Origin of the sequence: Nocardia nepalensis (assembly GCF_048910785.1) — a bacterium.
In the GTDB taxonomy this organism is placed as follows: domain Bacteria; phylum Actinomycetota; class Actinomycetes; order Mycobacteriales; family Mycobacteriaceae; genus Nocardia; species Nocardia nepalensis.
On the sequence record NZ_JBKBET010000040.1, the window covers coordinates 478,571 to 572,255 of the forward strand.

The 93,685-nt window shown below is 66.9% G+C and carries 56 protein-coding genes and 2 pseudogenes (1 of these 58 only partly in view); 22 read left to right on the forward strand and 36 right to left on the reverse strand.

The genetic code is table 11. The annotated features are described in order from the left end of the window. The 7 genes from ACHQ4I_RS39460 to ACHQ4I_RS39490 all read right to left on the reverse strand — a co-directional run. Window positions 1-685 carry the beginning of an amino acid adenylation domain-containing protein gene (locus ACHQ4I_RS39460; RefSeq protein WP_420777013.1) on the reverse strand. The gene continues 3,890 nt to the left of window position 1, outside the view, so only the first 685 of its 4,575 coding nucleotides appear in the window; it begins with the start codon at window positions 683-685; the stop codon falls past the left edge of the window. Between the two features lie 67 nt (window positions 686-752). Beyond that, on the reverse strand, window positions 753-6,833 hold the full coding sequence (locus tag ACHQ4I_RS39465; RefSeq protein WP_420777014.1) for an amino acid adenylation domain-containing protein: 6,081 nt from the start codon (window positions 6,831-6,833) through the stop codon (window positions 753-755). 14 nt (window positions 6,834-6,847) lie between these two features. Next, window positions 6,848-9,943 carry a nocobactin polyketide synthase NbtC gene (gene nbtC / locus ACHQ4I_RS39470; protein ID WP_420777015.1) on the reverse strand — a complete coding sequence of 1,032 codons (3,096 nt, stop codon included), beginning with the start codon at window positions 9,941-9,943 and terminating at the stop codon, window positions 6,848-6,850. After that, complete coding sequence (locus tag ACHQ4I_RS39475) at window positions 9,936-11,249, reverse strand: beta-ketoacyl [acyl carrier protein] synthase domain-containing protein (RefSeq protein ID WP_420777016.1); 1,314 nt, start codon at window positions 11,247-11,249, stop codon at window positions 9,936-9,938. Before ACHQ4I_RS39475 ends, nbtC begins: the two co-directional genes overlap by 8 nt. Continuing rightward, complete coding sequence (locus tag ACHQ4I_RS39480; protein ID WP_420777017.1) at window positions 11,246-12,001, reverse strand: thioesterase II family protein; 756 nt, start codon at window positions 11,999-12,001, stop codon at window positions 11,246-11,248. Before ACHQ4I_RS39480 ends, ACHQ4I_RS39475 begins: the two co-directional genes overlap by 4 nt. Before the next feature lie 184 nt (window positions 12,002-12,185). Continuing rightward, complete coding sequence (locus tag ACHQ4I_RS39485; RefSeq protein ID WP_420777018.1) at window positions 12,186-13,121, reverse strand: methionyl-tRNA formyltransferase; 936 nt, start codon at window positions 13,119-13,121, stop codon at window positions 12,186-12,188. A 39-nt stretch (window positions 13,122-13,160) separates the two neighbouring features. Then, window positions 13,161-14,447: a SidA/IucD/PvdA family monooxygenase gene (locus tag ACHQ4I_RS39490; RefSeq protein WP_420777019.1), complete on the reverse strand. Its 1,287-nt coding sequence runs from the start codon at window positions 14,445-14,447 to the stop codon at window positions 13,161-13,163. A 138-nt stretch (window positions 14,448-14,585) separates the two neighbouring features. On the opposite strand from ACHQ4I_RS39490, the gene ACHQ4I_RS39495 reads away from it, so the two are divergent. The 3 genes from ACHQ4I_RS39495 (at window position 14,586) to ACHQ4I_RS39505 (ending at window position 17,498) form a co-directional block, all read left to right on the forward strand. After that, window positions 14,586-15,077 carry an MTB12 C-terminal domain-containing protein gene (locus ACHQ4I_RS39495; protein ID WP_420777020.1) on the forward strand — a complete coding sequence of 164 codons (492 nt, stop codon included), beginning with the start codon at window positions 14,586-14,588 and terminating at the stop codon, window positions 15,075-15,077. Window positions 15,078-15,230: 153 nt separating this feature from the next. After that, complete coding sequence (locus ACHQ4I_RS39500) at window positions 15,231-15,932, forward strand: siderophore-interacting protein (protein ID WP_420777021.1); 702 nt, start codon at window positions 15,231-15,233, stop codon at window positions 15,930-15,932. A 150-nt stretch (window positions 15,933-16,082) separates the two neighbouring features. After that, window positions 16,083-17,498, forward strand: a complete 1,416-nt coding sequence (locus ACHQ4I_RS39505) for an alpha/beta hydrolase family protein (RefSeq protein WP_420777022.1) — start codon at window positions 16,083-16,085, stop codon at window positions 17,496-17,498. Window positions 17,499-17,549: 51 nt separating this feature from the next. On the opposite strand, the gene ACHQ4I_RS39510 is transcribed toward ACHQ4I_RS39505, so the two are convergent. Continuing rightward, window positions 17,550-18,536, reverse strand: coding sequence for a sulfotransferase family protein (locus tag ACHQ4I_RS39510; protein ID WP_420777023.1), 987 nt, complete (start codon window positions 18,534-18,536; stop codon window positions 17,550-17,552). Window positions 18,537-19,204: 668 nt separating this feature from the next. Here ACHQ4I_RS39510 and ACHQ4I_RS39515 point away from each other — a divergent pair. From ACHQ4I_RS39515 to ACHQ4I_RS39545, 7 genes are all read left to right on the forward strand, one after another. Next, the gene (locus tag ACHQ4I_RS39515) at window positions 19,205-19,363 is read left to right on the forward strand and encodes a hypothetical protein (protein WP_420777024.1); all 159 of its coding nucleotides are present in this window, start codon (window positions 19,205-19,207) and stop codon (window positions 19,361-19,363) included. An 87-nt stretch (window positions 19,364-19,450) separates the two neighbouring features. Continuing rightward, entirely contained in the window at window positions 19,451-19,645 is a 195-nt protein-coding gene (locus ACHQ4I_RS39520) for a hypothetical protein (protein WP_420777025.1), read from the forward strand. A gap of 57 nt (window positions 19,646-19,702) precedes the next feature. Then, window positions 19,703-20,152 (forward strand): TIGR03667 family PPOX class F420-dependent oxidoreductase, encoded by a 450-nt coding sequence (locus ACHQ4I_RS39525; RefSeq protein WP_420777026.1) that lies wholly within the window; start codon window positions 19,703-19,705, stop codon window positions 20,150-20,152. A gap of 51 nt (window positions 20,153-20,203) precedes the next feature. After that, on the forward strand, window positions 20,204-21,139 hold the full coding sequence (locus tag ACHQ4I_RS39530) for an RluA family pseudouridine synthase (RefSeq protein WP_420777027.1): 936 nt from the start codon (window positions 20,204-20,206) through the stop codon (window positions 21,137-21,139). Between the two features lie 104 nt (window positions 21,140-21,243). Next, a complete protein-coding gene (locus ACHQ4I_RS39535; RefSeq protein WP_420777028.1) occupies window positions 21,244-21,987 on the forward strand; it encodes a CPBP family intramembrane glutamic endopeptidase in 744 nt (247 codons plus the stop codon). A gap of 26 nt (window positions 21,988-22,013) precedes the next feature. Beyond that, window positions 22,014-22,409: a VOC family protein gene (locus ACHQ4I_RS39540; RefSeq protein ID WP_420777029.1), complete on the forward strand. Its 396-nt coding sequence runs from the start codon at window positions 22,014-22,016 to the stop codon at window positions 22,407-22,409. A gap of 160 nt (window positions 22,410-22,569) precedes the next feature. Then, window positions 22,570-25,308 (forward strand): hypothetical protein, encoded by a 2,739-nt coding sequence (locus ACHQ4I_RS39545; RefSeq protein WP_420777030.1) that lies wholly within the window; start codon window positions 22,570-22,572, stop codon window positions 25,306-25,308. A 309-nt stretch (window positions 25,309-25,617) separates the two neighbouring features. Here the strand turns inward: ACHQ4I_RS39545 and ACHQ4I_RS39550 are convergent, their stop codons facing one another. From ACHQ4I_RS39550 to rpsJ, 15 genes are all read right to left on the reverse strand, one after another. Beyond that, window positions 25,618-27,777, reverse strand: a complete 2,160-nt coding sequence (locus ACHQ4I_RS39550) for an MMPL family transporter (RefSeq protein WP_420777031.1) — start codon at window positions 27,775-27,777, stop codon at window positions 25,618-25,620. Window positions 27,778-27,826: 49 nt separating this feature from the next. Next, window positions 27,827-28,270 (reverse strand): EXLDI protein, encoded by a 444-nt coding sequence (locus ACHQ4I_RS39555; RefSeq protein ID WP_420777032.1) that lies wholly within the window; start codon window positions 28,268-28,270, stop codon window positions 27,827-27,829. Window positions 28,271-28,490: 220 nt separating this feature from the next. Then, complete coding sequence (locus ACHQ4I_RS39560) at window positions 28,491-29,684, reverse strand: MFS transporter (RefSeq protein WP_420777033.1); 1,194 nt, start codon at window positions 29,682-29,684, stop codon at window positions 28,491-28,493. A 149-nt stretch (window positions 29,685-29,833) separates the two neighbouring features. Further along, the gene (locus ACHQ4I_RS39565) at window positions 29,834-30,097 is read right to left on the reverse strand and encodes a PIN domain-containing protein (RefSeq protein WP_420777034.1); all 264 of its coding nucleotides are present in this window, start codon (window positions 30,095-30,097) and stop codon (window positions 29,834-29,836) included. Window positions 30,098-30,226: 129 nt separating this feature from the next. Continuing rightward, window positions 30,227-30,493 (reverse strand): 30S ribosomal protein S17, encoded by a 267-nt coding sequence (gene rpsQ, locus ACHQ4I_RS39570; RefSeq protein ID WP_420777035.1) that lies wholly within the window; start codon window positions 30,491-30,493, stop codon window positions 30,227-30,229. Continuing rightward, window positions 30,490-30,729: a 50S ribosomal protein L29 gene (rpmC, locus tag ACHQ4I_RS39575; protein ID WP_040686552.1), complete on the reverse strand. Its 240-nt coding sequence runs from the start codon at window positions 30,727-30,729 to the stop codon at window positions 30,490-30,492. Before rpmC ends, rpsQ begins: the two co-directional genes overlap by 4 nt. Beyond that, the gene (rplP, locus tag ACHQ4I_RS39580) at window positions 30,729-31,145 is read right to left on the reverse strand and encodes a 50S ribosomal protein L16 (RefSeq protein ID WP_014349059.1); all 417 of its coding nucleotides are present in this window, start codon (window positions 31,143-31,145) and stop codon (window positions 30,729-30,731) included. The genes rpmC and rplP overlap by 1 nt, the downstream gene beginning before the upstream one ends. 3 nt (window positions 31,146-31,148) lie before the next feature. Beyond that, complete coding sequence (rpsC, locus tag ACHQ4I_RS39585; protein WP_420777036.1) at window positions 31,149-31,958, reverse strand: 30S ribosomal protein S3; 810 nt, start codon at window positions 31,956-31,958, stop codon at window positions 31,149-31,151. Next, window positions 31,959-32,357 carry a 50S ribosomal protein L22 gene (gene rplV, locus ACHQ4I_RS39590; protein ID WP_062983231.1) on the reverse strand — a complete coding sequence of 133 codons (399 nt, stop codon included), beginning with the start codon at window positions 32,355-32,357 and terminating at the stop codon, window positions 31,959-31,961. It lies immediately after the preceding gene. Then, on the reverse strand, window positions 32,354-32,635 hold the full coding sequence (gene rpsS / locus ACHQ4I_RS39595; RefSeq protein WP_040686549.1) for a 30S ribosomal protein S19: 282 nt from the start codon (window positions 32,633-32,635) through the stop codon (window positions 32,354-32,356). Before rpsS ends, rplV begins: the two co-directional genes overlap by 4 nt. A gap of 15 nt (window positions 32,636-32,650) precedes the next feature. After that, window positions 32,651-33,487, reverse strand: coding sequence for a 50S ribosomal protein L2 (gene rplB, locus ACHQ4I_RS39600; RefSeq protein WP_420777037.1), 837 nt, complete (start codon window positions 33,485-33,487; stop codon window positions 32,651-32,653). A 33-nt stretch (window positions 33,488-33,520) separates the two neighbouring features. Next, window positions 33,521-33,826 carry a 50S ribosomal protein L23 gene (rplW, locus tag ACHQ4I_RS39605; RefSeq protein WP_040686547.1) on the reverse strand — a complete coding sequence of 102 codons (306 nt, stop codon included), beginning with the start codon at window positions 33,824-33,826 and terminating at the stop codon, window positions 33,521-33,523. Next, a complete protein-coding gene (gene rplD, locus ACHQ4I_RS39610) occupies window positions 33,823-34,497 on the reverse strand; it encodes a 50S ribosomal protein L4 (protein ID WP_420777038.1) in 675 nt (224 codons plus the stop codon). The genes rplW and rplD overlap by 4 nt, the downstream gene beginning before the upstream one ends. Then, entirely contained in the window at window positions 34,494-35,159 is a 666-nt protein-coding gene (gene rplC / locus ACHQ4I_RS39615) for a 50S ribosomal protein L3 (RefSeq protein ID WP_040686545.1), read from the reverse strand. Before rplC ends, rplD begins: the two co-directional genes overlap by 4 nt. Window positions 35,160-35,173: 14 nt before the next feature. Further along, window positions 35,174-35,479 (reverse strand): 30S ribosomal protein S10, encoded by a 306-nt coding sequence (gene rpsJ, locus ACHQ4I_RS39620; RefSeq protein ID WP_420777039.1) that lies wholly within the window; start codon window positions 35,477-35,479, stop codon window positions 35,174-35,176. Window positions 35,480-36,054: 575 nt separating this feature from the next. On the opposite strand from rpsJ, the gene ACHQ4I_RS39625 reads away from it, so the two are divergent. Beyond that, on the forward strand, window positions 36,055-36,531 hold the full coding sequence (locus ACHQ4I_RS39625; RefSeq protein ID WP_420777040.1) for a hotdog fold domain-containing protein: 477 nt from the start codon (window positions 36,055-36,057) through the stop codon (window positions 36,529-36,531). 118 nt (window positions 36,532-36,649) lie between these two features. After that, window positions 36,650-37,846 carry a lycopene cyclase family protein gene (locus tag ACHQ4I_RS39630; protein WP_420777041.1) on the forward strand — a complete coding sequence of 399 codons (1,197 nt, stop codon included), beginning with the start codon at window positions 36,650-36,652 and terminating at the stop codon, window positions 37,844-37,846. Window positions 37,847-37,856: 10 nt separating this feature from the next. Here the strand turns inward: ACHQ4I_RS39630 and ACHQ4I_RS39635 are convergent, their stop codons facing one another. The 3 genes from ACHQ4I_RS39635 to ACHQ4I_RS39645 are packed head-to-tail and all read right to left on the reverse strand — an operon-like array spanning window position 37,857 to window position 40,530. Further along, entirely contained in the window at window positions 37,857-38,711 is an 855-nt protein-coding gene (locus ACHQ4I_RS39635; RefSeq protein ID WP_420777042.1) for an ABC transporter permease, read from the reverse strand. Beyond that, a complete protein-coding gene (locus ACHQ4I_RS39640) occupies window positions 38,708-39,526 on the reverse strand; it encodes an ABC transporter permease (RefSeq protein ID WP_420777043.1) in 819 nt (272 codons plus the stop codon). Before ACHQ4I_RS39640 ends, ACHQ4I_RS39635 begins: the two co-directional genes overlap by 4 nt. Beyond that, the gene (locus ACHQ4I_RS39645; RefSeq protein ID WP_420777044.1) at window positions 39,523-40,530 is read right to left on the reverse strand and encodes an ATP-binding cassette domain-containing protein; all 1,008 of its coding nucleotides are present in this window, start codon (window positions 40,528-40,530) and stop codon (window positions 39,523-39,525) included. Before ACHQ4I_RS39645 ends, ACHQ4I_RS39640 begins: the two co-directional genes overlap by 4 nt. A 431-nt stretch (window positions 40,531-40,961) precedes the next feature. On the opposite strand from ACHQ4I_RS39645, the gene ACHQ4I_RS39650 reads away from it, so the two are divergent. Next, window positions 40,962-42,485 (forward strand): aldehyde dehydrogenase family protein, encoded by a 1,524-nt coding sequence (locus ACHQ4I_RS39650; RefSeq protein ID WP_420777088.1) that lies wholly within the window; start codon window positions 40,962-40,964, stop codon window positions 42,483-42,485. A 115-nt stretch (window positions 42,486-42,600) separates the two neighbouring features. Here ACHQ4I_RS39650 and ACHQ4I_RS39655 read toward each other — a convergent pair whose 3' ends face one another. Further along, complete coding sequence (locus ACHQ4I_RS39655; protein ID WP_420777045.1) at window positions 42,601-43,863, reverse strand: TetR/AcrR family transcriptional regulator; 1,263 nt, start codon at window positions 43,861-43,863, stop codon at window positions 42,601-42,603. A 163-nt stretch (window positions 43,864-44,026) separates the two neighbouring features. On the opposite strand from ACHQ4I_RS39655, the gene ACHQ4I_RS39660 reads away from it, so the two are divergent. The 3 genes from ACHQ4I_RS39660 (at window position 44,027) to ACHQ4I_RS39670 (ending at window position 46,688) form a co-directional block, all read left to right on the forward strand. Beyond that, entirely contained in the window at window positions 44,027-44,830 is an 804-nt protein-coding gene (locus ACHQ4I_RS39660; protein ID WP_420777046.1) for an enoyl-CoA hydratase-related protein, read from the forward strand. Window positions 44,831-44,919: 89 nt separating this feature from the next. Further along, the gene (locus ACHQ4I_RS39665; protein WP_420777047.1) at window positions 44,920-45,474 is read left to right on the forward strand and encodes a flavoprotein; all 555 of its coding nucleotides are present in this window, start codon (window positions 44,920-44,922) and stop codon (window positions 45,472-45,474) included. 188 nt (window positions 45,475-45,662) lie between these two features. Next, window positions 45,663-46,688 carry an SDR family oxidoreductase gene (locus ACHQ4I_RS39670; protein WP_420777048.1) on the forward strand — a complete coding sequence of 342 codons (1,026 nt, stop codon included), beginning with the start codon at window positions 45,663-45,665 and terminating at the stop codon, window positions 46,686-46,688. A gap of 57 nt (window positions 46,689-46,745) precedes the next feature. Here the strand turns inward: ACHQ4I_RS39670 and ACHQ4I_RS39675 are convergent, their stop codons facing one another. Further along, window positions 46,746-47,120, reverse strand: a complete 375-nt coding sequence (locus tag ACHQ4I_RS39675; RefSeq protein WP_420777049.1) for a winged helix-turn-helix transcriptional regulator — start codon at window positions 47,118-47,120, stop codon at window positions 46,746-46,748. A gap of 90 nt (window positions 47,121-47,210) precedes the next feature. Between ACHQ4I_RS39675 and ACHQ4I_RS39680 the strand changes: the two genes are divergently transcribed. Beyond that, the gene (locus tag ACHQ4I_RS39680; protein WP_420777050.1) at window positions 47,211-48,143 is read left to right on the forward strand and encodes a zinc-binding dehydrogenase; all 933 of its coding nucleotides are present in this window, start codon (window positions 47,211-47,213) and stop codon (window positions 48,141-48,143) included. A gap of 9 nt (window positions 48,144-48,152) precedes the next feature. Further along, complete coding sequence (locus tag ACHQ4I_RS39685) at window positions 48,153-48,560, forward strand: nuclear transport factor 2 family protein (RefSeq protein WP_420777051.1); 408 nt, start codon at window positions 48,153-48,155, stop codon at window positions 48,558-48,560. Here ACHQ4I_RS39685 and ACHQ4I_RS39690 read toward each other — a convergent pair. From ACHQ4I_RS39690 to ACHQ4I_RS39720, 7 genes and pseudogenes are all read right to left on the reverse strand, one after another. Further along, window positions 48,557-49,795 (reverse strand): Nramp family divalent metal transporter, encoded by a 1,239-nt coding sequence (locus ACHQ4I_RS39690; protein ID WP_420777089.1) that lies wholly within the window; start codon window positions 49,793-49,795, stop codon window positions 48,557-48,559. The genes ACHQ4I_RS39685 and ACHQ4I_RS39690 overlap by 4 nt on opposite strands. Before the next feature lie 257 nt (window positions 49,796-50,052). After that, window positions 50,053-51,042, reverse strand: a complete 990-nt coding sequence (locus ACHQ4I_RS39695) for an alpha/beta hydrolase (RefSeq protein WP_420777090.1) — start codon at window positions 51,040-51,042, stop codon at window positions 50,053-50,055. 252 nt (window positions 51,043-51,294) lie between these two features. Then, a pseudogene (locus ACHQ4I_RS39700) lies at window positions 51,295-62,367 on the reverse strand (amino acid adenylation domain-containing protein); the annotation flags it as partial. 205 nt (window positions 62,368-62,572) lie between these two features. Further along, window positions 62,573-78,052, reverse strand: a pseudogene (locus ACHQ4I_RS39705) (non-ribosomal peptide synthase/polyketide synthase); the annotation flags it as partial. A 229-nt stretch (window positions 78,053-78,281) separates the two neighbouring features. Continuing rightward, window positions 78,282-85,688 carry an amino acid adenylation domain-containing protein gene (locus ACHQ4I_RS39710; protein WP_420777053.1) on the reverse strand — a complete coding sequence of 2,469 codons (7,407 nt, stop codon included), beginning with the start codon at window positions 85,686-85,688 and terminating at the stop codon, window positions 78,282-78,284. 255 nt (window positions 85,689-85,943) lie between these two features. Further along, entirely contained in the window at window positions 85,944-86,150 is a 207-nt protein-coding gene (locus ACHQ4I_RS39715) for a hypothetical protein (RefSeq protein ID WP_420777054.1), read from the reverse strand. Window positions 86,151-86,813: 663 nt separating this feature from the next. Then, window positions 86,814-87,074, reverse strand: a complete 261-nt coding sequence (locus tag ACHQ4I_RS39720) for a hypothetical protein (RefSeq protein ID WP_420777055.1) — start codon at window positions 87,072-87,074, stop codon at window positions 86,814-86,816. Between the two features lie 160 nt (window positions 87,075-87,234). Between ACHQ4I_RS39720 and ACHQ4I_RS39725 the strand changes: the two genes are divergently transcribed. From ACHQ4I_RS39725 to ACHQ4I_RS39740, 4 genes are all read left to right on the forward strand, one after another. Continuing rightward, window positions 87,235-88,128 (forward strand): helix-turn-helix domain-containing protein, encoded by an 894-nt coding sequence (locus tag ACHQ4I_RS39725; RefSeq protein WP_420777056.1) that lies wholly within the window; start codon window positions 87,235-87,237, stop codon window positions 88,126-88,128. Next, window positions 88,125-88,370: a DUF397 domain-containing protein gene (locus tag ACHQ4I_RS39730; protein WP_420777057.1), complete on the forward strand. Its 246-nt coding sequence runs from the start codon at window positions 88,125-88,127 to the stop codon at window positions 88,368-88,370. The genes ACHQ4I_RS39725 and ACHQ4I_RS39730 overlap by 4 nt, the downstream gene beginning before the upstream one ends. Next, entirely contained in the window at window positions 88,367-88,576 is a 210-nt protein-coding gene (locus ACHQ4I_RS39735) for a DUF397 domain-containing protein (protein ID WP_420777058.1), read from the forward strand. Before ACHQ4I_RS39730 ends, ACHQ4I_RS39735 begins: the two co-directional genes overlap by 4 nt. Before the next feature lie 612 nt (window positions 88,577-89,188). Then, entirely contained in the window at window positions 89,189-90,064 is an 876-nt protein-coding gene (locus ACHQ4I_RS39740) for an endonuclease domain-containing protein (RefSeq protein WP_420777059.1), read from the forward strand. A 639-nt stretch (window positions 90,065-90,703) separates the two neighbouring features. Here ACHQ4I_RS39740 and ACHQ4I_RS39745 read toward each other — a convergent pair. Next, the coding region (locus ACHQ4I_RS39745; protein WP_420777060.1) for an amino acid adenylation domain-containing protein at window positions 90,704-93,685 on the reverse strand (2,982 nt) is incomplete at its 5' end.

The following is a 93,685-nucleotide window of genomic DNA, read 5'->3' on the forward strand; positions in this document are numbered from 1 at the left end:
GGCTGAATCGGCTGCGGCGCGGGATCGCCGCGCCGACTTCGGTCGCCGTACCGCCGGCCAGCATGAGCGGACCGCTCAGTGGCGCGAGATATTCGGTCCAGCTGCGAGTGATCGCGTCGGCGTCCTGCGCGGCGAGCCAGCCGATGTAGTCGCGGTAGGGGCGGGCGGGCGGCAACGAATCCGCCTGCCCCCCGGCCTCGTACACGGCGATCAGTTCGCGAAAGAACACCGCGACAGCCCAGCCGTCCATCAGGATGTGGTGGGCGGTCACGATCATCCGGCGGCGCTGCTCGGGCAAGGCGACGAGCGTGATGCGCAGGGCCGGACCACGTCCGAGGTCGAACCGCTGCTGCCGGTCGGCCGCCGCGATGGCATCGAATTCCTCTGGCCGCGCCGAGATTTCCGACCACGGCAGCTCGACCCAGGTCGGCACGATCTGCACCGGCTTGGGTAGATCCTTATCCCAGAACGAGGCGCGCAGATTGGCGTGCCGCTCCAGAATCGCCTCGGCGCTGCGCCGCAGTATCGGCACGTCGATCGGACCGCCGATATCGATGACGAACTGCATCGTGTACAGGTCGACGCCATCGGCGGCCAACCGTGCCAGTGAGAACAGCCCCTCCTGTAGCGGGCTGAGCGCGAGCACATCCTCGATTTCGGCCGGGACGCTTCGATCCACAGTCATCGCAACACCTTTCGGCCAACGGCCATCGCATCGCCGGTCGGGCGCGTCGCCCGGAAGAAGCCGCCCCTCATTGCGACTGCTTCCATGCCGCGCCCAATGCGGCCAGTGCGTCCGAGCTGAGGCCGGACACGCTCATCGCGGCATGCTGATGCCGGTCGGCTTCTGCTGGTTGTGCCGTATCGGGCTCGCTGTTCGCCTCGACTGCCGCACCGAATGTGTCGCCGATGGTCGTGGTCACGCCCGCGACCACCGCCTCGTCGACAGCGGCCGCGAGTTCGGCGATGGTGAGGTGTTCGAACACCAACTGCGGGGACAGCGGCAGTCCGATCTGGTTGGCGCGCGCCGACCATTGGATGGAGATCACGCTGTCGCCGCCGAGTGCGAAGAAGCCGTCGTCGGCGGTGACGTCCTCGATCTCGAGTAGCTCTTCGAGGATGGCGATCAGCTGTTGTTCGGTTTCGGTGTGCGTGGCGGAAGACGTGGTGCCCGTGGCGATTTCACCTGCGGCCGATGCACTGGCGGCGAAGGTGAGTCGTCCCGTGATATCCCAACGCGCTCGCTGCTCGGTGCGGAACAACCGGGCTCCCGGCAGGTAGGGATCGTCGATGAAGGCGTCGGCCGCCTCCTCGGCATAGCCGTCGGCAAGTCCGGCGCCACCCACATAGACATCGCCGTAAACGCCGGGCGCAACCGGCCGCAACGCTGCATCGAGCACCAACACGCGAGCACCCGGAATCGGACGCGCGCGACCGCTTCCGTCGAGCACACCACGTGCCACCGCGCCCGCGTATTCCGGGATCCGATAGTCGAAGTTGGCGACAGAACCCGCGGCGAGTGCAGGCAGCAGATCGGGAAGTGCTGCGGGCCAACCGGTTCCGATGACCTCCCAGCTGCGCACCGACGGCAGCATGGAGACTCCGGTGTGCACGAACCGCGCGAGCGTTGTGGGCTCGGCGACCACATGGGTGACCGCATGCGCCCCGATCAACTCGACCAGCGCGACCGGATCTTCGCGCTGCTGTTCGGTGGCAAGGATGAGCGTCGCGCCGTCGGCCAGCGCGGCAAGCAGCTCGACCTCGATCTCGGATCCCGACCAGGGCGCGGCGACGAGTCGCACATCCGCCGAACCCGTGGCCCGGTCGCGGGATTCGGCGCGGCGATCGGCGGCCACCGCGCGTCGATCGGCAACGGCGGCCGCGATGGCATCTCGGCCGAACACCACGGTTGGCGTGTCGGTATGCGAAAGCTCAATGGTCCCACTGGCATTCGCGACTGCGTCCAATACGGCGAGACGATGCACCAGCCCAGCCACCGACGCGCCACCGTGCACACTCTGCAAAGCATCCCGGTCGAGGTGTTGAACGACCGCAGAGACCGCTGAGCTCGAGGACCGCCCGTGCTCCAGCTGTTCGAACAGCGCACCATAGGTGAGTGTTTCCGCACCGCAGCGCACCGCCATCCGGTCGACCGGAATGCCGCGTCCGCGCCGGATGAGCTCGGCGATCCCGGGCATCCAGGAAAGCTCTACGCCCGTGGCCCATTCGCCGAGGACCCGCTGCCGCTCGGCGGCGGGCATGATGTCGAGCTCACCGATCGTGCTGTCGGGCGCGTCGGCGAAAGCGGTGAGGACGCGAAGCATGCGCTGCGCGAACAACTCTCCGGTCGCGGGCTCGTAGAGATCGGTATTGACGATCACGCTGGCCTCGAAGCCGCCGTCGGATCCCGCGAAGAAATTGATGCTCAGGTCGAGCAGGGAGATGTCGTAGTCCAATGGCAGCACCGTGAGTGCGGTCCGCGCGTCGAGTCCCTGGTCCGCGTCGTCCCAGTTCTCCTCGCGGAAGTGCATCATGGCCTGGAACAGCGGATTCCTCGCCCGCGAGCGTGCCGGGTTCAGCGCGTCCACCAGGCGTTCGATGGGGATGTCCTGGTTGCTATAGGCACCGAGCGCGACGTCGCGAGAGCGTGCCAGCACGGTCCGCAGCGTCGGATCGCCGGACAGGTCATTGCGCAGCACCACCATATTGGCCAGCAGGCCGACCAGCTCCGCGGCCGCCGGGTCGACGCGACCCGCGATCGGCGTACCGAGCGGAATATCGACGCCCGCGCCGAGTTTGTGCAGCAATGTCGCGACCGCGGCCTGATAGAGCATGAACTCGCTGGCCCCGTTCGCCTCGGCGACGGCCTTCAGCTTGCCGCGCAACGTGGCGGGCACCGCGAACGGCACCACATGCCCGTCCTTGCCGAGCACGGCGGGTCGCGGCCGGTCCGGGGCGACATTGATCTCTTCCGGCAGACCGGCGAGTGCGCCACGCCAGTAATCCACCTGCGCACCGAGCGAATCGACCACCTCGCGCTGCCACAGCGCGTAATCCGCGTACTGCACGGCCAACGGGGTCCAGTCCGGCGCGGCACCGGCCGTGCGCGCCCGGTAGGCGAGGGCCAGATCCTCCAGAATCGTCCGGAACGACCAGTGATCGGCCACTAGATGGTGAACCAACAGCGACAGGACATGGGTCTTGCTGTCCAATACGAAGATCCGCGGTCGAATCAGTGGCTCGGCATCCACCGCGAAGCAGTGCCGACCCGCCTGCGCCAGCTCGGCGCGCAACTGTTCCGGATCACTCAGCTCCATCACCGGCACATCGATCGGCCCGGCGGGCAGCACCGACTGATACGGCACACCACCGCTTTCGGGGAACACCGTGCGCAGCACCTCATGGCGTTCCACCACATCGGCGAGCGCGGCGGTCAACGCGCCCAAGTCCAGCGGTCCGTCCACCCGCACGGCGAACGGGATATTGCCGATCGCGCTCGGCCCCTCCAGCTTCCGCTGGAACCACAGCGCGAGCTGGGAGTACGACAGTGGAATGCGCTCGGGCCGTTCGCGTTTCCGCAGTGCGGGCACGGCGGCCGTGGCGCTTGCCGGCGTGGACTCGATGAGCGCGGCGAGTCCGGCGACCGTCGGGGCGTCGAACGGAGCCCGCACATCGATCTCGACGCCGAACTCGCTGCGGATCTGCACGACCAGCCGGGTGGCCAGCAGCGAATGTCCGCCGAGTTCGAAGAAGGAGTCGTCCGCGCCGATCTGCTCGCGGCCGAAGATCCGCCCGAACAGACCCGCGACCCGAATTTCGGTGGCCGTACTCGGCTGTCCGTAGCGGTGGGTCGTGGCACGTTCGGGATCGGGCAGCGCGCGCCGGTCCAGTTTGCCGTGCACGGTCAGCGGGATCTCATCGATCACGGCGAAGGCGCTGGGCACCATGTACTCCGGCAGCGTCGCCGCGGCATGCCGGCGCACCTCGTCGATATCGAGCGCCGACTCCGAAAGGCCGTTGGCCGCAACCACATACGCGGCCAGCATCGCACCGATCGCCGCATCCGCGACCGCGATGACGACGCAGTGCCCGACGCCGGGATGGGACGCGATGGCCGCCTCGACCTCGCCGAGTTCGATCCGGAACCCGCGCACCTTGACCTGCTCGTCGGCCCGGCCGACGAACTCGATCTCACCGTTGGCATTGCGCCGCGCGAGATCACCGGTCCGATACAACCGCGCACCGGGCGAGAACGGATCGGCGACGAACCGCTCCGCGGTGAGTCCGCGCCGATTCGAGTAGCCGCGCGCCAATTGCGCTCCACCCAGGTAGATCTCACCGACCACACCCGAGGGCACCAGCTGGAGCGCCTCGTCGAGCAGATACACCGTGACGTTCTGGTTGGGCACACCGATCGGCACGATCCGGGTGCCTTGCGGGCCTTCGACATTCATATGCGTCGCGCACACCACCGCCTCGGTCGGACCGTAGTGATTGCGCAGTTCCGCATCGAAGACACCGGCGAACCTATCGGCCACCTCACCGGGCAGCGCCTCACCGCCCACCGGAACATGCCGCAGCGCACGCCATTCGCTCACCTCCGGCAGCAGCAGGAAGGTGCTCAACATCGACGGCACCATATGCAGCACGGTCACCCCGCAGCGGGTGATCAGCCCGGCGACGTACGGAATATCGCGGAACGCATCTGGTTTCGGGATGACCAGGCGTGCGCCGAGGGTGAGCGTCACGAAGATGTCGAGCAGCGAGGCGTCGAAGCTCACCGAAGACGACTGCAATAGCCGGTCTTCGGCGGTCATGCTCCATTCCGCGACAAAGCCCGCGAGATGTTCGGCAATGGCGGCATGGGACACCGGGACGCCCTTGGGCTTTCCCGTGGACCCGGAGGTGTAGATGACGTAGGCGAGATGGCCGGGCAGCAATGCCCGCAGCCGATCCGCGTCGACGGGATCGGTGTCGGGGAGTTCGAGCGCCGCGGTCTCGGCGGCGTCCAACTCGACCCGGCCGAGTACCAGTCGGGGTGCGGCGTCTTCGACGAGGTAGTCGATGCGGTCGTCGGGGTAGGCGGGATCGATGGGCAGGTAGGCCGCACCGGATTTGAGCACGGCCAGCACCGCGACCACGAACTCCACCGAGTTCGACAGCCGCAACCCGACAATGTCTTCGGTACCGAGTCCCTGCCGGATCAGCCAGTGCGCCACGCGATTCGCACGACGATTCAGCTCGGCATAGGTGAGTTCGGTATCGCCGGATTCGGCCGGGGCGACGATGGCGAGCGCGTCCGGCGTTGCCGCGACCTGGTTTTCGAACTGCGCGACCATGGTGGTCGGCTCGGCCTCGACGATCGGACCGTGCGACAGTGCCAGGATCGCGTCACGATCGGCCGCGCCGAGCATATCGATATCACCGAGCCTGCGATCCGGATCGGCGAGCGCGCTGTCCAGCAGCTGCACGTAGTGGCCGAGCAGCTGCTCCACCAGAGCGCGGTCCAGATCGGCGAGCCGGTACTCGGCCTCCAGATAAGCGCCCTCGGCTTCCATGACGACGGTGAGGCCCAGCGGTACCTGCGCGACCGAGCTGCCGAGATCCAGCAACGTCGCCTCGACGCCATCGAGATCGAAGCCCTGCGCGCTCTTGCGCACGCCGAAGCCGAGCCGGACCAGCTGCTCCAATCCGTCCCGACCGCCGATGCGATCCGGATTCGCCTCGCGCACAACGCGATCGATGCCGAGCGTCTGATGCGCGAAGGCCCCGACACAGATATCGCGAACGGATTCGGTGAACTGAGCGAAGGTGTCGTCCGCGCCGATCGTGGCACGCAACAGCAGCGTATTTCCGAAGTATCCGATCAACGATTCGGCGGCCGCATCGCGGCGCACGGTCACCGGAACCGATACCAGGAAATCCGTTGCCGCGGTGTAGCGATGGATCACCGCGTCGTAGGCGGCCAGCCACACCATGAACGGGGTCGCGCCGTGCGCGCGGGCGAAGGCTTCCACACGACCGACGAGTTCCGACGGCAGCGGCACCGTACAGCGGTCGGACTGCTTGGCCGCGACGGTGCCGACGGTGGCCGGACCGGGGAGTTCCAGGGATTCCGGGAGCGGCCGAAGGGTGGTGCGCCAGTAGTCGATATCGGCTTTGTCGTCGTCGGCGGTGATATCGCCGACGACCGCGACATCGACGAATTGCGGACGATCGGTCTGCGCCGATCCGGTGCGATAGGCGTCATTGAGTTCGCCGAAGAAGACGGCCCACGAGTCGTCGTCCCAGCTGATGTGGTGCACAACCAGCAGCAGGGCGAATTCATCTGCGCCGGTGCGCACCAGGCTGATGCGCAGTGGCGACTCGGCCGCGAGATCGAATGGGCGACCGAATTCCCGGCGCGCGAGCACCTCCAGCCTGCGTGCCCGTCCGGATTCCGGCAGGTCGGTCAGATCGTGTGACTGCCAGGAGAATTCGAGCTCGGCGCGCACGATCTGGTAGGGCTCGCCGTTCTCATCGAGCCCGTAGGTGGTGCGCAGGATGTCGTGCTGGTCGACGACGGCGGCGATCGCGTCGCGTAGCCGCGTCTCGTCGAGCGCGCCGGTCAGGCGGTAGGCCACACAGATATTGAGAGCCGTGTCCTCCGGATCACGGGTCTGCAGGAACCACATGCGCCGTTGCCCGGCCGAAAGCGGTTGACGCTCTCCCGGTTTCGATCTTCGGATCGGTGCGACCTCGGGTGCCGGTGCGGTCAGGCCACTTTCGGCCAAACGCTGACGAAGCAGCGCCTTTCGGCGGTCCAGCACGCTCATGAGCTCGTTGTTCGACATCGCCAATCCCTCGCCTAGACGTTGCTGTCGGCCATCAGGCGCACGACGTCGTCCAACGACGCGCCGCCCAGAATGGCCGCCACCGGAAGATCGCGGTTCAATTCGGCCCGCACCCGCTTGCGGAAGTCCAACGCCTGCAGGGAATCCAGGCCCAGCGCCACCAGCGGCACCGAACCGTCGATGGTGTCGAGCCCGTCGGCGCCCATCACCTTGCCCAGCTCCACCCGCACCTGCTCGGACAGCGAACCGGCGGACGGCTCCGGCACGGCAGCCACGACCGGTGCGACGGCAACGGGCGCGACCGGCGGTGACGCCGAGTCCACCCGCGCAAGCACATCGGTGAGCAGCGGACCCCAGCCGACCGCGGCGATCATGTCGTTCAACTGCGACCAATCGGCGGCCATCACAATGCGATTGCCGGGCCGTCCGACCTCGGCGTGCTCGGTGAAACCAACCGCGAGCGCGTCGCGCGGGTCCATGGACTGGCCACCCGCGGCGGCAATCCGGTCCACGCCGACCGCGTGCAGCGGCCCCTCGAGGTCCCAGATGCCCCATTGCATCGCAACGGCATTCATGCCCGCCGCACGCAGGCGGGTGGCCAGCACATCGAGCATGCGGTTGACGGTGGCGTAGAGAATCTGGCCGCGACCGCCGAAGGTGGCCGCCGCAGAGGAGCAGATGACGATCCGAACGTCGGCGGCCAGCGGCAACAGCCGCAGCAGGTGGTCGGTGCCGGTGATCTTCGATGCGGCCATCTCGAACAGCTTCTCGGGGGTCACCTCGGCGAGTTCCGCGCGCACATAGTTCACCGCGGCGTGCACCAGCATGGTCGCCGGTGTGTCCACCAGCGCGGCGGCGAGGTCACGCACGCTCGATTCGTCACTGATATCGCATGCGACGACCACGACCTCGGCGGCGCCGACCTGCCGAATGACCCGCAGTCGTCCTGCGACGGCATCGTTTTCGCCGGACCGGCTGAGCAGCGTGATCCGCCGCGCGCCACGACCGGCGAAATGCTCCGCGAACTTCAGTCCCAGCGTGCCGGTGCCGCCGACGATCACCACGTGCTCGAGCTCCGCGTCATCCGGGGCCCCCGCGGACGGCGCGGTCTCGACCTCGAGCCGCTTGGCGTACAGCCCGCCCGCGCGCAGTGCGAGCTGCGGTTCGCCCTTGGCATGCAGTGCGCGCACGATCTTGGCGGCCTGCGTCGCGTCCGCATCGGCGACACCCAGGTCCAGATGCCGGAAGGCGGTGCCGATATTTTCCAGACCGATGCACCGGAATCCGGCGGAGACCGCGCCGTGGAACAGATGCGGCGCCGGATCGTCGGCGACCGCGGATTCGCCGCCGACGGTCACCAGCCAGCAGTCGGTGATCGTGGCGTCGAGCGCGGGCAGCCAGCGCGCGTCATAGAACCGCGCCAGCTCCTCGACCGCGCCGGGCCCGTCCAGGTCCGGCAACCGCGGCAGCAGCACCACGACCGAGTCGTAATCTGCGGTGTCGGCGGGCCGGTCGGGATCGTAAACGGTCGCATCGCCGCCGTGGTTGTGGGCCGCGGTGCACAGTGCCGCGGCGAGTTCGGCGCACTGCCCGGTGTGATCGACGACGAGCATCGTGCGCGGCGACACCAGCGAGCGACGCTCGAGCCGCACCCAGCGCTCCGCCAGCCGGGTCGCGGAATGACCGGGGCCGACGGGTTCGGGTGTCGTCGTCGTCCGATATGCGGCCCACAGCCGCTGCGGATTCAGCACCGTGTTGGGGAAGTCGCGTAGCGGCAAACGCGCTGTGTCCAAGGAGGATTCGACCCGCAGTGCGTCCCAGCGATAGTTCAGGTCGTGCACCGCGACGGTCGCCAGATTGCGCGTGAACTCCCCCAGCCCCGTCGCGCTGCGCAGTGAGGTGCCGATTACCCGGAACTCGCGCTGCGGCGAGGCCGGATCCCGCGGCACCGCGCTGAGGTTTTCCTGAATGGCCAACTGCAGCATGGGATGTTCCGACATTTCGACGAAGGTGTCGACGTCGGCGGTGGCCGCCGTGATCGCTCGATCGAACCGTACGCGGTTGCGCAGGTTCCAGTACCAGTACTGGTCGTGCCGCAGGTCCGGCGTAATGGCGGTACCGAGTGTCGCTCCGTAGCACGGGATTTCGGTCGCGCTGAAGTGCGAACCGCTCATGTCGTCGCCGAGCACCGTCTCCAGGTTCGTCCGGTACTCGCTGACCACCGAGGTATGCGCCGGATACGCGACGCGGATCTCCTTGGCGAACTGACCGCGCGCCGTCGCGGTCGCCACCATATCGACGATGGTCTCGCGGTCACCCGAAATGGCCAGGATGTGCGCCGAATTGACCACCGACAACTCGGCCCAGCCGGAATGCCTGGCCAGCAGCGCCTCACACTGATCGCGGTCCATGCCGAGCACCGCCATCGAATAGCCACGCGGTGACATCTGATCGACGAGCAGCGCCCGATGCGTCACCGCGAGAACCGAATCGCGCAGTGTCATGACCCGCGAGACCGCGCCGGCCGCCAACTCGCCCTGGCTGTGTCCGATCGTCGCGGCGGGCTCGACACCCGCCGCGCGCCACATCGCGGCCAGCGCGTACATCTGGAACAGCAACGCGGGCTGCACCACTCGCACGGCGTCCGCGAACTGCCCCTCGTTGCCGAGGAGGTAGTGCAGGGGTTCGCGGTGGCCGAACCGGTCGGCGAAGATCGCGGCGCATTCGTCGACCGCGGCGCGGAACGCGGGCGAGATGTCGTAGTAGAGCCTGCCCATCCCGGGGCGCTGACTGCCCTGGCCGGGGAAGACGAAGCCGATGCGTCGAGCCGTGGCCACCGCGTCGGTGCAGACGACCGCCGGATGTTCGGCGTCGGCGATGATCGAGCGCAGCGCGCCGCGTAGTTCGTCACCCGTTGCGACCATGGCCAGCGCTCGGCGACGCCGCGCGGTCCTGGTGCGAAACAGCATGTCCGCCACGCGATCCGGGCCGACGCCGGGATGCCGTTCCAGATACGCGAGGATCGCCGCAGCCTCACCGCGCAGTCCATCGGCCGTATCGGAGGACAGCAGGACCGGGACGGTTCCGTCCGGCAGTCGGTAATCAGGCATCGATATCCTCCAGCACGGGCATGGCCAAGATCGCGTGCGCATTGGTGCCCGCGACGCCGAACGAGGAGACGGCGCCATAGCGGATGCCGTCGATCGGGTCCCAGGGTTCGAGTTTCGTGGCCAACCGCAGGCTGGTGGCGTCCCAATCCACCTCGGTGGTCGGATTGTCCGCGTAGCGGCTCGGGGCGATCCGACCGTTCGCACCGCTCAGCAGCACCTTGATCAAGCCGAGCATCCCCGAGGCCGCCTGTGCGTGCCCCATATTCGATTTCACCGAGCCGAGTCGTGGGCTCGCGGCGCGATCGGTGCCGCCGTATACCTCGGCCAAGGCAGTCAGTTCGAGTGGGTCGCCCACCGGAGTGCCGGTTCCGTGGCCCTCGATCAGACCGACGTCATCCGGTCGAATTCCGGCCGCGGCCAACGTCTTCTCGATCAGGCGCCGCTGCGCCGATGCGCTGGGCACCGCGATGGGTGCGCCCTTGCCGTTGTGATTGATCCGGGTCGCCAGCACGCGGCCGTAGATCCGGTGGCCGAGTTCGCGTGCGCGCGATTCGTGTTCGACGACCACCACACCGGCGCCCTCACCCCACACCGTGCCGGTCGCATCGGCGGCATAGCAGCGGCAGTGGCCGTCCAGGGCCAGCGCATTGTTCTTGGAGAACTCGAAAAACCCTGCGGGCGAGCCCATTACGCACACCCCACCGGCCAACGCCCAATCGCACTCACCGGCCCGCACGGCATTGGCGGCCAGGTGCACCGCGGTCAGCGACGAGGCGCACGCGGTGTCGACGGTCAGCGATGGCCCGATCAGGCCGAGGCCGTGCGAGATCCGGCCCGCCACCGCGCCGAGGGCCGACCCGGTCACCCGGTATCCGCTGTATTCGGTGACCGCGCCGCCCCGCGGACCGTATTCGTTGATCGATGCGCCCATGAAGCATCCGACCTCGGCGCCGTCCAGCGCGCCCGGATTGATGCCCGCGTTCTCCAGCGCCCGCCAGGCCACCCGCAGCGCGACCCGCTGCTGCGGATCCATGGACACCGCCTCGCGCGGGGTGATGCCGAAGAACATCGGATCGAATTCCGTTGCCTCCGTGAGGAAGCCACCGGCGTCGGCGACCCGGCTCCAGCCTTCGGTCCGATGCAGCGAAAGCAGCTCATCGATCGGCCATTCCCGATCGCGCGGGAACGGCCCGATGAGTTCGCGCGATTCGGCCAGCGCGGACCAGAATTCCGGCAGCGTGTCGATGCCGCCCGGCGCCTCGACGGCCATGCCGGAGATGACGATCGGATCCATATCCGGGCTCATCCGACCCGATCCAGTTCCGGTGCGAGCAATTCCGCGATACCGGCGGCATTGTCGTTCAGGTAGAAGTGACCGCCGTCGAAGACGGTGACATCGATCTCCTGCGCACTGTGGTCGGACCAGCCATACAGCTCACGCGGGGTGATGAAGTGATCCTCGGCGCCGCCGAGCACGTGAATCTTCGCCCGCACCTGGACATCCACCGGACAGGTGTAGGCATCGAAGGCCCGGTAGTCGGCCTTCACCACCGGCAGCGCCATCCGCATGACCTCGCGACTGCCGAGCACATCGGCGCCGGTGCCATCCAGCGCGCCGAGGTGGTCGAGGATCTGCTCGTCCTCGGTCGGATGCGGCGGCAGATCGACGGCCCGTCCCGGCGAGACCGCGGCGGACGGGGCGAGCAGCCGCACCTCGAGTCCGGCCGCCTCGGCATTGCGAACGAACTCGAATGCCACCATCGCGCCCATGCTGTGGCCGAAGACGGTGAGCGGCAGACCGCGATTGTGTTCCGAGGCACGGAATTCCGCGAACGCCCCGGCGGCGAGTTCGGGCAAAGTCGCCATTGCCGCCTCGCGGGCGCGGTCCTGACGACCCGGGTACTGGAAGATCAGCACATCGAATTGCTCGCTGAGCACCTTCGAGAAGGCCCGATAGGTGGAGGCGCCGCTCCCCGCGTGCGGGCAGATCAACAACGGTGGGCAATCGACGGAACGGGGCCGGTGGAATTGCCGGATCCATCCGAGATTTGCTGGCATTTCTTGACTCCTGCGCTTCCGCCGGGCGCTGTCCGGCGCGATGGTCGCGCCGGGCCGCGTCATGGATCGACGGCGTACAACACCCCCCGCTCGCTGCACTGATCTGATTTCTGAACGGTCGCCCGATATTAGCGTAGGCTACCCTAACACGTCCACCGGCTCGGTCGGGCTCCCCCATGTGACCTCACTGATCGGTGAGATAGCCACCGCGCCTGAAGAATTCGGCGGCCGCCCGCTCGACGCCGTCCGCGGTACGGATCCGCGTGATCACCAGCCCGCGATTGCGCCCCCGACGCGCCTCCGGACCACACACCACCGCGCCACCACCCTCCTGCACGATCACCCGGCCGGGCGTGCCGCCGTAGCGCGCCTCCGAGACCACCGCCTCGAGCACTTCGACCCGCTCGCCTCGGTAATAGGTGAACGCGCGCGGATACGGCTCGGACAGCGCGCGCACGAAACGCTCGAGATCCAGCGCGGACCAGGTCCAGTCGATCCGACTGTCCCGCTCGGAGCGCTTGTGGAAGTAGGTCCGCTCGGATTTGCGTTGCGGTTTCCATTGCGCGGTACCGGATTCGAGGGCGTCCAGCGCCTCCCGCAGTGCGTCGGGGATGAGTTCCATGCCGCGCAGCACCAGTTCGGTGCCGGTGTCGGTGGGGCCGATGGGCAGTGTGCGCTGCACCAGGATGTCGCCGGTGTCCAGCCCCTCGTCCATGCGGTGCACGGTCAGACCGGTCTCGGACTCGCCGCTGATCAGCGCCCACAGCACCGGCGAGAATCCGGTGAACTTGGGCAGCAGCGAATCGTGCAGATTCAAGGTGCCGTGCGGGGGCAGGTTGTAGAGCTCCGCGGGCATCCAGGTGTACCAGCTGTTGACCACGATGACGTCCGGCTCGGCCCGCTTCACCAGGTCGATGGTCTCGGCGTCGGCGCGTTCGGTCAGATGGACCGCAATGCCGTGCTCGCGAGCCAGTTCCTCGACCGAATCCGACCAGATCCCCTTGTAGGAGTCCGCGCTGGCCGGATGTGTGACCGCGAGCACGACCTCGTGCTCCGAGTCGATCAGGGCCTGCAGGGTTCTGCGGCCCCAGGTCTGGAAGCCGAACGAGACGATGCGCATGAAAACCTCACCTAGCTGAATTAAGGGATATGGGGCCGCTCAGCCCAGTCGAGCGGCCGCAGCCCGCCGCGCACCGACGACCTGCCGCGCCGCAGCGGTACGCAATACCCGGTCCGAAAGTTCGCCCAGGCAGCTGAGATTCGGAAACCCGGGTCCCTGCGCGATGGCCGCCATATTCGGCAGATACAGCTTCGTGTCCAGTCCGGAGACCGCCAGGTCGTAGCCGATCGATGCCTCCAGCCTGGCCTGGGTCAGCGGTCCGCCGACGGCGAGTTCGAGCAGGTCGGCGGCGTTGGAATCGAAGAGTTCCAGGAACCACAGCGGCTGTCCGCCGGTGGCGTCGACCACCAGGTCGAAGGCGTGCACCTGATCCGGGCGGCGCTCGTTGCGCAGCGTCACCGCCACGCCGTCGCCCTGTTCGGCGACCCGGACGACTCGGCCCTGCAGGTGATGCACGCGGCTATCGCCGATGACGCTCTCCTGCACGCGAACCGAGAAGACGCCGCGGTCGGTGCGGCGGATGACATCGCGGCGCTCGTCCATGCTCAGCGCATTCCACTTGGTCGGATCGCTGAAAAGCGCGTTCTCGAAATAGCTTTCGCCGCGGGTGTAGATGGTGGCCTTGGGCGTGATCACCGAGATGGTCAGCATGTCGTGGCGGACCAGCTCGTCCAGGGCCGAGCCCGCCGTCTCGCCGCCGCCGATCACCGCGACCCGCGAGGAGACCGGCAGCGCGCGTTTGCCCGCCAGATCCCAGAATTCGGCGATGCTGAGCACCCGGGGATGTTCGGCCAGCGCCCGGCGGCTGTGGCCCGGACCGGTGATCATCAGTGCGTCCGTGTCGATTTGGCTGGTGACTCCGTCGGCGCCGGTCACCGAAACGAGCCAGCCGTCGGCCGCCGCGGCGACCGAATCCACTGTCCCGAGCACCAATTCGAGATCGATCGCGCGAGCCACCCACTGCAGATATTTCGCCCAGACGTGGTGGTGCGGACTGGGGCGGCCGCGGTCGATCCACTCGGCGTAGGTGCCGTGCTGGACCAGGAACGAGGTCCAGCTGTAGGCCATCATCGCCTCGTCGATCGCGCGGTTGTGCCCGCGCGCCCAGGTCGAGTGGTACGGGAAGCCGATGTCCTTCTCCGGACTGGTGCCCAGCCGGTGCTGCCCGTCGGTCCAGCCGCCGCTCGGTAGCCAATTGCCGCCGACCGCATGCGCCTCGACGACGATCACGCGCGGGGCCGCCAGCCCCAATTTCCGCAGGACATGCGCCTTTGCCGCCACCGCAAGGGCTTTCGGCCCGGCTCCGAGCACCAACAGTGTGTCCACGGTTCTCCTGCGTTCGATCTCGGTAACCAGGGTCACCTAACTTTCCGTTATCAGCTTTGCATAGGCTTACCTTATATTGCACTGTAGTGCCAGTCCCCGACCCGGGCGCACTCCAGCACACGAACGATTGGATGAAGGATGCTCAGCACCAGAAATAGGCCGGTGACGCGCCTGGCCACCGCGGCGTTCGCGGTTACCGCAGCCGCCATGATCGGCGCCTTCGGTACCGTCGCCGCGGTCACCCCGGCCACCGCGGCGCCGATCGGCGCGCCGATGCGGACCGCCACCCCCGGCGTCGGCGAGCTGAAGGCCAAGCTGCAACTGGTGCTGAACACCGGCGCCTCGCGCTCGGTCCGCGCCGCCGAACTCGAAGCGGGCGAGGCCGGACTCGGCCTGGTCGATCAGGTCGGCACCGTCATGGCCGCCGCCCCGTCCAGCTTCCGCTGGGACATCCTCGGCCCGGTCAACGTATCCGGCGATCTGCTCACCGCCCAGCTCACCACGTCCATCGACGGCTGGGACCCCTGGTACTTCGACCTGTCCTGGAAGCAGATCGACGGCATCTGGAAGCTGACCCGCGAGGCCGAATGCACCATCGCGGGCGTCGCCATGGTTCCCTGCAACGTGTAGTCGCCACCGGCGAGTCGGCCCCGAGACAGTCGAATGCCTCGGGGCCACACGCCTATTGCGGGTTGAAATCCCGAATCTCCCTGTGCGTAGCCATATCCGTTGGCCCGCAGGTCCCAGGCGACATCGAAGTATGTTTAGGCTAACCTTAGTCACATGGGAAGAGGCTTCGAAGGGTTGATGCTGAAGGCGTGGCGCGCCGAGGATTACCGGCTCACGGTGACCTCGACCGAGTACATCAGCGACAAGTACATGCGGCTCGGGTTCACGGCGGGTGGACTGCTCGCCGATCATCCGGTGCATCCCACGCAGTGGGTGCGCCTGTGGATTCCGAACGGTGAGCGCGAGCATCAGCGTGGATACACGCTGGTCGATCCGGATCCGGCCGCGGATAAGTTCTCGATCGAATTCGCGGTCCACCACGGTCCCGCATCGATGTGGGCGCAGCGGGCGGCCGTCGGCGACCAGATCGACGTCTCGGTGCTCGGCTCGGATTTCCAACTGCCCGATCCGCTGCCCAGCGAGTTCGTCATCTTCGGGGACACCGCTTCGCTCCCGGCCATCAACTCCCTGCTCGACGCCATCGGCGACGTTCCGGCCCGAGTCTGGCTGGAATGGCAGTACGAATCCGACACCGGACTGCCGGTCCGCAATAAGCCACACCACCAGGTGAATTGGGTCCAGCGGATCGACAATGGTCGGCTGCTGCGCGAGCAGGCGCACGAAATGCGGTGCCCGAAAGACGCTTACGCCTGGGTCGCCTGCGACGGCCACACCACCCGTTCGATCGTCAAGTCACTCAAGACCACCCACGGCCTCCCGAAAACCTCGATCAAGTCCCGCGCGTACTGGAAGTAGCCGGATCATCCTTCGGGATGACCCGGTCGCTACCTTCTGTCGACGTGTCCGCACCATCCGATGCGCGATGCTCGAATTCGAGTCGCCACCGGACCGCCATGGGTCCGGTGACACGGAAGCGAGCGGGCATTGTCGATCATCGATGGAGTAGTGTCCGCCGCCGCCATCCTTTTCGCGATGGCCGCGGCGGTATTTCCCAGGCGCGTCTACTACGCGATGCCGGTTGTCTTGCCACTGCTGGTCATCGGCTGCCTGATCCAACTCCTCTTGGAGAGCTTCTACTGGCAGATGGTGCCGAGCTATCTGGCCATCGTCGCCGCGACGGTTCTTGTCTTCAGCCGATCGCGTCGGACCGCACCGGCACCGCGCGAACACGCGCCCACCGAGCAGCCGCCGAACAAGCGCCGGATCCTCGCCTTCATCGCACCCGCGGCCGTCGGTCTGCTCGCCGTGATCGCCATCGTGCCGTGGAGCATTCTCCCTGTCCCCACCCTGCCCGAGCCCTCCGGCCGATACCGCGTGGGCTCGCAGATCTTTCGCTGGATCGATCAGCAAAGGCCAGAGACGGCAACCGATTCCACCACAGATCGCCGCAATGTCGTTGTGCAGGCGTGGTATCCGACGGAGGTCGCATCCGGCCGACAGTATGTCTACCTCGCCGGACTCGATCGACTGCCCGGTCGGGTAGCTCGGATTCCCGGTTTCGTCATGAGCAACTACGCGAGCATCGACACCCACGCGTACGCCGATGTGCCGATCAGCGCGGAACGCGCGCGCTGGCCGGTGGTGCTCTTCTCGCCCGGATACGGCGCGCCCCGGGCGTTCTACACCGGTCTCGTCAGCGATCTGGCCAGCCGCGGCTTCGTCGTGCTCGCCATCGATCATCCCTATGAGGCGGCGGTCACCGAACTCGCGGATGGCACAATCGCGACGCAGGTCGAGAACTTCCCGGACAACGATGCGGACGGCGAGCGGTACATGATCGACCAACTCGAAGTGCGCAGGGGTGACCTGAGTTTCGTGATCGATCAACTGGACCGCCCCGAGGCCGTCGGCAGCCTCGCGGACCGCTTGGATACCGATCACATCGCGGCGATCGGACATTCGTTCGGCGGCGCGAGTGCCATAGCCGCGGCGGCCGACGATCCCCGGATCAAGGCCGCTGCCAATATCGACGGCACCCTCTACGGCGATATACCCGGCCGCGCGCTGCAACGGCCCTTCCTGCTGCTGGAGAGCGATCATGCGGAGACCGGTCATTCCGGCCGATACCTGGACCGAAACCGCGATCTCATCCAACACCTGCGGGCAGTCGGATTCCGCTATGAGATCGCCGAGGCCAATCACTTCGGTTTCACCGACGTGCCGCTATTCCTAGCCGCGCCCGCCCGATTCGCCCTAGCGCAGTTCATCGGCGGCGAACGCGGACCGGTTGATACCCAGCACACGGCCAACGACATCCTCGCGGAATTCCTGCGGGAACCGCTCGGCGGACCGCGCGGGGACGTTCCGGCCGCCGCGGCACGCCACGCGAATGTCCGCGGCGGGCCGGTCGGAATCACTTAGGCGGGAGCCGGTTCCAGCCACCACCCCGTCGCGCGCGGGCGCTCATCTTCGCTAGCGGTCGTTCCAGCCCAGATCGCGATCGATCACTTCGAACAGCTTCTCGTTCCACGGGCGATAGAACTCGCGCAGCCGGGCCACCGATGCGTCGTCGGGGTCCGGGAATTCGAGCGGATTGCGGTTCAACACGTGGTGGCGGACCGGCTCGATGGCGGGCAGCCCGAGGAATTCGTGGATGCCGCGCACCGTCTTCGAGATATCGGCGAAGAAGTCCTCGGCGGTGATGATGTAGACGTTGTCCTTGCCGAACGCGTCGAGCCAGCGGGATACCGCATTGACGTAGACACCGGTGCCGAGGACCGGCATGGAGGGCAGCGTGGTCGGCGGCGGCGGGGCCGGAAACATGTCCAGCGCGTATCCGATGTAGTCGGCGTAGGTCTTGCCGTACGGCATGGCGCGCAGGCCGTCCTTGCTGCTCAGGAACAGATCCCATTTGTAATGCGAGTAGGCGCGATCCACCGGATCGCGCAGCATCATGACGATCTTGGCGTCCGGACGGGCCGCACTGTAGTTGTCGATCAACGGAAGGTCGTGCAGCAGTGGGTCGAAATAGCCCGCCAGCGCCCGGCCGGTACATCGCATCACCTCGGCCTTCTCCTGTTCGGTCGGGAAGTACGGCCCCCAGAACTGCGGATAGCCGTGGCCGATCTCCTTGGTGAGCGGGGCCAGGATGCTCGGATGCTGCATGAGATAGCTGGCGAGGTCGGTCGTTCCGCTCTTCAACGCGCCGACGCAGGCGAAATCCGGCGAGACTCGGGGCCCGCCGAAGCGCCGCAACCACAGCCGAACCGGTGGCACTCTGCCGAAATAATGCGGAAGCGTCAGATAGCGCATTCCCAGCTGCATACTGCGCAGCGGATGCCCGAGGTAACTCTCCCGGTTGTAGCGGTGCAGTTGCCATTCTTCGAATACTTCGAAACCCTTCGTGTACTTGTCGGCGGCGTACTCTTGCGCACTCGACGGCGTCACCCCTGCTGACATCGGAAGTTCCCCTCGCATTATTTGATCATCGCCGCACCTCATGCGACGGTCTTCGATCCGAACCAACCGTTGGGAATGGTTCGACTGCTCTGGACACGCAAAATGAGGAAACACACGTTGTTACCTCCCGTCCCGATCCCGCTGCCCTTCGGAATCGAATTCGGACCACCGTAGCGCCGAGTTCACCTCGGCGACACCGGAATCCGTGTGCATCGTCGCACCGAATCGGATCCGAACAAGACGATGCATCCGATATGTGCAACTTCACAAGCCCCGTTATCCGGGGGGTGCAGTTCCACGACAACGCACCAGTGCTCGTCGCCGGCGGCCACGGCACCGTCGGCACCGAGTTGTCCCGCCTCGCGGCCGCGCACCGGCTCCTGCTGCTAACCGGACGAAATCCTGTGCGGGGCAGTACTCTTGCCGAAGAACTCGGTACGAGGGTCACACCGTGAGACCTCACCAACGCCGCCGACTTCCACGCCGAGGCGCGCAGTGGTGAGCACGGTCAACGATCCCGACGACCGCGTGTTGCGAGCCGCGGTGCGCGCGGGCGTCCCACACGTCGACATCACTCGTTGGACAACCCGCCCAACTCGGGCCACCGTGCCCCCCGCGACGCCGCACCCGTATTGCTGTCGTCCGGTCGACCGGGCGGTGTCACCGGGATGGTGAACGCGGCGCTCACCGAAAAGGTCGGCGGGGCAACCGAAGTCGATATCGCGATTCATTATCCGCTCGCCCTGCCGACCACCGCGCGACTAATCGACCGACCGGCTCGGACTCGCGTGTTTCATGCGTTCGACGTGCCGAGGAAGGTTGCGTGAACGACAGGTCATACCTGCACCTTTCGCGCCCGGACGTCGCTAGCTTCACCAGCTACACAGATTGCGACTGCGCTTGGAGTTGTGAAAATGTTTGTGACGACGATTATTTCGAGTATCGGTGATTGCCGCCGCGATCCGGGCGACTTGACCAAGGAGCAAGCACACCGCGCGATGCAGGTGCACCTGCATTGCGGTGTCGACATCTGCAAGGTCCGCCGCCGCGCCAGACAGACGCTGGTCGAGTCCCGTCGGATGGTCCTGGACGAACGCGCCGAGCCGTAGGTGGCGCAACCGTGCCGCGCCGGAATCGACTCCGTGATTCCGGCGTTGTGCACAATCATGACAACCGAATCCGATCGCTCCGCCACGCCCGTCGTCGACACCGGCACCGCGTTCGGCGCCAAGGTCGCCGCCCGGCTGGAACAGGAGAACATCATCTGGCTGACCACCGTCGGCCCCAGTGGGACACCGCAGCCGAATCCGGTGTGGTTCCAGTGGCGTGACGGTGAATTCCTGATCTTCAGTCAGGCCGATAAATCCAAACTGCGCAATATCGCCCGCAACCCGCGGGTGTCGCTGCATCTCAATAGCACCGCGTTCGGCGCAGATGTGGTTATTCTGACCGGCACCGCCCGGATCGACGAATCCGGCCCCACCAAGACCGAAATCGCCGCGTTTACCGAGAAATACACCAAGGGACTCGCCTCCATTTCGATGACCGAGGAACAGTTCCACGCCGAATACTCGGTCACTGTGCGGATCACCCCGGATCGGCTGCGCGGATTCTGAGCCCGACCCGGCCGTGAGCTGGGGATTTATCGGCGACTAAGGTCAATGGCGATGAGAAGGAGGCAGCAGCCGCCGTTGCCCAAGCGGCACGGCCTGGACCCGGCCCGGCTCCGCCTGCCGGAGCAGGGCGATTGGGCGACCATTCGCGACCATCTCGTGGAGCGGCTGCCGCGAGTACCGGCCGCGCGGATCGATGAGCTACTACACGAGGGCGGGATCGTCGATCTGGCCGGTCCGATCGCTCCGGACGCGCCATATGTGCCGGGCGGCGCCGTCTGGTTCCATCGCGATCTGCCCGACGAAACCGTGGTGCCGTTCGATATCCCCGTCGTCTATCGCGACGACGATCTGCTCGTGGTGGACAAGCCGCACTTCCTGGCGACGATTCCGCGCGGCCAGCACATTCTGCAGACCGCCCTGGTCCGGCTGCGGCGCGAACTCGACCTACCCGACCTCATTCCAGCGCACCGGCTCGATCGCGTCACCGCGGGGCTGGTGTTGTTCGTGATCAATCCGGCCCGGCGCGGGGCCTATCAGACGATGTTCCACAAGCGCACGGTGCGCAAGGAGTACGAGGCGATCGCGCCATTCGACCCCGATCTGGTGCTGCCGTGCACGGTGCGCAGCCGGATCATCAAGGAAAAGCAGGTGCTCGCCGCGCAAGAGGTCGATGGCGAGCCCAATGCGCAGACCTGGATCGAGCTGGTCGAGCAGCGCGGCGGACTCGGCCGCTACCGGCTGCGGCCGCTGACGGGGCGCACCCATCAACTGCGGCTGCATATGAACGGACTCGGCATTCCGATCCTCGGCGACGACTTCTATCCGGTGCTCACCGACAAACCTGTGCACGATTTCACTCGGCCACTGCAACTGCTTGCTTCGTCACTCGAATTCACCGATCCGATCAGCGGCGTGCCCCGCCGGTTCGACAGCGCGCGGACGCTGCAGGCCTGGGCGGATCCGGACGGCTGGCGGGGTCGGCATTAACGCCGACAGTGCCGAACGCGAAAACGGATACGACCATGATGATGACGCAGATCCGCCGACCCAACCCCCCTGCGCCGGTTGCGCGCGTCCGTACACTGGGCCAGGTGCTTCAACAGGACCTCGATGAAGCGGCGCCGCCCCGCCACAAATTGCATGCCTATCTCGACGTGGCCGTTGTGGTGGTCGTCCTGGCCGGCACCAATCTGATCGCGCACTTCACCACCGCGTGGGCGAGCATCCTGACCGTTCCGATCGCCGCCGTCGTACTGATCGCGCTGATGCGCCGGCGCGGACTCGGCTGGTCCGAACTCGGACTCTCCCCGCGGCACTGGCGCCGCGGCACGCTCTACGCGCTCGGCGCGGTCGGCCTGGTGCTCGCGGTGGTCGCGATCGGTGCGCTCCTGCCGATCACCCGGCCGTTCTTCCTGGCCGACCGCTACGCCACCATCTCCGGCGCACTCATCGCATCGATGATCGTGATCCCGCTGCAGACCGCGATCCCCGAGGAACTGGCCTTCCGCGGCGTCCTGCACGGCACCCTCGACCGCGTCTACGGCGTGCGCGGCGTCTTCGCCGCGGGCTCGCTGCTCTTCGGCCTCTGGCACATCGCCTCATCACTGGGCCTGACCGCCAGCAACCGCGGCCTCAGCGGTTTCGTCGGCGGCGGCGCCGCGGCCCAGATCATCGGCATCCTCCTCGCCGTGGCCGCCACCGCCGCCGCAGGCGTCGTCTTCACCTGGCTGCGCCGCCGCAGCGGCAGCCTCCTGGCCCCCATCGCCCTGCACTGGTCCGTCAACGGCGCAGGCGCCCTGGCCGCAGCCATCGTCTGGCACACAACCCTGGCCTGACCCCGAATCGAGCGTAAATTCCGAGCATGCCCCTCGGACACCTCGGCATCAATGTCACCGACCTCGCTGCCGCCCAGGCCTATTACGACGAGCTGATGCCCCTGCTCGACTACGCGCCGCTGCTCAGCGCTGCCGACCAATTCGCCTACTGGCCCGCCAACAACAAGCCCGGCACGTACATCTTCTTCTACCCCGCCGATTCCCCGGGCTACTCACGCACCGCTCCCGGTCTCCAACACCTCGCCTTCATGGTCAGCACCCGCGCCGCCGTCGACCGCGCACACGCATGGGCCACTACTCGAGGCGACGAAATCATCCACGCCCCGCAAGAATTCCCCCAGTACCCCCCGCCGTACTACGCCACCTTCTGGACCGGCCCCGACGGCGTCATGCTCGAGGCCGTCTGTCACAAGAATGCCTGAGCCACTACGACTATGACGCGTCCCGTTCGCGCATTTGTTCGACTTTTCGGGCGGCGAGCATTGACCTCGGGTGGGTAGCGGTTTAGTCTCGGTGCGATCACACATATGTTCGAGCAACAGGTCTTCGTCGATATGACACCTGCTCCTGGGAAGGCTCGCGATGCGCGACAAACAGTCGACCGATAGGTCCGAGATCGCCGCGCTGGCCGAGCGGGTTGCGAACGCGCGGGGCCGGTTGCCGCTGCAAGATGACGCGGCGCTGGTGCAGGTGCTGTCCGATGCCGAGATCGATGCGGAACGTGAACTCGCGCAATGGGTTCGGGCGCAGCGGCGGGGGCAGCGGAAGCGAGCCGTCGAGGATGAGCTGGCGGCGGAGAAGCGCGACCGGCGGACCACGGCCGCGATCCAGCGGGCCGATGACGCGGACGCGCGGTGGCATCGGCGGGCGCTGGCGGCACGGCGGCGAGTGTCGAATCAGGATGCGCGACTTGCCCAGTTGTACCGCCGGGCCGAATGGTCCTCGCGTGCGTTGATCGCGGTGGTGGTGCTCGGCATGGTGTGGGCCGGGGTGAACGTGCAGCACAATCTGGTGCCCAGCGGAAACATGTCGGATCCGTTGTACTGGTTGAGCTATGGGATCGAGGCGATGATCTCGATCCCGATCATCACCATCATGGTGGCCGCGACGACCGCCGCCCGCTGGGGCCGCGAACTCGACCGCGGCAAGGTCGTCTTCTTCGAAACCGCGCTGCTCGGCACGACCGTCGCACTCAACACGGGCCCGCACCTGGCCGCCGGTGCCTTCGGACAGGCCGCCGAATACGCGATCGCTCCCGTCATGGTCGGTGTCGTGATCTGGTTGCACGCCTGGGTTTCCGCGCGTTACGCCCTGCTCATCGACAGCGTTCCGCTGGTCGACGACGAGCCCGACCTCCCGACCCGGCATCGCGTCACCACCGAACGCGGCGCACCGATCACCACATTCCGCACCGACGAACCGACCGACCGCCGAGAACTGCTCGCCGCCAGGGGTTTCGATCCCCTGCTCGACCAAGCTGGCGTCCGCTTCCCCGTAGACATGACCGACTCGCAACATGTTGCCGAAGCAGCGATGCGCGGCACTCAACCCGAGGCGGTCCCCGTCTCCAGGCTCGACTGCACGGAAACCCTCGTCTACCACGCACAAAGCACTCGCTCGACCAACGGCCGTCTCACACAACAGATCCCGACCGTCGATGATTACCGGCATGCTGGCCCGGCGACCATTCCGTCATCGGATTCGATCCATGGCAGCGCACGGACGTTGACCGACCCTGCCGCCCAACCCATCTACGCAACACCGAACCACCCGGCGATCAACTCGGTGCCCCCTGACGCCGCGCATACCGAAATGGCCACACGCACAACGCCCGGCGCGCCAGTCGGACCCAATGCAGCCGATACCGGCAAGGCACCTTCCCCTTCGGCAACGATCAACGGCGGAGTCCAGGTCGAGGCCACTCCTATCGGCCACAGCCGAACGCCCACCCACACTCCAGCATCCACAGCGGGTAACACGCCTGCCCATTCCCCAGCTGCCAACCGCGCAATGCTCGACGAATCCACGATCGGCGAAATCTCCGCGCACTCAGCACCGCCCAACGCGCCCCACACCACGGCCGCGGCGACAGGCCACAACCCGCAGCCGACCCACACCCCAGCGGCTGCCGCAAACCCCCTCGGCGAGAATATGCTTCACGCCCCCAACCTGGATCCGCGCTTCGCAACCAATAGCGGCCCGAACGCCACGCACGCCGACACCACCGGAAGCGTCGAGCCCCGCACAACCGCCGCACGCATTCACGACCAGCACACGACTCCCGCCGCAGCCGAACCTCATACAGCCCCGACGACCACCCGCGTCGAGCACACAACTCCCGCAGTCACAACCGCCGAGCCCCGTACCGCACAGGCGACCGCTCACGCCGAGCACACGGCCCCTACCTCAGGCGTCGGATCTCAGGCACAGCCGAATACGACCAGTACCCGCGACGAACGCACCACTTTCGTCGCCGCAGCAACCGAGCCCCACACGGCACCGGCCACCACTCAGGTCGGACGCACGGATACCGACACTCGTACCACCGCGTACACCCGCGACGAGCGCGCCACCGCCTCGCGCGTTGAGCCTCAGGCACAGGCGACTACCGCCAGCAGTCGCGACGAACGCACCGCTTCTGTTGCCGCACAAGTCGATTCCCATCAGGCATCCAAGCCCTCGACGGACTCGCAACTGAGCATCTTCGACACTGCGACAGTCGAACCGTCAGCACGGTCCGGTCACCACTCTGCCGACGCAGTCGAAAACCACAACTCCAACGAAACTCTCGGCCGGCAAACGCCCTCTCGCACCGAAACCCGGACACGCACCGACGCACCCGAAACTCGACGCGCCACGCGCAGCTCCGCGGCCCCGACCCCAGCCGAGCGCATCGCGCGAGCAGTAGGACCGCAGGCGGATCAACACCCCGCGATCACCGAGAACGAGACCGATCACAACGATTCGCAAAGCCCCGCCGAGGAACCCGCAGCCGAGATCAGGCAGCTCGACCGCTCGCAACGCCGCACCACCAGCGAAGTGATCAGCGAAGTCGTGCAAACACTTTCGGCCGATGGCCTGCTGGCCGAGAACCTCGGCTCGGAGAGCGATGACGTCGAGGTGTGGTCGGTGGCTCGTGCGATCGCGGGCCGCGGCCTGTCGGTCATCCCCGTGGAGCAACTCGCCGAAATCCTCATGCTCGCCGATCAATCGTGGACCCCCACCAGCATCGGCGCAGAGGTAGGGCTGTCGCGCACCGCAATCGCCCAGGTCCTCGAGTTCGCCAGAAAGGTCCGCCGCCCCTACGCAATCAGCAGCTAGCCGCCGGTCCAGGCCCGGTCGCTCCGGAAGTCCTCGACTCACCGCAGCACACGCCCCAGCACCACAATTGCGCTGGCACACATCCAATGACTGCGGCGCACAAGTTGCAACATGTGCGCCATGTTCACTGGGTCTGTGCCAACGAGGCGAGTGTCATCGAAGTCGATAAGGTAGGGCCGCCCAACTCGGATATTCCGAGCGGACGGCCCTGTTCCTATTCAGCGGCTGAACTCACCTCGCCATTCACCGGTGTTCGATCACCGCCAGGATCGGCTCGCATCCGATGCCTGCACGGCGCCCGAGCTGTAGTCAGCTGTCCGCGTACGCATACTGATCCCAGCCCGCCTCGCGCAACTCACCGGACCCACCCTTGGCATCTCGATCCCCATGTCCCGGCCACCACGCCCGGTGACCGATCAAGGCAGTCACGGCAGGCGTGAAGAACATCGCCATGACGAATGCCGCGATCGCGATGCCGACCGAGATGGCGAATCCCATCTGCGAGAGCACGGTATTCCCCGCCAACATCATCGAAGCGAAGGTGCCCGCGAGAATCACACCCGCCGCGGCGACGGTCGGCCCGGTGTGCCGCACCGCGAGGGCCGCAGCCTGTTTCGGTTCATTCCCGGCCCGTGCCTCCTCACGCAACCGCGCGACCATGAGGATGTTGTAGTCCGTGCCGAGTGCCACCACGAACAGGTACATGATCACCGGAAGGGTGAAGATCAGCCCGGAGTTGCCCTGGAAGTGCTGGAACACCAGCACCGCGGCGCCGAGAGTTGCGGCGAACCCGAGGAACACCGAGGCCATCAGATACCACGGGGCCACCAGACTGCGCAGCAACAACGCGAGCACGATCATGATCAGAATCCCGGCCACCGGGAACACGATCTTGTAGTCGTGCACCATCGCATCCTGGAAATCGACGTACACCGAGGAGATACCGCCTACGACCGCCGCACTACCCGCAGGAGCCATCGCATGTGCCGTGTCCCGCAGGGGATCCCGCACCGTATCGAGGGCGGCATCCGACTCGGGCGCGCCATTGAGCGTCACCTGGAAGTCGGCCGCCATGCCATCGCTCGAAACCGTCGGCGCCCCAACCTGACTCACACCCGGCACCGCCGCCAGCGCCGCGCGATAGACGGTCAGCTGGTCACCATCGAGCGGCGCGCCATTGGTGGAGTGCAGCAGCACCTCGGAGGGCTGGGTGGATCCGGCGGGCAGACCCTTGAGCAATTCCTTGCTGAAGACCGTGGATTCGGAGGCGTCCGAAGTCGAGCCGGAGCTGAGATCGAAGGTCGGATGGAAACCGATGGCCAGCACGCCCAAAGCCACCAGCAGACCACCGGACACCGCCGCGAACACACCGGGCCGACGCCCCATCGCCGCGCCGATCGCGCCGAACCGCGCCCCCTTCGGCTCCTGCCGCCATGCCTTCGACGGCCAGAACACCTTGGTGCCCAACAGCGAAACCACGGCAGGCACCAATGTCAGTCCGGCCAGCAGCGCCACCCCGACCGCGATCGCCAGGGCCGGGCCGAGCGCACGGAACATGCCGAGCGTCGACAGCGTCAGCGCCATGAAGGCGATGATCACCGCACCCGCCGCGGACGTGATGGCCTCACCGACCTTGGTGACGGCGCTGACCATGGCGGTCTTCGGGTCCTCCCCCGCCCGCAGCCGCTCCCGATAGCGGAACATCAGGAACAGGATGTAGTCGGTGCCGACGCCGAAGAGCACGACCAGCAGGATCGAGTTCACCGAACTGTCCACCTTCAGGTCGAATGCCTTGGCCGCCATGGCGATCAGGCCGCCGACGGTGCTGGAGATCGCGCCGATGACGATGATCGGCAGCAGCGCTATCACCGGACTGCGGAAGATGATAAGCAACAGCACCAGGATCAACACCACGGTGGCGATACCGATGATGGCCATACCCTTGGCGCCCGACTCGGTCTGATCCAGCATCTGCGCCGCCTGACCGGTGACGCCCGCCTTCAGATCCGTGCCGTGCACCTGCTCCTGCAATGCGTCACGCAACTTCTCGACCGCATCGCTCTGCGTGGTATCGCCCGCATTGGTCACCTTCGTCATCTGCACTGCGGCGATCTGCACCAGCCGGTTCTCCGAGGCCGGACCGGCCTGAATCCCGGTGACATCCTTGATGCGCTGGTCGTTCAGCTTGGCCGCGATGGTCGCGACACTCGCCGAATCCCCCGCACTCAGCGGCGCACCGTCCGAGCGCACGAAGACCAGTAGCGCCGCCGGCGCCTGATTCTGCGGAAATGCCTTCTGCTGCAATTCCATTGCCTGAATCGACTCGTAATGCGATGGCAGGAAGGCGGATTGATCGGTGGTCGATTTGAGTTCCGGCGCCGAGGCCACCACCGCGATAATGATGAGCAGCCACAGACCGATCACCTTCCACGGGTTGTGAACGACGATCGCGCCCAATCGAGCGAACATGCGGGACAATTCCTTTCGGGAATCGATACAAGAGTGGTAGGCCGACGGCTCAGATGTCGAGATCCTCGGTCTGCGGGTGCTGCCGCACATCGACCAGGGAGCGGTAGATCTTCGCCGGTATCCGCCCGGCCAGTTCGTCGAAGGATTCGACGATTTCGAGCGTGTAGTCGGCCCAGGTCTGGTCGTCGATCTCGAATATCTCGCGCCAGTTCTTCTTCCAGTCCTTGATCCAGCTCATCGCCGCGAAGTCCGACCATTCCGACGCCTGCCGGTGCACCACGTACTTGCCCTTGCGGCTCAGGTAAACCCGGGTCACCGCGATCCCGGTCTTCGTGTAGTCGCGCGCCTCGCCGAGCAGTCGCCCCTGAAAGCGCTGCTTGCGCCCGCCGCCCGGGCCGACCTTCAGCAGGATCTCTTGGAACTCACCCGGCACGGCCTTGGTGACATCGATGACCGTGGCTTCGGTGTCGGTTGCGTTCGGATCGGTCGTCATGACTGCCCCATCTCATAAATGAATGCGCACACGCGCATGTAGATACGACGGCGGTCCCCGATTCGGTCCGCCGCTTGTCCGTTGATCTGCCGTCCCCGGAAACCCCGAGCTTCGCAATGCCCGGCTCCCGTTGGGAACTACTATAAGTAGATGTATACGTATAACACAAGACCTCGGCTACGCGGACCCACAAGTGGGTCCCAACCAAGTCATTTCGCGATCACGACACTTCAGCACGCTGAGGCACGGATCCGACACCACGCCGCTGTGCCGCCCGCACCAGCAACGCCAGTCCCACGCCCAGCCCGATGCCGATCGACCCCGCCGCCGCGAAGCCCGCCGCGAATCCGCCTGCGTCGATGGCGATCCCCGCGACAGAGCTACCGATGCCGTTGCCGAGGGTCATTGCGGCGCCGTGCCAGCCGATCGCTTCACCGCGCCCGCCCTCCGGCACGATCCGGCTCAACTGGTCGACGGATGCGACCAGCGTCGGCGCGCAGAGTGCTCCGGCGATGAGCCCGGCCGCGCCGAGCGATAGTGGTCCAACGGCGAAGCACATCGGAATCGTGATGGCTCCGAGCCCGGCGAGTAGGACGTACGTCGAGATGGATCGATGCAGAGCGCCGTAGACGAGTCCGCCGACCAGCGAACCGAAACCCCACACTGCCATGACCACACCGAGCCACCGCTGTGCGCCGAACTCCCGAATTGCGGAGACGAAGGTCAATTCCGATCCCGCCAGCACCGCGATCGCCCCAGTCGCGCCGACACACAGCGCGACGAACTCGATTCGGAACCACTCGCGCCGCGGTACGGCCGCGGCCGAGCGATCGTTGTCATCGGAGCGCAGCGGCGGATTGCGCACCCACACGAAAACACCCGCCAGCACCTGCGCCATCTGCATCCCGAACAAGGTGAGCGTCGTCGACCAGGCCGTCGCGGCGGCGACGCCGAGCACCGGCCCGATCATGAACGCCGTCTCCACCGACACCGATTCCAGCGCCAGTGCCGGCTGCCGGTTCTGTTCGGTGGTCACCGCGATCACGGCCTGCCGCACCACGGTGAAGATCGGAATATCGAAGAGCCCGGCAAGCGCCGCGAGCACCAATAACGCCCCGTACCCGACAAACGGCGCAATCGACCAGCACACCGCCCCGACCACGATCGACGGCAGAATCGTGCGTCGCAGTCCGAGCCGATCCAACATCCGCCCGCGCCACGGACCGCTCACCGCAACACACACGGTGACAACCGAACTCAGCGCACCGGCCTGCGCATACGATCCGTGCAACGTCTGCACCACATGCAGCGCGAGCACAACCGCCCCGGCGAAGAACGGAATGCGAACCATCACCCCCAACAGCAGCACATTGCGCACCGCCGAGCTGGACAGCACCTCCCGATAGGACCGCACCAACCGACGCTGTCACGCCCACCAGCCCCCGCGCCACCGATTTATCCCATGATTCGGTCCGGCTACCGCTTACGGATAGCTCTGGCCTGGATCCTTGCAAGACGACCGGCCGACTGCGGGAATACCGCGTCAGCTCGGAATCCGCCGGACTAGCGGTCCGACCTCTCGAGGAATGGATTCCGCACCTCTAGCCCCGCGAACTTCCGGCCGTGCTGAAGATCTTCCGGCAGTAGGTATTTCGCGCGGGACCGGACCGCGGCCTCGATGATCAATGCGTCCCACCACGACACGGTGTGCGTCTCTTCGAGGAATGAGGCGTTCACGATCACCAGCGGGTCCGTGGATATGGCGCACCATTCGGCATAGGACGCGATGATTCGCCGAGCCTTCGCCGGGCTAATCCGTGGCGTCAATTTGCGGGTCGCGATGTTGTAGGACTACGTCAAAATAACGCGGACACCAACTGGAGCCCGGGAAAGCGAAAGGCCCGCCTCCCAAAGGGAAGCGGGCCTTTGCTTTACAGCCTTACGACCGGAAGAAGACTACTTGGCCTTCTCCAGGACCTCGACCAGCCGCCAGTGCTTGGTGGCCGAGAGCGGGCGGGTCTCCATCAGCTGGACGCGGTCGCCGACACCGGCGATCTCGTTCTCGTCATGCGCCTTCACCTTGGTGGTGGAGCGAATGATCTTGCCGTAGAGCTTGTGCCGCGTGCGGTCTTCCAGCTCGACGACGATGGTCTTGTTCATCTTGTCCGAGACCACGTAGCCGATGCGGACCTTACGGGTGCCGCGGGTTTCCTGTTCACTCATGCCGCATCTCCCTTGCCAGCGGGTGCCGAGGCCAGGCCGAGCTCACGCTCGCGCATGACCGTGTAGATGCGCGCGATCTCGTGACGCACGACGCGCAGGCGACGGTTGTTGTCCAACTGACCCGTCGCCATCTGGAAGCGCAGATTGAACAGCTCTTCCTTCGACTCGCGCAGGCGGGCGACGAGCTCCTCTTCGTTGAGCTCGCGGAGCTCTGCGGCCGGTGTACCGGTAGCCATCAGAACTGCTCCTCCCTGGTCACGATCCTGCACTTCATGGGGAGCTTGTGCATCGCGCGGCGCAGGGCCTCGCGAGCGATCTCCTCGTTGGGGTAACTCATTTCGAACATCACGCGTCCGGGCTTGACGTTCGCGACCCACCACTCCGGCGAACCCTTACCGGAACCCATGCGGGTTTCGGCGGGCTTCTTGGTGAGCGGGCGATCCGGGTAGATGTTGATCCAGATCTTGCCACCACGCTTGATGTGGCGAGTCATCGCGATACGCGCGGACTCGATCTGCCGGTTGGTGACGTAGGCCGGCTCGAGAGCCTGGATGCCGAATTCACCGAACGCGACCGAAGTGCCGCCCTTGGCCATGCCGCTGCGGCTCGGGTGATGCTGCTTCCGGTGCTTGACCTTCCGTGGCATCAACATGCGTCAGCCCTCCTGTGTTTCTGCCGGGGCGTCGGCAACCGCGGTAGCAGCGCCGGCACGCCCGGCCTCGGTGCTGGTCGCGGTCGTGCCTGTGGAACCGGACCGACGCGGGCGGCTCGGCCGCTCACGACGCTCGCGGCGGTCGCCGCCCGAAGGCGCGGCAGCAGCCGTGACCTCGCGCTTGCCACCGACGATGTCGCCCTTGTAGATCCAGACCTTCACGCCGATGCGACCGAAGGTGGTCTTGGCCTCGTAGAGGCCGTAGTCGATGTCCGCGCGCAGCGTGTGCAGCGGGACGCGACCCTCACGGTAGAACTCCGAGCGCGACATTTCGGCGCCGCCGAGGCGGCCCGAGCACTGCACCCGGATGCCCTTGACGTTCGGCGAACGCATGGCCGACTGGATGGCCTTGCGCATCGCGCGACGGAACGCCACACGGTTCGACAGCTGCTCGGCCACACCCTGAGCGACGAGCTGCGCATCCGACTCGGGGTTCTTGACCTCGAGGATGTTCAGCTGCACCTGCTTCTTGGTGAGCTTCTCCAGCTCGGCGCGGATGCGATCGGCCTCGGCGCCGCGGCGGCCGATGACGATGCCCGGACGCGCGGTGTGGATGTCGACGCGAACCCGGTCACGGGTGCGCTCGATCTCCACCTTGGAGATGCCCGCCCGCTCCATGCCGGTGGCCAGGAGCTTGCGGATGGCGACGTCTTCCTTCACGTAGTCCGCGTACTGCTTGTCCGCGTACCAACGCGACTTCCAGTCGGTGGTGATACCGAGGCGGAAGCCATGGGGATTGATCTTCTGTCCCATTTACTTTGCCCCTCCCTTCCGGCGGCTGCGAGCAGCACCGGCAGTGGGCACGCTCTCGACCTCGATGGTGATGTGGCTGGTGCGCTTGCGGATCCGGAACGCGCGGCCCTGGGCCCGCGGCTGGAAACGCTTCATGGTCGCGCCCTCGTCGACGTAGGCGGTCGAGATGACCAGCGTGGCCGGGTTCAGGCCGAGGTTGTTCTCGGCGTTGGCCGCGGCGCTGGCGACGACCTTGGCGACCGGCTCGCTCGCGGCCTGCGGCGCGAACTTCAGGATCGCCAGTGCGTCCTCGACCCGCTTGCCGCGGACCAGGTCCACGACACGGCGAGCCTTCATCGGGGTGACGCGAACATGCTTCGCCGTCGCCCGGGCAGTCGGGTTCTGAGTCTCAGTGGTCATCGCCGCTTGCTCTTCCGGTCTTCCTTGACGTGGCTCTTGAACGTCCTGGTGGGCGCGAACTCACCCAGCTTGTGGCCGACCATGGACTCCGAGACGAACACCGGCACGTGCTTGCGACCGTCGTGGACGGCGAAGGTGTGACCGATGAAATCGGGGATGATGGTCGAACGACGGGACCAGGTCTTGATGACCTGCTTGCTGCCCTTCTCGTTCTGTACGTCCACCTTCGCGAGGAGGTGGTCGTCGACGAACGGGCCCTTCTTGAGGCTGCGTGGCATTTCTTACCTCCTCCTTCAGCGCTTCTTGCCGGTCTTGCGACGGCGGACGATGAGCTTGTCGCTCGGACGGTTGGGCTTGCGGGTGCGGCCTTCCGGCTGACCCCACGGCGAGACCGGGTGGCGACCACCGGAGGTCTTGCCCTCACCACCACCATGCGGGTGGTCGACCGGGTTCATCACGACACCACGGACCGTGGGGCGACGACCCTTCCAGCGCATACGACCGGCCTTGCCCCAGTTGATGTTCGACTGCTCGGCGTTGCCGACCTCGCCGACGGTGGCGCGGCAGCGCACGTCGACGCGACGGATCTCACCGGAGGGCATACGCAGCGTGGCGTAGGGGCCTTCCTTACCGAGCAGCTGGATGCTCATGCCAGCGGCACGGGCCAGCTTGGCGCCACCGCCCGGACGCAGCTCCACGTTGTGGATCGTGGTACCGGTCGGGATGTTGCGCAGCGGCAGGTTGTTACCCGGCTTGATGTCGGCGGTCGGGCCGGACTCGATCGGGGTGCCCTGCGCAATGCCCTTGGGGGCGATGATGTAGCGCTTCTCGCCGTCCACGTAGTGCAGCAGCGCGATGTTGGCGGTGCGGTTCGGGTCGTACTCGATGTGCGCGACCTTGGCCGGGATGCCGTCCTTGTCCAGCCGACGGAAGTCGATCAGACGGTAGGCACGCTTGTGGCCGCCACCGCGGTGCCGGGTGGTGATGCGACCGTGGGCGTTGCGGCCACCCTTGCTGTGCAGCGGGCGGATCAGCGACTTCTCGGGGGTCGACCGAGTGATTTCAGCGAAGTCCGAGACGCTGGAGCCACGACGGCCCGGCGTTGTCGGCTTGTACTTACGGATTGCCATGAGTTCTTCTCTGCTTTCTGGATTCCCAGGCGCTTACGCGACCGGGCCTCCGAAGATCTCGATGGGCTTGCTGTCGGCCGAGATGGTCACGAGCGCGCGCTTGGTGTCCTTGCGCTTGCCGTAACCGAAGCGGGTCCGCTTGCGCTTGCCCTGACGGTTGGCGGTGTTGACGCTGGTCACCTTCACACCGAAGACCTTCTCGACGGCGATCTTGATCTGCGTCTTGTTGGAATCCGGGTGCACGATGAAGGTGTAGGTGCCTTCCTCGATCAGTCCGTAGGACTTCTCCGAGATGACCGGCGCCAGCAGGATGTCGCGGGGGTCGGCGATCGTGGTCACTTGCTCTCCTCCTGTGCGGCTTCGGCGGGGCCGTGCACGAAGGCGTTCAAGGCCTCGACGCTGAACACCACTTCGTCGCTTTCCAGCACGTCGTAGGTGTTGAGCTGATCCGGCGCGATCGGGTGCACGAACTCCAGGTTCTGCACGCTCTTCCAGGCCGCCAGGTCTTCGCGTCCGAGGACGACGAGGAACTTCTTGCGGTCCGACAGCTCCGCGAGGAAGCTCTTGGCCGACTTGGTCGACGGGGTCTGCCCGGCGACCAGTTCGGTGATCACGTGGATGCGCTCGTTGCGCGCACGATCCGAGAGAGCTCCACGCAGCGCGGCGCGGATCATCTTCTTGGGGGTGCGCTGGCTGTAATCACGCGGCTGCGGACCGTGCACGGTGCCACCGCCGGTGAACTGCGGCGCGCGGGTCGAGCCCTGACGGGCGCGGCCGGTGCCCTTCTGGCGGTACGGCTTCTTGCCACCACCGGAGACCTCGCCGCGAGTCTTCGTCGCGTGCGTGCCCTGGCGTGCGGCAGCGAGCTGCGCGACGACGACCTGGTGCATCAGCGAGATGTTCGCGGTGACATCGAAGATCTCCGCGGGGAGCTCGACGGTGCCGTTGGTCTTGCCGCCGAGTTCCTTGACCGGGAGGGTCAGGTTGGTCTTCTTCTCGACGCTGGTCATGCGTGCGCACCACCCTTCACTGCGCTCTTGACGGTCACGACGCTGCCCTTGCGACCCGGGATCGCGCCCTTGATCAGCAGCAGGCCGTTCTCGGCATCGACCTTGTGCACCGACAGGTTCTGCGTGGTGACGCGGTCGTTACCCATGCGACCCGACATGCGCATGCCCTTGAACACGCGGCCGGGGGTGGCGCAACCACCGATGGAACCCGGGCGACGGTGCACCGCCTGCGCACCGTGCGAAGCGCCCTGACCACGGAAGCCGTGGCGCTTCATGGTGCCGGCGAAACCCTTGCCCTTGCTGGTGCCGGTGACGTCGACGTAGGCGCCCTCTTCGAAGACATCGGCGTTGATCTCCTGGCCGACCTCGAAGGTGGAGGCGTCCGCGACGCGGATCTCGGCGACGTGGCGGCGCGGGGTGACACCGGCCTTGGCGAACTGGCCGGAGACCGGCTTGTTCACCTTGCGCGGGTCGATGGCGCCGAAAGCGACCTGGACGGCGCTGTAGCCGTCGCGCTCCACGGTGCGGATCTGGGTAACGACGTTCGGTCCGGCCTTGATGACGGTCACGGGGACGACGCGGTTCTTGTCGTCGAACACCTGGGTCATGCCGAGCTTGGTGCCCAGGATGCCCGCCGCGGGCCTGTTCTTGTTATCAGTCATGATTCGAGTCCCCGTCACTGAATGTTGACGTCGACGCTGGCCGGGAGATCGATGCGCATGAGGGCATCAACCGTCTTCGGCGTCGGGTCGAGGATGTCGATCAGCCGCTTGTGCGTCCGCATCTCGAAGTGCTCGCGCGAGTCCTTGTACTTGTGCGGCGAACGGATGACGCAGTACACGTTCTTCTCGGTCGGCAACGGCACCGGCCCGACCACTTGGGCCCCGGTGCGGGTCACCGTCTCCACGATCTTGCGCGCGGACGCGTCGATCGCTTCGTGGTCATAGGCCTTGAGCCTGATGCGGATCTTCTGTCCCGCCACGCTAAGTGTCCTTTTCTCCGCTTATCGTTCGTGGTTCGGAAGCCGGCTTCCGAACCACCTTCAATTGCACAGCCCGAACACACGAAGACGTCTCAGTGAGACCGCGACCGGGGCGTGCCGCCCGGCTCCGCCGGTCGATATGCCACAGTCTCGCCGCTGTTCATCTGTCATGGTTCTCCGGTCCACGCGGTCGGGCGTGTCGCCCATCCGCTCATTCCTCGGCCCCGGTTCGAAAACTTCACCTGGCCTGGAGCGTTGTCCCGGACGTACCCACACTGGAGGCCAGTGAGGTACACGATTGGGTGTTGCTCGCCTCGCGACCCGCCACAACCGTTGAACGGCATGACCCGGCGCAAGGCAACCCGAACAGTATGCCCGACGCCGCTGGCGACTTCAAATCCGCCCCCCGCCCGCGGACCATCAGCAGGTCAGGACGTGAATCCCGGGCGCGCCCAAGCCATGTCAGGAGTTGGGTCCGTAGACGCTCGGCGAAGGGGCGGCGCGGCGCCACCGTCGGCGGGCGCGGCGCCGCCAGCACTATCGGAACCGAACTTACTTGTGAGTAAGATACGGGTATGACGAAGCAGACCGCGACCCATCGCATCTGGAACAAGCTGCCGGACAACCGGCTGGGGCACACCCTGTTCTCGCTGGGCATGGTCGCCCGGGTGCCCTACTTCGGGACGGTGCTGCCCAGCGTTGTGCGATTGGAGCCCGGACTGTGCGAGGTGACCTCGCCGAAGTGGTTCGGCATCCACAACCATCTGGGCACCTACCACGCGATCGCGGCATGCAATCTGGCCGAGGTGGCGATGGGAATGTTGAGCGAGGCCACGGTCCCCGACACCCATCGCTGGATCCCCAAGGCCATGAACGTGCAGTACCTCGCCAAGGCCGAGACCGGCCTGCGCGCGGTGGCGAAGCTGGCCGAGATCCCCGACTTCACCCAGATCACCGAGGGCCAGGAGCTGATCGTCCCGGTCTCGATCTACGACAAACACGGCCTCGAGGTCGTGCACGCCGACATCACCACCTGGGTCACGCCCAAGTAGTGCCATGAAGTGCGCGCCCCTGCTGCGATCCGGACATCCGGCGCATAGCGGGTGTTGAGCGGGCTGCGACGGGAGGCGGTATTGCGGCGGCGCGGCCGGAGCGGATTGAATGCGAAGCATGAGTGACGGTGCGGTCCGGGAATTCGACCTGTGCGTGGTGGGGCTCGGGCCGACCGGGCGGGCGCTGGCGCATCGGGCGGTGCGGGCCGGGTTCCGCGTGGCGGCCGTCGATCCGCGGCCGGAGCGGCTCTGGCCGCCGACCTTCTCCTGCTGGGTCGATGAGCTGCCCGGGTGGCTGCCGCCCAGCGCCATTGCCGCACGCATCCCCGAGCCGACGGTCTGGACCAAGTCCGAGCATCGGATCGACCGGCCCTATTGCGTGCTGTCGAAAACCGGTCTGCGCGATGCGCTTGCGCTCGACGAGGCCACCGTGCTCGCCGGGCGGGCCACCCGGGTGGATGCCAACGAGGTGCAGCTCGCCGACGGCACAATCCTCAGAGCGGCAACGGTTTTCGACACCCGTGGACTGCCGACGCTCGGCGGGCGCCGAGCCGCCAGCGCGCACGGCATCTTCGTCGACGAAGACACGGCCGCGCCGATGATCGCCGAAGGTGAAGGGCTACTGCTGGATTGGCGTCCGGAGAACGGCGCCGGACCGGATGAGCCGCCATCGTTCCTCTACGCCGTCCCACTCGGCGACGGCACCGTCATCTTCGAAGAGACCAGCCTCGGCCTACGCGGCGGCATGCCGCAACACGAACTGCGCAGGCGCACCCTGAACCGCCTTGCCGCACACGGCATCCGGCTCAACGGCGACGAGCCGAGCGAGGCGGCGCATTACCCACTCGACCAGCCACCGCCGAAAAAGGGCACCGCCCAAGCGATTCCGTTCGGATCCCGCGGCGGCATGATGCACCCCTGCACCGGCTACAGCGTCGCCGATTCACTCGCCCTCGTCGACACCGCCGTCGAAGCCCTCCGGCAAGGCCGCGACCCGATTGCCGAACTCTGGCCGTGGCAGGCGCGCCTGGTGTACTGGATGCGCATGCGCGGCCTCTGGGGCCTGGGCCGCCTGACCACCGAACAGTCCATCTCGATGTTCGACGCCTTCTTCAGCGCCTCCCCGCGCGGCCAGCGCGCCCTACTGTCCGCGCACGACGACTACACCGCGCTAGGTGTGGTCCTGTTCAATACCGTCGCCCGCACCTGGCCCTTCCGCTGGCGCTACGACCTGGTCGGCTGGACCAACCGGAACCGCTGGGTCGACTTCGACTTCGCCGAGTCGGCCGAACACGAGCAGGGCCGGATCGGCTGACGCGGTTTCGTCAGGCCCCGGTCTCGGCGGCGCGCTGGTAGCCGCGGACCGCGGGATAGGCGAACAGGACGATCAGGCCGACAACCCACGCAACGGTCTTCAATAGCGGCTCGGCGACCGTGCCGCCATAGGACAACCCCTTCATGGCATCGATCGCGCAACTCATCGGCTGGTTCGCGACCACGTCCTGGAGCCAGATCGGGTAGGCGAAGACCGGCACGAAGCCGGTGTTGAAGAACATCAGCAGCGTATTGATGATGCCGATGAGGCTCACCAGCATGACGCCCTCGGTGATCGTCGCCAGCGCGGTGACCAGCACGGCGAAACCGACGCCGAACAGCACCGGAATGCCGACCAGCGCGATCGCCGCGAGCGGCCCCTGACCGAAGCGGAAACCGAGGGTGAACCCGACTGCGATCACGAACAACGTGGTCACCAGGACGCGGACGGCCTCGGCCAGCAGCCTGCCGGTCAGCCCGGCCGCCCGATGCACCGGCATGGTCCAGAAGCGCCCGAGCAGCCCGGTGAACTTCTCGCCCTTGAATCCCAGTGCACTGACCACCGCACCCGACATCGCCGCGACCAGCGTGATCAGCGCGACCTGCCCGTAGACGCTCGGCATACCGGTGGCCGCGGTGATCGAATTGCCGAGCACGATGCGGAACATCAACAGCGTCAATGCCGGATAGACCAGCGTCTGGATGGTGGTCGCGGGATCGCGCGCCCACACCAGCAGCAGTCGCTTGCACTGGATCAGGCTGTGCGCGACCCAGGTGGACAGCGCGCGCTCGGACGGCGCGGTGACCCGCGGCAGCACCGTGAACCCGTCGATCTCGGTGCGCTCCAAGGTTTGCACAGAACTCATGACCGCCTCACGCTCGCCCAGACCGCCAACGGGGTGAAGACGATCGCCGCACCACCCAGCCAGACCAGGGGCACCCACAGCACACCCCAGCTCACCCCGTTATGGGCCATATCGCGCAGCGCGAAGGAGAACTGGGAGATCGGCTGATTGCGCACGAACGGCCGAATCCACATCGGGAAGCTGCGTTCCGGGACGAATCCGCACGAGAGCATGCCGAAGATCAAGGTGGGCAATGTCAATGCCTGGCTCAGCGATTCCGGATTCTTGGTCAGGCTGCCGAGCGCGTCCGCCCCCAGTGCGAGCACGGTCCCGACCGCGATCGAGAACGCGCAGAACAGCACGGCCTGACCGGCTCCGGCGATGAATCGGAAGCCGATCATGTAGCCGAAGATGATCGCGGCGGTCAGCGAGGTGAGCGAGCGAACCAAGCCGGCGGCGATCCGCGCGCTCAAGGGCACCATGGTGCCGATCGGCATCGTCTGCAGCCGGGTACTCAGACCGGTCAGCGCCTCGTACGCGGCCAGCTGCGCATTCGACATCATGGTGAAGGCCATGGTCTGCAACACGATGATCGGCATGACGAACTGGGCGTAGTCGATGCCCTGGAACTTCATCACGTAGCGCAGCGGCAGGTAGAAGCCGAGGGTGAACACCAGCGGGGTGATCATCGCGACGATCAGTTCGCCCTTGGTGGCCATGGTCCGGACGATGCGTCCGGTCAGCGCCTGCCATTGCGCGAAGGACGACAGCCGGGCAGCGGGCAGCTCGGCGAAGAGCAGCGCCGTACCGGGCCGCTCGAGAGTTGCTGAACTCACGCGTGGCCGCCCGAATGGCCGGTGATCGAAAGGAACACATCATCGAGCGAGGGCCTGCGCAGCGCGATATCGGCCAGCTTGATCTCGGCGGCGTCGAGTCTGCGCAGCGCCTCGGAGAGCGTGGCGGCGCCATCGGGCGCCGGAATGGAAACCCGGTCTCCGCCGCCATTGATTTCGGCGAGCACCGCGGCGGGCACCAGATCACCGAGCGCCTTCGCGGCCTTGCCCAGATGGGTCGGATCCAGCGGCACCACCTCGCAGTAGCTGCCGCCGGTCTTCTCCTTGAGTTCGTCGGCGGTGCCCTCGGCGATCACCGTGCCCTTATCGATGACGATGATGTTGTCGCTGAGCACATCGGCTTCCTCGAGGTACTGCGTGGTGAGCAACACGGTGATGCCCTGGGCCTTCAGCGCGGTCACCAGATCCCACACGCCCTGACGGCTGCGCGGGTCCAGACCGGTGGTCGGCTCGTCGAGGAACACCACCTCGGGGCGCACCACCAGCCCGCAGGCGATATCGACACGACGGCGCATACCGCCCGAGTAGTTGCGCACCGCGCGACGCCCGGCGGTCACCAGGTCGAATTCCTCGAGCAGGGTGTCGGCGCGCTTGCGGGCGGCGGATTTGCCGAGGCCCATCAGGCGGCCGAACAGTTCCAGGTTTTCCCGGCCGGAGAGGTTCTCGTCGAGTGCGGCGTACTGACCGGTCATCATGATCGAGCGCCGCACGCCCGCAGGATCTTTCACCACATCGTGGCCCGCGACGACGGCACTGCCGGAGTCCGGGCGCAGCAGAGTGGACAGCACTTTGACCATGGTGGTCTTGCCGGCGCCGTTCGGCCCGAGGATGCCGAGCACGCTGGCCCGCGCGGCGGTGAAGCTGATGCCCTGCAGCGCGTGCACGTCGCCGAACGACTTCCGGACGTCGGCCACCACGACCGCGGCGTCACCGCTATCGAGCGGTGGCTCGTTCGCGTGCGAATCCGCTTGGTTCAAGCTCGGCATCAACTCTCCACTTTGTCTGATCGGCGGCGTTCGCGGGGGCCGGGGCGGCGACCGGGTCGCCGGAACTGGCCCTTTCGAGTGACCTCTGAGCAGTCGCTCGCGCTAGGCATGAATACGTCCCGGTTGGTGATCCCTGCCGCCAGGCGTGATGTTACCGGCCCGAGCGTTCCGGCAGGGCCGAGCGCGCCATACCCACCAGTCCGCAACCTAAGTGTGTCCTTACTCACATTTCCCGTGGCCGATCCGCGATAGACAAGATCGTCGCTGGTCGCGGCCGTCAAGGGCAGCGTAGGGGCGGCGAGAGCGCCTTGTCGGGCCGTCGTGGCGACCATAGTCTGCTAGTTGGGGGAAACGCACTCACTCGTTTGCGGCAGCGCTGCTTCGCCAAGCGTTCAGCGGCCTGCGGCGGATCGACCCTGCGAGAGGTGACCATGGCCGAGACCGCGCAGCCGAGGACGGTAGCGCATACGGGAGGATCGGGCCGACCGAACGTGCTGACGTCCTATGACCCGCGCACCGGCGAAATCGTCGGCAACTACGCCGTGATGGGCGCCGGAGAACTCAACCGCACCATGCGCGCCGCGCGTTCCGCCGAAAAGTGGTGGGCGGAGCTGGGATTCAGCGCCCGCAAGCGCTGGCTACTGGACTGGAAGCGCAGCATCGCCAGGCGCGCAGGCGAATTGGTGGAAATCCTCTGCGAGGAAACCGGAAAACCGGAGGCGGACGCGGCAATCGAGGTGATGCTCGCCGTGGAGAACCTGGATTGGGCGGCCCGCAACGCCGCCCGGGTGCTGGATCGGCGCAAGCTCGGATCGACCTGGTTGAGCCGCAATCAGCACGCGTCCGTCGGCTATCTGCCGCTCGGCGTGGTCGGCGTGCTCGGACCGTGGAACAACCCGGTCTTCACCCCGATGGGTTCGATCGCCTACGCGATGGCCGCGGGCAATGCCGTGGTGTTCAAACCCGACGAGCTCACCACCGGCGTCGGGGTCTGGCTGGCCGACAGCTGGAACAAGCTGGCGCCGAATCAGCCTGTGCTGCAAGTGGTCACCGGTGATCGCGGCACCCGCGCGGCATTCTGTCGCGCCAAGGTGGACAAGATCGCCTATGCCGGTTCGGATGCGGGCTCACGCGAGGTGATCACGCTGTGCGCGCAGACCCTGACGCCGGTGGTGGTCGAGCGAAATGGCAAGGGCACCATGGTGGTCCACGTAGACGCCAAACTCGACGAGGCCGCCGAGGCGGCGGTATTCGGCGCGATGGCCAATGCGGGTCAGAACTCCACCGGCATTCAGCGGGCCTACGTCGCCAACTCCGTCTACGACCGCTTCCTGGAACTGGTGGTCGAGCAGGCGCGGCGGCTGCGGCCCGGCGCGGATAAGCGCGCCTCCTACGGGCCGATGATTCTGGAGTCACAGGTCGACGTGGTGCGCAAGCAGGTGCGCGATGCGCTGGCCAGGGGTGGGCGCGCGGTGGTCGGTGGGCTGGACTCGATTCGCGAGCCCTATATCGAACCCATCGTGCTCGCCGAGGTGCCGGAGGAGAGCGTCGCGATCACCGGCGAGGGCATCGGCCCGGTGCTGATCGTCAACAAGGTCGCGAATATGGACGAGGCGGCGCAGCGGATCAACGCGGTCGGCAATGGTGTCGCGGTGTCGGTGTTCACCCGCGATGTGTACGGCATCGAATCCTTCGCCGAGCAGCTGCGGGTCGGCGTTGTGAGCATCAATTCTTCGACGACCTATGCCGGGATTCCCGCATTGCCGTTCGGTGGTGTCGGCGAGTACGGGCAGGGACACCATCACGGCGACCAGGGGCTGCGCGAGTTCAGCCGGACGCTGGCCATCGCGCGCAAGCGGTATCGGGCGCCGGTGAACCTGTCCACCTTCGACCGCCATCCCCGGCATCTGCGCATGGCGAAGACGATCTTCCGGCTGCGTCACGGTCGTGTTTGATTTGCCGCGCCTGCGGCGCATGCGCTTCGACGACTCGGCTGAGTGAATGGCCGCACGGACGCGAGACGGGCCGCGAACGTCGCTCGTCCGTGCGGGGCCGAGTGTTGAACGAGCGTCAGCCCAAGAGGACCGCTTCCATCAGCGCGCAGACCCGTGCCAGCTGCTCGGGCCGGGAGTCGAATTTGGTCAACCGGCCCACGTCGATCACCTGACCGATCGCGGCGTGCACGCGGAAGCGCGCCTCGACCGAATCGCCGTCGAGCAGGTTGGCCCACTCCAGCACGTTCTGGCGCTGGATGGCGCGCAGCTTGTGCTGTTCGGCCTGCGGCAGATTGCTGAATTCGGCGTAGTAGACCGGCATGATCTCCGGCATCGCGAAGGTGAGCCGGGCCTGACGGTAGGCGATGCGCCGGACCGCGTCGGGGCGGCTGGTCGCCTCGGCCAGCGCCTCGGTGATCGCGATGGCCACCCGGTCGCCGGTGCGGTGGAAGGCGGCGGCCAGCAGATCGGCCTTGCTGGTGAAATACCGGTAGACACTGGAGGCATTGATGCCGACGGCCGCGCCGATCTCCTCGATGCTGGCCTCGTGATAGCCCTGGCGGCCGAAGATCCGGATCGCCTCGGTGAGCAGCTGTTCGCGTTTCGAGGTGACCGGCAGGCCGCGGGTGGCCGGTCCCGGATCGGGTTCGGTCGGCGCGGGCGGCAGCTCCGCGCGCAGGATCGACCAGCTCATCTCGCGCAGCAGCGGCATCAGCCTGGCGGTGGCGAGCGCGGTGCGATGTGAGGAGATGCTGGCGATGGCGCTGAGCACTCCGGCGGCCAGCATCGCCACATCGGCGGGCGGGGCGGTGGGACGCAGCTGTGCGATCGGTTCGGCCAGCGTCGCGTTGAGCGCGTCGTAGACCTTCCTGATCCGGGCCCGGTCCTCGGCCTCCAGATAGCGCCGCTCCCAGCGGTACAGTCCGGCCTCGCGGCGGATATCGATGGTGTGCTCGCTGATCGCCTTGATCAGGGCGTCGAGCCTGGCCTCGGGCGCCAGACCCGGATCGTCCGCGGTGCGGGCGACCTTCAGTAGATGCAGCGCGCCTTCCTCGGCGGCCGCGACCAGCAACGCGTACTTGTTCGCGAAGTGCCGATACAGCGCGGGTCCCGAGATGCCGACCTCGGCGGCGATCTCGTCTACGCCGACCGGGTAATACCCGCGTTCGCTGAATGCGCGCGCGGCGGCCCGGATGATCTGGACCTTGCGATCCTTCGGCCGACGCCGCACCGACTGGGCGGGTTGAGCGCCCGCGTCTGGCCGCGCGGGAGCGTTGTTGTCCGGAGCGACCCGCAAGCGATCGCCAGCGATGTCGAGCTCGCTGCGATCCGCGACCATGTACCTCTCCGTTCTGCGACCGCGCCGCTGGTTGACAGCGCCGGACAAATCATCCTAAGTTAACCACAATTCGCAAAGTTAACCACCATTCATGGTTCGCCGCAGCGATCGCAGGCCGCTCGAAAGAGCCTACGACCGCCGAATTCCAGACCAGGAGCAGCACATGAGCAACCCCGATTCCGCGACCACTCCCGCGGGCTTCAGCGCCGTCAACGACGGCAAGGTGCTCCGGGTGACGATCACGAAGCCGAAGCGGAAGAACGCCATCGACTACGACACGATGGTCGCCCTCGGTGACACCTTCCTGGCCGCCGCCGCGGACCGCTCGGTGCGCGTGATCGTACTGACCGGCGAGGGCGGCGATTTCTGCACCGGCGCCGATCTTGCCGCATCCGCCTCCGAAGCGCAGCGCGGCATCACCTCCGACATGGTGATGGACGCGGCCAACCGGCTGGTGAAAGCCATTGTCGACGCGCCGATTCCGGTCATCGCCCGAATCAAGGGCGCGGCCGCCGGTGTCGGTGTCGGCATCGCGCTGGCCGCCGATCTGGTCTACGCCGCCGAGGACTCCTACCTGCTGCTCGCCTTCATCAATATCGGCCTGATGCCCGACGGCGGCGCGGCCGCCATGGTCGCCGCGGCCGCCGGACGCCCGCTGGCCGCCGAAATGGCGCTGCTCGGCGAGCGGCTGCCCGCGCCCGCGGCCAAGGCGGCCGGTCTGTTCACCGCGGTGGTGCCCGATGACGAACTCGACGCGAAGGTGGAAGCCGCGGCCGCCAAGATCGCCGCGGGCCCGCGCCGCGCCCTCGAACTCACCAAGCAGGCACTCAACGCCGCGACCCTGTCCGCACTGGACGGCGCACTCGCCGCCGAAAAGTCCGGTCAGAGCGAACTGCTCCAGTCCCCCGACTTCTTCGAAGGCGCCACTGCCATGCTCACCAAGCGCAAGCCGGTCTTCGCCGACTGATCCCGACGCGGAGGTCGCGGGGCTCGCATTCTGGCTCGACGCTCCGCGACAACCGGCTACCGAGCCATCGGAACTGACACGATGGGGTGATGAACGACAACGGAGACCCGGTGCTGTATGCCATCGTCACCGGTGCGTCCGCCGCCGGCGGTGTCGGTGAGCTCGTTGATCTGGCGCGAGCCGACGGGTGGGACGTGTGCGTGATCGCGTCCCCGGAGGGGCGGCGGTTCATCGATACCGATGTGCTCGAGGCCGCGACGGGGCATCCGGTGCGGTGCGCGTACAAGGACCCGGGTGCTCCCGATGTGCTTCCGCCTGCCGATGCGATGATCGCCGCGCCGATTACCTGTAATTCGGTCGCCAAGTGGGCTGCCGGGATCTCCGATACGTTGCCGCTCGGTTTGTTGGTCGAAGCGGTTGGCAACGAGTTGCCGGTCGTCGCCGTGCCGTTCTCCAATCGGGCGCAGATGAGCTTTCCCGCGGTGCGGGAGGCGATTCGCAAGCTGTCGGACTGGGGCGTAGCCGTACTCGACATCTACCAACACCATGAGCCAGGCGCAGAGGAGATCTCCATCGACCTGTTCCCTTGGGCCGCCGCATGGCAAGCGGTGCGCGAACACCCTCGAAGCCCCCGCACAAGCTAGCGCCGCATCCAGATAGCTGCTGCCGAGCGGTTCCGTCGAGCGGAGTCGAATGGTGGTCGCGCACGCCGCGTGCGACGGCCATATCACTACGCTCGGCGAGCTGCTGGAGCGGATAGCGCGGCGAGCTATCTCCGGGAGAGTGGTCCCGGACACAGGCGGGGATGAACAAGCGACTATGTTCATCCGCTATGGCTTACCTGGTTACTGGAGCAACTGGGTTTATCGGTCGGTTTCTTATTCCCGAGTTGCTGAAACGGGATGGTGATATTCATGTGCTGGTTCGGCCGGGTGTTGATTCGGCCGATCGGTACACCTGCTGTGCCCGGGAGTGGCTGGGCGGGGATCGGGTGCGGCCGGTGCGCGGGGATCTCGGCGCGCCCGGGCTCGGCATCGATTCGGGCTGGCTCGCCGAGCATCAGGGGGCGATAGACCACGTCTTCCATCTGGCGTCCAGCTATGACCTGACCGAACGCGGCGGCGGCACCCCGCATGTCGTCGATGTCGCCGAGCAGCTGAAAGCCGGGGTGCTGCACCATATGTCGACGGTGGATGTGGCGGGCGGATTCGAAGGCCTGTTCACCGAGGACATGTTCGACAAGGGGCAGGTGCTGACCTCGCCGATGCAGCGGGCCAAGTTCGAGGCCGAGAAGATCGTGCGCGAATCCGGGATAGGTTGGCGGATATATCGGCCCTCGATCGTGATCGGGCATTCGCGCACCGGTGAGATCGATCGGGTCGACGGGCCCTACTACTTCTTCCGGCTGCTGCGGATGGCCGCGCAACTGCCGAGAATCCTGCCCGTGCTGGTACCGAAGCTGGGTGAAACCAATATGGTGCCGGTCGATTTCGTGGCCCGCGCACTGGATCACCTTGCACACCAACCCGACTCGAACTCGACCACCTACCATCTGGTCGATCCGCGTCGGCACAGCGCCGCCGAGGCGTTGAACCTGTTCGCCGATGAGGCCGGAGCGCCGCATCTGGTGGAGGTGATGCCCAAGCGCACCCTCGAAATGATGCTGCGGGTTCCCGGCATGAGCTGGCTGCTGACCCGCGTCGGCGTCCCCCTGGATGTATTGGAGCACAGCGAATTCAGCTGCTGGTTCGACTGCCGCCACACGACGGCCGCGCTCGCCGGCACCGATATCAAGGTGCCGCCGCTGGCCGCGTATGCCCCGTTGATCTGGAAGTACTGGATCGAGAACTGGGTCTGATGGACCGCGAACGTCGCTCGTAGGACTCGCTCCGTCGTGGTCGAGTCATGTGGTGAATTAGTCGACTGCGGCATATTCCGCTCTGGCCGCATCGATTTCGTCGATGTGCTCGATGGCCCAGGCGCGCAGCACATCGACCGCGGCGCTGAGGCTGTGGCCGAGCGGGGTGAGGGTGTATTCGACGGTTACCGGCACCGTCGGATACACGGTGCGCGACACCATGCCGTCGCGCTCCAGGCCGCGCAGGGTCTGCGTGAGCATCTTCTGCGTGATGCCCTGCACCTGCCTGCGCAGTTCCGAGAAGCGCAGCGTGCCCGGTTTCAGGGCCAGCAGCACCAGCCCGGTCCACCGTTCGCCGAGTCGGTCGAAGACCGCGCGCGAGGGGCAGTTCAGGTTGAAGATGTCGTATTCCATGGGATCGTTGGTATCCACCAGGTACCTATACCACTAATTACTGCCTTCTTTCACCAGGAGACCAACCCTCTTAGTGTCGTTCTCGTCGAAGCGACCAGGAGGAATCAGATGAAAGCCCTTGCAGCAACCGGTGATCGGACATTGGTGCGGTTCACCGAGACCGCCGAACCCGAGGCCGCCGCCGATGCGGCGATCATCCGGGTCGAGGCGTTCTCGGTGAATCGCGGCGAGATCCTTGCCATGACCGGCGCCTACGGCACCCCGACCGCGCCGGGCACGGTCATGGGACAGGATGTCGTCGGCCGGGTGGTCGCGGCGGCCCCCGACGGCTCGGGGCCCGCCGTGGGAACCCGCGTAGTCGGCCATGCCGAGGGCGGCGGCTGGGCCGAGCGGGTGGCGGTGCCGACGTCCGCGCTGGCCGAACTGCCCGACGCGGTGCCCGCCACCACCGCGGCCGCGTTGCCGCTCGCCGGATTGACCGCGCTGCGTCTGCTCCGCCACGTCGAAGCCCCGGGCGGCAAAAAGGCGCTGGTCACCGGGGCATCCGGCGGAGTCGGTCACTATCTCGTCGAATTGGCAACGGCCGCAGGCATTGCGGTGACCGCGGTGGCGGCATCCCCGGAGCGTGGCGCACGGCTGGTCGAACTCGGCGCGGTGGCCGTCGTCCACGACGTCGCCGAGGCCGACGGGCCCTTCGATGTCATCTTCGAATCGGTCGGCGGCGATGTCTTCGCTGCCGCACTCGCCCGGGTCGCGCCCGGCGGCACCGTGCTGTGGTTCGGCCAGGCGAGCCTGCAACCGATTCGGCTCAGCTTCTTCGAATACCTCACCGTCACCCCGTTCACGATTAAGCATTTCCCGCACTGGGTCGCGGACACCACCGATGCCGAAGACCTGCGCGTCCTGGTGAACCTGACGGCCGAGGGCAGCCTGCATCCGGAGATCGGTAGGGTCGCCGACTGGGCCGAAACAGGGAGCGTGCTCACCGATTTGAACAACCGCCGGATCCGCGGCAACGCGATCCTCACCATCGACGCCTGAGGGAGCGACATGTCGACCACCGAGCAGACCCGCGCCACGATCCTGGCCTATATCGAGGCACTCGGATCCGGCGACGCCGAACGCGCCGCCGCCTTCTTCACACCGGAATCGACCTGGACCCTGTTCGGCGAGCTGCCGACCGCGCGGACCTGGACCGGGCCGGAGGAGATCTTCGGACAATTCGTCGCGCAGATGGTCGAGCGGATGGACCTGTCGCAGCCGATCGGTCAGGAGGTGCGGACCGTACTGGCCGATGGGGAGCAGGCACTCGCCGAATGGACCACCCGCGCGACCACCAAGGCGGGCGAGCCCTACGTCAACAATGTGGCGGTCGTCCTGCGCGTCCAGGACGGCAAGATCGCCGAAGCGCGTGAGTATTTCGATACCGGCTACGCCCAGCGCACGCTCTTCGGCTAGCCGCCCGTGACGGTCAGGTAGATCAGTGCCACGTTCAGCAGGCTGATGATGATGGCGACCAGCCAGGCCAGGCCCGTGGTCACCCGGTGGTTGACATCGATGCCCATCAGGACGCGATCGCTGGTGAAGCGGACCAGCGGGATCAATGCGAACGGAATGCCGAACGACAGCACCACCTGCGAAATGATCAGCGCGCGGGTGGGATCGATGCCGACCGCCAGGATGATGAGCGCCGGAACCAGCGTGACCAGACGGCGCGCCAGCAGCGGAATCCTGCGCCGCAGCAGGCCTTCCATGATCATCGCGCCCGCATACGCGCCGACCGATGTGGATGCCAGGCCGGAGGCCAACAGGCCGATTGCCAGCAGCAGTGCGGCGATGGGGCCGAGCGCGTCACCGACGGCGGCGTGCGCACCCTCGAGGGTGTCCACATCCTCGCGGCCGCGCAGGGTATTCGCGGCCATCAGCAGCATGGCCAGGTTGACCGTGCCCGCCAGCACCATGGCGAGCCCGACGTCGTATCTGGTGACCCGCAGCAGCCTGGTCCGCAGCGGACCGACCTCGGGTTGACCATGGCGGTCGCGGGCCAGCCCGGAGTGCAGGTACACCGCGTGCGGCATGACGGTCGCGCCGATCATGGCCGCCGCGAGCAGCACACTCTCGGTCCCCTGGAAACGCGGCAGCAGTCCGCCGACGGTGCCCGAGATCGACGGCGGTGATATCACCACGCTGGCCAGGAAGCCGATGGCGATAACGGCGAGCAGGCCGGTGATGACCCGCTCGAACGGCTTCTGGCCGCGTCGGTCCTGCACCAGCAGCAGTGCCATCGAGACCACACCGGTGATCAACCCGCCGACCAGCAGCGGCAGCCCGAACAGCAGCCGCAACGCGATTGCGCCGCCGACCACCTCGGCCAGGTCGGTGGCCATCGCGACGGTCTCGGCCTGCGCCCAATAGGCGAGGCGCACCGGACGACTCGACTTCGACCGGACCGCCTCCGGCAGCGTCATGCCGGTGACCAACCCCAGCTTCGCGGACAGGAACTGCACCAGCCCGGCCATCACATTGGCCATCACGATGACCCACACGAGTAGGTAGCCGAACTGGGCGCCCGCGCTGATATTCGACGCCACATTGCCGGGATCGACATAGGCGATTGCCGCTACGAATGCCGGACCGAGCAAGACGCTGACAGATCTCGCCCGGGTCGTCGCGTTACGCGCCGATTCGACCAGGGTTGTACTCACAGAACAGAATTTTACGGGTTCCCGAACTTTTTCGTTAGACTATCCCCATCACCGAACCCTCGAGCCGGACTCAGGCGCCACAACCGGCTGCCGGTCGGGCCATGGCCAGCTCGGCCCGCACCCGGCGAGTTACCCGTGCGCTGGGGAAATCAGCCGTCATCTAACGCGGCCAAAAAAAGACCGACCGCCCCGATTGTGAGAAAAGACACAATCGGGGCGGTCGGTTTTAAACAGCGTGGCCTATATCAGAGGCCCAGGCCGTGGGCCAGGGTGGGCCAGGAGGCGTGCAGTTCGTCGTTCCAGTAGCCCCAGGAGTGGGTGCCGGAGGGGCGGAAGTTGAAGGTGGCGGGGATGCCGAGGGAGTCCAGCTTCGTCTTCATGTTGTTGGTGCAGTAGTTGGTGCCCGCCTCGATGATGCCGCCGATCAGGATCTGGTTGGCCAGACCGTAGGAGCCGGGGAGGGCGTACTGACCGTTGAGGGTGTCGTACGGGCCGGGCAGACCGTTGCCGGTGGAGATGTAGAGCTCGGTGCCGCGCAGACCCTCGGCGTTGACGTAGGGATCGTTCGCCTTCCATTCCGCCGAACCCATCGGACCCCACATGTTCTCGACGTTGCCGCCGCCCCAGGTCTCGACGGTCAGCTTGACGAACTCCGAGCCGACCGGGTCACTGGTCTGGGCGCAGCCGCTGTAGGCGGCGGCGGCCTTGTACAGGCCCGGCTTGGCGATCGGCAGCGCGAGCACGGTGGTGCCCGAGGTGGACAGGCCGGCGATGGCGTTGGTGCCGTTGGTGCCGAGCGCGCCGTCGATCAGCGGCGGCAGTTCCTCGGTGAAGAAGGTCTTCCACTTGTTGCGGCCGAGCGTCGGGTCGTCCTTGATCCAGTCGGTGTAGTAGCTCCACTTGCCGCCGATGGGCTGGACCACATTGACGTTCTTATCGCTGAGGAACTTCAGCGCGTCGGTCTTGGCCACCCAGGACGCGTCGTCCTCGCCGCCGCCCGCGCCGTTGAGCAGGTACAGGACCGGACGCGGCGCCGAGGCGTCGGCGGGGCGCTGCACGTCGACCGGGAAGGTCCGGTCCATGGCCGCCGAGTAGACCTGCAGGCGAATGCTGCGGTCGTCCTTGTACTCGGCCTTGGTGATCTTCGAGCCGTCCGCCGAGATCGGATTCGCGAGCAGCGTCTTCGAATCCATGATCGGGTCTGCCGTCGCCGTGGATGCGCCGAAACCGGACATGACTCCCGCGAATGCCGCGGTTGCCGCGATCACCGCCGCCGCACGTGTGCCGCGACGCCGGATCAGACTACGCATCAATTTCACACCTTCACTTCGTATCGCGATTACGGGTGGGCTTCCCCAGGCCGCGGGCATGCACCACGCCCGACCATACGGCCTATTTAGTCGTGACAATAGTGGACATCGTTACCGCAATGTTGCCCTACCATGCCTGAGCAGCCCGAATGTGATCATGGTCGCGTGCTTTCGACATTATCGGACGCGCACCTGCTGACCGTGTTCGGCCAGTCCGCCGAGTGCCCGGATCCAGTGTTCGGCGAAGGTCTTGACCTCGTCGCCGCCGAACACCTCGGCCGCGTAGTCGAAGCGAACGAGCAGCCCCTCGGCGGTGGCGTCGGCGGTGATATCGAGCAACAGATCGGCGACCGGTGCGTCGGTGTGCACGCGCGCCGGGCGCAGATCCCGATAGCGCAGCGCGACCCGGCCGCTGGGCAGCGCGGTCAGGGCGGCGGCGGTATCGGGGTTGAGATAGCGCAGCAGGCCATAACCGACGCCGTAGGACGGCACCGCACCGGTGAGCCGTTTGATCTGCTGAATCGCGATACCCGCCGCGCGGCCACCGACCAGCGCCTCCTCGATATCGATGCCCTCCAGCCGCAGCGGCAGCGGATAGTCGGTGGTGAACGCGCCGACGAGGGTATCGGTCTCGGCCATCCCCCGGCAGTCGGCGAGCAGGCGCACCACCGGGCCGATGGCGTCGGTGACGGTCTCGCCCGCGGAGGTGATCTGGGCGATGGCCATGGCGGTCAGCAGGACCTCGTCGACGCTCGCGTCGTACGCGGCGGCCGCCGAGACGATGGCCGCGGTGCCCTCGGTGGTGATGGTCAGCGATACCCGACGGCGCGACCGCAGATTCTTACCCGCGGCACCGGCCGCGGCCGCGGGGACCACGCTCAATGTGTGGTGCCACCAGGTCACTTCCTCGATCGCGGCCGGGCCGCTCGCCCGCTCCGCCAGCACACCGAGCAGATCGGACAGCCCGGCCTCGGGAACGGCCGGCGTCCGGTGCCGACCGCGCGACCAGGCCAGCGACAGTTTGTCGATGATGGTGCGCCAGGAGGTGTCGTCCACCACCAGCCCGTTGGCGACCACGACCATGGTCGAGGGCACCTCTCGGCCGCCGACCAGGACGAAGCGGATATTGCGGCCGTGTGCCGGGTCCAGTTCGGTGGCGACGGCGCGCACCACGTCGTCGAGCGGCGGCGGAGTCTGGTCGATGGTGTACTCCAGCCCGAGGAAGGCCTCGTCGACGCGCTGGGCCTCCGCCGGAATCTCGAAGACCGGATCGGTGCCGTCGCGGTGCAGACGCACCCACAGCATCGGGTGCTGCTCGAGCACGGTATCGACGGCGAATTGCACCGCCTCGGGTGAGAAGTTGGGCGGGATGTCGATGGTGATGACGCGCAGTTCGGCGCCGGAGTCCAAGAGCCGCACGGCATTCGGGGTGAGCGATAGCGGGATGGGGCGGTCGTCGGGTTCATCAGGGCGGTGTGGGACCGCGAATTCGATCGGCTCCTCGGGTACCGCCGCGTCGAGCGTGAAGGCGACATGCGCGGTCTCGTCGGGCGCGGGCGCCGCGTGGGCGGCTTCGGTTTCGTCGTCGTCGAACTCCAGCGCGGGGGCCTCGACCGTGGGGGGTAGGTCATCGCCCGACGTCGGGTCATCGGCCGGTGCCGGGATGTCGACGCGTACCGGGACGAGGATCGATGTCGGATAGTCGTATTCGAACTGGGTTGGGTCGTCGACCGGTCCGCCGAAGTCGTATCCGACCGGTCCGCGATCGACGGCCGATTCCGCATGGTCGTTTTCGAACTGCGCTGGGTGCCCAACCGATCCCGCGTCCCCGTGCTCGACAGGTGCCCGACCGACAGCCGAACCCGCATAGTCGCTTTCGAACTGCGCTGGGTCCCCAACCGGTCCCGCACCGTCGTGTTCGACTGATGCTCGACCAACAGCCGAACCCGCATAGTCGCTTTCGAACTGCGCTGGGTGCCTAACCGGTCTCGCATTGTCGTGCTCGACAGGTGCCCGATCGACAGCCGAACCCGCGTAATCGTTTTCGAACTGCGCTGGGTCCCCGACCGATCCCGCGTCGTCGTGCTCGACAGGTACTGGATCAGCGACCGATGCCACACGCTCGTATTCGACCGGGGCGGGTGCATCGAGCACGGCCTCGGCTTCGGTTGGTAGCGCGGCGTTTTCGGTCAGCGGCTCCTCGACCGGCTCTGCCGGGTGCTCGATGTCATCCTCGACCGGGGGCTGTTGCGCGAGCAATGCCGCGAGGACCGGTCCGATCTCGGCGAAGGCCGCCGGAGTGGTCATCAGCTCGTGGGTCGCGGAAATCTGGTGCTCGGTGATCACGCCGTCGACGTAGGGCCGCCAGGCCCGGGGTTCGGCGGTGTGGCCGGTGGCGCTGAAGAAGTCGAGCGTGCCGTGGAAGACCTTGTGCTGATGGTTGATGCCGAGCTCGACCGAGCGCACCGCGCCACGGTAGCTGTGGCGCAGGCGTTCTGGAGTGAGTAGGGCGAGCTCTGGCGGTATGCTGGCGTACAGGGCGGCAAGGGCCTCTTCGGTAAGGTTGCGGATATTGCTGTCGCCCAGCTGTTCCGGGCCGATGCCGAGTTCGGCGAAGGCCGAGCGCAGCTCCGCCCAGAAGTCGGCGATACTGCCGCCGGTGCGGCTGTCCAGCATGGCGAGCAATGCGATTTCCGCACCGGTGGACTGCAATTCGACCGCGACCGCGTGCGCGAGCGCGCCGCCCAGCGACCACCCGAGCAGCCGGTAGGGGCCCTCCGGTTGTACAGTACGGATCTCCTCGACGTAGCGATGCGCGATCGCGTCCACCGAATCCGGCCGGAAGTCCGGATCGGACAGCGCGGGCGACTGCACACCGAAGATCGGGGTGTCCGCGGGCAGATACTGCGCGAGACCGGTGTAGCACCAGGACAATCCGGCCATCGGATGGATACAGAACAGCGGCGCGGCGGTGCCGTGACGGATCGGCAGCAGCACGTCGAGGGCGGCTTCGGCATTCAATCCGTGGTCGTAGTCGCCGGATTCGTCGGCCGCCATGATGCGCTGGGTGAGGGCCGCGACGGTGGGATCGGTGAAGAACCACTGCACCTGGACCGCGATACCGGTCAGTTCGCGCAGCTTGCTCACCGCGCGCATCGCGACCAGCGAACTGCCGCCGAGTGCGAAGAAGTCGTCCTCGGCGCCGACTCGGTCGATACCCAGGACCTCGGCGTATACGTCTGCGACGGCCTGTTCCTGCGGGGTCGAGGGCGCGAGGTAGGGGCGCTGGTCCAGTTCGGGTTCGGGCAGGGCCGCGCGATCGATCTTGCCGACCGGGGTGAGCGGCACTTGGTCGAGGACCACCACCGCCGCTGGCACCATATGCCGCGGCAGGCTGCGCGCCGCGTATTCGGTGAGCTCGGTGGTATCGATGGTCCGTCCGAGTACCGGAAGCACGTAGGCGACGAGAATCATTTCCCCCGTCGCGGTTTCCCTGCCAATGGTGACGGCGAATTCGATGTCGTCGTGTCCGGTGAGTACCGCGTCGATCTCACCGAGTTCGATGCGGAAGCCGCGGATCTTCAGCTGGAAGTCCGCGCGACCGACGTATTCGAGCTCCCACTCCCCCGGTTCACCGACCCAGCGCACGAGATCGCCGGTGCGATACATCCGGGTGCCGGGCGGCCCCCACGGGTCGGCGACGAAGCGCTCCGCGGTCATCGTGGGACGATCGTGGTAGCCACGTGCAAGTGCGGTGCCCGCGAGATACAGCTCGCCGACGGCGCCCGGCGGCACCGGTCGCAGCCGCGAATCCAATACCAGCATGGGCGTTGCGGGCACGGGCGCGCCGATGGTGATGCGCTGCCCGGCGATCATCTCGCTCCACGAGGCGGCGACGGTGGCCTCGGTCGGACCGTAGCCGTTGAAGAAGTGCCGCCCGGGCTGCCATTTGGCGACCAGCTCCGGCGAGGTGACATCGCCGCCGCAGGATAGGAATCGCAACTCGTCCAGACCCGCCGGGTCGACGGTGCCGAGCACGGCCGGGGTGAAGATCGCGTGCGTGACCCGCTCGGTGCGCAGCAGCGCGCTCAGATCCGGGCCGCCCAGCATCGTGGACGGCACGATCACCAGGGTCGCGCCATTGTGGAAGGTGCAGAGCCACTCCAGAATCGACGGATCGAAGCTCGGCGAGCACAGGTGCAGGAAGCGGTGGTGCGCGGTGAGCTGGAACATGGCGCTCGCGTACTCGACCGCGCCGCCGACACCGACGTGGGTGACGGTGACGCCCTTGGGGACACCCGTCGAGCCCGAGGTGTAGATCACGTAGGCCGGATGCTGGGGCAGCAGCGGCGCGAGCCGGTCGGCATCGGTGACCGGTGCCGCCGACTTACCGGCCACCGCAGCGTGGATCGCGGGATCGTCGAGTTGCAGCCAGGAGGTCTTGCTCGAACCGTTGGGCAACTGCTCCGAGTAGGTCGAGGTGGTGATGCCGAGGACGACGCCGGAGTCGGTGACCATATGCCGGATCCGCTCCGCCGGATAGGTCGGGTCGACCGGCACATGCGCGCCACCGGCCTTGGCGACCGCCCAGAACGCCGCCACCATCTCCAGGGAGCGCGGGAAGGCAAGTGCGACAAGGGTCTCCGGGCCGACACCGCGATCGATGAGCACCCGAGCCAGCCGCGACGAGTATTCGTCGAGTTCGCGATAGCTGATCGAGCGACCGGCGGAACGCACCGCGACGTGCTCGGGATCGGTATCGACCGCGCTGGTCAGCAGGTCCGGCAGCAGCCCGATGGCGGGTGTCTCGCCGCGGCGCACCGGGGTCAGCGCATGCTCTTCGGTCTCCTCGAGCAGCGGTAGGTCACCCACCGGAGTGTGCGGGTGCGCGACGATTTCGGTGAGCAGCCGGGTGAACCGGGCGGCGAAGTGTTCGATCGTATTGTCGTCGAACAGATCCCGCGCGAAGTTGAACTCGCCGCGCAGGCTGTCCTCGGCGGTACCCGGCGCCCACATGGTCAGGGACAGATCGAATTTCGCCGTGTCGACCGCGAAATCGACTGTCTCGACACGCAATCCGGGCAGTTCGAAGGTGCTGGTCGGCAGGTTCAGATACGACATCGACACCTGGAACAGCGGATGCCGTGCCGTGGAGCGCGGCGGGTTCAGCAGCTCGACCAACCGCTCGAACGGGAGGTCGGCATGGGAAAAGGCTTGCAGGTCCGTCTCTTTGGCCCGGTTGAGCAGATCACCGAAGGTGATATCGCCGGGCACGTCTAGCCGCAGTACCAACGTATTGACGAACATGCCGATCATGTCGTCGAGTTCGGCCGCGCCGCGACCGGCCACCGGTGTGCCGATGGCGATATCGCCGGTGCAGGACATGCGCGATAGGAAGACCGACAGCGCGGCGTGCACCACCATGAACATGGTGGCGTTGTGTTCGCGCGCGAGCCGCGCCAAACCGGCGTGCACCTGCGGATCGATCCCGAATTCGGTGCGCCCGCCCGCGAAGGTCCGGATGGCCGGGCGCGGTCGATCCGTCGGCAGGTTGAGCTCGTCGGGCAGATCGGCCAGCGCGGTCCGCCAGTAGTCGGCCTGCGCCGAGATCAGGCTGTCCGGATCGTCCTCGGATCCGAGCACATTGCGTTGCCAGACACTGAAATCCGCGTACTGCACCGGCAGCGGCGCCCACGCGGGCGGCTCACCGGCGCTGCGAGCGGAGTAGGCGAGCATGACGTCGCGAACCAGCGGCCCCATCGACCAGCCGTCCGCGCCGATGTGATGCGCGACGAAGACCAGGATGTAATCGGTGTTGTTTCGAGCGACCTGCAAGCAGTCGCTAGCGGCGCCATCGAGCCGGAACAGCCTGGCGCGGAACGGCACCTCGACGGTGACGTCGAAGCCGGCGGCGACGACCTCCCGAACCTCCTGTGCCGCATCGGCTTCCGCGATCGCAATGGGCACCAGATCGATCGGCACCTCGATCGGGGCGAGCACTTCCTGCACCGGACCGTCGGGGGTCTGCGGATAGACGGTGCGCAGCACCTCGTGCCGAGCCACCATATCCTCGACGGCCAGACCGAGCGCGGTGACGTCCAATTCGCCGGAGAGCCGGATGGCCACCGGGATGTGGTAGGCGGCCGAACTGGGATCGAACTGGTTGATGAACCACATCCGCAACTGCGCCAGCGATAGCGGCACCTGCTCCGGCCGCAATCCGGCCAGCAGCGGCCGCCGCCGACCCGAACCGACCTGGCTCTCGACCTTGGCGGCCAGTCCGGCCACGGTCGGCGTCTCGAAGACCGACCGCACCAGCACCTTGGTGTCGAGCGCGTCGCCGACCCGCGCGGCCACCTGGGTCGCCAGCAGCGAGTTACCGCCCATGGCGAAGAAATCGTCGTCGCGGCCGACGCGCTCCAAGCCGAGCACGTCGCCGTAGACGCCCGCGACGATCTCCTCGATCGGGGTCGACGGCGCGCGGAAGACCTGGGTCTCGAATTCGGGTTCGGGTAGCGCGGCGCGGTCCAACTTGCCATTCGCATTGCGCGGCAACGACTCCAGCGTCACGAAGGCATTGGGCATCATGTACGACGGCAGCACCGAGGCCAGCGCGGCCTTCAGCTCGGCGACCACCACAGGTGTCGCCTCGACGAGGTATGCCACCAGCCAGTCGCCGATACGCGGATCGGATTTGACTCCTACCGCGGCCTGGGCGATCTCGGGCCGGGCGAGCAGGGCGGTCTCGATCTCGCCGAGTTCGATGCGGAAGCCGCGGATCTTCACCTGGAAGTCGGTGCGGCCGCGGTACTCCAGCTCACCGTCGGCATTCCACGCCACCAGGTCACCGGTGCGGTACATGCGCGCACCGAGTTCGAACGGGTTGGCCACGAACCGCTCCGCCGTCAGGTCCGCCCGTCCGAAGTAGCCGCGCGCCAATTGCGCACCGGCCAGATACAACTCGCCCGATACGCCGACCGGAACCGGGCGTAGCCGCGAATCCAGCACGTAGACGCGGCTGTTCCACTCCGGGGCACCGATCGGCACCGATAGGACGTCCGCATCGGTCACCCGATGGTTGGTGATGGATACCGCGGCCTCGGTCGGGCCGTAGAGGTTGAACAACTCCGGTGCCGGAGCGGAGCGACCCCAGGACGCCGCGTCCTGACGGAACCGCTGTGCGGTCGCGGCGGGTAGCGCCTCGCCGATCGCCAGGACCCGCCGCAGCGAGCGGGAAAGCTGTCCCGTCGACAATGCGTCCAGCATCGAGGGCACGACATGCAATGTCGTCACCGACTCGCGTGCCATCAACTCGTTCAGATACGCCGGATCCCGATGACCATCCGGCGCGGCGATCACCAGCGTGCCACCGCATACCGCCGCGGTCCAGAACTCCCAGACCGATAGGTCGAAGGTGGCCACCGTCTTCAGCAGCACCACATCATCGGCGCCGAGGCCGAATTCGGCGGTCTCCCATAGCAACTGGTTGACGATCGCGCCGTGCGCAACCGCGACACCCTTCGGCTGCCCGGTCGAACCCGACGTGAAGATCACGTACGCGGTATTCCCGGGCCGCAGCGTCCCACGGCGTTCGCGCGCCATGACCGGTGCGTCGTGGTATCGGGACAGGTCGAGCTCGTCGATCGTCACGGAATCGACCGCGTCGGTGTGGAATCCGTCGTGGACCGTGCTCAACAGGCAGATGGGTCGCGCGGTCCGCAGGATGTATTCGACGCGTTCGGCGGGTTGGTCCGGATCGATGGGCACATACGCCGCACCGGATTTCGCCACCGCGTACATGGCGACGATCAGATCGACCGACCGGCGAATGCCCAGCGCGACCCGGTCCTCCGGTCGCACACCGCGCTCGATCAGATACCGCGCCAAGCGATTCGCCCGCGCGTCGAGTTCGGCGTAAGTGAGCTTGCGGCCCGGCTGATCCGCGACCAGCGCCACCGCATCCGGCGCCGCGGCGACCGTCGCATCCAAGAGCGAGACCAGCGTCGCCGTCGTATCGATGGGGTGCGCGGTGTCGTTCCAGTCCGCCAGAATCCGCGAACTCTCTTCCAGGGCGAGCAGTTCGATCTCGCCGACGCGCACCGAGACATCGGCGATCACTGCATCGAGCACCCGCAGGAAACGATCCGCGAACCCCTGCACCGTGGTCTCGTCGAACAGGTCGGTGGCATAACCGAAATCGGTCACGATCCCGGCGGGCGCGCCGTCGGGGCCGTAGCGGTCGGCCAGCGAGATATGCAGGTCCGTCTTGGCCAACTGCAGATCGAAATCGACCGCGCCGACCGAGAGTCCGGGCAGTTCGAAGGTGGCTTCGGCCAGGTTCTGGAACGAAAGGCTGACCTGGAACAGCGGATTGCGGGCGATCGAGCGAACCGGGTTCAGCGCCTCCACGATGCGCTCGAACGGCACGTCGGCGTGCGCGAAGGCCTCGAGATCGCGCTCACGGACGTCGGCGAGCAGCTCGGCGAAGGTATCACCGGGTCGCACGCGCGTCCGGAATACCAAGGTGTTGACGAACATGCCGATCAGATCGTCGAGTTCGCGTTCGCCACGACCGGCGATCGGCGTGCCCACGGCGATATCGTCGGTGCCCGACAAACGAGACAGCAGGACGGCCAGCGCCGCGTGCACGACCATGAACAGCGAGGCGTGATTGGCCCGCGCCAGCGTGTGCAGCCGCGCGTGCCGATCCGCGGAGATCTCGAACCGAACCGACCTGCCCTGGAAGGACTGTGCGGGCGGGCGCGGGCGATCCGCGGGTAGTTCCAGCTGATCCGGCAGCTGCGCCAGGGTCGCCTGCCAGTACGCGATCTGCTGTGCGGCCAGCGATTCCGGATCGTCCTCGGAGCCGAGCACCTCGCGCTCCCACAGCGCGTAGTCGGCGTACTGCACCGGCAGCGGATGCCACTGCGGCAGCTGCCCTTGCACCCGTGCGGCATAGGCGACCATGAGATCGCGGGCGAGCGGACCCATCGACGCACCGTCGGCCGCCACATGGTGCACGGTCAGCGCGATCACGTGGTCGCGCGGCGCGATTTGGAACAGTGCGATCGCGACCGGCACCTCGATGGTCACATCGAAGGTCATCGCGGCGAATTCGACGATCCGGCGCACCAAATCGTCCTCGGTCACCTCGACCGGCACCAGGGCGAAGGCATTCTCCGGCACCGGATGCACGACCTGATGCGGCCGCCCGCCCGCGCTCGGATAGGTGGTCCGCAGCACCTCGTGGCGGGTCAGCACGTCACCGATCGACAGACCGAGTGCGACCGCGTCCAGCTCACCGGTGAGCCGCACGGCGAGCGGAATGTTGTCCACCGCCGAGGTATCGGTGTCGAACTGGTTGAGGAACCAATACCGCTGCTGGGCCAGCGACAGCGGGATCAGCTCGGGCCGCTCCCCCGCGATCAGCGGCGGCCGACTGCGGCCGGATCCGGCGGTGCGCTCGACCACCGCGGCGAAGGCGGCGACCGTCGCGGCGTGGAACAGATCGCGCACCGCCAACTCGGTATCCAGCGCGGCATCCAGCCGGGCGGTCACCTGGGTGGCGAGCAGCGAATTGCCGCCGAGTTCGAAGAAGTCGTCGTCCAGGCCGACCCGCGCGACACCGAGCACATCGCCGAAGGTGCCCGCGACGATCTGCTCGACCGGCGTCGAGGGAGCGCGGAAAACCTTGGCCTCGAAGACCGGTTCGGGTAACGCTTTGCGGTCCAGTTTGCCCGTGGGCGTCAGCGGCACCTCGTCGAGCACCGTGATGCAGGCGGGCACCATATGCGCCGGCAATTTCCGCTCGACCAGCGCCTTCAGCTCCACCAAATCGACGGTGTGCCCGTGCGCGGGGTGCACATAGGACACCAATACGGTGGTCCCGCTGTCGCGTTCGTACCCGAGGGTGACCGCGAAGTCCACACTCTCGGCAGAGCCCAGGATCGCGTCGATTTCGGTGAGTTCGATGCGGAAGCCGCGGATCTTCACCTGGGAGTCATTGCGGCCCAGGTACTCCAGTTCACCGGTAGCGGTCCAGCGCACCAGATCGCCGGTGCGGTAGAGCCGGGTGCCGGGCTCGAACGGATTGGCCACGAAACGCGCGGCGGTGAGCGCCCGCTGACCGAGGTAACCGCGCGCCAGTTGCGCTCCGGCGACATATAGCTCGCCGACCACTCGATTCGGCACCGGCACCAAGCGATCGTTGAGCACGTAGGCGGTGATGCCGTGGATCGGCGGACCGAGGGTCACCGGTTCCCACGGCACCATCGGCGCGGTGATATTCGTGGCGACGGTGGCCTCGGTCGGACCGTAGGCGTCGAAGAATTCGCGCAGCAACCCGCCAGCGATCGGTAATACCCAGCGCCGCACCAACTGCGGCGGGCACGCCTCGCCACCGGTCACCACGACCCGCAACTCGTCGAGTCCCGCGGGTTCCACCGAGGCCAGCGCCGCGGGCGTCACGAAGGCGTGCGTCACCCGTTCGCGCTTCAATACCGCGGCCAGTTCGGCACCGCCGTAGACGGTCGGCGACACCACCACCATGGTGGCCGCGCCACCCAGTGCCAGCAGCAGCTCCAGCACCGAGGCGTCGAAGGACGGCGAGGCGAAATGCAGTGTCCGCGCGGCACTCGTCACCCGGTACCGGGTGCGCTGCTCGTCGCAGAAGCCGGATAACCCCTGGTGGGTGATGACCACGCCCTTCGGGACACCGGTCGATCCCGAGGTGTAGATGACGTAGGCCGGATGCGCGCCGTGCAGCGGCCGCACCCGATCCTGGTTGGTCACCCGGTCCACCGGATATCGCTGCAGCACTTGCGCGGTGACTATGTCGTCGATCACCAGCCATTCGGCGTGGTCGGGCAGGCCGCGGCGGACCGTGCTGACGGTCAACCCGAAGCTCACAGCGGAGTCGGTCAGCATGTGCGCTACTCGCTGCGCCGGATAATTCGGATCCACCGGAACGAATCCCGCACCGGTCTTGGCGACCGCCCACACCGCGAGCACCGAATCCACCGACCGCGGGATGGCCACGGCGACCAGATCCTCGGGCCCGACACCACGATCGATGAGCAGCCGGGCCAGCCTGGTCGAACGCTCATCCAGTTCGGCGTAGCTCAGCTGCGCGGAACTGAGGTTCGCATCGGCGAATACGACGGCGGGGCCGCCGGGATTGGCTTCCACGGCGGCCGCCATCAATTGGGGCAGGGTGATGACGCGCGTCCGCGGTGACCGTGCGGGGCGCACCCGAGCCTGGCGGGTCACCTGCGCACCGCTTCCTCATGCCGACGTTGTGCAACCACCCGAAACATGAAGGAGCTCACCTACCCTGTAATCCCTAAAAGTGCTCCCCCACCCAGCGCTTACTCAGAAGCATCGCATGGTCAGACGTCGATCGTTACCGCATTGGCCGCTTGCGCACGCCGACGATCCACCCACGTTTCCCGGCTGATCACCGCCGCTCAGGGGTTTCGAGCAGCTCAGCGAGCCAGGGGCCGATCTCGTCGAACGCTTCGGCAGAGGTCATCAACTCGTGCGTCGCCCCGATCGGGCGATCGATGATCTCACCGGAAACGAAAGGCTGCCAGTCGGCGGGTGTGCGACCCGCGCGCGCCTCGGCGTCACCCGTGGCGCTGAAGAACTCGAGCCGCCCCTGGAACACCTGCGGCCGGTACTGCGACTCCAGCTCGACCGTGCGCATTGCCGTGCGGTAGATCAGGCGCAGGCGCTCGGGTGTCAGCACGTCCAGGCCCTCGCCGATGACCATCGCCTGCAGCGCGGCCAGTGCCTCGTCGCCGATCTCCTGCATGTTCTCCGCCTCGGGCAGCGCCGCCGCGTCCAACCCGAGCTCGGTGAAGGCCTGGCGGATCTGGGTACGGAAGTCGGTGAAGTCGCCGCCCGGGTACGCGTCCAGGATCGCCAGCAACTCGACCTGCGCGCCATCGGCCTGCAACTGGGTCGCAACCGCATGGGCCAGTTTGCCGCCGAGCGACCAGCCCAGCACCCGGTACGGGCCCTCAGGTTGTACGGCCCGGATTTCGGCGACATAGCGGCGCACGATCTCGGCCACCGAGTCCGGCTGGAAGTCGTCCTCGGAGAGCGCGGGCGACTGGATGCCGAGGATCGGCTGGTCGGCCGGCAGTACCCGGGCCAGTCCGGCATAGGACCACGACAGTCCGGCCAGCGGGTGCACGCAGAACAGCGGCGCCCTGGTGCCAGCGGCGCGGATCGGCAGGATGACGCCGAGCGCGGCCGCGGAGCTGGATTCGAAATCGTGTCCGTGTTCGAGCACCGCGATGATCTGCTGGGAAATGCCCAGAACCGTTGGCTCGGTGAAGAACCAGGCGACCTTGATCTGCGCACCGGTCAGTTTGCGCAATCGGCTGACGACCTGTGCGGCCAGCAGCGAATTGCCGCCGAGGCTGAAGAAGTCGTCGTCGAGACCGACCCGATCCACGCCGATGACCTCGGCGAAGACACCGGCGACGGTGGCCTCGAGCGGGGTCGACGGTGCGCGGAATTCCCTTGCCGCGAAGACGGGTTCGGGCAGTGCGCGGCGGTCGAGCTTGCCGTTCGGGTTGAGCGGCATGACATCCAGCACCACGATGGCCGCGGGGACCATGTAGGACGGCAGATGCTCGGCCAGATGGGTCCGCAGCTGCTCGGCATCGACGGCGGCGCTGTTCGCGGGCACGACATATGCGACGAGCTGGTCGCCGGTCCTGGCATCCGAACGCACCAGCGCGACGACCTGGGCCACCGAATCGTGTGCGGTGAGGGCGGTTTCGACCTCGCCGAGCTCGATGCGCAGACCGCGCAGCTTCACCTGGAAGTCGGTGCGGCCGAGGTAGCCGATCGAGCCGTCGGCATTGCGGGTGACCAGGTCACCGGTGCGGTACATCCGGGAACCGGACGCGCCGAACGGGTTGGCCACGAAGCGATCCGCGGTCAGATCGGTGCGACCGGCATAGCCGCGCCCCAACTGCGCACCGGCCAGATACAACTCGCCCGCCACACCCGACGGCACCGGATGCAGTCTGGCATCCAGCACGTACGCCTGGGCATTCCAGACCGGCCGGCCGATCGGCACCGCGCCCTCGATCGCGGCGGCCACCGGGCTGTGGGTGGCGTGCACGGCGAATTCGGTTGGGCCGTAGAGGTTGTACAGCTCGGCCGAGGTGACCTTGCGGATGGCCTTTACGGCGTCGGCGGTGAATGCCTCACCGGCGACCAGCAGGGTGCGCAGCGATGTCAGTGCGGAGCCGTCGACAGCGCCCGCGAAGACGCTCAGCATCGAGGGCACGAACGAGGTCATGGTGACCCGTTCGGCCGCGATGACGTCCGCGAGGTACTGCGGATCACGGTGGCCATCGGGGCTCGCCACGACGATCCGGCCACCGGTGGACAAGGGACCGAACAGCTCCCACACCGACACATCGAAGGTCGCGGGGGTCTTGAACAGCACGATGTCATCCGCGCCGATGCCGTATTCGCGGGTGATCCAGCGGATCTGGTTCACCACCGCCGAATGCGGCACCGCCACGCCCTTCGGGCGACCGGTCGAACCGGAGGTGAAGATGACGTAGGCCGGGTTGCTCGGCCGCAAGGGCGCGATTCGCTCGGCGTCGGTGACCGGCCGGTCCGAGTACCCGGACAGGTCCAGCTCATCGAGCGTCAGGGTGGGCAGCGCGCCGCCGTCGAATTCGTCACGGGCGGTGGTCAGTACGCAGACCGGTGCGGCCGAATCGAGTACATAGCCGATGCGCTCCGCGGGCTGGTCGAGGTCGAGTGGCACATACCCGCCACCGGCCTCGTGCACCGCGTAGGCCGCGACCACGAGATCCACCGAACGCCGCAGACCGAGGGCGACCAGCTTTTCCGGACCGACACCGGCCTCGATCAGCCGCCGCGCCAACCGGTGCACGCGGGCACCGAATTCGGCATACGTGAGCGAGGAGGAGCGGTGGTCGGGTGACGAGGTTGTGGTCGCCGGGTCGACGATCGCGACCGCGTACGGCGTTTCCGCGGCCTGCCTGGCGAATTCGTCCACCAGCGTGCCGACCGCGCCCAGCTCGCGGCTGGTGTCGTTCCACCGCCACAGCACCGCGGCCCGCTCGGCATCGCTGAGCAGATCGATATCGCCGACCGGCGCGTCCGGGTCGGCGACGACCTGTTCCAGCAGGCCGACGAACCGGTCGGCGAAGCCCTGCACGGTGGCGTCGTCGAAAAGATCCCTGGCGAAGGACAATTCGGCGACCATGCCGGCGTCCGCGTCCTGCGCGGCTTCCTGAATGGTCAGCGACAGATCGAATTTCGCGGCATCGATCTCCAGATCGACCGCGCCGATCCGCAGTCCGGGCAGTTCGAACGAGCTGTCCGGCAGATTCTGGAACGACAGCATGACCTGGAACAGCGGATGCCGTGCGGTGGACCGCACCGGATTCAGCAGGTCGACCAGCCGCTCGAACGGAATGTCGGCGTGTGCGAAGGCTTGCAGATCGGCATCCTTCGTATGCGCGAGCAGTGCACCGAAACTCAGCTCGCCGGATATCTCGCTGCGCAGCACCAGGGTGTTGACGAACATGCCGATCACATCGTCGAGCTCGGCCTCACCGCGCCCGGCGACCGGGGTGCCGATGGCGATGTCCGCGGTGCCGGACAAACGAGACAGTAAGGCAGCAAACGCCGTGTGCACGACCATGAACATGGTCGCGTTATTGGCGCGGGCGAGCCGCTGTAGCCCGCGGTGCAGTTCGGTGCCGATCGGGAAGACGACCCGTCCGCCGCGGAAGGACTGCGTCGTCGGGCGGGGCCGATCCGAGGGGAGATTCAGCTCGTCGGGCATGCCCGCCAGCGTGTTTCGCCAGTAGTTCGCCTGTGCGCTGATCACGCTGTCCGGATCGGATTCCGAGCCCAGAACCGCACGCTGCCAGATGCTGAAATCGGCGTACTGCACGGGCAGCGGCGCCCAGGCCGGAGTCGCACCCGCCGAGCGGGAGGCGTAGGCGATCATCAGATCGCGGGTCAGCGGACCCATGGACCAGCCGTCCGCGCTGATGTGATGTGCGACCAGCACGAGCACGTGCTCTGTGTTGTTTCGAGCGACCTGCGAGCAGTCGCTAGCGGCGGTGTTCTCGACTCGGAAGAGCTTGGCCCGCACCGGAACTTCGGCCGTCACGTCGAATCCGGCCGAGGCCGTCGCGATGACCTGCCCGGGCAACTCGGCCGCGCTCACCGGTACCGGCGTCAGATCCGGTACCGCCTGCTCGGCGGGCACGATCAGCTGCACCGGGCCGTCGTCGGTCTGCGGGTAGACGGTGCGCAGCACCTCGTGCCGTTCGATCAGATCGACCACGGCCAGATCCAGCGCGGCCAGATCCAGCGCACCGGTCAGGCGCACCGCGGCCGGGATATTGTTCACCGCCGAAGACGGGTCGAGCTGGTTGAGGAACCACATCCGCTGCTGTGCCATCGACAGCGGAATCCGTTCCGGGCGCGGCCCGGCCGTCAGTGCCCGGCGGCCGCCGGATCCGGCGTGTTGCTCGATCTTGACCGCGAGCCCGCCCACCGTCGAGGCCTCGAACAGGGTGCGCACCGGCACCCGCCCGCCGATCGCGACGCCGAGTCTGGCCACCACCTGGGTGGCGATCAGCGAATTGCCGCCGAGGGCGAAGAAGTCGTCGTCGACGCCGACCCGCTCGATGCCGAGGACATCGGCAAAGATGCCCGCCACGATCTCCTCGATCGGTGTTGCCGGAGCACGGAATTCGCGGCTGGCGAAGGTGGGTTCCGGCAGCGCCTTGCGATCGAGCTTGCCGCTGGTATTCAACGGGAAGGAGTCCAGCGCCACGATGGCAGCCGGGATCATATACGCCGGAAGGGTCTCCGCGACCGCGGCCAAGAGCTCGACCTGATCAATCCGGTGACTGGGCGTGGGCACGGCGTAGGCCACCAGCTGGTCACCCAGCGCCGACGGCAGCACCACGGCCACGGCTTGGCTTACCGAAGTCTCGGCGAGCAGCGCGGTTTCGATCTCGCCGAGCTCGATACGCTGGCCACGGAACTTGACCTGGAAGTCAGTGCGGCCGATGTAGTCGAGTACACCACCCGCCTCGGTCTCGCGCCAGACGACCAAGTCGCCGGTGCGATACATGCGTGCGCCGTCACCGAAGGGGTTGGCCACGAACCGATCCGAGGTCAGATCCGGTCGGCGCACATAGCCGCGCGCCAACTGGTCACCAGCCAGGTACAACTCACCAGCGACACCGACTGGCACCGGACGCAACCGCGAATCCAGCACGTACACCTGGGTATTCCACTGCGGCAGGCCGATCGGCACGCCGGGAAGGTCGTTGCCGCGCGCCTCCCAGTACGTCACCGAGACCGCGGCCTCGGTGGGGCCGTAGAGGTTGTGTACCCGAGCGTCCGACATCGCGCGCACCGCGTCGACGGTCTCCGGCGGCAGTGCCTCGCCGATCACGAAGACGTCCCGCAGCGTCGGGCAGGAGCCCGCCGGGGTGTGCGCGGCGAAGACCGTCAGCATCGACGGCACGAAGTCGGTGACCGTCACGCCCTGCGCGGCAATGGTCTCCGCGACGTAGGCGGGGTCGCGGTGGCCGTCGTGGGTGGCGACGACCAGTTTCGCGCCCGCGCGCAGCGGCATGAAGTAACCCCACAGCGACACATCGAAGGTGGTCGCGGTCTTCTGCAGGTACACATCGCCGACGCCGAGCGGGTACTCCTCCAGCATCCAGGTGGTCTGGTTGTGGATGGCCGCATGCGAGATCGCCACACCCTTCGGGCGCCCCGTCGAACCCGAGGTGAAGATGACATAGGCCGGGTTCTCCGGACGCACCGGGCGCAGCAGTTCGTCGGCGCGGACCGGATTCGCGTCGAATCGGTCCAGCTCCAGCGCATCCAGGTGCAGTACCGGTGTATCACCGGGCACCGCGATGGCATCCGCTGTGGTGGTCAGCACGGCCGCGGGCCGGGCGGTATCGAGGATGTGCGCGATCCGCTCCGCCGGATGATCCGGATCCAGCGGCACATACGCGCCACCGGCCGTCACGATGGCGTACATGCCGACGACCAGATCCAGCGAGCGCCGAATCGCGAGGCCGACCAGGGATTCGGTGCCGACGCCCTGCTGGATCAGCCGCCGGGCCAGCCGGTTGACGCGCTGGTCGAATTCGCGATAGCTGAGCTCGGTGCCCTCATATGCCACCGCGATGGCATCCGGATATTCGGCCACCGCACGGCGATAGCCGTCCAGCAGCAGTTCGGGCGCGACCGGATGGCCGGTCTGGTTCCAGTCCAGCAGGATTCGCTCCCGCTCGGCCGGGGCCAGCAGGTCGAGTTCGCCGACCGGGGTGCGCGGGGCGGCGATGATCCGGCCGAGCAGGCGTACGAACCGCTCGGCGAAGCCCTCGACGGTCGCCTGGTCGAAAAGGTCCTTCGCGTAGACGAATTGGCCCGCGATACCGGCGGGCACGCCGTGCTCGTCGTAGGCGTCGCTGACAATGAGGTTCAGATCGAACTGCGCCACCTGGGTATCGATGCCGACACCGGAGACGGTGAGCCCCGGCAGTTCGAGGCTGGACTGCTCCAGATTCTGGAACGACAGCCCGACCTGGAACAGCGGATGCCGCGCGGTCGAGCGGACCGGGTTGAGGACTTCGACCAGGCGCTCGAACGGGATATCCGCGTGCGCGAACGCCTGGATATCGGCCTCCCGCTGACGCGCCGTCAGCTCGGTGAATGCCGCACCGGCGTCCACCCGGGTGCGGAATACCAGGGTGTTGACGAACATGCCGATCAGATCGTCCAGGGCGGCCTCGCCACGACCGGACATCGGCGTGCCGATGGCGATGTCGTCAGTGCCGGACAAACGAGACAATAAGACAGCAAACGCGGTGTGCACGACCATGAACAGCGTCGCACCTTCGGCGCGCGCCAATTCGATGAGCGCCCTATGGGTTTCTGGATCGATGCGCACCTGCGCGGTGCCGCCCGCGAAGGTCTGCACCGCGGGGCGCGGCCGATCGGCAGGCAGATCCAGTTGTTCGGGCAGATCGGCCAGCGCATCGCGCCAGTAGGCGACCTGCTTGGACGCCAGCGATTCCGGATCGTCCTCGCTGCCGAGCAGTTCGCGCTGCCAGATGCTGTAGTCGGCGTACTGCACGGTCAGCGGCGCCCAGCCGGGTGCCGCGCCCGCGGAACGGGCCGCGTACGCCATCATCAGATCGCGGGTCAGCGGGGCGACCGAGGAACCGTCGCCGGAGATGTGGTGCACCACCATCGCCAGCACGTATTCGTTGTCGGCGCCGTCGATTTCGAAGAGCGCGACCCGGACCGGCACCTCGCTGGTGACGTCGAAGATCGTCGATATCAGCTCGACGACGGCCGATTCGAGCTCATTCGGCAGCACGTCGCGGATCTCGAGCTTCGGCGCGGCCTGGTCCGGGGGCAGGATCAGCTGCACCGGGCCCGCATCGGTCTGTGGGTAGATGGTGCGCAGGATTTCGTGCCGCTCGACCAGATCGGCGACCGCCTGCCGCATCGCCTCCACATCGAGCGCGCCGGTGAGCCGGACCGCGACCGGGATGTTGTAGGCCGAGGAGTCGGTGTCGAAGCGGTTCAGGAACCACATCCGCTGCTGGGCCAGCGACAGCGGAATGTGCTCCGGCCGTTCGCCTGCCGCCAGCGCCTTGCGGCCCCCGGTGCCGGCGAGCTGTTCGAGTTTGGCGGCGAGTTCGGCCACCGTGGACGCCTCGAAGAGCACCCGAACGGGTACGCGGGTGTCCAGTGCCGCACCGAGGCGCGCCACCAGTTGCGTTGCCAGCAGCGAATTTCCGCCGAGTGCGAAGAAGTCGTCGTCCAGGCCGAGGTAGCGGCTGTCGTCGGCGCCGGTGCCGATGCGCAGCACCGCGGCGAAGGTGCTCGCCACGATCTGTTCGGTATGGGTCTTCGGCGCGCGGAAGGCGACCTGTTCGAAGACCGGTTCCGGCAATGCTTTTCGATCCAGCTTGCCGACCGGAGTCAACGGGATCTCGTCCAGGACGACAACGGCCGAGGGCACCATATGCGGCGGCAGACTGCGCGCCGCGTGGTCGGTGAGCACGCTGGGCTCGACGACCCGGCCGGGCACCGGCAGCACATACGACACCAGAATCGTGACACCCGCGTCGGTCTGCTTGCCCAGGGTGATCGCGAATTCGACGTCGTCGTGTCGGCCGAGGACGGCGTCGATCTCGCCGAGTTCGATGCGGTAGCCGCGGATCTTCACCTGGAAATCCGAGCGCCCGACGTAGTCGAGCACCCACGGCACCGACGGCAGCGCCGCATTGCCCGCCCGCACATCGGGTTCGGCGAACCAGCGCACCACATCGCCGGTGCGGTACATCCGCGCACCCGGCTCGCCCCACGGGTTGGCCACGAAACGCTCGGCGCTCAGGCCGGAACGGTTGTGATAGCCGCGTGCCAGTCCACCGCCGGACAGATACAGCTCACCCGCGACGCCAGGGGCCACCGGGTGCAGGCGGGAATCCAGCACCAGCGCCGACATGCCGTGCACCGGGGTGCCGATGGTGATCGGCTCACCCGCGCGCAGGGTGCCGTAGGAGGAGATGATCGTGGTCTCGGTCGGGCCGTAGCCGTTGTAGTACCTGCGGCCCGGCTGCCACTTGCCCAACAGCTCCGGCGTGGTGACATCGCCACCGACGGAAAGCACTTCGAGCTGATCCAGCCCGGCCGGATCCACCGTGCCGAGCACCGCGGGGGTGATGATCGCGTGGGTCACCTGCTCGGCGCGCAGCAGCTCGGCGAGTTCCGGGCCGCCGATGACGGTCGACGGCACGATCACGCAGGTCGCGCCGATCGAAAGGGCGACAAGCCATTCCAGCACCGACGGGTCGAAGCTCGGCGAGCAGATGTGCAGGAAACGGTGTTTCGGCTCGAGCCGGTACAGACCGACCGCGTGATCGACCAGGCCGCCGAGTCCGGCATGAGTCACGGTGACGCCCTTGGGCATACCCGTCGAACCCGAGGTGTAGATGACGTACGCCGGATGGTTGAGCCGTAGTGGGGCGATCCGATCGGCATCGGTGACGGGCGCGGCGGATCGGTTGGCGCACAACGCATCCGTCTCGGCGTCATCCAGCGCGAGCCACTGCACATCGTCGGGCAACTGGCCGATGTGCTCGGTGGTCGTCAGGCCGACGACGGCGGCCGAATCGGTCAGCATGTGCCGCACCCGGTCCACCGGATAGTTCGGGTCGACCGGCACGTGCGCGCCACCGGCCTTGGACACCGCGAGCACCGCGGCGACCATCTCGTAGGAGCGCGGCAAGGCCACCGCGACAAGGCTTTCCGGACCGACGCCGCGTTCGATCAGCACCCTGGCCAAACGCGACGAGTACTCGTCGAGCTCGCGATAGCTGATCGAGCGGCCCCGGTAGCGGATGGCCGTGCGGTCGGCGCCACGGCGCAGCCCGCGCATCAGCAGATCCGGCAGCAGCCCACCGGCCATCACATGATCCGGATGCACCTGGGTCAGGAATTTCGCCTCGGATTCGGCCAGCAGCGGCAGATCGCCCACCGGCAGCTCCGGCCGCGTCGTGATCGCCTCGAGCAGGCGCACGAACCGATCCGCGAATACCCGAATGCTGGACTCGTCGAACAGGTCACGCGCGAAGGAGAACTCGGCGTACATGCCGTCGGTTTCGCCAGGGAGTTCGGTAATCGCCAGCGACAGATCGAATTTCGCGGTGTCGATATCGAGATCGACCGCACCGACCCGCAATCCGGGCAGCTCGAAGGAGTTGTCCGGCAGGTTCTGGAACGACAGTGCGACCTGGAACAGTGGATGCCGGGCCGTGGACCGCTCCGGATTCAGCAGATCAACAAGGCGCTCGAACGGAATATCGGCATGCGCGAAGGCCTGCAGATCGGCGTCCTTCACCACCGAAAGCAGTTCGGCGAAGGTCGAGCCGCCGCGCACCGGAGTCCGCAATACCAGCGTATTGACGAACATGCCGATGACATCGTCCAATTCGGCCGCGCCACGACCGGCGACCGGCGTGCCGACGGCAATGTCCTCGGTGCCGGAGAGCCGCGCCAGGAATACCGCGAGCGCGGTGTGCACGACCATGAAGATCGTCGCATTCTGCTCGCGGCCGATCTCCTGCAGCCTGCGATGCACCCGGGAGTCGACCGTGAAGCCGACGGTGCCGCCGGCGAACGACTGCGTCGTCGGGCGCGGCCGGTCGGCGGGCAGGTTCAGCTCGTCGGGCAGTCCGGCCAGCGCGTTGCGCCAGAATTCGGTCTGGGCCGTGATCAGGCTTTCCGGATCGTCCTCGGAACCGAGCACTTCCCGTTGCCAGAGACTGAAGTCCGCGTACTGCACCGGCAGCGGCTGCCACGCGGGCAGCACACCGGCCGCACGCGAGGCGTAGGCCAGCATGAGGTCGCGGGTCATCGGTCCCATCGACCAGCCGTCCGCGCTGATGTGATGGGCCACGAAGACCAGCACGTACTCGTCCGTCGGCTGCTCGGCCTCGACCTGGAACAGCGCACCGCGCAACGGCACCTGATCGGTGACATCGAATCCGGCCGCGATGATCTCGACGACCTTCGCGCGCAACGCATCCGCCGCAATGGGCTGGGGCGTCAGATCCGGAACCGCCTGTGCCGCGGGCACGATCACCTGATGCGCGACGCCGTCCCGGTCGGCCGGGTAGACGGTGCGCAGGGTTTCGTGCCGCTCGACCAAGTCGGCGACGGCCTGCTGCAATGCGGCGATATCCAGTGCGCCGGTGAGCCGCACGGCGACCGGCAGATTGTTCACCGCCGATTCGGTATCGAACTGGTTCAGGAACCACATCCGCTGCTGCGCCAGCGACAGCGGAATCTGCTCCGGCCGTGCACCGGCCACCAGGGGCACCGCGCGGCGCTGTCCGACGCTCGGCGCGACCGCGGCGGCCAGACCGGCCACCGTCGGCGCCTCGAAGACGGCGCGCACCGGCACCCGAGTGCCGATGGCGGTGCCGAGCCGGGCCACCACGCGGGTGGCGATAAGCGAGTTACCGCCGAGGTCGAAGAAATCGTCGTCCGCGCCCGCGCGCTCGATGCCGAGCACCTCGGCGAATACCTCGGCGACGGTGCGCTCCAGCGGGGTCGCCGGTTCGCGATAGGGCCGCCCGATGAACTCCGGGGCGGGCAGCGCCTTGCGGTCGAGTTTGCCGCTGGCATTGAGCGGCAAGGCATCCAGCCGCACGATCGCGGACGGCACCATATACGACGGCAGTGCCGCACGCGCATGATCGAGCAGGGCGTCATCGTCGATCTGCGCACCCGGCGCGGCGACCACATAGGCGACCAGTCGGTCGCCGGTGCTCCCGTTGACCAGGGCCACCGCGGCACGCTGCACCGCGTCCAGGCCGAGCAGCACCGTCTCGATCTCACCCAGTTCGACACGCTGGCCGCGCAGCTTCACCTGGAAGTCGCTGCGGCCCAGGTATTCGAGCGCGTACGCGCCCTGACCCGGCACCCAGCGCACGACGTCGCCGGTCCGGTACAGCCGCTCACCATCGGTGTGCGCGACGAACCGCTCGGCGGTCAGCGCCGGTGCGTTCACATAGCCACGCGCCAACTGCACACCGGCGACATACAACTCGCCCACCGCGCCGACCGGAACCGGACGCAGCTGCCGGTCGAGCACGTGCACCCGCGTATTCGCGACCGAGGTGCCGATCGGAATCGCGACGCGCCCATCGACTTCGGCCGGATAGGCGGTGACGACGGTGGCCTCGGCGGGCCCGTACCAATTGAACAGATCCGCATTCGGCAGGAAACGAGTGAAGCGCGCGGCGGTCTCCGTCGACAGCGCCTCACCGGCGGCGAACACCCGGCGCAAGGACGGATACGCGGTATCCGCCGCCGGCGCGCCGTCGAGGAACGCGTCGAGCATGGATGGCACGAAATGCACCGTGCTGACCGAATATTCGTCGATCACCCGGGACAGGTACGCGGGGTCGCGATGTCCGTCCGGTTCGGCGATGACCACCGCGGCACCGGTCTGCAACGTCCAGAACAGTTCCCACGTCGAGATATCGAAGGTGATCGGCGTCTTGTGCAGCACCACATCGCCGGGACCGTGCGGATAGGTCCGCTGCGCCCAACGGAATTGGTTCGCCATCTGCCGATGGGTGATCGCCACGCCCTTGGGCCGACCGGTCGAACCGGAGGTGTAGATGACGTAGGCGGTGTTGTCGGGAAGCGGCGTCGCGACGGTATCGGCCAGCAGATCACCGAAGATCAAGGCGTCGGCGGGTTTCAGCACGTCGACATGGACCAGCGGTGCGTCGGTCTCGGTTTCGAAGCCGGTCCCGGTCGTGGTCAGCACGCATACCGGAGTCGCGCTGGACAGCACATATTCGCTGCGCTCGGCCGGATGGTCGGGATCGATCGGCACATACGCGCCGCCCGCCCGCAGCACACCGTAGATGGCGACGACCATCTCGATGCTGCGCCGCATCGCCACGGCCACCCGCGATTCCGGGCCGACGCCGCGACCGGCCAGGTCCCGGGCCAGCTCCCGCGAGCGCGCGTCGAGTTCGGCGTAGCTCAGCGTGGTATCGCCGAAGATCACCGCCGGCGCCTCGGGGGTGCGGGCAACCTGGGCGTCGAACAGCGTCAGCAGCGTCGAATCATCGAGCAGCTCGGCCACTTCAGTGGCATTGGCGGCTTCGAGCACGGCCCGGTCGGTCTCGGTCAGCGCATCCACTTCGGCGATCTTGGCGAGCGGATCGGTGACGAATCGGCCGATCAGCACCGAAAAGCGCTGTGCCAGTGCCTGTGCCGCCGTCTCGTCGTAGATATCGCGCAGGTACTTGAGGGTGACGTGCATGCGGACATCGGGCACGACGACCACGGTCACCGGATAGTGCGTGCCGTTCACCGCGACCGCACCGGTGATATTCATGCCATCGATCGCGCCCGCCGCCGCGGTCAGCGCCTTGCCGTCGACCGGGAAGGATTCGAAGACCACCAGTGAATCGAAAAGCCCGTCGACGCCGACGATTTCCTGGATTTCGCTCAGCCCGACGTAGTGGTGGTCCAGCAGCGCCGCCTGCTCGGATTGCAGCTGACGCAGGAGTCCGGCGAGGGTGTCGTTCGCGTCGAGGCGCACGCGGACGGGAATCGCGTTGAGGAACAACCCGACCATGGTCTCGATGCCGTCCAGCTGCGGCGGCCGTCCGGAGACGGTGGCCCCGAATACGACATCGTCGCGATCCACGCTGCGGCCGATGAGTAGACCCCATGCGGCCTGGATGACGGTATTGACGGTGACCCCGGCGTCGGCGGCCAACCGGCTCAGCGCCTTGGTGTCCGCCTCGGACAGCTCGAACTCGATTTCGCCTACGCCAGCCGAGATTTCGCGCGCCGGGTCGACGGAGGCCAGCGGTGTCGGCTCGGTGATACCGGCCAGCACCTCGCGCCAGGCATCGCGTGCGGCGCTGTGGTCCTGTGCGCCGAGCCAGGCCAGATAGTCGCGGTAGGAACGGGCCGGCGGCAGCTGGGTCGCATCACCGCCGAGCACATACAGCGTCAGCAGGTCCTGGGTCAGCAGCGGCATGGACCAGCCGTCGATGAGGATGTGATGGCTGGTGACCAGCATGTGATAGGCGTCGGCCGATGAGCGGATCAGCGTGAACCGCAGCAGCGGCGCGGTGCGCATATCGAAGTGGTCGGCCAGATCCGCGGCCATGATCCGCTGCAGCTCGGCGGTGGCATCGGTCGAGCCGAGATGGGTGAGATCGATGGCGCGCCAAGGCACTTCGACCTCGTCGAGCACGACCTGCACCGGATTGCCGTCGGAGTCCTCGGCGAAGGCCACGCGCAGGTTCACGTGCCGACCCACCACGGCGACGGCCGCGGCGTGCAGCCGCTCCGCATCGACATCGCCGCCGAGATCGACCATGAACTGGGTCATGTACGCGTCGACCGACGACTCGGCCAGCTGAGCGTGGAACAGCATGCCCGACTGCAGCGGCGTCAGCGGCCAGACCTCGGCCAGCTTCGGGTATTCCCGTGCCAGGCGGTCGCTGTCGGCCTGCGACAGTTCGACCAGCGGACCGGTCGCGAGCTGTCCGCCGGTCTCGACCGGTTCGCCCCGGGTGGCCAGCGGTGCGAGGGCGGCGACCGTGCGCGATTCGAAAACGTCTCTGGGCGTGAAGATCACACCGCGGGCCCTGGCCCGGGATACCACCTGAATGGAGGTGATGCTGTCGCCGCCGAGTGCGAAGAAGTCGTCGTCGAGACCGATGCGCTCGATGCCGAGCACCTCGCCGAGCACCTCGGCGATGGCCTGTTCGATTTCGGTCTCCGGTGCGCGGTACTTCTTGGTCTCCAGTACGGGCGCGGGCAGTGCGCGGCGGTCCAGCTTGCCGACCGGGGTCAGCGGGATCGCGTCGAGCACGGTAATCGAGGTCGGCACCATATGCGCGGGCAGCGAGCGCTCGGCGAAGGCGGTCAGCGCATCGGTATCCACCAACGCATCGCCCGCCGCGTGCACATAGGACGCGAGAATCGTTGCGCCGGTTTCGAGTTTGTGCCCAATGGTGACGACGAAGTCCACACTGGCGTGCGCGCCCAGCACCGCGTCGATCTCGCCGAGTTCGATGCGGAAGCCGCGGATCTTCACCTGGAAGTCATTGCGGCCCACGTATTCGATCTCGCCGGAGGCGGTCCAGCGCACCAGGTCGCCGGTGGCGTAGAGCCGAGAACCACTGGGGTCGAACGGATTCGCCACGAAACGCGAGGCGGTCAGGGCCGGGCGCTCGTGATAGCCGCGCGCCACCTGCGAGCCCGAGATGTACAGCTCGCCGACCACACCGCTCGGGACCTGATTCAGCCGATCGTCGAGGACGTATTCGGTGATGGCCCGGATCGGACCGCCGATCGTCACCGTCTCACCGGGTGTCAGCGGCGAGCTGATGTTGGTCATGATCGTGGTCTCGGTCGGCCCGTAGCCGTTGAAGAACTCCCGGGTGCCGCCGTCGGCGATCGGCAATACCCAGCGCCGCACCAGATCCGGCGGGCAGGCCTCACCACCGGCGACCACGACCCGGAAATCGTCGAGTCCGGTCGGATCGACGGAGGCGAGCGCGGCCGGGGTGATGAACGCGTGGGTCACCCGCTCCCGGCGCAGCAGTGTCGCCAGTTCGTCGCCACCGTAGATATTCGGCGCGACCACCACCATGGTGGCCGCGCCACCGAGCGCGAGCAGCAGCTCGAGCACCGAGGCATCGAATGACGGCGACGCGAAATGCAGTGTGCGCGACTGGTTCGTGACGCGGTAGCGCTCGCGCTGTTCATCGCAGAAACTCGAAAGTCCGGCCTGCGTGACGACAACGCCCTTCGGCTTTCCCGTCGAACCGGAGGTGTAGATGACGTAGGCCGGGTGCTCCGCTCGCACCGCGCGGACGCGGTCCGCATAGGTGATCGCCTCGCCCGAGTAACCCTCGAGGCGCACCGCGAATTCGGGCGCATCGATGACCAGCCATTCGACCTGATCCGGTAGCTGCGCCGCCACCTCGGCGATGGCGAGGCCGAGCACCGCACCCGAATCGGTCACCATGTGCGCGACGCGCTCGGCCGGGTAGTTGGGATCGACCGGAACGAATCCGGCGCCGGTCTTGGCGACCGCCCACACCGCGACCACCGACTCCAGCGACCGCGGAATGCCGACGGCCACCAGATCTTCCGGGCCGACTCCGCGGTCGATGAGCAGCCGGGCCAGGCGGGTGGATCGGTCGTCGAGTTCGGCGTAGGTGAGTTGTCCCAGCGTCGCGGTGGCATCGGCGAAGACGACGGCGATACCGTCCGGATTCGCCTCGACCGCGGTGGTCATCAGCTGCGGCAGGGTGGTGACCCGCGGCTGCCGGGTCCGGACCGGACGGGTGCGAGCGGGCCGCGTCACGCGAACATCCCCCCGAGCGACTGCTCGCGGGCCTGGCTCGCCCGATCCTGTCCAAGCACCCGACGTTCCGGCACCCCAACCATAGGAACTTTCCTCACCTCACCCATCGTCACTACGCAGACCGGTCGCCGCCGGTGCCGGCCTGTGCGCGCACAGGCCGATGGATCTTCCGGATGGAAGATCAACTCGGGTCGCCCGGCCTCTGGACGCCCAGCAACGCACCGAGTTCGACGACCGCCGCGACGGCGCCGAATTCCGGCGCGGGCGCGCCGTCGTCCAGCACCACTGCGTGCAGATCCTCCAGCCCCGTCACATCGACGGTCCCGAGACCGGAACGATCGATGAACAGATGCGTCACCCATTCGTCGGCCAGTAGGGCCGACAGCGTTACGTTGTCCAGCTCACCGCCCGCGGTCACCACCACCGACGCACCGTTCTCACCGGCCGCGACGACTTCCAGCAGCGCCGCCGCCGAATCCGCCCGGCCGTACCGGAACAGACGGGATTCGAAGGTCAGCTCGGTGCGCGCCCGCAGTCGCTTGGTCGCCAGCGCGATGTCGTTGTAGGACAGAGCCACCGCGGCGACGAAGGCCGGATCCTCACCGCGCAGCGCCTGGGTCCGGTTCGCATAGGTCACCGGTCGCGGCGATTCGGCGGCGATCTCGCTGACCACGGCCGGATCGTCGAGCACGAGCCAGTCGATACTGCCCGCATCGGCGGGAGCCCGCCCGGTGGTGAGGCCGACCTTGATCTCCAACCCGCCCGGCAGCCCTGCGCCAGCGGCGACCGGAGTCAGCGCCGCGCCGGCCTTGAGCACCGCCCAGGTGGCGACAACCGCGTCCACGCCCCGATCGAGCCGGATCGCGACGCCGGTGCGCGGTCCGCAGCCACGGCCGATCAGCACCCGAGCCAGTCGCGATGACCTGGCGTCGAGCTCCTGGAAGGACACCGCGTCCTCGCCGAAGACCACCGCGGGCCCGTCCGGATCCTCCTCGACCGCGGCGGCCAGCGCCTGGGTCAGTGCCGCACCGCTGGTGACCGGCACACCGTCGGCCGCCTCATCCAGCGCGCTGTCCGGCGCGGCCAGTGCGCGATCGCGTTCGGCCGCGTCGAGGATGTCGATATCGCCGAGGCTGACCTGCGGATCCGCGACGACCGCGCGGCAGATGCGATCGAGCCTGCGCCCGAACGCCTGCACCGTCGATGCGTCGAAAAGGTCTGTCGCGTAATTGAATACCGCGACCAGCTCGCCGGGCGCGCCGTCGTCGCGATGGCGCGGCTCGATGGTCAGCTGCAGATCGAACTTCGCCGCGACCGCGCCGGTATCCAGCGCCGCGACCGTCAGACCGGGCAGTTCCAGCTTCGGCGGCTCGATATTGTCGAACGACAGCACCACCTGGAACAGCGGATTGTGCGAGGTCGCGCGGTTCGGCAGCACCACCTCGACCACCCGCTCGAACGGGATATCGGCATTGCCGAAGGCCGAAAGATCGGTTTCGCGAACATGTTCGACGAGCGCGTCGAAGGTGGTCGCCGATTCGGTCGCGGTGCGCAGCGCCAAGGTATTGACGAACATGCCGACCAGATCGTCGAGCGCGCGCTCACCGCGACCGGCTATCGGGGTGCCGATCGTGATATCGGAGCTACCCGACAACCGGGCCAGCAGCACCGCGAGCGCGGCGTGCACGACCATGAACAGCGACGAATTGTGTTCGCGGGCAATGCGGATCAGCCCGGCGTGCACCTCGGGCGAGAGCGTGAAGCCGGTCGACGCACCGCGCATGGACGGGACCGCGGGACGTGGCCGGTCCAGCGGCAGCTCGAGCGCGCCGGAATGTCCGGCCAACTGGTCGCGCCAGTAGGCCAATTGCTGTGCGGCCACCGAGTTTTCGTCGTCATCGCTGCCGATGACCTCGCGCTGCCAGATCGCGAAGTCGGCGTACTGCACCTCGAGCGGGGTCCACGTCGGGACATCGCCAGCGCAGCGCGCGGCGTAGGCGAGCATCAGATCGCGGGCCAGCGGGGCCATCGACGCGCCGTCGGCCGAAATGTGGTGCACCACCATGGCCAGCAGATGACGGTCCGGGGAATCGCCGCGCAGCAGCACGCCGCGCACCGGAACCTCTTCGGTCACATCGAATCCGGTCGACATCAGCTCGGTGATGCGGACGATGGGATCTCTGGTCGACTCCACCGCGAGCCCGCCCGGCCAGGCCTCGGCGACCGGCAGGATCTCCTGGTACGGCAGCCCACCCGGACCCGTCGACGGGTAACGGGTGCGCAGCGCCTCGTGCCGCTCGAGGACATCGGCGACGGCATCGCGCAGCGCCTGCACATCGAGCGCACCGGTCAGGCCGATGCCCAGCGGGATGTTGTAGGCCGCCGAACGCGTATCGAACTGATTGAGCACCCACATGCGCTGCTGGGCCAGCGACAGCGGCACCCGATCGGGGCGCGCCGCCGCGACCAGCGGGGCACGGGAGCCGGCCGAGGAACCGGGCACGATCCGCGCGGCCAGCGCCGCGACGGTCGAGGCCTCGAACAGTTCGCGCACCGAGACATTCGCGTCCAGCGCCTCGTTGATCCGGCTGACCGCCCTGGTGGCCAGCAGCGAGTTGCCGCCGAGGCCGAAGAAGTCGTCGTCCAGGCCGACGTCGCGCGTGCCGAGCAGTCCGGCGAACACACCGGCCACGGCCTGCTCGATGGGCGTCTGCGGGGCGCGGTAGGTGACGCTGCTGACGAATTCGGGCGCGGGCAGCGCCTTGCGGTCCAGCTTGCCGTTCGGGGTCAGCGGCAGCGCGTCCAGTACGACGATCACGTCGGGAACCATGTAGGCGGTGAGGAATTCGGCGACCGCGGCCCGCAGCTCGGCGGCGTCCACCTGCGCATCCGCCTCGGCGACCACGTATCCGACCAGGCGATCACCGGCGTGTTCGTCGGAGCGCACCAGCACCACGGACTGGCTCACCGAAGGCTGGGCGAGCAGCGCCGATTCGATCTCACCGAGTTCGATGCGGAAGCCGCGCAACTGCACCTGCTGGTCGCTGCGCCCGGCGTATTCGAGATTCGCCTGACCGGCGAATCCGGCCCAGCGGCCGAGGTCGCCGGTGCGGTACATGCGAGATCCGGGCGCTCCGAACGGATTCGCCACGAAACGGGTCGCGGCCAGGCCGGGCCGACCGAGGTAGCCGCGGGACAATTGCGCACCGCTGACATAGATTTCGCCGGCCACCCCGACCGGGGCCGGATGCACGCGATCGTCGAGCACGTAGCTCTCCAGGCCGGGCAGCGCGCGGCCGATGGCACTGGCCGGATTCTCGGCGAGTTGCTCATCGAGGGCCAGGAACGACACGTGCACCGTGGTTTCGGTGATGCCGTACATATTGACCAGCCACGGCGCGTTGTAGGCGTGCCGCTCGTACCAGCGCCGCAGCTGGCGCAGATCCAGTGCCTCACCGCCGAATACGACATAGCGCAGGGCGAATTTGGCCTGATCGCCCGCGTGCGAGGCGCGGTCGGCCTCGGCGAGCTGATAGAACGCCGAGGGCGTCTGGTTCAGCACGGTGACCTGTTCGCGAATCAGCAACTCGCGGAACTGTTCCGGGGAACGGGAGGTCAGGTAGTCCACGACCACGACGGTGCCGCCGTTGGCGAGCGCGCACCACAGTTCCCACACCGAGAAGTCGAAGGCGAAGGAGTGGAACAGCGTCCACACATCGGTCTCGTCGAATTCGAACATCAGCTGGGTGTTGGCGAACAGCTCCACCACATTGCGGTGGGCGACGCCGACGCCCTTCGGGACACCGGTGGAGCCCGAGGTGTAGATGACGTAGGCCAGGTTGTCCGGGCGCAGGCGGGCGGTGCGCTCGATATCGGTGATCGACGATTCGCCGAAGCCGGCGGTGTCCTCCAGCAGTACGACCGGAATACCCGTCGCCGGAATGTCTTCCAGTAGATCGGCCGTGGTCAGCACGCAGGTCGGCTGGGCGTCGGTCAGCATGAACTCGAGCCGCTGCGCCGGGTAGGTGGTGTCGATGGGCAGATATCCGGCACCGGCGGTGAGCACACCGAGCAGTGCGATGGGCAGCTGTTCGGTCCGCCCGACCGCGACGGCCACCAGCGATTCCGGACCCGCGTCGCGCGCCATCAGCGCCCGCGCCACCCGGTTCGCGCGCCGCTGCAGTTCACCGAAACTCAGTGCGATATCACCGAATCGGACCGCGATCGCATCCGGGCGGCGACGCGCCTGCTCCTGGATCAGGTCGACAAGTGTCACGTCCGGAACCGTCGCCCCGGCCGAATTCCATTCGTGCAGTACGAGATCGCGCTCGCCGGGGGCCAGCAGATCGATATCGCCCAGCACCGCATCGGAATCGTCCGCCACCGCGGCGAGCACACGCAGGAAACGATCGGCGAAGTCCTGCACGGTCGCGGGTTCGAACAGGTCGGTGGCGTAGGTGAAGGTCGCCGACATCCCCTGTGCCGCACCGTGTGCGTCGGTGTTCTCCGCGATCTCCAGTTGCAGATCGAACTTGGCCAGCGATACCGCGTGATCCACACCCGAGACGGTCAGCCCCGGCAGCTCGAGTTCGGTGCGCGCCAGGTTCTGGAACACCAGCATCACCTGGAACAGCGGATGCCGGGCGGCCGAGCGCACCGGATCCAGCAGCTCGACCAGCCGCTCGAACGGCACGTCGGCGTGGCCGAAGGCCGCCACGTCGACCTTGCGCACCGCGCGCAGAAGGTCGTCGAAACTCATGGCCGGATCGATCTCGGTCCGCAGCACCAGGGTGTTGACGAACATGCCGATCAGATCGTCCAGCGCCGCCTCGCCGCGACCGGCCACCGGCGTGCCCACCGCGATATCGCGGGTGCCCGACAGCCGGGCCAGCAGCACCGCGAGCGCGGCGTGCACGACCATGAAGAGCGTCGAATTGTGTTCGTGCGCAAGATGGTTGAGCTTGGCGTGGATTGCCGCGTCGACATCGAAGGCGATGACCGCGCCGTGGTTGGACGCGGTGGCCGGACGCGGCCGATCCGCGGGCAGATCCAATTGTTCGGGCAGCGCGGCCAATTCGTCGCGCCAGAACGCGATCTGCTGCGCGAAGACCGATTCCGGATCGTCCTCGCTGCCGAGGGTTTCGCGCTGCCAGATGGTGTAGTCGGCGTATTGCACCGCAAGCGGCGGCCATTCGGGCCGTCCACCGCGCACCCGGTCGGAGTAGGCCGACATCAGGTCGCGGGCCAGCGGGCCGAGCGAAAAACCGTCCGCCGCGATGTGGTGCACCACGCAAACCAGCACGTATTCGGATTCGCCGAGCCGGAACAGTCGCAGGCGCACCGGGGGCGCGACCGTCACATCGAATCCGGCCAGCACCTCGGCGACGATCAGATCCGAAAGCTCAGGTGCGGCAGCGGTGGTCACCGCCAGGTCCGGCACCGCGCGCGCATCGCTCGCGGGCAGCACCACCTGGAAGCCCTCGCCGTCGATATCCGGGTAGATGGTGCGCAGCACCTCGTGCCGCTCGGCCAGATCGCGCGCCGCGGCGCGCAGTGCATCGATATCCAGTCGCCCGGACAGCCGCACCGCGAGCGGAATGTTGTTGACCGCGCTCGCGGTATCGAAACGGTTCAGGAACCACATCCGCTGCTGCGCGTAGGACAGCGGAATCCGGTCCGGGCGGGTCTGCGCGGTGAGCGCCCGACCGATGGCCGAACCCGCGTGCTGCTCAACGCGTTGGGCCAGTACGGATACCGTGGAGGCCTCGAAGATCAGCTGCACCGGCACCCGCACGTCGAGTGCGAAACCGATGCGCGCGGCCGCCTGCGCGGCCAGCAGCGAGTTGCCGCCGAGTTCGAAGAAATCGTCATCCGCGCCGACGCGCGCGTCATCGCCGCTAGCGACTGCTTGCAGGTCGCTCGAAACAACACGACCGCCGAGCAGCAGGGCCGCGAATACCTCGGCGACGATCTCCTCGACGGGTGTCGACGGTGCGCGGAACTGCCGCGCGGCGAAGACGGGTTCGGGCAGCGCCGCGCGGTCCAGCTTGCCGACCGGGGTCAGCGGAATCTCGTCCAGCACCACAATGGCGGCCGGAATCATGTAGTCGGGCAGCGATTCCCCGATATGGGCCGCCAGTACACCGGTATCGACGGAGGCGTCGGCACGCGGCAGCACGTAGGACACCAACGCGGTCGTGCCCGAGGGCAGCGTCTTGCCGAGGGTGGCCGCGAAGTCGACATCCGGGTGCGCGGTGAGCACATTATCGATCTCGCCGAGTTCGATGCGCAGACCGCGAATCTTGACCTGGAAATCGGATCGGCCCAGATACTCCAGACCCCCGGTGTCGGTGCGCCGCACCAGATCTCCGGTGCGGTACAGGCGCGCACCCGGGCTATCGGCCTCCGTGCCGAACGGGCTGGCCACGAAGCGCTCCGCGGTCAGCTCCGGACGGCCGAGATAGCCCTGCGCGAGGACCGCGCCCGAGACATAGAGTTCGCCGACGACACCCGCGGGCACCGGACGCAGTCGCGCGTCGAGAATGAAGGCCCCCACGCCCGAAATGGCGGAGCCGATGGTGACCGGCTCACCGGGCTGCAGCGCCGCGGTGCTGGTGACCATGACGGTCGCCTCGCTCGGCCCGTACGCGTTGAACATGGACCGGCCGTGATCGCCCCAGCGCGCCACTAGATCCGCGCCGAGCCGGTCGCCACCGGCCACTACGACCTGCAGATCCTCCAGATCGTTGGTATCGAGCGATTCCAGCGCACCCGGCGTGATCAGCAGGTGGGTGACCTGCTCGCGGCGCAGCAGATCCGCGAGTTCGACACCGCCGAACACCGTCGGCGGTGCAATGACGAGTGTCGCCCCCACCGAAAACGTGAACAGCGTTTCCATCATCGAGAAGTCGAAGCTGGGCGAGCTGAGATGGGAGACGCGCGCATCCGCGTCGATCAGATAGTGCTCACCGACCGCCGCCAGACCGGCCAGACCGGTGTGGGTGACCGCGACGCCCTTCGGCTTACCCGTGGAACCCGAGGTGTAGATGACATAGGCGGGGTGCTGTTCATTCACCGTGCGCACCCGGTCCGCATAGGAAACCGGATGGTCCGGACGGGCCGCGATCCGCTCGGAAACCACCGGATCGTCCAGTTCGATCCAATAGGTAGAGGTGCCGAGCTTGGCCCGATGCGCCTTCGTCGTGAGGCCGAACTCCGCGCCCGAATCGGTCACGATGTGCTCGATCCGGTCCGACGGATAATTGGGATCGACCGGCACATAGGCCGCGCCCGTCTTCGCGATCGCCCACAGCGCGATGATCGATTCGACCGAACGGGTAATACCCATCGCGACGTAGTCGCCCGCGCCGATACCGCGCTCGATCAGCTCGCGCGCCACCCGCGAGGAAGCGGCGTCGAGTTCGCGATAGGTGAGTTCACGCTGATCGGCGGGATCGCCGGTCGGATTGAACCGGAGCGCGACGGAAGTGGCCGCGGACTCCACCGCTGCGGTGAGCAGCTGGGCGAACAGCGGGCTGCCCGACCTGCGGCGACGACTACCACGGGCGGAACGACGGGCAGTTTCCATTCGGGTGCATTTACCTCTCGAGTCGAGCTAGGACGTGCCCCGCCCTCCTTCAGGGCTGTAGCGCCGGGGCCAAGCACAGTCCGAGCCATCATATAAGCCTGCGGCACGCACAGCCGCGCCTCCGCCACATGGGCGCAGACGCGACAGCTGTGTATCGGTCTCGGATGATCGATGTTGCGAACCGGCCGACCCCTAGTGAATTTCGTCACATATCGGCCGGGCGGCTACGGCTCCCGGGAAACCGAAACCCACACCTCACTCGTCGAGCCAGACCTCGATCTGATCGAGGTCTTCGGTCGAATAGATATTCGCGCCGTCCTCGGCGTCGAGCAGCATCCAGTCGTAGGGCACCCGGGAAGCGCGTTCGAGCCGATATCCCGCACGCTTGGCTCGCGCGGTGAGTTGTCGAATCCGCTCCGATATCGGATCAGTTCGTTCCGGCCGAAGCCTGTCGTCATCCACTACACGAACCGCCCTCGTCTATCTCGCGAGGGCGGAGTGAATTCCGCCCAGTACTCATGCCGAATCGCATCCCATAACCGCGAGAGCTCGGGGAATCGCTCCCGCATCTGCACCAGGTCCGGGGCGGAAGCCGCGGCGGAGGAAACCAAGGGCTTCTCGGACCCGTTGCGTACCAGGAGTATCCGAATGCGGTGATGGTCTATCCGCCATTCGGCCGACCAGCAATCCACCTCGGTGCGACGCTCGCCCATCCTCGCCCCTACCTATGCGGATCGGATGCGAGGGACTCGAGCCTGTCCAGCACCTCACGCAACGTCCCCGGCGAGTGGCCGAATGGCGGCGGTGCGTCGACCTCCGTTGCGGGGTAGTCGAGACCTCTCGCGGCGGCGCGTTCACGCGGGCTCATCGACTGCGGAACCAACCGCCCGGCCAAGACGAGCGTCTGATACGCCGCCGACTTCCACACGCACCGGCTGATCCGACATGCGCGATGCTTTTGCCACAGCCCGTGCGCGAGTATCACGTCCACGGCATCGCAAAGCGGCGGCACGGTCACGAGTACCTGTCGCCCGGTCATGCCGCGCCCATTTCAGCGGCCACCAACATCATTGGGAGACAGATGGTTTCAATATCGAAGCCCGCACATTTGGCACGCAATTCGCCTCACACCCCCGACTTTCCGGAGTCGAATGGCTTCGCAGCCAAGGTGTTTCGCCCCAACTGCGTGATCTGGTAGCGCCCCCTCCGCGCTTCGGTGGTCACGACGAGCGCACGGTCGGTGAGATTTGCCAGGGCTTGGCGCGTCTTCCATTTCGTAAGGCTCGCCGACATCATGATCTGCTGTTCTGTAAGCATCCCACCGCAGTTCAGCGCTCGTAAGACACGCCCCTGAGCTACGTTGAGGCTTCCGTGTTGCTCGGCCATGTGGTTATGTTGCTGCCCACGCACGGCGTCAGTGGGTCCGATGCGGACAGTCCAATCAAAGTTGGCGGTTCGCCCAGAATTCGGACCGGGCAAGACACGGGATAAGTCCGAATCGGACTACGCCCTGGGCCGTTTCGGACCAGCGGGGAAAAGGGGAGCCATGGTGAGGGAGGATCAACCGGACTCGACGCTGCCGCGTCGCCAACTCGGCCGCGCGCTTCGAGAGGCCCGCGAAGGTGCCGGCTTCACGCTCGAGCAGGCGGCGCGGGAGATGGAGATAGGCAAGGCCTCGGTTATACGGGTTGAAAAGGGGCACAACGATAAGGTCAAGATGCGCGACGTCGAGGGGTACGGCCGCGTCTATGGTCTCGATGCGCAACGGATCGAGGAACTGAAAGCCCTTGCGCAGGAGACCGCTACGAAGTCTTGGTGGCTGGGATTTCGCCATTTGATGCGGTCCGGATACGGCACATATCTGGGGCTCGAATCCAGCGCATCACGGCTGACCGTCTATCAGCCGATGATCGTTCCCGGACTGCTTCAGTCGATCGACTATGCCCGAGCCATCGAGCGACCATTTCTACCGAGCGACACACCAGAAGATCTCGAACGCCGAGTAGAAGTGCGATTACGACGAACCGCGATTCTGACTCGGCAGCATAACCCGATAGCTGCTGACTTCATCTTGCATGAGTGCGTTCTGCATACCGTTATCGGCTCGCGCGAGATCATGGCCGCGCAACTGAGGCATATGGCCGACATGAGCACCCGACCGAACATCACTATGCGGATATTGCCGTTCGCGGCGGGACTTCCCGGCAATGCGACTCCGGTCTTGCCATACATCATTCTCGATTTCCCGGTAGACAGTAGAAGTTTCGGGACGGAGCCTCCAGTCGTCTACACCGAACACACAATCGGAACCATGTTTTTCGAGGACCAAGCCGACGTGGAACGCTACCGCGAGATTGACGACGACATCCGTTGCGCCACACTGGACGAGCAAGCATCAAGGGATCTGCTCAGGCAGGTAGCAAGGAGATACGATCCGTGACCATCGAACTAACCGACGCAGAATGGTTCAAGTCGTCGCGCAGTGGTTCGGCCGGTGAGTGCGTCGAAGTCGCCTGGCTCGAATCCGGTCACGTCGGCATCCGCGACTCGAAAAACCGCACCGGCCCCGCCCTGATCTTCACACCAGCCGAGTGGGACGCCTTCACCGCTGGCGTACACGGCGGCGAGTTCAACCGGCGCGCACAGCCGGCAGCCCTGCCACAACAGGAGATACGACCATGACCATCAACCTGACCGACGCACAGTGGTTCAAGTCATCGCGCAGTACTTCGGGCAGGGAGTGCGTCGAAGTCGCTTGGCTCGACGGCAGCCACGTCGGTGTCCGCGACTCGAAAAACCCCACCGGCCCCGCCCTAATCTTCACCCCCACCGAATGGGACACCTTCACCACCAACGTGCACGCCGGCAAACTCCCCCGCCCCACATAGTGGGTTAGTTGGTCGTGCTGCGGTAGGTCCTGTGGTCGGGCACCGACAGCCCAGGTCCGGGCGGCCCAGGATTGCGGCTGGCCCGTGGTTTTCCCGAAGTCGCATAGGCAGGCAACAGCTTCCAGCGTGGTCATCTGGCTGTGGTTGCGTTCTAGAGCGATTCTTTGTCATGGGTAGTCAAACGGCGGTTGCGGGTCGGCGGCCCAACCACCCTTCAACTCCCCTCGAAACGCTCGAGAACGCAACCACAGCCAGTCGACCGAGCTGGAAGCCATCCGCCTGCCCACCCGACTGCGGGAGGTAAGCCGGGTACGGCACACGACGCGCCCAGCACTGCACCGGCAAAACCACGCAACGCCAAACCATCCGGGGTCCGCACCCTCTGGGAGTCGGTGCAGAACAACAGGACCCACCGCAGCCCACCCAACCCAAACGCACCCACCACCCACCCCCCAATTGGACATGTGATCACGTGGAATCTATGGCGGCATCGCCCGAGAACCCCCCGCCACCAGTGCCACCTGATCTTGATCATTGCGCCACACGGAGGTCGCGCAGAGGTTCGACCTCGGGATCGGGGAACGTGTCGGTGGGTGTGGGCATAGTGCGGGGATGGGGGTATTGGATGAGCCATTCGTGGGGTCGTGGGCGATCGCGGCGGGTTTGGTCACGCGCTGGGAGCTGCGGCACAACTTTGAGCGGATCTTTCCGGATGTCTATACGCGCAAAGGGTGCTCGCTCGATGCGGGAGGCCGCGCCCGCGCCGCGGCGCACTGGGCGAAGGGTGATGCCGTGCTGATCGCTTCCTCGGCGGCCGCGATGCACAACACTCGCTGGCTCAACGCCGATCAACCCGCGGAGATCGCCAGGGCCGGACACTGCCATCCGCCGTGCGGGATCCGTGCAATCCGCTCGGTTATCGAGCCGAGCGAATGCTGTGAGGTGGACGGGTTCAATGTCACAACACCGGCGCGCACCGCATTCGACCTCGGTCGAATGCTCCCGCGCGAGCAGGCTTTACCGATTCTGGACGCACTGTGTGCAGCGACAAGACTCGCCCCGGCCGAAGTCGCGGTCTTGGCATCGAAACATCCGGGCGCACGCTTCCTCAACCGCTTGCACACAGCGCTCGCCCTCGTAGATCCAGGCGCCGAATCCCCACCCGAGACCCACACCCGCCTCCTCCTGATAGACGACGGCTTACCCCGACCCACAACACAATTGGTGATCCGCGATCACTACGGCGAATTCGTCGCGCGCGTCGACCTCGGCTGGCGAAAGTGGAAAGTCGCCGTCGAATACGACGGCGCCCAACACTGGACCAACCCCACCCAACGCACAAAAGATATAGACCGCATAGCCCGCATAGAAGCCCTGGGCTGGCGAGTAATCCGCCTCAACGCCCCCCTCCTCCACCACCGCCCCCACGTCATCCTCGACCGAGTCCGCACCGCCCTCACCACCCAGGGTGCCCGCCTGGACAACTGATCACGTGGAAACCATGGCGGCAAACCGCGAGAGCCCCCCGCCACCAGTGCCACCTGATCTTGATGACCTACGGCGCCCGGAGACACCGCCACCCACCTTGACGTTGTCTGGGTCGGGCTGCCCGACTCACCTCGAAACGCTCGAGAACGCAACCACAGCCAGTCGACCGAGCTGGAAGCCGTCCGCCTGCCCACCTGACTGCGGGAGGTAAGCCGGGTACGGCACACGACGCGCCCAGCACTGCAACGGCAAAACCACGCAACGCCAAACCATCCGGGTCCAGCACCCCCCGAGAAGTCGGTGCAGAACAACAGGACCCACCGCAGCCCACCCAACCCGAACGCCACCACCCACCCCCCTCAACTGGACACGCGATCACGTGGAATCTATGGCGGCATCGCCCGAGAACCCCCCGCCACCAGTGCCACCTGATCTTGATCTACGGCGACCCGGGTGGACGCGGCGAACCGGTGAGTGGCGAACAGATCCGCCCGCCATCTCGCCGACCGGCCCGCGCCTCGATCGGGGAGAACGCCACACCCGCCGACCTCCAAGGCAAGCTCACCGAGCTTCTGACTGACCACGAGCCTCGTCGCAGGCAGCCTGAGCGCTCGGACATCCGAACGCCGCCCAGCAACCTCAGTCATAACTCGGGGTAAATTCCCGCCACCTGCTGGTCAGCACCTTGCCGATCTCGGCGAGACCCTCGGCGGCGGTCATGCGCCAGTGGGTGGTCGGGACCGCGCGATTGTCGACCGCGCCGTCCACCACCTCGGCCCAGATGGACGCGCCGATCGCGCCGGTGGGGTCGTCCAGCGCTGCGGTGAAGTAGATGACATCGCCGTGGAAGCGGGCTGGGCGGTAGGCGTTGCGCAGGACGACCGAATGTACGGCCGTGTCCAGTACCCGGGTGAAGCGGTCGGAGCCGAAGGAGGCGAACGGCTCCGGCAGCTCGACCAGCCGTTCGGCCAGTCTGTCCCAGTCCACGTCGGTATCGAAGCCCAGGTCACCGGCCTGTTCGCCGAGCAATCCACCGATCAGCTCGGCGACCGGGACCGGCGAACCCGCCCCCTCCGTGCGTTCGTCGGGCGGATCGGCCATATAGCTATCCATTACCGCGAGCGTGGCCACCTCCTGTCCCGCGCGCTGCAGTTGTACCGCGATCTCGTGCGCGAAGACACCGCCCATAGACCAGCCGATCAGGTGATACGGCCCCTCCGGCTGGACCGAGCGGATCGCCTCGACGTAGATCCGCGCCCACTCTTCGATCGTGTCCGGCAGGACCGCTTCCGCGGCCAAACTCGGGGCCTGCACGCCGTAGATCGGACGCTCCGGATCGAGATACGCGGCGAGACCCGCGAACGACCAGGCGATACCGGATACCGGGTGAATACAGAACAGCGGCTCTGCCGAACCCTTCGCGCGCAGCGGCAAAACAACGTCGAAGGCCGCCTCGCCCTCGACCTGACCACTTGCCCGGCGCGCCAACTCGGCGACGAACTCGCCCGGCGTCGGCGCGGTGAACACCCGCATCACCGGAATCTTCTCCCCGAGCGCCGAACTCAGCCGCGCGGTCAGCTTCGTGGCGATCAGCGAGTTGCCGCCGCGTTCGAAGAAGTTGTCGTCCATGCCGAATTCATCCAGGTCGAGCACGTTCGCGAAAGCGGCGGCGACGGTTTCCTCGACCGGTGTGGCGGGCGCGCGGTATTCGCGTGCATCGAAGGCCGGGTCGGGAAGAGCGCGCCGGTCCAGCTTGCCGTTGGGTGTCAGCGGCATGACGTCGAGCACGATTATCGCGGCGGGAACCATATAGCCGGTGAGGAATTCGGCCACCTGTGTGCGCAGTTCATCGGGATCGAGGCGGACGCCGGAGGCGGGCACCACGTAGCCGAGGAGTTGATCGCCGAGGCGTTCGGTCGAGCGAACGAGTACCACCGCCTGGCTCACCCCTGGACAGCGGAGAAGCGCGGATTCGATCTCGCCGAGCTCGATTCGGAAGCCGCGCAACTGGACCTGCCGATCGCCGCGCCCGGCGTAGGCCAGCCCCGTCAGCTCGTCGAAATTGCCCCAGCGCCCGAGGTCACCGGTGCGGTACATGCGCGAACCCGGTGCGCCGAACGGATTAGCGACGAACCGCGCGGCGGCCAGCCCCGGCCTGCCGAGGTAACCCCTGGACAGCTGGGCCCCGGCCACGTAGATCTCGCCCGGCGTACCGACCGGCACCGGATGCAACCGCTCGTCGAGGACATAGCCGTCGAGGCCGGGCAGCGCGCGGCCGATCAGGCTGTCCGGGTTGTCCGCGATCTGCTTGTCCAGCGCCAGGAACGACACGTGCACAGTGGTTTCGGTGATGCCGTACATATTGACCAACCGCGGCGCGTCCGCGGGATGGCGCTCATACCAGCGCCGCAACTGGCGCAGATCCAGCGCCTCACCGCCGAATACGACATGACGCAGCGCGAACTCGCCATCGGCGTCCGTTGCGGAGCGGTCCGCCTCGATGAGTTGGTAGAACGCCGAAGGCGTTTGGTTCAGCACCGTAACTTTTTCGCGAATCAGCAACTCGCGGAACAGTTCCGGTGCGCGAGAAGTCGCATAGTCGACCACGACGACCGTGCCGCCGGTGGCCAATGCGCACCACAGTTCCCATACCGAGAAGTCGAAGGCGAAGGAGTGGAACAGCGTCCATATATCGGTCTGGTCGAAACCGAACAGCGGCTGGGTATTCGCACACAGCTCCACCACATTGCGGTGGGCGACACCGACGCCCTTCGGCACACCAGTCGACCCCGAGGTGTAGATGACGTAGGCCAGGTGATCCGGGAGCAGCGGTGCGATGCGGTCGGCGTCGCTGATCGGCCCGTCGGCGAATTCCATTGTCTCTTCGAGCAATATCACCGGCAGGTCGCCGAGCGGCACATCCGCGCGCTGCTCCACGGTTGTGAGCACACAGACCGGAGCCGCGTCGGATAGGACGAACGCCAGCCGCTGCGCCGGGTAGGTGATGTCGATCGGCAGGTAGGCGGCACCGGCGGTGAGCACACCGAGCAAGGCGATCGGCAACTCCTCGGTGCGTGAAACCGCAACGGCCACCACTGATTCCGGACCAGCACCCGCGGCGATCAGCGCTCTGGCCACCCGGTTCGCGCGTCGCCGCAGCTCGGCGAAGCTCAGTGCGGTGTCGCCGAAGCGGACCGCTACCGAATCCGGTCTGCGTCTGGCCTGATCGGCGATCAGGTCGGGCAGCGTCGCGGCGGGCACCCACGCGCCGCGTGCATTCCATTCGCGCAGCAGGCCGGTGCGTTCATCGGGTCCGAGCAGATCGATATCGCCGACGGTCACCGTCGGATCGGCGACGACCGCGGCGAGGATCCGGGCGAATCGATCGGCGAAGCCCTGCGCGGTCGCGGCGTCGAACAGATCTCTCGCGTAGGTGAATTCGGCCAGGATGCCCTGGGTGTCATCGCGCGGGCCGACCCGCTCGGTGAGTGATAGGCGCAGGTCCACCGCGTTCGAATCCGCGCCACCCCGCAACTCCACCACACTCGGATCCGCGCCACCCCGCAAGCCCACCACACTCGAGTCCGCGCCACCCCGCAGCTCCACCACACTCGAGTCCGC

What these genes read in the sequence shown, in the direction of transcription:
- ACHQ4I_RS39465 (WP_420777014.1), bottom strand. Translation starts at nt 6,833, where the DNA reads ATGTCGAACAACGAGCTCATGAGCGTGCTGGACCGCCGAAAGGCGCTG.
- nbtC (WP_420777015.1), bottom strand. Translation starts at nt 9,943, where the DNA reads ATGCCTGATTACCGACTGCCGGACGGAACCGTCCCGGTCCTGCTGTCC.
- ACHQ4I_RS39475 (WP_420777016.1), bottom strand. Translation starts at nt 11,249, where the DNA reads ATGAGCCCGGATATGGATCCGATCGTCATCTCCGGCATGGCCGTCGAG.
- ACHQ4I_RS39480 (WP_420777017.1), bottom strand. Translation starts at nt 12,001, where the DNA reads ATGCCAGCAAATCTCGGATGGATCCGGCAATTCCACCGGCCCCGTTCC.
- ACHQ4I_RS39485 (WP_420777018.1), bottom strand. Translation starts at nt 13,121, where the DNA reads ATGCGCATCGTCTCGTTCGGCTTCCAGACCTGGGGCCGCAGAACCCTG.
- ACHQ4I_RS39495 (WP_420777020.1), top strand. Translation starts at nt 14,586, where the DNA reads ATGCTCAGCACCAGAAATAGGCCGGTGACGCGCCTGGCCACCGCGGCG.
- ACHQ4I_RS39500 (WP_420777021.1), top strand. Translation starts at nt 15,231, where the DNA reads ATGGGAAGAGGCTTCGAAGGGTTGATGCTGAAGGCGTGGCGCGCCGAG.
- ACHQ4I_RS39510 (WP_420777023.1), bottom strand. Translation starts at nt 18,536, where the DNA reads ATGTCAGCAGGGGTGACGCCGTCGAGTGCGCAAGAGTACGCCGCCGAC.
- ACHQ4I_RS39515 (WP_420777024.1), top strand. Translation starts at nt 19,205, where the DNA reads ATGGTGAACGCGGCGCTCACCGAAAAGGTCGGCGGGGCAACCGAAGTC.
- ACHQ4I_RS39520 (WP_420777025.1), top strand. Translation starts at nt 19,451, where the DNA reads ATGTTTGTGACGACGATTATTTCGAGTATCGGTGATTGCCGCCGCGAT.
- ACHQ4I_RS39525 (WP_420777026.1), top strand. Translation starts at nt 19,703, where the DNA reads ATGACAACCGAATCCGATCGCTCCGCCACGCCCGTCGTCGACACCGGC.
- ACHQ4I_RS39530 (WP_420777027.1), top strand. Translation starts at nt 20,204, where the DNA reads ATGAGAAGGAGGCAGCAGCCGCCGTTGCCCAAGCGGCACGGCCTGGAC.
- ACHQ4I_RS39540 (WP_420777029.1), top strand. Translation starts at nt 22,014, where the DNA reads ATGCCCCTCGGACACCTCGGCATCAATGTCACCGACCTCGCTGCCGCC.
- ACHQ4I_RS39545 (WP_420777030.1), top strand. Translation starts at nt 22,570, where the DNA reads ATGCGCGACAAACAGTCGACCGATAGGTCCGAGATCGCCGCGCTGGCC.
- ACHQ4I_RS39550 (WP_420777031.1), bottom strand. Translation starts at nt 27,777, where the DNA reads ATGTTCGCTCGATTGGGCGCGATCGTCGTTCACAACCCGTGGAAGGTG.
- ACHQ4I_RS39555 (WP_420777032.1), bottom strand. Translation starts at nt 28,270, where the DNA reads ATGACGACCGATCCGAACGCAACCGACACCGAAGCCACGGTCATCGAT.
- rpsQ (WP_420777035.1), bottom strand. Translation starts at nt 30,493, where the DNA reads ATGAGTGAACAGGAAACCCGCGGCACCCGTAAGGTCCGCATCGGCTAC.
- rpmC (WP_040686552.1), bottom strand. Translation starts at nt 30,729, where the DNA reads ATGGCTACCGGTACACCGGCCGCAGAGCTCCGCGAGCTCAACGAAGAG.
- rplP (WP_014349059.1), bottom strand. Translation starts at nt 31,145, where the DNA reads ATGTTGATGCCACGGAAGGTCAAGCACCGGAAGCAGCATCACCCGAGC.
- rpsC (WP_420777036.1), bottom strand. Translation starts at nt 31,958, where the DNA reads ATGGGACAGAAGATCAATCCCCATGGCTTCCGCCTCGGTATCACCACC.
- rplV (WP_062983231.1), bottom strand. Translation starts at nt 32,357, where the DNA reads ATGACCACTGAGACTCAGAACCCGACTGCCCGGGCGACGGCGAAGCAT.
- rpsS (WP_040686549.1), bottom strand. Translation starts at nt 32,635, where the DNA reads ATGCCACGCAGCCTCAAGAAGGGCCCGTTCGTCGACGACCACCTCCTC.
- rplB (WP_420777037.1), bottom strand. Translation starts at nt 33,487, where the DNA reads ATGGCAATCCGTAAGTACAAGCCGACAACGCCGGGCCGTCGTGGCTCC.
- rplD (WP_420777038.1), bottom strand. Translation starts at nt 34,497, where the DNA reads ATGACCAGCGTCGAGAAGAAGACCAACCTGACCCTCCCGGTCAAGGAA.
- rplC (WP_040686545.1), bottom strand. Translation starts at nt 35,159, where the DNA reads ATGACTGATAACAAGAACAGGCCCGCGGCGGGCATCCTGGGCACCAAG.
- ACHQ4I_RS39625 (WP_420777040.1), top strand. Translation starts at nt 36,055, where the DNA reads ATGACGAAGCAGACCGCGACCCATCGCATCTGGAACAAGCTGCCGGAC.
- ACHQ4I_RS39630 (WP_420777041.1), top strand. Translation starts at nt 36,650, where the DNA reads ATGAGTGACGGTGCGGTCCGGGAATTCGACCTGTGCGTGGTGGGGCTC.
- ACHQ4I_RS39635 (WP_420777042.1), bottom strand. Translation starts at nt 38,711, where the DNA reads ATGAGTTCTGTGCAAACCTTGGAGCGCACCGAGATCGACGGGTTCACG.
- ACHQ4I_RS39645 (WP_420777044.1), bottom strand. Translation starts at nt 40,530, where the DNA reads ATGCCGAGCTTGAACCAAGCGGATTCGCACGCGAACGAGCCACCGCTC.
- ACHQ4I_RS39650 (WP_420777088.1), top strand. Translation starts at nt 40,962, where the DNA reads ATGGCCGAGACCGCGCAGCCGAGGACGGTAGCGCATACGGGAGGATCG.
- ACHQ4I_RS39655 (WP_420777045.1), bottom strand. Translation starts at nt 43,863, where the DNA reads ATGGTCGCGGATCGCAGCGAGCTCGACATCGCTGGCGATCGCTTGCGG.
- ACHQ4I_RS39660 (WP_420777046.1), top strand. Translation starts at nt 44,027, where the DNA reads ATGAGCAACCCCGATTCCGCGACCACTCCCGCGGGCTTCAGCGCCGTC.
- ACHQ4I_RS39665 (WP_420777047.1), top strand. Translation starts at nt 44,920, where the DNA reads ATGAACGACAACGGAGACCCGGTGCTGTATGCCATCGTCACCGGTGCG.
- ACHQ4I_RS39670 (WP_420777048.1), top strand. Translation starts at nt 45,663, where the DNA reads ATGGCTTACCTGGTTACTGGAGCAACTGGGTTTATCGGTCGGTTTCTT.
- ACHQ4I_RS39680 (WP_420777050.1), top strand. Translation starts at nt 47,211, where the DNA reads ATGAAAGCCCTTGCAGCAACCGGTGATCGGACATTGGTGCGGTTCACC.
- ACHQ4I_RS39685 (WP_420777051.1), top strand. Translation starts at nt 48,153, where the DNA reads ATGTCGACCACCGAGCAGACCCGCGCCACGATCCTGGCCTATATCGAG.
- ACHQ4I_RS39695 (WP_420777090.1), bottom strand. Translation starts at nt 51,042, where the DNA reads ATGTCCGGTTTCGGCGCATCCACGGCGACGGCAGACCCGATCATGGAT.
- ACHQ4I_RS39710 (WP_420777053.1), bottom strand. Translation starts at nt 85,688, where the DNA reads ATGGAAACTGCCCGTCGTTCCGCCCGTGGTAGTCGTCGCCGCAGGTCG.
- ACHQ4I_RS39720 (WP_420777055.1), bottom strand. Translation starts at nt 87,074, where the DNA reads ATGGCCGAGCAACACGGAAGCCTCAACGTAGCTCAGGGGCGTGTCTTA.
- ACHQ4I_RS39725 (WP_420777056.1), top strand. Translation starts at nt 87,235, where the DNA reads ATGGTGAGGGAGGATCAACCGGACTCGACGCTGCCGCGTCGCCAACTC.
- ACHQ4I_RS39735 (WP_420777058.1), top strand. Translation starts at nt 88,367, where the DNA reads ATGACCATCAACCTGACCGACGCACAGTGGTTCAAGTCATCGCGCAGT.
- ACHQ4I_RS39740 (WP_420777059.1), top strand. Translation starts at nt 89,189, where the DNA reads ATGGGGGTATTGGATGAGCCATTCGTGGGGTCGTGGGCGATCGCGGCG.